This is a genomic window from Paenimyroides tangerinum, from assembly GCF_003865405.1.
Classification (GTDB): domain Bacteria; phylum Bacteroidota; class Bacteroidia; order Flavobacteriales; family Flavobacteriaceae; genus Flavobacterium; species Flavobacterium tangerinum.
Map to the genome: position 1 here is coordinate 1 of NZ_RQVQ01000012.1, position 94615 is coordinate 94615.

A 94615-nucleotide genomic window follows, 5' to 3' on the forward strand; every position below is an offset into this window, starting at 1 on the left:
ACAACTATTTCTTTTTTTTACCAACTATTTTTCTTGATTTATTAATCGAACTCAGGTTATGAAATCAAAATTACTAAGTTTTTTTTTATTAACTACTATTAGTGGTTTTTCTCAAAATTTTATATTAGATGAAGATTCTGGAATTTTACCAGTTCAACGAAATTGGGATGAAGTACATTTTCAGGATATAGACGGTGATGGTTTCATTGACTTGTTTACTGGTGGTGCAGCTTCTAATTATGCAACCTTTGGCCGTATGTACAAGAATGATGGAACAGGTAATTTTATACTTGACGATGATACTACATTTATTAAAAAGCGTGAAGGCGGTCTGGCTTTTGGTGATGTAAATGGAGATGGATTTCCTGATATGATAGTTTCAGGAGGATTTGGTAGCCCTGGTGAAAATCAAGTAGGATTATATTTAAATGATGGTGACGGAAATTTTACTGAAAATTTAAATAATACTTTTGTTACAGCAAGAGAAGGTGATATTCGAATGTTTGATTTTGATAATGATGGCGATTTGGATATAATTATTTCAGGACTTATTAGTAGTAATAATTACGCTTTGCATTTATATCAAAATGATGGAACAGGAAATTTTACTTTAAATAGTCAATCTGGTTTAGAAACTTTTGGATTATATTATGCTCATCTTGAAATTGCTGACTTTGATGATGATGGTTTACTTGATATAGCCACAGTTGGTAAAGTATCAACAGGAGCTCAATTGTCTAAAATTCGAATTTTTAAAAATAATGGAAATAGTACATTTACATTAATGACTCAATCTATTTTTAATCACACAGCAAAAGGGGCACTAAAGGTTGGTGATATTGATAATAATGGAACTATTGATATTGTATTTATTGGTAACGGACCTGCTTCTAGCGCTAATTTTAGTGGATATAATTCTGCTATATTTTTAAATGATGGAAATGCAAATTTCACAAAAGCTGAAAACACTCCTTTCATTCGCCATACTGATTATCCATCTATTGCTTTAGCAGATTTTGATAATGATGGATTTCTAGACGTAATTACATCGGGTAGAGTTGTGCAATCTCCAAATACACACGCAATTCATTTTTACTTAAATAATGGACAAGGAAATTTTATTGAGGTGGAAGACATTCCGTTTACAGCTCATAATTATGGAAAACTAACTGTTGGAGATGTTAATAATGATGGATATAATGATTTATTAATAACTGGTTTAGGAGATAATAATACTGCGGTTGCTAAATTATATATTAATAATATCGGAGTTTTAAATGTAGATAATAAAGAATCTTTTAAATTTAAAATTTATCCTAATCCTGTTCAAGACTTTTTAAATATCGAATCTTTCTCTAATGATAATTTAAAATCATTTGAAATTTATGCTATCAATGGAAGTTTGATTAAACAGAATATAATTCAATCAAATTCATCAATTGATGTTAGTTTTTTAAGTTCTGGAGTTTATATTCTATCAATTACAACAGAAGAAGGAAATGTGAATAGAATAAAGTTTATAAAAAAGTAAATAATATAGTCATATTAGATAAATCAGTTTTATTCGAATAAATAAATCAATTTTAAGTGTTTACTATTTAGAAGATTGTTCTTTTAAAATAGTTTATAAAGAATATCATTTTCAAAATTGTATTTTTGCAAAAATTAATTTCAGTTTTGGAAACACAAATCTTACTTATTACACCGCCTTTCACACAATTAAACACTCCTTATCCGGGAACGGTTTATTTGAAAGGTTTTTTGAATACAAAAAATATTTCATCCTTTCAATCCGATTTAGGTATCGAAGTGATTTTGAAATTGTTTTCTAAAAAAGGATTACAAGATTTGTTCGTTTTTATTGCTGCAAATAATTTTGAATTGGGCGAGAATTCCCAACGAATTGTTGCGCTTCAAGAAGATTATATCGAATCTGTAGATGCGGTTATTGCTTTCCTTCAAGGAAAAAATCCAACGTTGGCAAATGCCATTGTACATGACGATTTTCTTCCGCAAGCTTCACGTTTTTCGCATCTCGAAGATTTAGATTGGGCTTTTGGCTCGATGGGTTTTCAAGATAAAGCCAAACATTTTGCGACTTTATATTTAGAAGATTTATCGGATTTGATTATCGAAACGGTTGATGAAAATTTCGGATTCAGTCGTTATGCTGAACGTTTGGGTCGATCTGCCAATTCGTTTGATGAATTATATCAAAAATTAAATGAGCAACCTACCTATATTGATGAAATTACGTTACAAAGTTTAGCCCATTTAATCACGAAAACCAATCCGAAAATCATCGGTTTTTCAGTTCCATTTCCTGGGAATTTATACAGTGCTTTTAGATGCGCAAAATACATAAAAGCCAATCATCCAAACATAAAAGTGGTGATGGGCGGTGGTTTTCCGAATACTGAATTGCGTTCACTTGCTGATGTTCGCGTATTTGAGTTTTTCGATTTCATTAATTTAGATGATGGCGAAGCACCAACCGAACAATTGATTCGTTTTGTGAATAATGAAATTTCTCAATCCGAATTAAAGCGTACTTTTTTATTGGAAAATAACGAAGTGAAATACATTAACAATCCGTTAATTCAAGATTATAAACAGAGTGAAGTCGGTTGTCCTGATTATTCAGATATCGATTTAAATCAATACATTTCGGTAATCGAAGTGGTTAATCCCATGCATCGTTTGTGGAGTGATGGCCGTTGGAATAAATTAACTATGGCGCACGGTTGTTATTGGGGAAAATGTACGTTTTGCGATATTTCGTTAGATTATATTAAGGTTTATGAACCTATTGCGGCTAAAGAAATTGTAGATCGTATGGAACAATTAATTGCAACGACGCGAACCACAGGTTTTCATTTTGTTGATGAAGCTGCGCCGCCTGCTTTGATGCGTGAAGTTGCCATTGAAATCATTAAACGAAAATTAACCGTTTCGTGGTGGACGAATATTCGATTTGAAAAAAGCTTTACGTTAGATTTATGTCGATTATTAAAAGCTTCAGGATGTATTGCAGTTTCTGGCGGTTTAGAAGTTGCTTCTGATAGATTATTGAAACTAATCGACAAAGGAGTTACCGTTGAACAAGTAGCTCGCGTAAATCGAAATTTCACTGAAGCCGGAATTATGGTTCACGCCTATTTAATGTACGGTTTTCCAACGCAAACCGCTCAAGAAACGATAGATTCCTTAGAAATGGTTCGCCAAATGTTTGAAGTGGGTATTATGCAATCTGGTTTTTGGCACCAATTTGCGATGACAGCTCATAGTCCGGTTGGGATGAATCCAGAAAGTTTTGATGTGATTAACCATTCTACAACTTTAGGAACTTTTGCGAATAACGATATGATTCACGAAGATAAATCGGGTGCCGTTCATGATAAATTTTCTTTTGGATTAAAGAAATCATTATTCAATTATATGCACGGTTTGTGTTTTGATTTTCCGTTGCAAGAATGGTTTGAATTTAAAATTCCGAGAACAAAAATTGAACCTGATTATATCGTTTCCGTTTTAGAAAATGAAGCTTTCCAAACCTATAAAGCGACGCAAAAAGTGGTTTGGCTAGGAAGTTTACCCACTTTAGAAACGTTTACCAAAACCAAAAAAGGAAAAACATTTGAAAAAGCTCGATTAACGTTTCATTCCAAACACAATTTATTAGAAATTGAATTGGATTTGGGAGTTGGTCGATGGTTACAAAATTTCTTACAAGAATTAAAACAAAGTCCGAAAGGTGTTTTATCATTCGCACAAATGAAACAAAGTTTTGAAGCGCGAACTTCTGAAGATTTTGAACCTTTTATGTTTACCAAACAAGCCGAACAATTACGTGATTTCGGTTTACTAATTATATAAAACAAAAACGTCGTTCTCTTGAACGACGTTTTTGTTATGGTATTTGTTTTAATTTCTTTTCAACAATTACTAATAAAATAATAACACTAAGTAGTAAAATAGCAACTCCAAAAATGGCTGTCTGATCGTTATCAAAAGGAAGTAATGTTCGAGTAAATGATAATGCAAACATTCCCAAGCCAATAAATGACATTGTTTTAGCACTGTATTTTTGAGCAAAATCCCATTTAGCTTGACTTTGCATTGAACTTGCCGTTCGGTAACCGTACAAACCATTAATCTTTTTTGGTGGAAATTTATACATGATAATTCCCATCAGCATAAAAATAAAACCAACAGCTAAAAGCATTGGATTGGTGATTTCTAAAATTTTATCTATCATATATTTTCTTTTTTTGATTGTTTCACACTATAAATAATTATTGAAATTCCTACAATTCCTGTTAAAGGTAGAAACCAAACACCTAAACTACCCGATTTGTTTAATGCAATTTGTATGGTTTTATAATCGATAAATATAAAAATTAGCAGTACAAACAAGTTGAGTGATTGCATAAAACGCATGGCATTTTTATATTGTGTTTCTACATTTTCGGCTGTAATCGTTTCTGAATAATTGAACCAATACGGTTTATTTGCTGTTATAGTTAATGTAACGAATAAAATGGATGCTATTAACGGTAAAAAGAAAATGGTTATTTTATCTCCGTACGCATCAACTTCCCCTAAACCGTTATAATGTGTTGGAATTTCTTCAGGTAAATGTTTGTAAGCTAAACTAGTAATAATCCAAAAGACAATAATTAAAAAATAGTTTACAATCTCTAATGTCTTTGTAAATTGTGACGGTTTAACTTTTATTTTCGGATTTTTATTCATGTTTATTTATTCGATTATCAAACTTCCCTCATGATGATAAACTGAAAAGGCAATGACTAATCCCAAAACAATTAAAAACAACATCACAAAATAGTTTAAATAAATTTGCCATTTGCTATAAATATTGGTGTCATACTTTTTACCTACAAAAAACAAAGGTAGAAGTCCCCAAGTTACAGTTATCGATAGAAGGGCACCCCAAAGATTATCGTTTTCAAAGAAATAACTTAATATTCCAATAATTGTTAATGCAATCGCAATTCCGTAAAAAACTTTATGAAATATTTTTACAATGGCTTTAAAATCTACATTCTTCTTTTTTTCATCGCTCATGGTATTGTAACCGCTTAATAAGCTAGGAGCTGATTCTTCGGTTACAATTCCACCAATGAATACCATGATAAAAGCCATAACTAAACAAGTTACAAGCATTTAGAATTTATTTTTCTGTAAGAATTTTGTAATAATTGAAACTAATTCTTTGTTGATTGGTAGTTTTGGATCATTGTATGATTTAATATTTTCCTCATCTTTTTCAATAGTTTTGAAAATATGATTCATATTTTCGATAATTACAACTTCTGATTTCGGATTTGCTTGATGTAAGATTTCAGCTTCAGTTACGCTAACCTGAATATCTTTTGTACCATTAATGATTAAAATAGGCATTCTTAATTTAGCAATTTCTTCTGCAGGATTTAAACTGATCCATTCAATTAAAAAAGTTTGATTTTGCTCTCCAAATAAACCTTGTAACATTGGATTTACATCAGTAACTCGATTTCCAGCTTTTAATTGGTTAAGAATTCTAGAAACTTCGTCGTTTAACATCGGTGCTTGTTTGTTTAATTGTTCTGCTAGAATTATATCAATTGAATTACCAGCTCCAGCTAAAGAAATAAAAGCAGATGCATTTTTCTGTGCAGCAACCATTCCAACTAAAGAACCTTCGCTATGTCCTGCAATAATAACGTTTTTGAACTTTAATTTTTCCTTCAAGAATTTCACAATCGTCACGGCATCTTCAATACCATGTTGAAAATCTAGATCAGGAAGGTCAGATTTATTTTTTAATAAGCTTACCACGCGTTTATCGTAAGTAAATACATTAAATTCATGTTCTGATAATCCTTGAGCTAAGAATTTTAAAGAATTGTTTTCTGCCATTCCTAAAGAATTTCCGTTTCTATCTGTTGGTCCAGAACCAGCAATTAGTAGAATAACGGTTTCTTTATTTTTTGCTTGGTATAAATCACCCACTAAATTTTCTGTAATTTTGATTTCACGACTTGAATTGAATTGTGATTTTGATTCAGGTATTGAAGCGTTTTTGTCGTTTACATTTTTAATTGGGGCATTTTGTGCATTTGAAGTAAATGCTGAAACGAATGTTAATACGAATAAAATTTTTTTCATAATAGAATTTTTAAATTGAGTTAATAATAATTGAAGTTAATAAATCTATGATAATTAATGTTGCAAAAAATAAAACATAATGCCAAGCTTTTTTTGCATTGGTTGCTGTTTTAAATCCAATGAAAAGTAAATAGATGTAGTATATAAAAAATGCAAGACCTATCAATCCAACAATCAACAAAAGAATAGGAGGCGACATGTTGTAAATATCGCCGTTTGCAATTGCTTCAACGATTTGATTGATTTCATTGGTTAAAAAATTATTTATGTTTTGAAATAAACTCAAATAAACAGGAATAAAAGCTAATAAAACGGTATTTAATATATCTATAAATCTGGTTTTTTTATTAATGATTTTACCAATTCCGAAAAACGCTAATGATAAGAATGAAATACAAACGCACAGGTTAAGAAACGATTTTAAAAGGCTAACTTTTTCTGTTGGATCTATTCTTAATATTTGAATGTTTATATCCATAAAATGAGCAATTAAAATTCCTAGAATTAAACTAATAATTCCAATAATCGTTTGTTTTTTATCACTTAATACAGCAAAAGGATTTAATAATATGCTATTTTTCATTGTTATTTTGGTTTTGAAGTTGTTTTACATGTTCAATCATATCGTCTAATTGATTTCGGACAGTTGGATAACTTATTCCTAATTGAGAAGCCATTTCTTTTAAACTTCCGCTTGTTAGAAAAAACTGTAAAATAAACTCCTGTTCTTTTGGAGTTAATTGTAAAAAAATCGGTAGCGGATAATTTCCATTTATGCTAGTTTCGCAATGGTTACATTTCAATTGAGAAACTTGGAGGGTTTCTTCACAACTCGGGCAAATTGACGGAAATTTAAGGTTCATTTTAATTTTGTTTAAGTTGGTTTTAATTTTGTTAAGTCAAATATAATAAAAAATAACTTATATTTTAACATGTTGCAAAAAAAAATCTCTTTTTAGGAGATTTTATTTATTTAATAGTAATCGATAATTCATTAAAACAATAGCGAGTAATATGATTAGAATTCCTGTCCATTGTATCAAAAGTACTTGTTCGTTTAATAATATAAAAGCAAAAAGTACAGATACGGGTAATTCGATTGAAGAAATAATACTTCCTAATCCTACTCCTGTATTGGGAAAGCCTTTATTCAATAAAATTGGAGGAATGATTGTTCCGAATAAGGATAAAATAATTCCCCAAGTAAAAAAAATTTCAAATCTAAAATCTCTAATTTGAGTTGAATCTGAAATAAAACCTTTCATAAAATCAAAATTATTTGGACCAATCTGTGTAAAAAATCCAAACAAAGCAACAATAATTCCACCGCCAAAAAGCATGAACAAACTTCGTTTTGTTGCTTTTAAATGTGTTGCAACACTATTTGTAGTAAATAAAGTCATACTAAAAGAACAAGCTGCTAAAAATCCAAAAATCAAACCAGTTGTGTTTAATTCAATTTCCGAATTAAAAATGTTTGTTGCTAAAGCAGTTCCAAATAATACTAAAAGTACTGAAATAATTTTAGTTATTGAAGGTGCTTTTTTTGTTTGTAAAACCTCGATCAAAACGCCAATCCAAACTGATTGCATCAACATCACAACAGCTATGGATGCATTAATATATTTGACACATAAATAATACAAAACACTTGTTAATCCCATCGATGTTCCGGCTAGCATTAAATTTCTTATGTCTTTTGATGTAGCTTTTTTGTCTTTTGATTTTTTGCTAAATAAATGAATTAATAATAATATGATTATTCCAAAGGCAAATTGTGAGGCGGTAACTTCTGCGGTTGAAAAACCTTCTTTATATGCCAGTTTCACAATGGTTGCAAGCATTCCGTAACTAGTTGCTCCAAGTGCAACAAATAAAATTCCTTTTGTTAAATTCTTCTCCATGATTTCTTTTCAAAATAGCCTACAAATTTACGAATTATTTTATGTTTCCGAGTTTGTAATAAGAGTTGAAAAGTCAAAGTTTTTTAAAGCTTTTTTAATGTTAATTAAAATTTGTGTAATTGTGAAAATTAATCGAAATTATGTTAAAAAACAATAATGACCATAATTATTTCTAAAATGACAGCTCACCAAACTTTAATATGTCTAGTTTTGCAAGCAACAAAAATTATATCAATTTATGTATGTAGTTTCAAAAGAATTAGAAATTAAAGGTTTTAGTATTATTTCAATTGATGATCTTATAGCTAGAAATAATGGTTCTTCTAGCTTTAATACAATGGAGTATTTTGTAATAGTTATTGTATTTGAGAAAACAAAAATTATTGTAGAAGGGCGTACTTATTATATTGAAGCAAATAATTTAGTTTATATAGCACCATATAAAAATGTTATTTATGAATTTTGGGATCCTCAAAATACGATAGTTGCTTTTTCATCGTCATTTTATGAAAAATCTGCTAAAGATAGTTTTATACTGAATTCAGAATTGTTTTTCAATGATTTGCAAGATATTTTTATTTCTCAGCCAATCGGAAATAGCGAAGCTTTAAAAGGGTTAATTATCGATCGAATCAATTTGTATAAGGAAAAAGATTTCGGAATTTATACTAGTGTCGCTCATAATTGTGTTGAAATTTTACTGTTAGATGGGCTTTTACGATTAGAAGAAAGTTCCTTTGAAAAAGTTAATCATCATTCAACTTATTTAGAAAAGGTAAACAAATTTAGAGTGCTTCTACAGAAAAATTTTAAGAAAGAAAAAAGTGTATCATATTATTCAGAACAACTAAATATTTCTCCTCAAAGACTTTCGGTAATGACCAAGACTGTTTTAGGAAAAGGAGCAAAAAAAATTGTTGTTGATAAAGTTGCAAGTGAAGCTCAAAAAATGTTAGAAAATTCGACTTTAAATATTTCTGAAATTGCTTTTGAATTAGGATTTCATGATGAAGCTAACTTCAGCACATTTGTTAAGAAAAATTTAGGAAAATCACCAACTGAGATGCGAGAGTTTTTACTTAATAGTGCAAAAAATACAAATTAAAGAATCAAAATCAAAGATACCTGATTTTTTATAATAAGTAATTTTGCATTTAATTTTTTAGTTTTAAAGGTATTACAAATGAAATTATTATATAGCTTGTTACTGATAATTCTGATTGGAGTTGACCTAAAAGCTCAAACAAACGGAAGTTCAAATCAAGATTTAGATCAATTAGTAATTGAATATAATGCCCTTTTTTTCGCTAGTAAAAAATTAGTTGAAGGAGTTCAGAAAAATTCACCATCCTCAGACAAAGAAGTATTACTAAAGTTTATAGATCAAAATGAAAATTTAGTAAATAAAAAGGCTTCAAACTTAACCTTGAATGGTCAAAATTCAATTTCGAATATTGGATTAAAATGGGTTTCAGATTTCACACATAATTTTGGTTTGGGTGGATCTGATGACGAAGATATTTATTTTAGATCAAAAGTTTCGACAGGTTTAGATTGGGTTATTTTAGGAGAAGGTAGTTACTTCAAACATAAAAACGATCTAAAATTAAATCAGATTGAAAATAGAAAAGATTCGTTGGAATTGGTTTTGTTTAAAAAATCGGATGTTTCAGAAAAGAAAATCGAGACTTTAAAATACATTTTCGATATTCAACGGATTGAATTATTAAAAAAGTTTGCAGAATTCTTAAAAGCAAAAGTTGTTTACACAAACAATTTATTTGAAGCTAAGTTGATTAATCTGCCTGAGAAGTTAAAGATTCAAAACGATTATTCAAAGATTAATAATCATATCGAATTAAGCGAAAGTTACCTATCTAAAGATGATAATCAAACGCTTTTAAGTGAATATGGTAATATTCCAAATATTGATTTGGATGTATTAAATATCGAAAAACAAGAGTTGACAGATTTGTTGACTTTGGATTCAGAGATTATTGAGCTTCAAAAGGAATTAATTCGAAAAGACAGAAAAAATTCGGATCGACCTAGTTTGAGAACAAGAGTGAGATATAACGTTTTCAATTCTGAAGGTGCTTTTAATCGTTCATTTGCAAGTGTTGGCGCTTCATTATCAGTTCCAATCCGTTTTGGTAAAGACCAAGCTCTTGAATATAAAATTGAAAGTTTTGATGCAAAATTAGAATTGCAAAGAACAAAAGCCAAAGAGCGCTTAGAAAAGTTGCATTACGATTTTTATTTTCAAAAAAATGAATTGAAAAATTTACAAAACGATGTAAAATATATAGAAGCTCTTATTGAAAATGAAACTCAAGTTTATGAAAAGCATATTCTGAATTTTAGTCCAGAAAAATATATTGATTACTCAATGCAATTGCTAAGAAAAAAATTGGAAATTTTAGATGTGAATCAATCAATTTCTGAATATTTTGTTACTTATCAATTGTTATCGGCTCCAAAATCACAATTGAATGATAATGTTGCTATCGAAACTATTTTGGAAGAACCGATAGAAATTCCTTTAGAAGATAAAAAATTAGCAGTAGCTACTTCAACTTATTTATGGAGTGATACTTTTAAAGCAGAAACGAATCAATCGCTGATTGAGGCTTTAAACAAGAATAATATTAAAATGTTGTTTCTTTCACCTGGTGAAAGTAATCAAGAAAAACTAAAAGATTTTGTAGTACAAGCTAAACAAAACCAAGTTGAAGTTCACCGTTTAATTGGTGAGAACTCGTACGCCAAAAATCAATTAGGAATAAAAAAATTGATTCGCAAGATCAATCACTTAGATAAAGAAAACTTTACAGGAATTCATTTAGACATTGAACCTCATACGTTCTCTGATTATAGAGAAAATATTGATAGTTATGTAGAAAATATGAATACTATTTTTACGCTAGTTAACCAATGGTGCGAAGATAATGATGTGAAGCTTAGTGTAAGTGTTCCAATGAATTTAACCGAAAAAAATGCAAAAGTTTTGAAGAAATTAAACATCAAAACTTATATAATGGCTTATGAAAATGTGGATCAAAAAAAGTTGTTAAAACGCACTGAAAAATTGAGAAATATTTTAAAAGAAAATTTTGTTTGGGTATTACGATTAAGTGATTTTGAAAATGTTGAAATTTTAAATACAGCATTGAATGAATTACACAATCATGGAATAACCGAGATAAGTTATTACGATCTTTCAGTGTTATTAAATAAAAATGAATGAAGGTTAAATTCACCAAAGATATTGTAGTCGATAACTCGCAACCAGAAAAGGTAAAAAAAAGAAGATGGGATAGGTGGTTATACTTAGGTATTTTGTTTATTCTCTTTGCTTCTTTTATTCGTTGGCTGACTACTCCTTGGTTTTTTGATTTAGCACACGGTATATTATTACAAGAACAATACGATGTCAAGTTTACAGATGATATTAGAATCCTAGAATATAAAGTTCATGAAGATGAATATGTTTTAAAAGGTGATACTTTGTTTTCTTATCAGATTTATGATGAAAATGCAAATATTAACAGAAGTAATCAAGATTCGCTTCAGGTTATTAGAAATCACGCAGATAGAAAAAAATCTTTAATAGATATCGAAGCTCAAATTGAAAAAAGAAGGTTGTTTTTAATTGCATTAAAAAAGCGTTTAAATTATTGGCAATCGGAACGTGTAAAAAAAGAAAAACTAGTTTATTTAAATGTTATCACTCAGAATGAATTAGCAAATGTTGATCGTTCGGTAGATGATACAAAATATGAGATTGCAACAATTCAGGCAGAATACCAAACCTTGATTGATGAACGCTTGAAATTGCTTCAAGGAGTTTCAAATGCTAATCGTTTGGATAGAGTTGGTTTTCATCTCAACAATCGTAAAACGTATTTTACTTCACCTGTTGATGGTTCAATTGATCGTATAGCGATTCAAGAAAGCCAAGTTTGTTACAAACCAGAAAAAGTATTTTCGATTATAAAGCCAATTTATTTTGTTAGAGCTTACATTGAAATGTCTGATTTAGATGAATTTGAAGTTGGAGATGATGTAGTCGTTGTTTTACCGTATGGGCATAAAAATTTAGCAGGAAAGGTAAATAAGATGTATGCCGTTTCAGAAACAAAAGATGAGGTAATTATTGATAATTCTGTACTTGATTATAGACATGGTGTTGTTATAGAAATTTTGCCTGCTAATTGTGAAGGATGGGATAAGTTAAAGGTTAGTAATATCCCAGTTAGAGTAAGAAAAGGAATAATAAATTTATAAAGTTTAATTTATGTTAGATAATATAATTGAAATTCACGGAAAAAAGGTAGTGCTTTTGGAGCATGCAATAACCAATAATCTTTTACCAGACCCTAGCTTAGCTGATGTTTGGGTGATTAATCATAATGATCCAAAGCTTGTAAAACGTTTTTTATATAAAATTATTCGATCAGAAGATATAAGAATTAATCTGAAACCAATTTTTTTACAAAAAGAATTAAAAAAGGTTTACTCATTAAGTTCAGATTTGTTAAAGAGTTTAAGCGATGGATATATTAAATGGTTAAATTTTATTGATAAGATACCTTACATAGAAACTATAAATAATTTCATTGAAAAAAATCAGTATAAATACGATGATTTCGATAAAACTTCAGATGAATTTTATACTTTCAAAATCTTAAATTATTACTATACACGTAAAAAAAACATTGTACCAAATATTAATAGAAAATCTTTAACAGGATATTCATATACACGAATTGAGGCTTTTTTTGAAAACAAAAACGATGCTTATACTAAATCTCGCATGTTATTAAGAGAAGCTTTTCTTGGAGGTTCATTAGCAAGAAACTATGTAGATACTTCTCATTTGTGTAAAAACTGTCACAGTGGTTTCTTAAACTTTAGAGAGGTTTGTCCAAAATGTACAAATCACAACTTAAAAGTTCGAAACTTAATTCATCATTTTAGATGTGCTTACGTTGGAATTGATAAAGATTTTGTATTAAAAGATAAATTAGCTTGTCCGAAATGTTCATCTGAATTAAAAAATTTAGGTGTAGATTATGACAAACCAGGGAAAATATTTTTGTGTAAAAACAAAAAATGTAATCACGAATTTCAAGATGCTCCTGTGGGTGTTCATTGTGTTGATTGCAAAACAGAACAAAGTCCAGACGAACTAATTGTAAAGAAAATTTATGCTTATGAATTGACCAATTTAGGATACCAACAAGTTATTGAACAATGATGGAACTTTGGGAAAAGTACTTCTATCTATGGCATATACTTGATTGGAAAGACATCATTAAATGGGGTTGGTACATTTTTATTTTAGATATTCCAAGATTTTTTGTTATTGAAGGAATTACTTTGTATTGGAGTAGAAGCGAAAGAAAAAAAACCAAAGATTTATGGGATAAAGCAAGAGAAGATTTGTTTGATGAAATGCCTTTGGTCACAGTCTTAGTTCCTGGTCATAACGAAGGAAAACATCTCTTTAAGCTTGTTCAATCAATGAATAGGCAAACCTATACAAACTTAGAGTTGGTTGTTGTTGATGACGGGTCAACAGATGATACAGCGATTATTGCAAGTTCATTTGAAAAAAGTGGTCTGATAGATGTTTTTTTATCAGCTGCCGTAAGAGGAGGTAAAGCTTCAGCAGCAAATCTTGGTCTTCGATATTCAAAAGGTAAATATGTTGTACATCTAGATGCAGATTCATCTTTAGAATCAGATGCTATTGAGAAAATTTTAATTCCTTTTTATCGATATGAAAATGTTGGAGGTGTTGGAGGAAATTTGGTAGTGCGTAATGGAGAAGAATCGTTGACCACAATGATGCAATTTTTAGAATATCTGCAAACCATTAGTGTTTCTAGAATTGTACTTTCAAAATTAAAAATTTATAAAATTATTTCAGGTGCATTTGGAGCTTTCCCAAGGCATGTGTTGAATCGAGTAGGAGGTTGGGATATCGGTCCTGGATTAGACGGAGATATAACAGTAAAGATTAGAAAGATTGATTATAGAATTCTTTTTGAAGAAGAAGCAATTTGTAGAACACACGCTCCAGTAACTTGGAAAGCGTTAACGAAACAACGTTTGAGATGGTCGAGATCTTTAATTCGTTTTCGACTAAGAAAACACAATGATATTTGGCAACCAAACAAAAACTTCAAGATTATTAATTTTTTATCATTTTTCGAAAATGTATTTTTTAGTTTGGTTCTTGATTTACTATGGTTCTTTTATATGTTTAAAATTTTAATAACCGATCCTTCTTTTATGTTGATTTGGTTTCCTTTTAAATATACAATTTATCTTTTTATGACTTTAGGACAATATTCGTTTGTGTTCTTCGTGAATAAGGATAAAAAATATCTTTTTTCAAAAATAATATACATACCACTGTATCCATTATATATGGGATATTATATGAGAATTGTCCGAACTATTTCGTATATCGATGAATTCTTTTTTTACGATTCTTATAAAGATGTCTGGAATCCATTGAAAACTTCGAAAAAAGCAAAGGAACATGGCATGTAATTATGAAAAAATAACAATAAAAAGATAAAATAGCAAAATAATAGACTAAACTAGATTATATATTTTTGCTGAAAATTAGATTATATTTTATTAACAATAATTAATTATTATGAAAAACAAAAAATTTAAATTAACTTTCTTAGGAGCAGCACTTTGTTTTGCATTAGTTGGATGTTCTAACGACGATTCTGTTGACGGAACAAACAATAATAACTCTGAATCTGGTGTTGTAAGTAATGAAGATGTTACAATCACTTATGGAAGTGACTTGTTAAAACATTATTCAGAAAGTAATAACTCAAAAATTAATCTTATAAATGGATTTTCAGCTCGTTCTGGAAACTCATTACCAACTTACCAAAATCAACCTATAACTGGAGCTATTAATCTAGTTACAATTGCAAATCCTTCAAATGTTAATACACAGTCAGGATCAGTTTATTATATTCCTACAGGTGAAACTTTCAACGGAAATATTAATTTAGTTGCAGGTGTAAAATTAATCATTCAAGGAACATACACTGGAAATTTAAATTTCAATGGTGCAGCTGAGATTTATGTTGAGGGAGCTTTAAATACTTCTGGTACTATTAATGTTCCTTCAAACGGCAAAATAATTGTAGGTCCAAATGCAACATTTGGTTCAAATACTACAATTCATTTGAATTCAAACGGACAGATAAATAACTTCGGTGATTTTACTTATAAATCAAATACAATAGACGGTATTATAGAGAATTATAAAACATTAACTTTAAATGGGGGTAGTACTTTTAATGTTAATTCATTAAGTGAAATTAGAAACCATTGTCAAGTTACTTTTGAAAAAAATACACAATTCAATGGTAAATTAATCAATAATTCTAAAGCAACATTTAATAATGGTTTTTCAATCAATAGTAATGGACGTATTCATGTTGCTAGTGATTCTTATACTCATGTAACTAGTGGTTCAATCAGTATTGATGGAAGAGTTGAAAATTTATCTACAAACGTTTTAACTAACAAGGCTAGAATTGATTTAGCTTCAAGTGTAACTCTTGGGACTATGAATGCTAATCCTGCATTTAAAGGTGGAATTGATATTAATACTACTTTATCAGGAAATAATTTAAAAATCGCTAATGATGTTGCATTAAACGAGAACACATACATTGCTTCTTCAGATTGTATTAATGTTAATTTAGGTAGTTTTGATTGTACAGCAGCTTCTGTTAACATGAACTATTCTGGAATTTATCAAAGTCCAGTAGTTGGAAATATTACATTAAGTGCTACTGACGTTAGAGTTGTAGGAGATAAAGCTTATGTTTCTTACCATACAAATGATGAAGAATTTGATGATTCACCATTTGGAAGTATTCGTGTTTTTGATATTTCAAATCTTCAAAGTCCACAATTAATCGCACAAGCAGACTTTAATAAAGCAGAATTTAACTCTCTAGAAATAAATGGTAATACATTATATGCAGTTGGTAACAATAAAGCCGGAGCAATTATGTACACTGTACCTTTAACTGATGGAATGTTTACTAATAATCCGGATGCGATAAAATCTAATAATTTACCTTCTTTATCAGCAAAGAATTTAAACTTTAATGGTACTAATATTTGGTTAGCTTCAAGTGGAACTAATGGCGGTTTGATAAAATTAAATGATGATTTTTCACTTAATTCAAATGTTCAAGCAGTAACTGGCGCGAAATACGTAGTATCTAATCCAACTAAACAAGTTTTCTTATCTTTGGCTAATGGTACTCCTTCTTTGAGATTCGCAGATAATGCTGGTAATTTATTATATGGTGCTGCAAAAAGTTTTTCATCTATTAATTTAAATGTAACTGATGGTAAAAATACTTTGGCTTTAGAGTCAGATTATGTTTACGCTGCTTTAAGTGATGCAGGAGTTGCAAAATTTGATTTATCTAATGGTAATTTAGTAGATCGTTTTATTCCAAGTGAATTAAGAGGTTTAGACGGATACAAAGTATTAAAAAATAACGGTAGATCTAATGCTGTTGCTGTTGATGCTGATTTGTCTGGGTGTTTCTTATATGTAGCTAATGGTGGAGATGGTGTTGTTGTTTTAAATAAAAAGACTATGAAATATGTCGGTCATTTTACTTTAGCTCAACAAAGATCTGCTAACTATGTTTATTCAACAAACAATCATTTGTTTGTAGCTTCAGGAAGAAATGGTTTAGTTATTATTAACAAAAATTAATACTTAATAATTAAAAAATGGAGCGAAAGCTCCATTTTTTACACCTAATATTTATTTACTAAACTACACAACAAAAGAGGGAATTTTCAATTTGAAAATTCCCTCTTTTTATATGCTAATGTTTCTTATTTAATATTCTCAAAATTACGCTTAATAAAAGCTGTCAAAGCTTCACCTTTTAATAATCCTTGAGAAAGCTTTGCTAAATCTAACGCTTGGTTGATTAAAGCAGTTTGTTTTTCGCCTTCTGTTTGTAAAATTGAAGTTGCTAATTCACTATTTGTGTTTACAACTAAATTGTACATTTCTGGGAAGTTACCAAACATATTACCACCACCAGCTGCTTGCATTTCTTTCATTCTACGCATAAATTCAGGTTGCGTAATCATAAACGGCGCTGCATTACTATCTAATGCTTCAGTCTGTATCGTATAGGTTTGTTTTGGAACAATGTTCTCTAAAGTTTCTTTTAATTTTGTTTGTTCTTCTTCTGATAATTTAGAAATAGTGTTGTCATCTTTCTTAATTAAATTATCAATAAAATCAGCATCAACACGAGCAAAAGTTAAGTTTTCGTTATCCATTTCTAACTTCTGAATTAAGTGAGAAACAATCGGCGAATCTAAAAGAACCACTTCATAACCTTTTGCTTTTGCTTGTTCGATATAACTGTGTTGTGCTTCTTTATTAGAAGTGTAAAGAACAACTAATTTTCCGTCTTTATCGGTTTGTTTATCTTTCAACGCTTCTTTTAATTCTTCCAAAGTGTAGAATTTATCATCAGTTGTTGGATATAAAACAAAACTTCCTGCTTTTTCATAGAATTTAGGTTCAGAAAGCATTCCATATTCTAAGACCATTTTAATGTCATTCCATTTTTGTTCAAAATCTTCACGATTTTCGTTGAATAACGATTTCAATTTATCAGCAACTTTTCTTGTAATGTAATTCGAAATTTTCTTTACATTTCCATCAGCTTGTAAATAAGAACGCGAAACGTTTAATGGAATATCTGGCGAATCGATTACACCTTTTAACATCGTTAAGAATTCTGGTACAATACCTTCTACATTATCCGTTACAAAAACTTGGTTTTGGTATAATTGAATTTTATCTTTCTGAAGTTGTAAATCAGCAGATAATTTAGGGAAATATAAAATACCAGTTAAATTAAACGGATAATCTACATTCAAATGAATGTTGAATAAAGGCTCTTCAAATTGCATTGGATACAATTCGTGATAGAACTTTTTGTAATCTTCATCTGTTAATTCAGAAGGTTGTTTTGTCCAAGCCGGATTAGGGTTGTTAATGATGTTATCAACTTCAACTTTATCATCTCCTTCGCCTTCAGTTTTAGTTCCGAATTTGATTGGCACAGGCATGAATTTGTTGTATTTAGTTAACAATTCATTGATTTTATATTCTTCTAAGAACTCTAAAGAATCTTCAGCGATATTTAAAATAATCTCAGTTCCACGATCTGTTTTATCAGCTTTTTCTAAAGTAAATTCGGGAGAACCATCGCAAGTCCAATGAACAGCTGGTTCATCTTTGTAAGATTTAGTGATGATTTCAACTTTATCTGCAACCATAAAAGCAGAATAAAATCCTAAACCAAAATGTCCGATGATTCCTGAATCTTTGGCAGAATCTTTATATTTTTCTAAGAATTCTTCAGCACCAGAAAACGCAACTTGGTTGATGTATTTTTCAACCTCATCAGCAGTCATTCCTAAACCTTGATCAATGATATGAAGTTTTTTATTTTCCTTATCAATTCGAACTTCAATTTTAGGATTACCAAATTCAACATTTGTTTCTCCGATTGAACATAAATGCTTTAATTTCAAAGTTGCATCTGTTGCATTAGAAACTAATTCACGCAAGAAAATTTCGTGATCACTGTACAAAAACTTTTTAATTAACGGGAAAATATTCTCTACCGTTACATTTATTTTACCTGAAGTCATTTTTATTTGTATTTTAATATGATTATTTTAATTTTATTCTTCAAATGATTCAAAGAGAGTACCAATTGTTTGCGTTGTGACAAAGTGTCAGAAAAATGTTTTTTCTTTTTTTATAAAAATGTATCATCAAGGCACATTATTTGCTATTTTTGCAATAGTAAATTAAATATTATGAGAAAAATTTTAGGAATTGGTTTAATTGCGTTATCTTTTGTGGCGTGTAAACCAACAAACGATGTTAAATCACAAATTGGTTTAAAAGGTGAATGGACATTAACAAATGTTTCATATCCTAAAGGTTTTAAAGTAACTTCTTTTCATGTTGCTGATGCAAAGTGTTTTGAAGGAAGTCAGTGGAAATTTGTTCCAAACAATAGTACAGGAACAGTAACTTTGGATCATGCTGGAGATTGTCCTACTTTTTCTTCAAACATAGTTTGGACCATTGGAACAGATCAATCATTTAATATGAAATTTGTTGGAAATGAAAAAGCAAAACACATTACTAGTGGTTACAAATTGAGTATGGTTAATCAATCTGCGAATTCATTTGAGTTAGTGGATGATTCTACTGGAACAAAAGTGGTTTATAAATTTGAGAAAAATTAATAATAATAGAAATTAGATATCATGAGAAAATTTAATACTTACTTGTTATTAGGTGCTTTAATTAGCGGAACTTTTTTAACTAGTTGTAATACAGTTAAAAATTCTAACAATACACAAAGAGGTGCCGCTGCAGGTGCCGCTGCAGGTGCAATCTTAGGTGGTGTTTTGGGTAACAATGTTGGAAGTAAAAACAACAGTGCTTTAGGAGCTGTTTTAGGTGGAGTTGTTGGTGGAACCGTTGGTGGAGTTATTGGTAAGAAAATGGACCAACAAGCTCAGGAAATTCAAAATACTTTACCAGGTGTTGAAGTTGAAAGAGTAGGTGAAGGTATCAAAGTTACTTTAGGTGAAAGTACAGTTAATTTTGAATTTGACAAATCTGATTTAACTGATAAAGCAAAAGCAAATTTAGATAAATTGGCTAAAGTTTTTATCGCTAATCCAGATACAAGATTGATGATTTACGGATACACAGACAATGTAGGTAAAGAAGAATACAACGTTAAATTATCTCGTAGTAGAGCAAATGCTGTTAAAGCATATTTAGTAAGTAAAGGAATCGGAACGAAGCGTTTAACTACTGAAGGTATGGGAATGGCGGATCCGATTGCATCTAATGATACAGCAGCAGGAAGAGCTAAAAACCGTCGTGTTGAATTTAGTATTGTTGCTAATGAAGATATGATTAGAGATGCTCAAAACGAAGTTAATAGATACTAATTTAGTATTTGATAATATTAAAAAACGTTCAGTGAAAGCTGAACGTTTTTTTGTATAAAGAAAAAAGCTTAGTGAAAACTAAGCTTTTAAAATATTACATCATTTCTTCCATATCTTCTGAAGAATTTTGTCTTTTTTGATTTTTCATTCGATCACTTGCAGATTGATTAAAACGATACGTAAATGCTAAATTTATAGTTCTTTCTCTCCATTGCATTTCAGAATACGATCTTGCTTGTGGTAAATCGATATCCATCATATGTTTTCTAGAGTTGAATAAATCTTGTACATTTAATGTAACTGTTCCTTTATCTTTAAGTACATCTTTGCTAAATGCAAGATTGACACCAACATTTCCTAAACGTTTACCTTGAGCTGTTGCTTGTGGTCCGCTATACATCACGTTTGTTTGCCAATCAACTTTACCAGGCAAAGTTATTTTTGAACTTAATCTACCAGACCAAGTAAAGGTATCATTGTCAAAATTTTGATTAACAACTTGATTTAAATTTTCATCGAAGTATTGATAATTTCCTCTTGTAGCAACTTGGAATAGATTTGCATTTGCATTTAATCTCCACCATGCAAAAGGAACATAATTTAAATTTATTTCTAAACCGTATCTGTATTCTGTTGCTAAATTGATCGGACCACTTATCGTTATTGGAATTCCTTCATCATTAACTCCATTAACTCTTCTTACATATTGAGTAGCATCATTAGTTTTATTAAAATATGCAGAAGTATTTAAAGTTAATTGATGACTAAAACGTTTCATATACCCAAGATCAAATGCATCAGTGAAAGAAGGATTTAAATCTGGGTTACCTTGAAAAAAGTTTATTGAACTAGAATAATTAGAAATCGGATTTAACATTCGACCTCTCGGTCTCCTAACTCTTCTGCTATAACTAGCCGTAATGTTTTCTCCTTCAATAAATTCATAACTTAAAAATAAACTAGGGAAAAAGTTGCTGTATTTTTTCTTGTTAAAATCTTGAGTTACTAATTGATTTACGTCTATTTGAGTGTTTTCCCAACGTAAGCCAACCATATAACTGAATTTATCTACTTTATTTCCGTATTGAGCATAAAGTGCATTTAGACGTTCTTTATATTCAAGATTACTGTCAGAAGGAATTCCTTGAACAATATCTGTATCTAAATTAAAAGTTGTATTTAATTCGTTGAAATTACCTAGATATCCTGCTTCAAATTGGCTTCCTTCTCCTAGTGGTAAAATATAATCAGCACGAGCAATCAATCTTTGTTCATCTTCTGTCGCGCGAGTAACTTCTTTAGATAAGATATCTAAGGTTTGGTCTATAGTTGAAATATCAGAATTTTCTAAATCTGTATTTTTACTTATACTTCCCGATACAAATAATTGATGTCCTTTGTCGTTAAATTTATAAGTAAAATCAGTGTTGTATTCTGCTGTTTCTTTTTGGTCGTCTTCTTCGGTTAATCGGGTGTTTTTATAAAGTAAATTATAATTTTCATCAAACTTAGAATAGTTTAAAGTTCTAGGATTATCACCTTTGTTTTTACGAAATGTTACTCCGTTATTCCAAGTAAATTTATCCGTAATATTCCATTCAACACCAATGTTACCATTAAAACCATGTCTGTCTCTAGTGTTTTTTGATTGTTCATTAACGTATTGAGAAGTAGTTCCGTCTTCGTTAAAATATTCTGAATCATTAAGTGAATTACCAAATGTTTTATTTTTACTATATCCTAAATTAGCAAATAAATTCACACTTTTCATGCGGTGATTTACGTTTGCATTTAGTCCATAACTTAATGGATCACCAATATTTGCAGAAACACTTCCGTTTGTTCCGTTGTTACTTCCTTTTTTTAAGATGATGTTAATGATTCCAGCTCCACCTTCTGCTTCATATCGAGCAGATGGATTTGTGATCACTTCAACACGTTCAATTGATTCTGATGACAACATCTTCAATGCATCTCCAACATTTGAAGCTAATCCAGATGGTTTACCGTCAATTAAAACTTTAACAGATTCGTTTCCTCTCAAACTTACATTTCCGTCAGAATCAACTTCTACAGAAGGTATGTTGTCAAGAACATCGCTAGCATTACCACCTCTTACGATTGCATTGTCGCCAACGTTATAGATACGTTTGTCAAGTTTTATTTCAACTTCAGCTTTTTTAGCTTGAACAACAATTCCTTCTAAAAGCTCAGAATCACTTTCAATTTTAAAAACACCTAAATCTGCATTTTCTGTAATTTCTTTATTAGAAATTTCAATTGTTTTATATCCTAAATATTCAACACGAATGTTGTAAGTTCCTGCAATTGTTGGAATATTGAAATTACCTGTTGTATCGGTTACATCACCTGTAATGATTTCAGGATTTGTAGTGCTAATCAATGTGATATTAGCATATTCTAGAGGTTGGTTAGTAGAAGCTTCGACTACAGATCCTTTTATAAATATTTCATTAGAAGGCGTTTGTGCCCACATTAATGAACTAAAAGAAAGTGACGCAACTACTGTTAAAAACCGTGTTGATTTCATCAAATGAATTTTTTATAATTTGTAGCAAAAATACTAAAACAATTGAGTTTTATTGATAATGTTTTGTTAAAGAGCTGTTGCTTTTAGATTAAATAATGTCATTTATTCTAGAAAACGGACGAGCGATAACTCCTTGATTCTCATTTATAACGATTGGTCTTTCAATTAATTTTGGATTTTCAGACATTATCTTAATAATTTCTTCGTCAGAAAGTGTTTTGTCTTTATAATTCTCTTTCCAAATTTCTTCTTTAGTTCGAACTAATTCGATAGGAGAAATGTTCAATATTTTAATGATTTTAGATAGTTCTTCTGGAGTTAAGCCTGCATCTAAATATTTTACAACACTGTGTGGAATATTTTTTTCTTCTAAAAAGCAAAGACCTTCTCTAGATTTGCTACAACGTGGATTGTGATATATTGTTATCATCGTTTTAATATTTAAATTCAATTTTTTCTTAAATGATGTTTATAAAAAGGAAAACCAGCTTAATATGCGAAGGTACAATTATAAGGCATATTAAAACTCATTTTATGGATGTTCTTATTTTAGCAAGGATTCCGTCTAATTTGTTTATTTTAAGTTCACTCAGTGAATTTTTTTAAAACATCATCTAGATTCGATAATAAATTTTCATCTTCAAGTAATTTGCACAGGCACAAAAAAAATAGCTGATTTCAGTGAAATAAAATTCACTTTTTTAAAATAATTTTGTAGTGACTTAATAATAACTACAGAGTTATTCTTTGTAATTTAAAAAAAAGATAGTAATTGTTAATTTAATTGAGACTTAAATAAACTCTAATTTACTAAAAGGAAGTGCAAAAAAGCACTTCCTTTTATTTTAAAAATGGATAGTTTGGATATGCAAAATTAGCTGAAATCAGGGATTCTATACAATTCAAAATAGTAAGTTATTTGTATCAACAAAAGAAAATAAAAAAAATTCTGAGTTAAAAAAAAGAAAAGTTAGAAAAGAAAAAAAGTTGTTTTTAAATTGGAGCTTAACCTAACTCTTAAGCATAATAAGAAAGTGTAATACATCACTTTCTTTTTTATTTTATAAAAATTCAAGTTACTAATTATAGAATTCTAAAACGGACTAAAAAGAAACTGTTGAAAAACTAATATATAAAATACATATTTGAAAACTATCGTCCGATTGGTTAGTCCTGAAATAGCGATACATTATTTAAATGATTAAAAAAGCATAAATTATACAGTAGTAGATTCGATGTTGAAAACATGCTCCAAAGTGTCTAACTTTTTTGAGTCACTACAAAATGATAGGATTTAATACTAAATACAACTCGCTGAAATTTTTTTAGTCCTCAACTTTTTTAATTGATGATTTTGAACTTCATGTCTCGAAATGTTGAATAATACAAAAGTTAATTTTTTGATTGCTTTATTTATAATTTTATAACAAACTACATTGAAATTCCATTTTATAATAATAAAAATTTTTTCAATATAACTTAAATTTAAAAAAGCAAAAAAAACATCAATTATAAAATAGAATACACTAAATTTATTAACTAAAAACAATCATAAACAAAATCTATACACAAAGTTTAAATATTATATTTTCAATTGTTTAAAACTAATTATATAAACAAAAAGTTTAATTATATTTATGAAGAACAATTTAAAAATAAAACACCTAATAATTTTTAATAACTAAAAAAATACAAAAAAAAATAGAATTAGTTATGAGATTAATTTTAAAAATATAAATAAAAAATGACTTTTTAATTCTCAAAAAAATTAAAAATTCAACAAAATTTTTCAATAAATATTTAAAACAAATCCAATTTGATTTTCGTAGATTTATAAAAATACTTTTACGAATGAACATAAAAAAACAACAATTAAAAAAGCACAAATTAATTGCTACAGGTTTATTTGTTTTAATGGCGATTGTTTATGTTTTAATGTTGCTACTCTCCAAACACAATCATCAATCTTGGATGAATTATGTAAAAGCTTTTTCAGAAGCTGGAATGGTCGGAGCATTAGCAGATTGGTTTGCGGTCACTGCCCTATTTAAATATCCGTTAGGAATAAAAATTCCGCATACCAATTTAATTAATAATAATAAAGATGCTCTTGGTGAAAATTTAGGAAGCTTTGTAAGTGAAAATTTTTTAAACCAAGCAACTATTCGTCCGTATGTTACCAAAATTGATTTGAGCGGTTTTATTGTAAATTGGATTTCAAATGAAAAAAAATTTAATAAAACAACAGTTGAAATTAGAAAAGTTCTAAAGAGTATTCTTTTAAAAATTGATGATAAAGAAGTTATTCTAATAATTTCATCAAAAGGAAAAGACATTTTAAATGATTTAAACCTTCAAGAATTGGTTTCTAAAGGACTTTTTTACGCAGTTGAAAACAATGAACATCAACGTCTGATTTCATTACTTATTCCACAAGCGAAACTTTATGTAGAAAATAATAAAGAAGCTATTTATGACAAAGTTGTCGAAAAGAATCCAATATTAGGCTTGATTGGTGGAAAAGCAATTACAAATCAATTAATTTCTGGAATTATTTCTTTCCTTGATGATATTCAAAATAATGGCAATCATAATATCAGAAATGAAATAACAACTAAATTATACGAAATATGTGAATCTATTAAAACAGATGAAAACTGGAAATCGCGTTTCGATAATTTAAAAGAAGAATTTATAACTGATGAAAAACTTCAAGATTATGCTTCAAAACTTTGGGAGAATACAAAATCAAATTTAGTTTCTAATTTAGAAGATGAAAATTCAGCTTTGAATCAATATATTGAAAAATATTTAAAAGAAATACGTCAAAACCTTGTTGAAAACGAAAGTACAAAAGCTAAAATCAATAAAACAGTTCATAAATTCATTTATAAACTAGCTTTGAGAAATAGTAATGAAATCGGAAATATCATTTCAAAAACAGTAAAAGACTGGGACGGAAAAGAAATGAGCGATAAATTGGAATTGGAAGTCGGGAAAGATTTACAATTTATTCGAATTAACGGAACATTAGTAGGCGGTATTGTGGGATTATTAATTTACAGTTTAACCGTATTTTTTACATAAAAAAAGTTCAGATTTTTATCTGAACTTTTTTCTTATTTATAGAAATTTATTAATCCATCTAAAGGTTTCTGATAAAACTTACCAGCTATCAAACCATTTTGTTTTAAAATTTTCTCAAAATTATCTTGAAATAAAAATGCTACTGAACCTACAAAATGAACTGGAACTTCAGCAAAATTTTCAAACTGTTTGATATAATTATTTACAAAAAATAAAATTTGATTATCAATCAATTCACAAAAAAAAGGTTCATTCTTATTTTCGACTAAAAAAGGTAAAAACGAAGCCAAATAAGCATTCGGATTTTCTGTTTTATAGAAACGATTTTTTATCGTATCAGAATTTAAATCGTACGAAGCAGCAAATTTTAAACGTAAATCTTCAGGCATTGTTTTAAAAAAATAAGCACGAATCATTTCACGTCCAAATTGCACGCCACCACAATCATCCATAGCCAAATAACCTAATGAATCAATAGCCTGAATAACCTCTTTACCGTTGAAATAACTGCAATTAGAACCCGTTCCATTTATACAAACTATTGCCTGTTCGTTTTCCTTACAAGTAGCAAAAACAGCTGCATACGTATCTTCTTTTACTACAAAACTATTGGTAGCTATAAAAAACTTTCCCAAAGCAATTCGCATCATTTCTTTAGAACGAGGTGTTCCACAACCCGAACCATAAAAATGAACTTCCTCAACTTTAGTTTGCAAAACCATTAAATCTTCAGAAATATTTAATCGTTTCAAAATCTCATCTTCAGAAACTACTTCTGGATTTAATCCTAAAGTTGCAAAGGTTTTGACAAAAATACCATCAGAATCAAATAAAATCCAATCCGATTTAGTTGAACCGCTATCAACAATTAATTTCATATTTTAAACTTGATTATTTCACACAAAAATAGGTTTATTTTACCGATTTTAAGTGTACAATTAAATCTAAAAGTTTAGCAGAATATCCGTATTCATTATCATACCAAGCTACAATTTTAAAGAAAGTTTCGTTAAGTGCAATCCCTGCGTCCGCATCAATAATTGCTGTATGTGTATCTGAAACAAAATCTTGCGAAACAACAGGTTCATTTGTGTAACCAAGAATCCCTTTGTATTCATTTTCAGAAGCTTTTCTAAAAACATCCATTATATTTTGATAGGTTGTTGGTTTAGCTAATTTTACGGTTAAATCAACAACAGAAACATTAGCAACCGGAACTCTAAATGACATTCCCGTTAGTTTACCTTTTAACGAAGGAATCACTTTTGTTACTGCTTTTGCCGCTCCTGTACTTGAAGGAATGATATTATTTAAAGCAGAACGTCCACCACGATAATCCTTTTTAGACGCACCATCTACAACAGCTTGAGTTGCTGTAGCAGCGTGAACTGTGGTCATTAATCCTTCTTCGATTCCGAAATTGTCATTCAAAATTTTTGCAACTGGAGCCAAACAATTTGTAGTACAACTTGCGTTAGAAACCACAGTATTTTCAGAAGTAATTTCGTTGTGATTTACGCCCATTACAAACATTGGAACTTCATCTGAAGGGAAAGATAAAACTACCTTTTTTGCTCCTGCTTTAATATGAGCTGAAGCTGCATCCATCGTTTTAAAAATACCCGTACAATCAGCAACAATTTCAGCGTTGATTTCGTTCCATTTTAAATTCGCAGGATCTTTTTCGGCAGTAATTCTAATTTCATTACCATTTACAACTAAATTACCATTATTTGTTTCAATTGTTCCTTTAAATTGACCGTGAACCGAATCATATTTTAAAAGATAAGCCAATTGTTCAACATCCATTAAATCATTAATTGCAACAACTTTAATATCATTTCTTTCGAATGATTCACGTAATAATAATCGACCAATTCGACCAAAACCGTTAATTCCAATATTTACTTTTTCCATTTTCATTTTTTTTTATTTTTATATAGATAATATATCTGATATTCTAATTAATTCTTCATCAACTGATGTTTCACCTTTAATTGCTTTTTCTAATGGAGTTGTATCCACTTGGTCGTTAATTAATCCAACCATTAATTGAGATTTCCCTAACATTAATAATTCAACAGCTTTCACCCCTAATCGACTTGCCAAAACACGGTCAAAACAAGATGGCGCTCCTCCACGTTGCATATGTCCTAAAACAGAAACACGAACATCGTATTCAGGAAGGTTTTCTTCGACGTATTCACTTAATTCAAAAACATTTTTACCAATTTTTCCACCTTCAGAAACCACAACAATACAAGAAGATTTTCCAGATGCTTTACTACGTTTAAGTTTTTCTAATAGTTTTGGTAAACCAATATTTTCTTCAGGAATTAAAATTTCTTCGGCTCCTGCACCAATTCCAGTATTTAAGGCAATATGTCCTGCATCACGTCCCATAACTTCGACAAAAAACAAACGTTTATGAGAAGTTGCAGTATCTCTAATTTTATCAATTGCATCAATAGCAGTATTCAAAGCTGTATCAAATCCAATAGTATGACTCGTTCCTACAATATCATTATCGATAGTACCAGGAATTCCAATAACCGGAATATCAAATTCTTTACTAAAGATTAAACCGCCCGTAAAACTTCCGTCTCCGCCAATTATGATTAATCCATCGATTTCATGTTTCTTTAGATTTTCATAAGCTTTTGCTCTACCTTCGGGAGTAATAAATTCTTTTGAACGAGCAGATTTTAGAATTGTTCCGCCTTTACTTACAATGTATTTAACATCACGAGGTCCAAGAACTTTAAAATCACCTTCTATCAAACCTTGCAAACCACGAAAAACACCAATACAATTGATTTCATAAAATGCACATGAACGAACAACTGCACGAATGGCAGCATTCATACCTGGAGCATCTCCTCCAGAAGTTAAAACAGCTATATTTTTTATTTTGTTAGATTTCATATTCTTTAGTTGATATTAGTAAATTTACGGAAATAACTAGAATTTTCAATAATATATTATTGTTTAATTTATGAATTTTAGATTCATTTTTTACATAAACTCTTTTTTATGACAACAACTCCAGAACACGATGCCAAAATAGCTAAAATGATATTTGCGTCGGTCTATCCACATTATGTGAAAAATATTAGTCTTCTTTAAAAATAATATCAGACTATCTATTTTTTAGTTACTTTTAAATCGATTTTATAATATTTTACCAATTGAAAAAAGTATCAAAAAAATAATATATCTTCTAATTTTGTTTTACGAATTTCCTAAAAAAAACATAGATTAAATTCATAAATGCACTAGTATCTATGAGTTGAATCTGTGTATCTAAAGTCAAAAGAAATTGTTTTTATACTATTTTCTTGTAAAAAAAATATTTCCCCAATGTTTTTATTTGAGGATTTTATTAGTGATTATAATCAACAGTAAAAGGCATTCCTCCAAGTTTGCTTTTAAATTCATCTGACTTTGCAATTTCTGCTAATTCTTTGGAAACAATAGTAATTATTGTTTTAAACTCCTGTATTGAAAGAATATAATTTTCCAATTCCTTTTTTATAATTAATTCTTCTTTTGAATTGCTAATATCGGCTAGTATTTTACTTGAATTATTTATATCGTCAGAAAAATTTTTAATTATCATTTTTATAATTTTTTCATTATCTGACCAAGTGATTTCCATATTGTTTAAATTTTCTTTGTTAATTTCTGCATTACTTAGTTTCGAATCAATACTTTCAAATAGATAAATTATTTCTTGTTTCTTTAATTGCATTTGATAAAGAATTACTGCATCTGTCTTTTTATCTATTTCATTATAAATTAGTTTAATGTTGTTGAAATTTATTTTTCCGATTTTTGCCGCTACAAAATCTAATTTATCTGTTCTTTGTATATAGAATTCGGTATATTTTAAATTACCTTTTTTTTGAATATTGAAAGAATGACCCATGTAACCTGTTTGTATTCCATCATTATTAACAGAAATCATTTCTGCTAATTGAACTGGGTTTATTATATTTAAGTTGATATTATCATTGAAATATTTAGGTTTTGGAGTGGATAAATCTAATGTAGAGTAGTCAACTGTTTTTAACATTTCAAATAATTCATTTTTTTTTGATTTTAGATTTTCAACATTTTGAAAATAAATCTGTTTGTTGATGGGAGAAAAAGTTAAAATATAACAGTTTTCATCTTTTAAATTACCTAAGTGAAACTTAATTTTCAAACTATCGTTTTTTATATCTACGTCATAAATACTATCTATAAGTTCATTTTTTTCATCAACGTAACGAACATTAGAAAAGGATATTAGGTCCTTTGTTTTCATTTTTTTTTCATATGGATATAAAATAAATAATGAATCGTCTTTTTTAGAAAGATGAAGTTGCATTTCTTCAATCATTTCCATGTAAGCCGTTAGTATTCCTGCCTTAATGGGTGTTTTGTTAACTTTAGTTACACTTTCGGCTTTCCAATAAGTTTCTGTAACTTGTCCATATGATTGAAAACAAAAAAGAACAATTAAGGATGTAAGGATATATTTTTTCATTTTTTATCTACTTGGATTAATACCATTATTTAATAGAATAAGGTTACATATTAAAAATTAAAGCGTAAAGTTTTGATTCTCTAATTTTTCAAATTGATTTAAAAATAAATAAAAATATTTAACAAAAATATTTTTGTTAACAAAATAAGTGTTCTTTTTTAATTTATGTTATTTTGTTATATGAAAAATACAATTTTAATATTAAAATGATATTCTTAATTGTTTTGGAAACAGAAGTACAAATGCTTCTTCGAATTCTTAAATTCGATTATAAAGAACTTTAGTATACAACTTATAGCTGTAAAGGATAGAGCTTTATTCTTGTTCCAATTAACTAAAATTTCAACTAATTCTAGTTTTTTTTTGATCAAATTAAAAAAGTGTATAGAACAAATCTAACAGATTAATAATAACCGCAATTCATTTTTGTTTTCTTTTGGAGCTCGATGTACACAAGGCGGAACAAGTTGTTGCGGATTTTTAACAGCCAATCTCCAAAGATTTCCTAAACCCAAATTGATTGGTTCTGCGTTTGTATTTGCTTGATAGTGTAAATCGAAATAAAATTCTTCTAGAAACAATTCAAATTCATCATCGGAACCGTCGTGTAATTCTTTTAATTTGCTTCTTATTTCTGGTATTAAAATTTTTTGAGTAACAGAATCGTTTGGTAAAATATCACTTGAAGCTCCAAAATAAGTACATAAAAAAGTATCGGTTGAAATAGGTGAAGAATCAACGTGATATGAATATACATCTGTGGAAATAAAATCTAATGTATCATCTCGTTCGTAACATTTTAATAAATTAAGAGTAGGTGAAGCTCCTAATTCTGACAATAATTTTAAATCTTCAATTATAATTTCTCGTGCTTTATCGCCATTTTCTGAAAGATTCAAATTCATTAAATCATCAATCGTGATTATTGTAATATCTTCATGAAGTATTAATTTGTTTACTATTTCTTCAAAATCACCAATTAAATTTCTATTCCAACAATGTGCATTTATAATTCCTTCGAAAGGTGTTTCAATCAATTCATTAAAATTAGAAAAAAACTTTATTTGATTATTTTTTTGAATATTATGACTCATGTTTTTCATGTAGAATTTGACGATATTCTTACAAAAGTAAGTATTAAATTTTGAGTAAAATCTATTTTGAATTACGATTTTATAATTGATTAAAAACCAAATAATGAATAATCATTTAAAAGTTTCCTTTATTTTTGTTGTACTTTAAATTGAAAAATTGATGCATTGGATTGTTTGTGAATCATGTTTAGGAATCGGAAAAAAAAAGCAAAAAAGCAGTAAGAAAGCGAGTCAAATTGAATCTTCAAATACATTTTTTAAAAAGTGTACAAAATGCGATGGAAAAGGAATTGTTTCAAGCGCCGAATTTCCAAAACCCGATATTCAGAAATTTCCTCATATTGCTATAATTGGTCTTGGAATTGGTGGAATTACTTTAGCAGTTGCTTGTTTGCATCGAGGTATTCCATTTACAATTTTTGAACGTGATGATTCTTTTAATTCGCGTTCTCAAGGCTATGGACTTACGCTGCAACAGGCAAGTAAAATTACAAAAGCACTTGGAATTGAACATTTCGAAAATGGAATTGTTTCTTCTCGTCATATTGTTCACGATATTTCAGGAAACGTTTTAGGAACTTGGGGTAAACGCAAATGGATTCCTGAAGAAAATGTCAATTTTTCTAAAAAAACAAATTTACATATTGCGCGTCAAGAATTGCGTTTGATGTTGTTGAATCAATTGAAAAATGAAAAGTTTATTCATTGGAATCATCAATTGATTGATTTTGATTCAGATAAAAACATCGGAAATACGTTACATTTCTTAGTAGATGGAGTTGCGAAAAAATTTAATGCAGATTTAATTGTTGGAGCAGATGGAATTCGCAGTGTTGTTCGAAATCAATTATTAGGTTCAGATTATAAACCACTACGATATTTAGGATGTTTGGTTGTTTTGGGCATTTGTTCTTTGCAAAAATTACAACATTTAAAATCAGATTTGTTAGATTCTGCTACTGTTTTTCAGACTGCAAATGGAAACGAGCGAATTTATATAATGCCATATTCTCAAGATTCGGTGATGTGGCAATTGAGTTTTCCGATGGATGAATCAGATGCAATTGCTTTGAGTAAAAAAGGTGCAACTTTTCTTAAGCAAGAAGCAATCAATCGTACAGATTGGCACACTCCGATTCCTGAAATTATTTTTGCTACAGATGAGAGTTTAATTACGGGGTATCCTGTTTATGACCGAGAAGTACTTAAAACTGAACTTACTGAACTTGATAAACCCGCTACATTGATCGGAGATGCGGCTCATCCAATGAGTCCGTTTAAAGGACAAGGTGCAAATCAAGCGATGTTGGATGGTTTGGCTTTAGCAAGAAAAATTTATGCAAAATATAAATTTAAAGATTATGATAAATCATCAATTCGTAAAGTTGTTTTAAATGATTTTGAATTTGATATGATTTCAAGAAGCTCAATTAAAGTGAAAGAATCAGCCGCTGCTGCAGAATTTCTACATTCGACAGACGTTTTAATTGAAAGCGATCAACCACGTCGAAAAATTAATGATTAGTTGAAGTTTTGAAAAAATCTACAAATGTTAAATTATTTGACATCAGGGTAAACCCTTAGTGTTCTTTATTTTGATTCATTTAAATTTACATATCTTTTAAACACATTTTTTTTTTTTACAATAGGAAAGTTATCGAAATCAAATATTGATTTCGATAACGAATCCTAATTTTCTATTAGCCAAAACCAAAATTAAAATACTATTATGTCAAACACATTACCACAATTTTTCAATTACGAAGAAAATAAAGTTGACGCTGGATATGAAGCGTTACACGATTTTTTTTTGAGTTGGACTTTACGTTGCGCTGTCGATGATTATGCTACTTTTGAAAATAAAGTCCAACATTATTCAAAGCGTATATTATTGCATTTAGTTTTTGAAAACGAATTTACACTTTGCAAAATCATTAGTGTAAAAACGAAAAAACAACTTGGTTACATTGATTTATTGGTAGAAGTTACTCTTCAAACAGAAACAGATGAATTAAAAGAATATGTTTTGAATATCGAAAACAAATGGTATTCTAATGTTTTAGATTCTCAGTTAAAAAAATATTCACAAGTATTATCTGATATTTACAGTAATTCAAAGGCCGAAATTGTTTCGGTAGTTCTATTTCCTGATCATTTGAAGTTGGAAGAAAATAGAGAAGTTTGTGAAAAATATAATTATAGAATGGAAACCTTCGAAGTTCTAAAAACGCTGTTTGAAAACGAATCGTATACAGAAAACGATTTGTTTGATGAATTTTGGTTTAAGTTTTATTAAAAAAACAGATAGTATTTTTTAATCGAATGTCAAAAAACATAAAAAAAATCTTAATTGAAACGTTTAAATTCTATTTGAAACGTTTCAATTAAGATTTTCAATTTTTTTGTAAATTTTAGAAAACACTTCCACTTTTAACGAAGTATTTTGAATACCAAACGTCTTCTAAATTAGAAATAATCACACCTTTTTTACTAGAAACATGAACAAACCGATTGTTGTGTAAATAAATGCCAACATGATCAATCTTACCACCTCCAAAAGCAAAGAAAACCAAATCTCCTTCTTTGAGTTTATCTATTTTTTTATTTTTAATTTCTTCGGCCATATCTCGCGAGGTTCGAGGTAATTTTTCTTTATAAATTTCTGTATAAACATTGCTAACAAATCCAGAACAATCAATTCCAGATTTTGTTGTTCCGCCCATTTTATGTGGTGTTCCTAACCAACTATCTATATAAAAATACAGTTTCTCGTTTTTCAAATCTTTTTTTGAAACTTCCAAAAGATTTGCAAAATCTTCTAAACTGTTATTTTTTGATTTTAGAATATGTTTTGAACTGGATGTTTTTCCTTTAGAAGTCGATGCGTTTTTCTTCGAAGCACAACTACTTAAAAGTAAAACTAAGGCCAAGATTTTCAGAAAGCTTGATGTTCTCATACAGCAAAAAAACCGGTATAAAACCGGTTTGTAATTATAAAATTTCTTTTAATTGATTCAATTTATCTTTCCAGATATTTAATTCATCTCTATGCTTATCGATGTTTTTATTAATTTCCTTAATAAACGGATTATCAGATTTTGCATTTGAGAAAAATTGCATATTGTTTTCAAGTTGGAAAATTTCAGAAGTAACTTCTTCAATTTTGCGTTGAACAAACGTAATTTCATTTTGAATTTTACGTTTATCTCCTGTTTCAACCATTTGCTCCAAACGATTGTTATATTTAACCAATTCAGTTTCTTTTTTAGAAAGACTTAATTTGTCAAATAAAGCATCTAAAATTTTATTGAATTTACCTTCAATATGTCTTCTAACTTGCGGAACAGGTCCAATAGCTTTCCAATTTTCAATATGAAGTTTAATTGCATCCAAATCTTCTTTATGATTTCCAACTAACTGAAAATCCTTAAGCTCTTCTAAATATGCCTTTTTCTTATCGAAATTTTCCATTTCTTCAGAAATGTTTTTGTTTCTATCTTTATGTAAACGATCAAAATAATGATTGCAAGCTTCTTTGAATTCTTTCCAAAGCTTGTCAGAATATTTTTTCGGAACGTGACCAACTTTCTTCCATTCTTCCTGAATTTGTTTCATTATTGGCGTTACTTGATCAAAATCATTGCTTGTGTTTAATGATTTAGCTTTTTCAATTAATGCCATTTTCAAATTCAAATTATCTTGCTGATCGCGTTTGATATCTTTATAGAAAGCATTTTTTTGAACATTGAATAAACGAGTTGCTTCCTTAAAAGCATCCCAAGTTTGTTCGTTATGTTCTGCAGGAACTTTACCGGTTTTAAAGAATTTAGCTCTTAATTCTTCAACTTTTGAAATAGCATCCTGCCACTGATTATGTGATTTTGAATCGTTTTTAGCTAAATCGTTAAGTTGAGCAATAAATTCAAGTTTAATGTTTAAATTTTGGTCTTCTCTAGAACGTAATTCAACATAAATTGCTTCACGACGATCATGTAATTGCTTTGTAATATCACTGAATTCGTTCCAAATAGTATCTCTATGTTCTTTTGAAACTGGTCCAATTTGTTCTTTCCAAATTCTGTGATAAATCTGTAATTCTTTAAACGCTTTGTGAATGTCGTTTTGTTCTAATAATTTTTTAGCAGATTCAATTAAATTTTGTTTTTTCTCTAAATTTTGTTTGAAATCCCAATCACGAGCTTCGCGATCTAAATGCAATTGGTCGTAAAAACGTTCCATGTGAAAATGATAATTATTCCAAACATGGTTATAATTATCTCTTGGAATTGCACCAGCTTTTCCCCAACGTTCTCTGATGTTTTGGATATCTTTTAATGCTGTAGAAATATTTTCCGTATTATCAATCAAGTTTTTTAGTTCTTCAATTAAAGCTTTACGCGTAGCTAAATTGTTTTTTAAATTATCTTGAATTGATTGAAAATGTTTATTTCTTTTATTTCTATAAGTATTAAAAATAGAATCAAAATTATTTTTTACAACCGAATTATATTCGAAATCTAATATTGTATTTTCAGTATTTTCATCCAGAAAAGCTTGTTTTTTCTCTTCGATGAAAATATAATATTTGTTTGAAAATGCTTTTTTAATTTGCTCAACGTGATCGCGAACAGTCATAACATTATAATTAGAAACTAAATTATCCAATTCAGTAACTAATTCTTCCAGCGAAAGTGCTTCGTAATCTTTGGTAGGAATATCTACATTTTCTGAGCTTTCCTCATTTTCATGTTCTTCTGCGTTTGAAACATTGATTGATTCAATTGCATCAAGATTTTGAACAATATTTTGTTCATTTTCACTTCCGTCTGTGTTTAACAGGTTATCATTTCTTTCTTCTAACATTATTTAAATGCTTAAGTTTAACATTATTTTTTTGAAAGGTAATAAATCAATTTTTATTATCAAAGGAAACAAAGGATTTATGTTAAAATTTATTAAGATTAACTGTTCCAAATTTCCCAAGCTTTCTCTGCTTGCAGAATTAACATTTGCAATCCGTTTATTGTAATTGCTTTATTTTCTTTAGCTTTTTGTAAGAACTTTGTTTCTTGTGGGTTATAAATCAAATCGAATGCAATATGATTTTCTGTAAAAAAAGAGTAGGGCAGGTTTGGACAATTTTCAACATCCGGAAAAGTTCCAATTGGTGTAGTATTTATAATAATTTTTGCTACTTCAAATTCTTTTTTAGACAAATCTTCGTACGAAATTTCATTCGATTTCGGATTTCTTGATACAAATTGGTAGTCAATTTTTAATTTCTTTAAAGCAAAAGCAACCGCTTTACTAGCTCCGCCTGTTCCCAAAATCAAAGCTTTTGTATGATGCGATTTCAAATGTGGTATTAATGACTCATAAAAACCATAAAAATCGGTATTAAATCCTTCTAGGCTTCCGTCTTTATGAACTTTAATCGTATTTACTGCTCCAATTTCTTGTGCATCTTGATTTAAATTATCCAAAAAAGGAATAATTGTTTCTTTGTATGGAATCGTTACGTTATAACCTTGATTTTGATTTTCGAAAACGAACAAGATTTCTTTAATATCTTTAATATCGAAATTCACATATTCGCAATCAACAATCTTTTCAGACTCAAATTTCTGTTTGAAATAATTTCTCGAAAATGAATAATCGATATTTTTGCCAATTAATCCGTATGTTTTCATCTTTAATTAGAAATGGTTATACCTTTTTCGTATAACCATTTATTTAGTTTTTATGTTTTTGAATGTGTTCTTGTATCAAAGGATTTGCCCAAACGCTAGGGAAATTTTCTTCAAGAATTGTGTGATTTTTAAAGTTTAAATGTAAAGCATTCGTTAAATGATAAAATGCCTTTTCAGTTTGTTCTTCAATAAAATATAATCCACCTAAACGATATTCGATTTCAAACTCATCATTATGAATTTCAGAAGCTTCTAAAAGTTTTTGAATCGCACCTTCAAATTCGCCTAAAAATTGCAAAGTATCTGCCCAATATAACCAAGTATCTAAAAACAAATCTCCTAATTCAACAGCTTTTGAATAACCAAGAGCAGCTTCTTCAAAGAAATTTAATTCTTTATTGATTACAGCAAATCTTCTCCAATATAATTTGTTTTGATCATCAATTCCTAAAGCTTTGTTTACATAAAATAAGGCTTTCTGGAAATTCCCTAATTTGATGTAGAAATCAGTTATTGCAATCCAACCTTTATCTAAAAGTGGATCTTCATGAACCGTTTTTAAATAATATTTCAATGCTTTTTGATTTTGATTCAAAGCTTCATAACAGGTTCCAATTCTTAAGAAAACGTAAGATGAAGCATCATCAATTTCAAGTGTTGTATTGTAACTATCAATCGCTTTTTTATATTCTTTTAAACTTTCATAAGCTTTTCCTTTTTCAAGATGAGCTCCAATAAAATGTTCGTCAATAATCGTAGCAAAATCAAACGCTTGAACTGCCTTTTGATAATCCTTTACGTTCATATGTTGACGTCCTAATTGATGCCAAGCGACCTCACTATAAGGTTGTTGGTCTATGAATTCGTTTAAGAATTTAATAGCTTGAGTGGGTTGATCTAAAAAGTCATAGCAATAAACGATGTTGTATAAAGCACTTTGATCTTCATCATCATTTTCTAAGCACTTAATAAAATAATATTTAGCATTTTCCAATTCATCGATGTACAAATATTCCATTCCGATTAATGAATAAACATCGGCTAAATCATCTGTTAATCCTAAAGCAATATTCAGTGTATCGATTGCCTTTTTATGTTCTCCTTTTTTTGAATAAATACTCGCATGTTGAATGTATGCTTCTTCATTCTTTGGGTCTATTCTATAGATTTCTTGGATTAGTTTTTCTGCAGCATCTAGTTTGTCATTAAACACCAACATTTCTATTTGAACTAATTTTAATCCAATAGAATTTGGATGTTGTTCCAAAGCTAATTTCAATGCTTTCTTAGCTAAATTTAATTTGCCAGAATCCATATAATGCAAGATGATATTCTCAAATTCTTCCGAATCGAAAAATAACACTTTATTGGTTTTTAACATGGATTCAAATTTAGATAAGGATAAACCTAAATTTTCATCTTCGTCATTCATGAACATATTTCCTTTTTTAGCTTTTAATAAATTTATGAATTAACTAAGCAAATGTTTACTAAAAAAAACATAATTATAAACAAAATAATCAACAATTATTCGTTGTTTTCTTGTTGTATTTCGTTTAATGCTTCGATTATGATTTCACAACCGATTTTAATTTCATCTTCGCTTATTGTTAATGGAGGTGTGATGCGAATGGCTTTACCTTCGAACATCAACCAAAATAAAATCAAGCCTTTTTCTTTACATTTTAAAATCACTTGATTGGTTATTTCATCCGATGGTGTCATCGCTGCTAACATCAAACCTAAACCGTGAATACCAGTAATTAATGGGTGAACCAAATACTTACGGAATAATTGTTCTTTTATCAAAGTCTGTTCCATTAAATCGGTTTCTAGCAATTCTTTTAAAGTAGTTAAACTTGCGGCAGCAATTACAGGATGTCCACCAAAAGTTGTAATGTGTCCACATTTTGGGTCGTGAGCTAACAAATCCATATGTTTTTCATTTGCAGTAAAAGCGCCAACTGGCATTCCACTTGCCATTCCTTTTCCCATTACCAAAATATCCGGCACCATTTCATAGTTTTGAAATCCGAATAATTTTCCCGTTCTACCAAATCCTGGTTGAATTTCGTCTAAGATTAACATAGTACCTGTTTCGTCACATTTTGCACGAACTTTCTTTAAGAAATCGTTTTTAGGTGTTATAAAACCAGCACTTCCTTGAATGGTTTCTAAAATAATTCCAGCTGTTTTAGTTGTGATTTTATCTAAATCTGCTTCGTTATTAAACGTAATAAAATCTACATTCGGTAACAACGGACGAAATGCACCTTTGCGTTCTTCGTTTCCTAAAACGCTCATTGAACCTTGTGTGTTTCCGTGATATGCGTTTACGCAAGAAATAATTTGACTACGTCCAGTAACGCGTTTTGCTAATTTCATCGCGCCTTCAACTGCTTCAGTTCCTGAGTTTACTAAATACGTTTTGTTTAATGAACTTGGTAAATTTTCTGCCAATAGTTTACAAAACTCAACGGCTGGTTTTTGGATGTATTCTCCATAAACCATAACGTGCATATATTTATTCAATTGTTCCGTAATAGCAGCTAATACTTTGGGATTGCTGTGTCCTAAGGTACAAGCAGAAACTCCAGCTACAAAATCTAAATGTTTTTTGCCGTCTGTGCTGTAAATATAACTTCCGTTTGCGTGAGAAATTTCAACTTCTAACGGATATAATGTGGTTTGAGCTTGATATTTAAAAAAATCTTGCTTCATTTGATTACTTAATTTTTTGTATTTTATTTTTAACACCTTTCGATTTGAAATTCTTTGTTTCTTTCTGAATTTCAATCGGTTTTTCTGCTGTTTCTTGTTGAATTTCTGCCTTTTCTTGTATGGCAACTTCAGCTTCGAGTTCGTCTGGAGGGAAAATTTCTTCGGCAGAATTTATTTTTTCATTACCTCGCCAATTAAATCCTCGGAGTTTTCGAATACTTTCAGGAAACTCATCAGGTGGGTAAGTCATCGCTTCGGGATTAACAAAACGTGTTGCTGTTGTAATTTTGTTATCTTCTAATTCTAAATGAATTTTACTGCAAATTCCTTTATCAATTCCAGTTAAAACATCATCTTCATCATATAAATAATAAATCATTTCAGAGTTTTGAATCAAATCAATTTCTGAAATCTTATTATCTCTAAATTTTCCAAATAGATTGATTCCTTTTGCTTGATTGTATCCCGTTCCTAATGTATCTCGTTCAATGACAAACGCATCAGTTAAAACTTTCAACGAATCTAATTTTTCTGTAATTGGATTGTTTAATATTTGGATTAATTTTCCGGTGATTTGACTTTCTCCTTTAAAAATAACTGGATTTCCAAAAAGTTCAGTTAATCCAATTTTTTGTGTCATGTGTAAAGAATCTCCTTTTGCACTCATATCTGGAGTTCTAAACATTCTAGCGTTTTTAAATCCACTGATTTGACGTTCTTTATCTGGTCCTGTGATTATAATATTTTTGGCATAGAAATAAACCGAATCTGTTTCTACCAAACTTTTTACTAAAGGTTTTTTTGTTATGTAAATCGAGTCTTTTGCTTGATAAACTTCAGCAAAATGACTAGTCATAATCATTTTGTTTTTCGGATCAGTTACCTTAACATTATTGATTAATTTCGAATATGATTTTTTTTGATCGTAATAGATTTCGTCTCCTTCAATTCGTTTTTCATCATGAAGAATGTATGAATTTTTAATCAATTTTCCTACATCATTTTGTGTGTCATAAAATCCATTTTCGGTATAAATAAAATCTTCTTTACTTGTAATGGTTGAAGGTCCAAATAAATAAGCATGTCCAGAAACTTCATAAAAATCTAAATGATTTGTTTCGATTACATTTTCTGGATTTGTTAAAACGACTTTTTCTCGAAATTCATAGCGTTGATCTGCTGTAAAATATTTTCCAACTTTACTTTTCAACGTGTTGGTTTTATTTACAATTGTAGCATGATCATTGTAATACGCAACCCCGTTTATTTTATCATAATAAACAGTTTCAGAAGTCAAAGAAGATTCTGGAGAACGCATTACAACATTTCCTTGAGCATAAGCAATACCATCTTTTCCGTTATATTCTGCATATTTACTATCTAATGAAAGTGTATCATTCTGAATCAAATGTACATTTCCAAAAAGTTTAATATAATTTTCAGCCTGAAAAAGATAGGCTTTATTACAAAAAATATACATGCTATCGTGCTGTGCTTCTATATTTCCGGTCAAAATAATTGCTCCTGGAATTTCGTTTTGATCCGCATTTGTAAAATCAGCATGAATGATTTCAATTTTACTTCCTTTATTAGCAGGAGTTTGATTCTGAGCGAATAAAGAAGTAAATCCGCTAAATAAGAAAAATATATAAGCTAAAAATAGTTTTTTCAATGTTGTCAAAATTTCTTCAAAATTACAGAAAAAAAACGGGATTAAATTTTCATTGTGAAGAATTTATACACAAAAATAGAAGTTGGATTTCTAATTATTAAAATGTTTGATAAATGTCGTAAGCAAAACGTAAAATTGATAAGAAAATCACGAATATTAAAAATTTTCTAACAATAGTATTTCCTTTTTTAATTGCGAATTTTGAACCTAAATAACCACCAAGTCCGTTTGAAATTGCCATTGGAATTGCAATTGCCCAAATCACTTTTCCTTTTATTAAAAAAAGACAAATCGAACCGAAATTGGTAGCTAAATTCACCAATTTTGCATGTGTGTTTGCGCTTAAAAAATCCATTTTTAAGAAAGTTACAAAACAAATCATAAAAAAAGTTCCAGTTCCTGGACCTATAAAGCCATCATACAATCCAACAATAATACTGATAAGAACAGCATAAATGAGTAATTTCTTTTTGTTTATGGTTTTTGCAGTTGCCATTCCGAAATCTTTTTTTAGAAGTGTAAAAATTCCCATTCCTATTAATATAACAAGTAATAATGGTTTCATGAAATCATTATTTACAATCGTTAAAAAATAGGATCCGATATAAGCAGAAAAAAAAGCTAAACTCGCCATTAACGTAAATAATTTCCAATGAATTTTTACTTTTTTGATGTATTGAGTTAAAGCGACAGAAGTTCCAAAAAATGCGGGAATTTTTAAACTCCCAACAACCGTAGCAACTGGTATTTGTGGTAATATGGTTAGAGTTAATGGTGTTTGAATTAATCCGCCACCGCCAACTATCGAATCTACAAATCCTGCAATAAATGCAATCAAGCACAAAAGTGCTATTATTTCAAATGTCATGATATTAAAAATGCAAATTTACTGCAACATCTTGATTTTCTTTTGGGTTTATGGTTAAAGTTTATTCTTATTTTGTATTTTAGTTTTTTAAATCAAATTAAATATGAACTTATTAAAAGCTGTATATAGTTTTGTTGCTTTAGGATTATTATTTTCTTGTTCGGATGAGATTTCTGAACCTAATGTTGATAATCATCAATCTATTTTTTTAAAGAAAACAAATTCTCAATGGAACGAAAATGATTTGTATCAAGTGAAATCGTATCAAATTAGAAATTTAAAAAAAATAGAACATTCAAACTCTTTTAAATTAGAAGAAGGTTTGTTAATTGAAGCTATTTCAGAAAAGGAATATGAAAGCGCAAATCAGAATAAATACAGACATTATTTAAAAGATACTTTGGCTTTGGTTAAAATCAATAAATCGATTCATATCGAAAAGACAGTTTTAACAGATAAATTTTCTAAAAATGGAAGTTCTGAATTTTATAATTATTTGGGATATTTTCCAATTTTAAATCAGTATTTGGTTCGAGGTGAATATTTAGATAGTTTGGATTATAAAATGATTGATAAAAATTCTGGACAAATCAAGCAGTCTTTGGTTAGCTATCCAATTATTTCTCAAAATGCCAATTTTATTACGGTTTGTAAAACAAATGAATTTGAAAATCTAACCTATTTTGAAATTTACAATTATGAAAATGGTTTATATAAAAATGCTTTCAGGGCAATTTTTACAAATTGGCGTGTAGTTGATTTCGAACAACATGCTTTTTGGAGTAAAGATGGCATTTTTTATTTAAAAGTTGACCGAATGAATAACGAAGAATCAAGTGAAGAAACGTTTTTGAAAATCACATTGAATTAAAAATTTAGAAAAATGAAAAAAGTACAATTTTTTAGTTTGTTTATAAGTTTGATATTATTGAGTTGCAGTAATTCAAATGATGAAGCAGAAAATTGTTTGGACTACAAACATGCTTTTATTACAGCTGTAAATGTAGAACCAATGACAGTTAATATGAATGAAGATTTACCTATTGATTTATCTTATTTTATAGAAAATTCATGTGGTTCATTTTACACTTTCGATGTGAATCGAAATAATAAAACTTACGAAATAAAAGTAAAAGCTAAGTACGAAGGTTGTCAATGTAACGAAATTGCAGGAAACCTTGAAACGACTTATCATTTTAGATCGCCTGAGTCGGGAATTTATACTTTAAATTTTTATACATCAGCTTCTGAATTTGTGACCAAAGTAGTTTATGTGGAATAAAAATCTATTCAGATTTATTCAGGTTTAATAAATTTACTAAATTTGATAAAAATTATATAAAATGGAGTTTGTATTTTTAACCATGGCAATTATTGTAATTGGTATGTATGCTTATAGAGCGATGACACGTAAGAAAAAGGAAAGAGAATATTTTCCGGATGATTTTAACCCAGACGGTTCTGAAAAAACGTATAAAAAGAAATAACTATCTCAAATCTGAGATAGTTTTTTTATGAGTTTATTTTTCAAGTGCATTTTGCAATTCTTTGATTTGATCTCTCAATTTTGCAGCTTGCATAAAATCTAAATCTTTAGCAGCCTTTTCCATTGCTTTGCGTTTCTCACGAATGGCTTTTTCAATATCTTTATTATTGTTATATTCAATTTTAGGTTCGGCAGCTAAATTTACTTGTTCGTTTTGTTCATAACTTGATGGTTTCCCTGAAATTGCACGACTCATACTATCGTCAATTTTTTTGTTTAATGCTTTCGGAACCATATTATGTTTTTCGTTATAAGCCATTTGTTTTGATCTACGATAATTGGTTTCATCGATTGTTTTTTTCATGCTGGCAGTGATTTTATCTGCATACATAATCGCTTTTCCATTTACGTTTCTCGCCGCACGACCAACAGTTTGTGTTAATGAACGAGCACTACGTAAAAAACCTTCTTTATCTGCATCAAGTATCGCAACTAAAGAAACTTCTGGTAAATCTAATCCTTCACGAAGTAAGTTAACTCCAATTAAAACATCGAAAATTCCTTTTCGCAAATCTTGCATGATTTCAACGCGTTCCAATGTATCAACATCTGAATGAATGTATCGACATCGAATACCAACCTTTGTAAAATATTTAGCTAATTCTTCGGCCATTCGTTTGGTTAAAGTTGTAACCAAAACACGCTCGTCAATTTCAACACGTTGATGAATTTCTTCAATCAAATCATCAATTTGATTTTCACTAGGACGAACTTCAATAATCGGATCTAATAAACCCGTTGGACGAATGATTTGTTCAACGTAAACGCCTTCAGATTTTTGTAATTCATAATCGGCTGGAGTTGCAGAAACGTAAATAACTTGATTTTGCAAGGCTTCAAATTCTTCAAATTTAAGTGGGCGGTTATCCATTGCCGCAGGTAAACGAAATCCGTATTCAACCAGATTTTCTTTACGTGAACGATCGCCACCGTACATTGCGTGAACTTGTGAAACCGTAACGTGACTTTCATCAATTATCATCAAATAATCCTTGGGAAAGTAATCCAACAAACAGAAAGGACGTGTTCCTGGTAAGCGTTGATCTAAATAACGTGAATAGTTTTCGATTCCAGAACAATATCCCAATTCTCGAATCATTTCCAAATCAAAATTTGTTCGTTCTTCTAAACGTTTGGCTTCTAGATGTTTTCCGATTTCTTTAAAATAATCAACTTGTTTAACCATATCTTGTTGAATTTCCCAAATGGCATTTTGTAATACATCTGGTGAAGTCACAAACATATTTGCTGGATAAATATTCAACATTGGAAAACGTTCAATAACTTTTAACGTTTCTCTATCAAAACTTTCTATTTCTTCAATTTCATCACCAAAAAAATGAACTCGGTAAGGATCATCTGCATAACTTGGAAAAATCTCAACCGTATCTCCTTTGATTCGGAAATTTCCATGCGAAAATTCAGCTTCAGTTCTTGCATATAAACTTTGAACCAATTGATGTAATAATTGCGTTCGTGTTATTACTTGATCTCTTTCAAGTGTGATTACATTTTTTTGAAATTCTACGGGATTTCCTATACCATATAAACATGAAACGGAAGCGACAACCAAAACATCTCTTCTTCCAGAAAGTAGGGCAGAAGTAGTGCTTAATCGCAGTTTTTCTAATTCTTCATTAATGGATAAATCTTTTTCAATATAAGTTCCAGTAACTGGCAGATAAGCTTCAGGTTGATAATAATCGTAATAAGAAACAAAATATTCAACTGCATTATTTGGAAAAAATTGTTTGAATTCAGAATATAATTGTGCGGCTAATGTTTTATTATGAGCCAAAACCAAAGTTGGACGTTGTACTTCTTGAATCACATTTGCGACTGTAAAAGTTTTTCCAGAACCTGTTACCCCAAGTAATGTTTGAAATTGTTCTTTGTTATCAATTCCGTTTACTAATTTTTCAATTGCAGCAGGTTGATCACCAGTTGGTTTATATTCTGATTTTAGTTGAAATCCCATGAGTTTTTTCTAATATTCACAAAATTACAATTTGTTATACAATAAAAAAAGTATGTTGTGAAAATCGATTTTATTTTAATTTTTTATGATTATACGTAATTTGAATTAATTTTATATATTTAGTTAACATACAAATAATTTATAGTTTTGATTTACAAACAATTTTGATTAAGAAGTGAATTGTAGTAGGTATCTTAAAGTTCATTGAGCTAAAATTTGACTAAACTGTAAATTCTGACACAGTAAATATTTTTAATAAAAAGTATTCGGACTTATTTTTGTACAAAATGTTACTCAAGAATATTCTTTAGAATGAAAGAATTAATTTGATTTAGATTATTTTACAGTTGAAAAAACTGTGGATGAACAAGAAAAGCTAGCTAGTTATTTTAAAGCAGTTTTTTTGTAAAATAATTACACAAAAAACAAATTGAATAACACAAAATTAAATATCTAATTTAAGTTTTTTTCAGTTAATGGCTCATCAAAACTTGATATATCTGAATTTATAAGAAGTATTATATGGTTCGTAAAGAATATTCAATAAAGATTTATTTATATGACTAATTTTATTTATTATTTCGTTTTTTTGATTGTGTTGGTTTCTTTTTCTAAAAGTTTAACCAAAGAAAATAATATTCATTCAAATTCAATACAAACTGAGTTAAACAATAAACCAATTTTTGGATATCGTTTTCAAATTGTTGGAGATTTTGACGGAAACGGTATTAACGATACCTTGAATGAGCAATTTTATAGCTTGCGAGATAAAAAAGAAACAAATAAATATTATTCGGATATTGATGATGTTTGGGTTTTATATGATTCCGTTTCAAAACGTAAATGTATTTCTTATTTCATAAGTAATTCAAAATTAGATACGTTAAAATATGGTGGTGTTTTAGGTCCCATTTGGATAAAAAACGAAGGCGATTTGGATAATGATGGAGGTGATGAAATTTCAATTGTTGAGAGTTTAGCTCAGCAATCATCAACTAATCAATGTAAGATTTTATCTTATAAAAAAGGAAAATGGTGCGTTATGTATAGTTTCACTGTTCGTGAATGGCAATTTCCACCATTACCACAAGCGGGAAAAAACTATGGAAATTTTGGTGTAAATGACGTTTATGTTTCAACTGATGACTCGCTTAATAATGAAATCGAAAAACAAATGAAAAATTTTAAAGGTTTAATTCAAAAAACTTCAACCAGTAAAATCGCTATTCAAACATTTACTCCTGAAGTAACAGATACTATTATATTTATTGATTTAATAAATTTTGATAATTAAAATAAATATTTGTTAATTTGTTTAATATTATTTATTTTTATTAAAAATTTTAAATATGAAAAAGATTAAAAGATTAAGTTTTGTTTTGTTTACTGTTTCGGTTTTGTTTCTTACATCATGTGGAGGAAATGATAAACCATTAGAAAAAGGAACATCAATTGAATCTACAAAAGTTGCTGTAGATGCCATTTCTAATGATAAAAAAGGAAATGAAGGTAAACGATTTATGATTGAAGGTTATTTAAATTACACGCCTTTACACAGGGTTTATACAAATCGTTATCAAACAGTTTACGTGAACAATGAAGCAAATAGAAAAGGTGATGATATTGCAATAATATCAATGAAATGGGGAGAGAATAGCAAAAATAAAGTTTTTGTACCTGAAACCACTCAAGAAACTGTTTTTTATGATAATGAAGGAAATCCTTTAACATCTGCCGATAAAGTGAATATTTCTTTTTCTGTAATAGAAGGAGAAACGTATCCAGTTGATGTCAGAATAGATAAATTATAGTGTTGACTAGATATGTGTTTCAAAACTTATGTATTTTCTTTGATATTAGGTCTAATAATGAAAAATAGTTGGTAAATCTTCTGAAAATATAATTAATAAAAAGTTATAATAAAGTTTTATGAAACACGTTTCATAAAACTTTTTCTTTTTCTAAAAATGATTTAAAAAGCGATTCTTTGAGTTACATTAGTTTAGATATTTTTGGTTTGGAAAAGCTAAATAATAAGCAAATCTCCTTAAATCAAAATTATCCAAAGAAATAAGGTTTATTTAAGAATGATTCTACTTTTTTTTAGAAATTTTGTTTGGTTAGATTAAAATATTTTTAAAAGTTACATTCAATTAATTCGTTATACAGATGATGAACGTTACGAAGAAATGAGAGAAGATTTGAATAATTTAATTTTGTTGTGAGTTTAGTTCGAAAGTATTACGACAGTTGGATATAAAACAGTATTAATCTCAATATAAAAAACTTTTTCTAATGTTCTTTTACAATGATATTTAGCTCATATCCAAAGAATGTATTGATTATAAAAAAACAATTCCAATTATTTTTTAGTACAATACAAAAAAAGGTCGGAATTTCTTCCGACCATGACTAATCCTAAGCTCGCTTTATTTTTACAATGAGATTTCAAAAGTGTTCTCTAAAAGTTGCAATTCAAATTTAGATTTTAAATCTTCTTTACAGAAATCTGTAGTCGAGAATGTTTTGTGATACTCATAAACAACATCTAAAATTGAATCATCTTGTAAAGCCACTAAATGAATAAATTTTTGTTGTTCACATAAAGTACATTCTTCAATATTTCCTATAATATTTTCGATTTTGTAATTTCTATCATTACATAAATCTAAAATTAATTCGAAAACTTCTAATTCTAAATCTGATTTATTTTCTAATAAAGCAGCTTTCAATAGCAAATTTTTAATGTCTTTCTCTTTCATAGTACATTTTTTTAGTTTAAAAAACAGTTTTTGATATAGCAATTATCTAATACTAATGTACTAATATTCAATTTATTAAAAAAATAAAAATTAAACTTTAACATAAATAAGAATAATGTAATTTACGATGCTCTAATAAATATATAATTACGAAAAAAATAATTTTTGTTAAAAAAGATTTTAATTTTTATTAAATATATTTTACTTTTTAAAGTAGGAAACTTTACTCTTTTAAAAAGTTTATTGCATCTGCTTGATTTTTAGGTAAAATGGTAATATCTGCTAACTGAACGTATTCTGGTTGATTGATTACAAACTCAATAGTTTCAGCAATATTTTCTGCTTGTAGAGCTTCATATCCTTTATATACTGTTTCGGCTCTTTCTGAATCTCCTTTAAAGCGAACTAACGAGAATTCTGTTTCTACCGCGCCAGGAGCTATCGAAGTTACTTTGATTCCTAAGGGAAGAAAATCCAAACGCATTCCTCGTGTTAATGCTTCAACTGCGAATTTTGATGCGCAATAAGTTGTTCCGTTTGTGTAAACTTGTTTTCCTGCAATCGAAGATAAGTTAATGATGTGCTTATTTGAATTTTTACTCATAAACGGTAAAACGGCTTTGGTTACATAAATCAAACCTTTTACGTTGATATCAATCATTGCATCTAGGTCATCTAGTTCAGCATCCTGAAATGTCGCTAAACCGTGTGCATTTCCAGCATTATTAATTAAAACATCAATCGATTTAAAATTATCTGGTAAAGATTCAATAGACTCAAAAACCGCTTTTCTATTTGATACATCAAAGTTTAATGTGGTTACTTCATTTATTAAACCTAATTCTGATTTCAATTTTTCTAATCGTTCATTGCGTCTTCCGCAAAGAATTAATCTGTTTTTTTTTATCAAAAGTCGTGCTGAAGCTTCACCGATACCCGAAGTAGCACCTGTAATTAATATTGTTCTCATTTATAAAATTCTCCTTATTATATATACTAAAGTAAAGTTTGTTTTAATCCTTGTTTTAGATTTAGCCAAAAAAAGCTAAAAAAGCCTTTGTTTTTCACGCGTTCAACAGGTTTTGTATTATGTTCAACGTCTTTTCCGTGCGTATTTTTTTTGATTACTAGATTTGCTAAAGTTGATAAAAATTTACGTTTCTTTTCGCCATCATCTTTGTACAGACTCATTTTAAGATGGTCATAATTCATTGAGAAAGTACCAGATGCAACATCATTATTTCCATTAAAATCAAAATCAATTTCATCTATTGTACCTGTTGCTGAAACTTTCAAATACGGTTTAATAAACGGATTCATTCCTTCGGCAGGTAGATTTAAAACGGTTCCACGAATATTAAAAGCATCTGATTTATTTAAAATATCAAAAGACCAATTAACACCAACTTTTGCAGTTTTCATAAAGTTGGTATTGACTTCAATTATCGTTTTTGGTCCAGATTTTCGTCCATATCCGCTATATACATTCTGGATGTTTGCATTTAAATTATTAAAAGTTAGAACACCTGGAGCTGTGCTTTTTGCCGTTTCTTCTTCGTAAATCAAAGTTGAATTTAAAATTTTCACCTTCGGAATATCTAAGCCAAATTTTAAATCTCGTAGTTTTTGACTATATAATTTATTCAATCCCGGTTTATTTGGAATGGCTGCATTTCTAAAAATATCTGCATTTACTTTATTCAAAACAACTTCACTAAATTTTAAAAACAGTACATCTTTTGAATCAAATCCCCAATTTAAGTTTTTTAAAGAAATATTTGCGACCGAAACATTGAACAAATCAGTTCCATATTTAAGTCTTGAATTAAATGCAGCTCGACTCAATTTTGGTTTTAATTCAAGATTGGAAATGGTTACGGTGTTATTTTTTATATCAATTCCGTTTGTGTAAACATTATAAAAATCACCAGTGTCATAATGAATTTTACCTGTATTCATTAAAGGATTTTCATAAGTGAAAGGGATTTTATTACTCAAAGTTTGTTCATTTACCTTTATGTGATTTAAAGCTAAATTGAACTTTTGGATTGTAATTTGATTTTTTAAACCTGATTTATCTTTTAAAACATAGCTCGCGTCATTAATTTTCAGAACATCAATTTCTAGTTTGTCATTTAAATGAATTGCATTCGTTTTTTTCTTTGTTTTATCTGATTTTTTCGCAACTTGAATAATTTGTGGTTTATTCAATGAAAACTCTTTTATATGTAATTTTTCATTAATTCGATTTGAAATTCCTTTGATACTGATGTTTACATTCTTAACATCAAATGTGTTTAGAGAATTAAATGATGATTTTTTAATATTTAATTCATCAACATCCAATTTAAATGGAATTATGGATGATTTAGTATTTTTATTTGATGTTATTTTCTCATTTTGAGTAATATTTTTGTTCTTATCTAAAATTCCAAATTGTACTGAATCGATATTAATCTGAGAAATATTTAAATAAAAGGCTTCGTTTTCAATTCCCCAATCCGTTCCTTTTAAATTTAATTTAGGAACCAAAATTTCTAATTGTGATTTAGAATGAGAATCTCTAAATGTTTTTTTATTTTGTAATGGAAGTAATCTAAAATTTACCAAATCAAAACTTGATGGATTAATTTTGATTTGATCCGCTTTCAAATATTGCGATTCGTTTAATCTTGTAAAAACAGAATCAACAGAAAATTCATAATTAGAATAGGTAAAAGGAAGCGATTTACTTTCTATATATTCACCCATTTTTAAAACATCAATTTTTGCATTTAAATTAAAAACTTGATTATGTAAAGTATCTCCGGTAGAATTAACTACTTTTAAATTAACGTGTTCAAGCATTATTTTGTCGATGTCTATCGAGCCAGGAAGTTTAGATTTCGTTTTATCTTTGACTGTATCTTGAATTTTATTTTTATAAACAATAATATCAGGATTTTCAAGATGTATCGTAAATGCATTTAGATTTTTATTTTTCAGCAACTCATAAAAATCAACTCCTGTAATGCCGATAGTTTCAATTTTAGCATTGAAATGTATTTTTTTAGGATTTAAATCTAGATTTTTTGGTGTTAATTCAATTGAATGGATAGATAAGGTGTTTTTAAAAACTGAGAAATCAATTTTTTCATATTTCAAATTGTATTCCGTATCATTTTTTTCTTCAATTATTTTAGGAAGTTTCTGATTTATGAAATAATTCAAGGCAAAACTCAATACCACAGCTAATAAGCTTAAGGAAATAATTCCGATAGCAAAAAACTTCAATATTTTTTTTAGCTTCATTTGTAATGATTTGTTTAAAGTTAAGAATAAAAAATCATTTTTTGGATATAATACCTACAAATATACGTTGTAAACACTGATTGTAGTTTGTTTCTGTAATCGAAAGATATGATTTATTACAAAAAGAAACTATCTTTATAAAAAGAATTTGAATATGACTAATATTAAGTTTTTAAAAATAAATGAACTTAATCAAAATATTGAAAATAATGATTTTTATGCTAGCACCATTCCCAATCATTTAATCAGTAATCATTCTCGTATTGAAAAGCCGCATAAACACGATTTTTATGCAGTTTTTTTATTTACAAAAGGTTCGGGGTCACACGAAATTGATTTTCAGACTTACGAGGTGAAACCAGGAACGTTATTTTTTCTTTATCCGGGTCAAACCCATAGTTGGGATTTATCTGATGACATCGATGGGTTTCTTTTTTTTCATTCTAAAGAGTTTTACGATTTAGGATATGTTACCAATTCTATTAAGGATTATCCTTTTTTTGATTCAAATCATACGGATAAGTGTTATTATTTAGATGAAAAAACTTCATTTCAGCTAGAAAATGTTTTAAAAGATATTTTAGATGAATATCAATCTTCATTTTGGAAAAGAAAACAATTGATATTGAGTTATTTAACGCAATTATATATAAAAATTAACCGATTTATTGAAGAAGTAAGTTCTGTTGAATTTAACCAATTAAGACATTATCAGTTCATTTTCAATCAGTTCGAAAATTTATTGGAAAAACATTATGTTCAAGAAAAATTGGCTTCAGAATACGCAGAAAAATTGAATATAACTCAGAAGCATTTAAATCGTGTTGTAAAGTCGATTACAACAAAAACGACTACTGATATTATTTTGGAACGTGTAATTTTAGAAGCTAAACGAAATTTAATTTATACAGATGATAGTTTCAGTAAAATTGCTAATAAATTGGGTTATGAAGATTATGCTTACTTTTCGAAAATTTTCAAGAAAAGAGTAGGGGTTTCTCCTTCAGAATTTTTAAAACGTTATGAGCAAAAATAAAAAAAAGCTTCTAAATTTAGAAGCTTTTTTTATGTTGCACGGGTGGAGGGATTCGAACCCCCATCAACGGTTTTGGAGACCGCTATTCTACCCTTGAACTACACCCGTCTTTGTTTTAACTGAGGCAAATATACTACGTATTTACTGACTTTTCCAAATTATTCTTCATCTTTTTTATAAAAAATATTCAGCCACATCAATCGCGACATTTTATAGTTGAAAGTTGAAAGTAATAAAACAACAATTACAACTCCAATAAACATTTGTAAGAAGCTTAAACTCAATATTAAACCAATTACAAAAACCGCAACCATCTCTGCAACTGTTAGAGCATAACTCATATACATAGCTCCAAAATAAAATCCGGTTTCTCTGTGAAATGAGTAATTACAAACCTTACATTCTTGATTCATTTTAGGCATTCTGAATAAAAATGGGTTTCCGTTTGTTTCAAAAACTTTAGTTTTTTTACAATTTGGACAACAACCAGAAATAACATTCGATATATAAGACATAGTTTTATTTATTTTGATAATGCAAATATACTTCAAATTTTATGTTTTTGATTAGATATTAAAACACTATAATTTGTAATATTCGGACAATTTGATTTAAGTGAATCTCTTTTTTATTTGTTCTATTTATTTAATTAGAAGATTGTATTTTTGTATTCTATAAAATATAATTTCTTTTCAATTCATATCTAATGGATAAATTTAAACAATTCTCTTCAAATATTGACTCAATTTCATTACCTGAAAAATTTACATTTCCATTTTTCTATGAAACGCATCCATTATGTGAGGTTGCTGCTCTAGAAGTTCAGGATTATTTGCTAAATCAGTCTGATTTTGAACATAATTTCGGATTGAATGATATCGAAGATGCAATTGGTAAAATGTTCGGAGTTTTGGTTGTTGAAAATAGTTTTGGAGAAATTGGATATTTAGCTGCTTTTTCAGGTAAAATAGCAAATAGCAATACGCATAATTTCTTTGTTCCTCCAGTTTTTGATATGTTAGATGAAAATGGATTTTTTATCAAAGAACAATTGATTTTGAACGATATTAATGAAGAAGTAAAATCTTTAGAAAATAATCCAGAATATAAAGATTTAAAATCGGAATATGAAGCTTATTTAATCTCGTCTGAATTGGAAATTATCAATAAAAAAGTAGAAGTCAAACGTTTAAAAAATGAAAGAAAGCAATTAAGAAAAGAAAATATAATTTCGCTTTCACAAGATGAATATCAGATTTTTGAAGCTGACTTAATTCGACAAAGTTTACGAGATAAACACGAATTTAATGTTTTTTTAAAATCTATTGATGATAAAATTGCTAATTACAAATGTCAAATAGCTTCTTTTGAAATCAAAATAAATGAACTTAAAGAATTGCGCAAAAATAAATCAAATGCGCTTCAAAATCGTTTGTTTGAAAGTTATTCATTTTTAAATATTTTAGGTGAACAAAAAAATCTTTTAGATATTTTTTCTGAAAATGGTGAGCAACCTCCAGCTGCTGCTGGTGAATGTTGTGCACCAAAATTGTTGCAATATGCTTTTCTAAATGATTTAAAACCGCTTGCAATGGCTGAGTTTTGGTGGGGAACTTCTCCTAAATCGGAAATAAAAAAACATCAAAATTTTTATCCAGCTTGTTGGGGAAAATGCAAACCTATTTTAGGTCATATGTTAATTGGAATGCAGGTTGACGATAATCCATTTTTGGTTAATAGTGCTTTGGATAAAGATTTAGAAATTGTTTACGATGACGAATTTATGGTTGTAATTAATAAACCTGCTGATTTTTTATCTGTTCCGGGAATCAATGTAAAAGATTCGGTTTATGAACGTATAAAAATGAAATATATCGATGCAACTGGACCTTTAATTGTTCATCGTTTAGATATGCCAACTTCGGGTTTATTGGTTTTAGCAAAATCAAAAGAATCGCATAAGATTTTACAAAGTCAATTTATAAAACGAACTGTAACCAAAAAATATATAGCACTTTTGGATGGAGTTTTATCTGAAAATTTTGGAGAAATTAATCTGCCAATTCGGGTTGATTTGGACGACCGACCACGCCAATTAGTTTGTGAAAAATACGGTAAAAATGCACGTACTAAATACGAAGTGATTGAAATAAAAGATAATAAAACCAAAGTTTATTTCTATCCAATAACGGGTAGAACACATCAATTACGTGTTCATTCTTCGCATCATTTGGGTTTAAATACGCCAATTGTAGGTGATGATTTGTATGGAAAATCTGATAGAAGATTGCATTTGCACGCAGCTTATTTAGAGTTAAATCATCCGGTTACAAATCAACGAATGGTTTTTGAGGCTAGTTGCGATTTTTAGAAGGTTTTCATTAATGTTTTTTTACCGTGATAAAATAAAATAGTCCAATTTTCAGATTGGGCTTTTTTGTGCCATTCAATTCTGTCGTTCATAGCTTTTACACCGTCAAGGTCATTTTTAAAAGCTGCCTGAAATTTCAAATAGTTTAATTGAGGTAAATTATCTGCGCCAAAAAACACGATTTCACAATCTTCTTTTAGCCAAAAAACTTGCTGAAAAGGAACGTGCCCACCAACAACTTCATAAGAAATAACATCGTTTATTTGACCCGTATTTGAGTTTAAATAAACAATGTTTTTGTAGTTTTTAATATAATTTAGAAAATGAATATCGTAGTTAAATGTAATCTGATTTAAGGCAAAATGCATTTCACGTTCTTGTATAAAAATTTTCGCATTAGGAAAAAAGCATTCAAATTTATCATTTAAAATTTTTCCTAATCCATTTATATGATCTTTATGTAAATGTGAAATTAGAATTATCGAAATATCATTTTCTGAAAAACCATAAGAATTCAATTTCGAAATTAAATATGTTTTATCATTCTTAAAAGCTCCAAATCCGCAATCAATCAAAATTAAATCGTCATCAGTTTCAACTAAAAATGGACAAACATTCATATTTATTCCTTCTTTTGGAAGAATATCATCGATTAGGTAAGTGAATTCTTTTTGTTTTGTGACGTTAAATGTACCTTCAAGAAGTGGATAGATTTTCATTCTTTTAAACTTAAATGCTAATTTTTTTTTTTTCTATTTAATTGATAGTTGATTTCTAAAAAGGTTTGCATCTGTTTGATTAAATAGTTTAAAAGTTTCAAGATGTTCAGTAATATCAAATTCGTAATAATAGTTTTCTGCTTTGACTTTCATCTTAAAAATTAAGCCGTTTGAATTATCTGCTAAAATGCTATAATTAAAACCACTCGATTCACAAATTGTAAAACATTCTCCTTTGATTTCGTCTACTTTTCCAATTTTTAAAGCTTCGTTTAATTTAAAAATCGAATCATAAATCCCTTGCATTTCTCCAATCGAAATAAAGCGACTTCTAAAACGTCCATCATTAAATTTTAATGTGATATGACATTGTCCAATTTTATTTAAATTATCGATTACAATAAATCGAAAAAGAAGTTTTAATCCGTATTCGTTCACCATATTAAATGAGCCAACACTTTTATATATTACATTATTCATAGTATTTTGATTTGTTGTTCAAATGTAAAAAACTTCTCATTGATATTTGATTTTTTTTTGGATTTATTGAATTTACAATTTGATTTCAAGTTTGTAAATCTGTGTTTCTTCGTTTTGATTATCATTATCTTCTCCAAGTAAAAAAACAGCATTTTTTCCTTTTAGACTGAAAAGTGATAAACCTTCAAATTTATTTGTTGTTGAGATGATTTGTGTGTATTCCAATTTCATTTTCTTTAAATTGATACAACCGAATAATGTTCCTTCAATTTTACCATCATTATATGTTGATTTTGAATTTTCTGCTGTAGCTAAAAAGTAAAGTTTGTTTTTAATGACAACTCCATCAGAAAAGCCAGTATTTACATTGTTGATTTTAGGAAGTTCGAATTCGTTAAAAAACAAATTAAAATCGTCAACCAAATTATTTCCTTGAACTGTAAAAAGTATATTTTTATTTCCAGGACCATTTCCACGATTTAAAAAATACCATTCATTATTTGCATAAGCTACACCTTCTATATTTAAATCAGATTCAGAAATTTCTGCAAAACTTTTCATTGAATCAAAAAGGTAATTCAAATGTAATGTTTCAACTGTATTTTTTTCTTTATTGATGTAAATCGCTTTTTCACGATTAGGTTTTGAACCCGAACCAAAAATGTACATCGATTTTTCTGAGTCAACCATACTTTCAAAATCCAATTTATCCGTTTTAGATAAATTTTCTAATTCACCCTCAGACAATGAAATTTTAGTCAATTCGTCATATTTTGTATTGTATTCATACAAAACATTACTATCGTCAGCAATTAATGAAATTACATCATTCTGATATGTTAATGCCGAAACGGTGCTTAAACCTAGTATTTTAAGATATTTTATTAAGTTGTATTTTTTCATTTTAAGAAATTAAAGTTGTTTGAAATTGTTGTAATTTTAAATAAAAAGATTGGTTATGAATATCGAAGAATTTAAAGCGACAATTAATTTTGATTTGAATACATTTATAACGTCTTATAAAGATATAATTAGTATTGATAAAGCAGAAAAAAAATTAAAAAAAAATCGTAATAAATTAAGTGTAATCCAAGATAGGATGTATGCATACAATAAGTATAGTCTGTTAATTTGTATTCAAGGTATGGATGCTTCAGGTAAAGATAGTTTGATTCGTGAGGTTTTTAAAAATTTGAATGCACAAGGGGTTGAAGTTACGAGTTTTAAAGCACCAAATGATTTAGAATACCAGCACGATTATTTATGGCGTCATTATATTGCACTTCCTCCCAAAGGAAAAATTGGAGTTTTTAATCGTTCACATTACGAAAATGTGTTGATAAGTCGTGTTCATCCTGAAATTGTTTTGAAAGAAAATCTTCCAAATATCAATCAAATTGCAGATTTAGATGCTGATTTTTGGGAGATGCGTTATAGTCAAATAAACCAATTTGAAAAACATTTAGTTGATAACGGAACCATTATTCTTAAATTCTTTCTGAATATGGATAAAGAAGAACAAAAAGAACGTTTACTTCGTAGAATCGACAAGACAAAACATAATTGGAAATTTTCGGCTAGCGACGTTGAAGAAAGAGAACGTTGGGATGATTATATGTTTTTTTTATAACGAAACAATTTCTAGAACATCATCGGATTATGCACCTTGGTATATTATTCCTTCAAATGAGAAAGAAGTCAGTAGATATTTAGTTTCTGAGATAATTCTAAATGAGTTGAAAAAATATAAAGATATTCAATATCCAAAAGTTGAGCATCACGAAACGATTGAATTAAAAACTTATAAAACGGAGCTTTTGAATGAATAAATTTGTTTCTTTTCCATTGAAACGTTCTGATTATCAGTTGGTAAATGAAGTTTTCTCTTTACGTAATTTAAATTAGCTGTTATTATTAATCCGATTATCGTTTTAATAAAGAAAATTTATCAATTTCTAATTTTAATTTTTTTACAGATTGATTAGTTTTATAAAATAAATGCATTTTTGTAAAAAAGTAAAAAATTATTATGTAATTCTTATTTTTTTTGTATATTAGTGTTAATTGTAAATAATATGTTATGAAAAAAAATACTATTCTTTTAGTTATTGCTTTTTTTGGTTCAATAACTATTAATGCTCAGACAATAGCTTCTGAAAATTTTGAGACTACTGGACTTTATGATTTACCCGTAGGTTGGTTTGCAAATGGTGATTTCTTCTATGACTCTTTTGTAGATGATTACTATGGTGGATGTGAAGATGAACAATACATCTATACTAATTTATTTGAAAGTGATTCACAATTGTTTTTAACAAGCCAAAATTATTTAAATTTAAATGCAGGACCAAAGCAAGTTAGTTATCAATTACGTGTTATTGATTATGACGATGAAGTGCCTGTTAATTATGACTTTGGTTCAATTACTTTTTCTTATTCTTTAAACGATGGTGTAACTTGGATAGTTTTAGGTTCTGTTTCTGAGGATAATTTTACTCCATCACTCGCTTGTCAGGAAATTAGTTACACAATTGAAGGTTCATTAATAGCAGCGCAAAGTAATTTAAAGTTTAAATGGGAATCAGCTTATTCTGGTGAAGGTGATTATGAAATCTTAATTGATAATTTTATGTTAAGTGAATCGCAAACAGCTTCAACCAATGAATTAGATAAGTCTCAATTAAAAATATATCCAAATCCTGTTTCAGATGTTTTAAATATTGACTACAGTTCTACTATATCAAAATTTATAATTTTTGATTTAGTAGGAAGAAAGATTGGAGAATTTTCAAATTCAGGTAATTTAAACTCTATAGATGTTTCAAATTTATCGACAGGAACATATTTATTAAAAATTCAAACTGAAGATAATTCTCAATCTACAATTAAATTTATAAAAAAATAATAGTTTATAATAAATAATTACAAAACGAGTTTGTTTATTCAAGCTCGTTTTTTATTTAGATAAATATTCGGATTTCATTCAATAAATGAATACCTTGCAGTATAGATTCTAATAAAATTCAGAATGAATCAAGCGATAGTTCAAGTCAAAAACGTAAAAAAAACATATCAATCCGGTGATACTTTAGTTACGGCTTTAGATTCGACCACTGAAACCTTTAATAAAGGAGAACTAACTTTAATTATGGGACCTTCTGGTTCTGGTAAAACAACACTTTTATCTTTGGTTGGTTGTGTTATTTATCCAACATCAGGTGATGTTTATTTGAAAAATCTTCAAGTTAATAATTTGTCTGAAAATGAATTAGCTAATATTAGATTGAACACCATCGGATTTGTTTTTCAACAATTCAATTTAATTGAACCATTAACTGCATTAGAAAATGTTATGCAGCCTTTGATACTTCAGGGCGTATCTAATAAAGAAGCTAAAGAACGTGCTTTGATTGCTCTAGAGAAAGTAAATTTATTAGAACGAAAAAATAATCTGCCTAAAAAATTAAGTGGTGGTCAAAAACAACGAGTTGCCATTGCACGTGCTTTGGTTACCAATCCAGAAATTATTTTATGTGATGAACCAACAGCTTCGCTTGATGCAAAAAGTGGAGCTACAATTATGGAAGAATTAAAACAATTATCCCGTCAAGATAAGGCGGTTATTATTGTTACACACGATTTAAGATTAAGAAAATTTGCAGACAGAATTGTTTATGTCGAAGAAGGAAAAGTTTCAAATACCATTTCAAATGAAGAAGATTATAAGTAGTTTTTTAGTATTAAGTTTTGTTTTGTTTTCTTGTTCTGAAAAGGAAAATGAATCAAAAGAAAAACAAAATGTCACTGAAGTGGTTTCAACAGTTGTTGGAATAGGGAAGGTGTTGCCAAAAAATGGAATTATTCCGCTTTCTGTTTCACAAACCAATCAAGTAGTTGCGTTGTATAAAAAAATGGGCGATTTTGTTCAAAAGGACGAATTGATTTTTAAAATGAAATCCGTTTCCGAAGATATTGATGTTGAATTAGCAAAATCAAATTTACAATCTTCTTTAGATAAAAATAAAGCAAACGCAATGGATTTAGAAATTGCACAAACCAAACTCAATGAATTAAAACAGATATTTTTGACTTCTAAAAAGTTATATAATCAAAAAGCTGAAACCAAACAAAAAGTTTTTTTGGATAGTATCGCTTATGTGCAACAACTTCAAGTTGTTAATCAGTTTAAATTAAATAATATAGCCAATATTCAATCAGGAAAAGAAAAAGATATTCAATTAAAATCTTCTATAAATAAGCTGGAAGATCAAGAGTTTCGTGCATTGCAATCTGGAGTTTTGATTCGTTTCGATGTTACTTTAGGTCAAGTACTTTCGTCAAATTCTGTTTTTGGTGAATTGGCAGAAATTTCTGATTTAGTTGTTGAAGGTGAAGTAGATGAGCTTTATGCGTCTGATATAAAATTAGGTCAAGAAGTGGATATTTTTATTGTGGGACAAAGTAAATCAATAGCAAAAGGAACAATAACGTTCGTGGGATCAAGTCTTCAGAATAAATCTATTTTATATGAAACAATTGGAGAAGGTTCAGACCGTCGCGTGAGAAGATTTACCGTTACGATTCCAAATTCAAATCAATCACTTTTGATTAATCAGAAAGTGGAATGTAAAATCAAAATATAAATATGTTTGCTTTAGCTTGGAAATTTATTCGGTTTGATAAAGCCAAATCTGTAGGAATCATTACTGCCATTGTGATTAGTATTTTCTTGATTGGTCAGCAAGTTGGGTTACTACTTTTTTTGATGGGTTTGATGGGAAATTTGGTTGGAAACGCCAATGTAAAGGATAATCAAATTTGGGTTATCGAATCCCAAACTCAAAATGCCAATACATTAACCAAAATTGATTTACGTTATGTACAACAATTGCAATCTATAAATGGAGTTGAACAAGCTTTTCCGGTTGTTATTGGAAATGCAGAAGCTAAATTTTTAGATGGAAATACGGCAGCAGTTCAAATTATTGGAAGTGATGCACCCGATTTTGTTATCGGTCCAAATCCTACGAGAATTTTTCAAGGAAATCTTTCGGATTTATCATTGCCTGAAGCTGTTTCTGTCGAATTTTTTAATGCAAAATCGTGGAATACCGATTTGTATTTAAACAAGCAAATCGAATTAAATTCAAAAAGTGCACAAGTAAAATTAATTACAAAAAATGCGCAAGCTTTTGGCGGAAATTACGTCTATACTAATTTGTTTAATGCACGTTTTTACGGAAATGTTGATCCATCAAAAGTGAGTTTGATTGTTTTGAATTTAGATAAAAATTCTAACAAACAAAACGTAATAAATCTAATCAATTCACAATATCCAAATCTTCGTGCTTGGGATACAAAAGCGCTTCAAAATTCAACAGTAAAAGAAATTCTAATTTCATCGAATATGGGAATGAGTTTTGGAACATTGGTTGTTTTTGCAATGATATCTGGCTTTTTTATTATTGGATTAACCCTTTATTCATCGGCTTTGGACCGTGTAAAAGATTACGGAACCTTGAAAGCGATTGGAGCAAATAAAACTTATGTAAACAAGTTGCTTATCACACAAGCATTGCTTTATGCTTTAATTGGTTTTTCGGTTGCTTTTTTACTATTGATAGGATTTAGTCAAGGCGTGAAAAAAAGTGGATTGGAAATCAATTTTAGTTTAGGATTTGTATCATTCTTGTTAGGAATCACTTTGTTTATTTCAATTGGAGGTTCTTTATTTGCCGTTCGAAAAATTTCTAAATTAGAACCCGCTTCAGTTTTTTAAATTATGAGAAAATCAATATTTTACATAAGTTTATTAGTTTGTACTCAACTAAATGCACAAGGATTATCTTTGGAAAAAGCTTTAGAATTGGCAAATAATCCAGAATATAAACAAGCTGAATTAGAAGTTTTAAAGCAAGAAATAAATCTGAAAATTCAAAAAAATAAGCGTTTACCTCTTATTTATGGTGATGCAAACGTGCAACGAAATCTTATTGTTCCAGTAACTCCAGTTCCTGCAATTGCTTTTAATCCGAATGCAGAACCTGGAGAAATTACGCCTTTAAAATTTGCAACCGATTGGTCTGCAAAAGCTGGCTTACAATTATCTTTGGATTTGTTTAATTCACAAAATCAGTTAAATATTAAACAAGCCGAAAATCAAAATAGAAAAGCTGAAATTGATAAACAACAATCGGCAGAGGATTTTAAAAAACTAATTATCGATTTATATGCCCAAGCTTATTTAGCTCAACAACAATTTGAAGTTTCTGTTTTAAATGAAAATAATTTTAGAGAAACGCTTCAAATAATCATAAAAAGAAACGAAGCTGGACGCGTTTCTGATTTAGAAAAAAATGCAGCTTTGCAAAAAGCTTATGAATTACAATTAACGGTTGATGAATCTGAATTGATTTTACAAAATAAATATTTGCAGTTAGCTAATTATTTCGATATCACAGTATTTGATTCTATTTCTACGTCAATTGATGATATAATTCAACAAAATTTGACAATTGCAGATTATGAAATTGAACAATTAAAATTAGAAATTGACGCTAAAGAAATCGAAATTCAAAACAATAAATTAACTTCAATTCCAAAGCTTACTTTTAATGCTTTTTATGGCGGTCAGTTTTATGATAATCAATTAAAAATAACGAATTCGGATAATTGGTTTGGAAATAGTTATGTGAATTTAGCTTTACGAATTCCAATAACCGAAAACTTTGAAAAGCGTTTAAAAACTAAACAATTCGATTTTGATAAAGAAATTATTCAAAGTAAATTGGAAACATTAGAGCGTGAAAAACTTAATTCTGATAAACAACAACAAAACGATTTATTAATTTTAAGTCAGAAAATACAAGCTTACAAACAGATTGTTTCACTTTCCGAATCAAATGTAAAGATTGTTAAAGCTCAGGTTGATGCTGGAACTGTCTTAATATCAGAATATAATAAAGAATTGGAGAATTTGTTTTCTCAGAATCAAAAATTATGGCAAACAAGTTATGATTTGCTGAAAAAGAGATTAGAATAAATTAAACAAAAAAAAGGAAGTGATTTTTTCACTTCCTTTTTTTGCTTAAGAGGTAGGTTAAGCTCCATTTTGTTAATACAATAACATTTTTCTTTTTCATAGCATTTTTTTGTAACTCAGAAATTTGGTGGTTAACTTCTTTTGTTAAGACAAATTACGTAATTATTTTAATTATAAAATATCGCTGATTTCAGCTATATTTAAAATAAATTACTACTTTTTTTATAAAATAGTTGTTTTATTTTCTAAAAAAAGAAAAGGAAGTGATTTTTTACACTTCCTTTTTTTGCTTAAGAGGTAGGTTAAGCTCCATTTTGTTAAAACAATAACATTTTCTTTTTCATAGCATTTTTTGTAACTCAGAAGTTTGGTGGTTAACTTCTTTTGTTATGACAAATTACGTAATTATTTCAATTATAAAATATCGCTGATTCCAGCTATATTTAAAATATATTACTATTTTTTCTGTAAATAGTTGTTTTATTTTCTAAAAAGAAAAGGAAGTGATTTTTTACACTTCCTTTTTTTGCTTAAGAGGTAGGTTAAGCTCCATTTTTTAAAACAATAACATTTTCATTTTCATTGCATTTTTTGTAACTCAGAAGTTTAGTAGTTAACTTCTTTTGTTATAACAAATTACGTTAAATTAATTCAGAAAAAAAATCCCTGATTTCAGTGATTTTTAATTTTTTTTTCTACTAATATGATAAATATGTTAAAAATGTTAATATTTTGGTTTGTTTATTGTTTTTTGTAATCATTTTTGCTTGTTTTTGACAACTTGTTTTGTGTTTTTTGTTATAATTATAAGTTTTGATTTAATATAAAACAAAAAAAAAGTGATTTTTTACACTTGCTTTTTTTGCTTAAGAGGTAGGTTAAGCTCCATTTTTAAAACGAATTCGTTTTATTTCTCTAACAACTTTTTTACAATAAAAAATATTAATTATCTTAATTGTGTTGCAAATTTCGGTTAAAGTTAATAAATGAATATCCCTGATTTCAGCTAATTTACTAGCTAATTTATTTTATATATATAAAAAAAGGAAGTGATTTTTTTACACTTCCTTATTATACTTAAGAGGTAGGTTAAGCTCCATTTTAAAAACAACTTTTTTTCTTTTCTAATTTTTCTTTTTAACTCAGAAATCAATCTTTGATTACTTTTGTTAGGTCAAATCTATTGCTTTTTTATTATTGAAAATTTCAATTTTAGTAAATTTCAATGGTTAAAATTAAATTCAACCCGTACATTGTAATTTGGTTTGTGAAATTATTCGATTAGAAATTCGTTAAAATTCAATATTTCAACACATTGACTACTCCATAAAAACAATGAATACATCAAAAAAAATGAAAAATTATTTTAACTTTTTGAAATTAAATTCATTAGATCCCAAATATGTTTTTAAAAACTAAACGAAATTTGTTCAGGGAATTGAATTTTTGAATTAATTAAATTTACAATAACAGAAAATCTTGATATTATTATTTTGCGAAATTTGGAACAGTAAATTTTGATTAAGTTTCACTTAATTAGAATTTCTTATTAAAAAAGACAAATAGTTACAAACTGTGAAAATTTAATTGAAAGTCAAAAAAAAGAAAGTTTAGAAACTTTATTTTCTAAACTCATGTGATCATATATGTAAAACAAAAATGTAAATATTTTTGATATAAACAAAAAAACTAAACGAAAAACCTTCAAATCAAAAAGAAATGAAGGCTTTAAAACTATTATTTATTATGATTACGGATTTGTACTCCAAATTGAAGCAGATTTTATTAATGCACGTCTTGGGAATTTCAATGTAGCAACGATTAATTCTGCGAAATCTTCTGGTTGTAAAACACGTTCTGGATTTCCGTCTGTAATTCCTAATTCTAAAGACATATCACTTGCAATTGTACTTGGTGTTAATGTAGTTACACGAATGTTGTTTTTACGAACTTCTTTCATAATCGATTCAGACATTCCAATTACAGCAAACTTTGAAGTTGAATAAGCTGAAGTTCCAGAATTTCCAGTTAATCCAGCAGTTGAAGAAACATTAAAAATATCACCTTCATTCTGATTTACCATTAAAGGCAAAATTTCTTTGGTAACATAATACATTCCTAAAACATTTGTATTTATCATGCTTACCCATTTTTCAGGTTCCATTTCTAAGAACGAACCAAAAGCAGCAATTCCAGCATTGTTAACTAAAATATCTATAGTTCCAAATTTTGAAATGATATTAGCAATTCCTGTTTTAACCTCATCTGGATTGGCAATATCAAAAACTTCATAAATAGCATCAACTCCTAATGTAGTTAATTCATTTACTGTTTCTTGTAATTTTTGCTCGTTACGACCTGTAATCGCTACATGAATTCCTTCTTTTGCAAAAGCGATTGCTGTTGCTCTACCTAAACCACGGCCACCGCCAGTGATCAAAGCTTTTTTTCCTGATATATTTGACATTTTTATTTATGTTTTTACAAAGTTAAGAAAATATACTTCGGCGTATCTTTATTAAAACGTAAAAAAACGACTTCAGTTTTGAAGTCGTTTAGTTTATTTTTTTCCTAATTGATAATGAACCGTGATATTACTTGTAATTGTAATTTCTCCAGGAGCTGCTGTTTGTCCATTTGAGGCATCAGCCGACATCATTTTTGCCTCCATCGTATAAATTCTAGGATTTACAACCTGAGAAAATTCTGACAAATAAACAGCTTGTCCAACAGGTTGATTCAAAGCTTTTCCGTAATCTGTTGCTTTATTTTTTGCATTTTCAACGGCTTTTGTACGTGCTTCAGTTTCATAAGATGTTGTTTTTGAAGATTTAAATTCAACACCCTGAATGGTATTTGCACCAGCTTCGATTAACCCAAACATTATGGTTTCGTATTTTGATAAATCTTTCAATTGAACAGTTAAAATTTGAGTAGCTTGAAAATATTCTGTCTTAGTTTCATAATCATATTGACGATTTAAACTGATGTTTTGAGATTGAAAATCTTTATTTTCAATTTTGTTTTTCTTTAAAAAAGCTATCATTTTTGAAATGACTTTATCATTTTCAATTTTAACACTTGCAGCATCTTTACCTTTGATTTCTGAACCAATTGTTAAAACCGCTTCATCTGGTTTTATTTTTACATTTCCTTCGCCACTAACAACGATTACAGGTTCTTGAATTGTATTTTGAGCTTGAGTTGTAGCACTTACAATAATTGCTGTTGCTATAAAAAGTATTTTTTTCATTTATTTAGATTTTGTGATGTCATTCAAAACTAGTGCCAAAAAAAAGAAGATAAATAATCTAACTTCAGTTTAATATTATTTTTTAGAATATTCAGCTAAAAGTGTTTTACCATCAGATTCGTATAAATATAATTTATTGTTTTTAATTTCAAATTTTTCAACAGAATGAAAAGGAACATAATAACCGAATTTTCTCATATATTCTTCATCGCAATAACGCATTGTTGCTCTTGTAGGACCAAATTCAATCGTATTACCTTCCGTTTTATATTCTCCGCCTAAAGCATTACATCCATCACTTGAAGAGAAATTTGCATCGGCAAATGAAATTGAAATCCCGTCAGGTTTTTCTTCATTCACAACATAATTTCGGTCTTTTGTTTTAATCAATTGCCAACTTGTGTTTTCTAAATTTATCATTGTTTCAGAAGATTTTCCTTTAAAACACTTACAGCTTATTAAAGTAGAGGTTAAAATTAGAAATGTAAAAAGCAGTTTTAAATTTTTCATATCTTTTATTTTTAGTAAAATTAGAAAAAGTCATCTAATAAGACGACTTTTTAAATTATTTTTTTAAACTAAAACCGTATGCTAAACGAATACCAATTTGGTCTGTTTTGTAATCAGAATAATTCTCATAACGCACACTGATATCAAAATATTTATTTGCATAACCAAAACTAGGCGCTAAAATAAGAGAATTATCTAATTGACCATTCACTCCAAAAGCTGCACCAACTTCGCCTTGAGCATAAAACTGTGTTCCCCAAAAAGCTTTAAAACCTAATTTTGCAGGAACAAAACCTGAATCTTCGCCCGTCTGAAAAAAATGGGTATAACCAGTTGTCGCAGTAATAGATGTTTTTCGTGATAAATCATATTGTAATCGAACATCGGCTCCAAGAGCAGCTTCGTAATCACCATCGGTTGGTAAACCACCACTCAGACCAAATCCTACACGAAATCCTTTTGGATAATAAGGCACTGTTTCTCTTTGGTTATTTTGTGCTTTTATTTCATTTGAACTTAAAAAGGTTGAAACCAAAATGGTTATGCATGCTATTTTATATTTTTCCATAATCTTAAATTTTATCACATAAATTCAATTTTTGTACCATTGATAAACTTCATCATGCAAACTAAAATATTGTAGTTATCTTTGCAGCTAAATTTTTTTTAATGAATTTAAGTATTTACACCAAAGAATTTGGTTATAATTTCAAATTAGCTTATCCGATTATTCTTGCAATGTTGGGGCATACAATTGTTGGAGTAATTGATAATATTATGGTTGGTCAAATCGGCCCCACAGAACTCGCTGCAGCTTCACTTGCAAACAGTTTTGTGTTTATAGGTATTTCACTTGGTGTTGGTTTTTCGACTGCCATAACTCCACTAATTGCTTCATCTGATGCAATAAACGATATAAATTCTGGTCGAAAAGTTTTTATGAATGGGTTACTTTTATGTACCGTATTGGGCTTTGCTCTTTTTGGAATTCTATATTTTATGAAACCACTTTTAGATTATATGAAGCAACCTGAAGAAGTAACCCTAATGGCAAAACCTTTCTTAGATGTTGTTGCATTATCATTAATTCCGTTGGTTATTTTTCAAGCGTATAAACAATTTGCAGATGGGAAATCACAAACCAAATATTCAATGTACGCTACGATAATTGCTAATGTTGTAAATGTGGTTTTAAATTATTTATTGATTTATGGTGTGTGGATTTTCCCCGAATTGGGAATGATGGGGGCAGCTTATGGGACTTTATTTTCTCGTATTGCCATGTTGATTTATATGTATTTTGCTTTAAGCGGAAATACAAATTTTAAACCTTTTTTATCTAAAATTTCTTTCAAAGAAATTGACAAAACGATTTGTAATAAAATAACTAAAATTGGTGGTCCTTCATCAATGCAATCTTTGTTTGAAGTTGGATTATTCACTGGTGCAGTTTGGCTTTCTGGAATGATTGGAACATCCGCTCAAGCAGCAAATCAAATTGCATTAAGTATGGCTTCAATGACTTTTATGTTTGCTTCTGGTTTGGGAGTCGCCGCGATGATTCGCGTTGGAAATCAAAAAGGGTTTCAAGATTACGTAAAACTTCGTGTCGTTGCTCTATCTATTATATTAATAACCATTTTACTTTACACCTTTTTTGCTTTGTTTTTTGTAATTTTTCATAGCTATATTCCTTTATTCTTCTTAGATGCAGAGGATGCTAAAAACGCACTTCTGAATCGCGAAGTTATTGATATGGCAGGTAAATTATTGATGATTGCAGCTATTTTTCAAATTTCTGATGGTATTCAAGTTACCGTTTTGGGTGCTTTACGCGGATTACAAGATGTAAACATTCCAACCATAATAACCTTTATTTCATATTGGTTAATTGGTTTCCCAGTTGCTATTTATTTAGGTTTATATACCGAAATGGGTGCAGAAGGAATTTGGTACGGATTATTAGCCGGATTAACTGCAGCAGCTATTTTTTCGTATCTTCGCTTAAATTATATGACAAAAAAATTAATTCATTCACAACAAGCAAAAGCTTAATATTTTATTATATGGAATTACCAAAGTTCGTTTTAGCAGATAACACAGATTTCCCAGATGATATTTTTATCATCCATTTAGATTTTCCACGTTTTTTAGTTAATTTGGAAAACGACGAAGTTGAATTTTTAGAAGATATTGAAGCTAATGAAGAAGATGAAGTTTCTGAAGAAATGGAAATACTTATCAAATTAGCAGGTGAATTCTATGACAGAGAAATGGAACGCTACGCTGAAGAGTAATTTTCAAATTTGTTTTTTTTTAAATTAGAATTAGATGATTGAAGAAAAAGTTTCTAATAATTTATACTTTTTTTAAGAATTTCGATAAGTCATAAATTCAATTTAAATAGTATATTTGATTTAAATATAAAATTTATCACATGGCATTTTTGAAAACACTTATCATTATCGTTGCGATATGGTATTTCTTTAAATTCGCATTTCGATTTTTTGGACCTATTTTAATCAAAAAAGCAATTAATAAGGCCGGAGAAAGCTTTCAACAGAGAGCTCAAGATTATTACAATCAAAATACACAAGAAGAAGATACATATTCAAATAGAGAAAATCAAAGTAAAAAATTTGACAACGGTATTCCTCGAGAAAAAAAGAAAGTTGGTGAATATATTGAATTTGAAGAGATTAAATAAAACAATGATTACAATAAAATTTTAAAGTCTTACATTTTTTGTAAGGCTTTTTTTATGTCGCAATTTTATAAATCTTCCGCAATTATTGCTATTTTAGCATACATTTTTTAAAAACTAGTTAATGAAAAATTTAAAGAACTATATTCCGCATATTCTTGCGATATTCGGGTTTATATTTATTGCTTTAGCTTATTTTTCTCCTGTACTTTCAGGAAAAGAAATCTTTCAATCTGATATTGTTCAATATACTGGAATGTCTAAAGAACAAGTTGATTTTAGAGAAACCTATAAAGAAGAATCTTATTGGAATAACAGTGCGTTTGGTGGAATGCCAACCTATCAATTGGGAGCAAAATATCCACATAATTACATCAAGCAATTAGATAGTTTTATTCGTTTTCTACCGCGACCAGCAGATTATCTTTTCATTTATTTCATTGGTTTTTATATTTTATTATCATGCTTTAGAATCAAACCATTACAAGCTTTTATTGGAGCTTTAGCTTTTGGTTTTTCTACATATTTAATTGTTATTATCGGTGCTGGACATAATGCAAAAGCACATGCGATTGCTTATATGCCGATGGTTTTAGCCGGAGTTTTCTTAGTTTTTAGAAAGAAATATTTAGCAGGTTTTATACTTACTACAATTGCTGCAGCTCTCGAAATTAGCACCAATCACTTCCAGATGACGTATTATCTTTTGTTTTTATTAGCTATTGTAGCTATTTATTATACAGTCGTTTACATCAAACAGAAAGATTTTAAATCATTAGCTCAAATTTTAGGAATTTTTATTGTTTCTGGGATTTTAACAGTTGGAGCTAATGCAACAAATTTATTAGCAACTGCTGAATATGCAGAAGTAAGTACAAGAAGCAAAAGCGAATTGACTTTCAATCCTGACGGAACAGCGAAAGATAGAGATAATGCTATGTCTCACGAATATATCACTGAGTACAGTTACGGCGTTTTTGAAACATTTAATTTGTTTGTTCCAAGATTATTAGGTGGTGGAAATGCAGAAGATGTTGGAGTAAACTCAAATATTGGTGAATTTATTACTTCATTAGGTGCGCCACAATCTGATGTGGAAGGTTTCACTAAGCAAGCTCCGACTTATTGGGGAGACCAACCAATTGTTGCGGCACCTGCTTATATTGGAGCAGTTGTTATTTTCTTGTTTATTTTAGCTCTTTTTGCAGAAAAACGTAAGTTCAAATATATATTTGTAGCTGGTGCAGTCATTTCAATTTTATTATCGTGGGGAAAAAATTTCCCTTTAACTGATTTTATGATTGATTATTTTCCGATGTACAACAAATTCAGAGCAATCACTTCAATTCAAGTAATTGCCGAATTATGTATTCCAGCTTTAGCGATTATTGGATTAGCTAGTTTTTTCAAATCTTCAAAAGAAGAACAATTAGATAGTCTAAAAAAATCAGGAATTACTTCTGGAGCAATCATCATTTTCTTATTTGCTTGTAAATTATTCTTAGATTTCAAAGGAGGTAAAGACGGTTATTTTGTACAAGCTTACGGCGAAATCGGACCAAGTTTTGTTAAAGCCTTAATTGAAGACAGACAATCTTTGTACGTTTCTGATTTGATTCGTACCTTATTTTTAATCTTGATTGCTGTTGCTGTTTTATATTTCTTTATTAAAGAAAAATTATCTGAGCAATTGACTTTGATTATTATCGGTGCTGTTATGATTATTGATTTGGTCATGATTGATTGGAATTACGTTAACAAATCTAATTTCGTAGCGGCTTCTCAAGTTAAAAATCCATTTCCAAAGACAATTGTTGATGAAAATATCCAAAAGGATAAATCTAATTTTAGAGTTTTTGATATGCAAAGTCCGTTTAACAGCGGAAGAACATCTTTCTTTCATCAAGCTTTAGGCGGATATCATGCAGCTAAACCTAAGAAGATTCAGGAATTATATGATTATCAGATTACAAAACAGAATTATGAGATTTTGAATATGTTTAATGTGAAATACATTATTTCACAAGATGAAAATCAAAGTCCAATTTCATTACAGAATCCTGATGCTAACGGAAATGCTTGGTTTGTTTCTGAAGTTAAAACGCTTCCAACTGCAGATGAAATAATGATTGAATTATCTAAAGTAAATACCAAAAAAGTTGCTTTAGTTCAGCAAGGAAAAACGACAGAAACTTTTAAAACGAATTATGTAGTTGATAGTTTAGCTACTATTAAATTAGTTAATTCACGTTCAAATTACTTAAAATACGAAAGTAATAATACAAACGAAGGAGTAGCCGTTTTCTCAGAAATGTATTATCCTAAAGGTTGGAAAATTACAGTTGATGGTAATGAAACTCAAATGTTTGAAGTTGATTATGTGTTAAGAGCTTTGAAATTAGCGCCAGGAAAACATACCATAGAATTCAAATTTGAACCTGAAGTGGTTTCTAAAGGAAGTACAATTGCATTAATTTCGAGTATTATTATGTTTTTATTAATTATTGGAGGAATTATATTCAGTTTGAGAAAACGAAACGATATCAATGAAATTAAAGAATTAAAATAGTTTTTTAAAAAATTAGCCCGAAACATTTGTTTTGGGCTTTTTCTTTATAGAAACTCTAACTTTAAAATTTGCGCAATTTAAATAGGATATTTACCTTAGCCCAAAATCGTATTAAAATGAAAAAAATAACACTTTTTGCATTTATTATTGCAAGTCAATTTACTTTTGCACAACGTAATTTAACTATAGAAGAAGCAACTTCTGGAAGTTACACCACTTTTGCTCCTGAAAACATGGTTGCACCGCAATGGAAAGATGCAAAAAATCTTACATATTTAGATAAAACGTATCAAAATTTAATGAGTAGAAATGCTTCAAATAATTGGAGTGAATCGATTCTTATTTCGAAATCGGATTTGATTGACGCTCTGAACGGTTCAATTAAAGATGAGCAATTCAAACTTAGAATTTTTCCGTATGATTATCAATGGAAAGATTCAAATACCTTGGTTTTTAATGCTTCAGGAGCTGAATCTAATTATGTGATTACTTACGATATTCCTTCTAAAAAAGTAGTTTCTTATTTTAAAATGGATGGAAGTGGATTAAATCAAGTAGTTTCTGAAAAAGGTGATGTTATGGCTTGGTTGAAAGACAACAATATTTATATCACTGATGTAACCGGAAAAGTAACTCAGATAACAAATGATGCTGCTGGTTTTTTAAACGGAAGTGATTATACACACCGCCAAGAATTTGGAATTGACCGTGGAATGTGGTGGAATCCAACTGCAAATCAATTGGCTTTTTATAAGAAAAACGAAACCATGGTTACAGATTATCCATTGGTTCAATTTGATACACGAATTGCTGAAGTAAAAAACACGAAGTACCCAATGGCAGGTATGAAAAGTGAAGAGGTTACTTTGAATGTTTATGATGTAAATACAGGTAAAACAATTACTATTCAAACAGGTGAACCAAAAGAGCAATATTTAACTCAAATCACTTGGGATCCGTCTGGGAAATATATCTATATCGGGGTTTTAAATCGTGATCAAAATCATTTAAAACTGAATAAATATGATGCTTCTAACGGTAAATTTGTTTCAACTTTATTTGAAGAAAAATCTACAAAATGGGTTGAACCACAAAATCCGTTAACATTTCTTCCAAACGGAAAACAATTTTTATATCAATCTCAAAAAGACGGTTATAACCAATTGTATTTATATGATACGAATGGAAAATTAATCAAAAAATTAGGTTACAATAATGTAGTTGTAAAAGATTTGTTAGATTTTGATACCAAAGGAAATTCAGTTTCTTATATCGGAGTTACTAATAATGGTTTGGATCGTCAATTATTTACTGTTGATTTAAAATCGGGTAAAACAACTCAAGTAACAACGGGTTCTGGTTTTCATAATGCGAAATTTAACGATGATAAAACATTTTTTTATGATCAATTCTCAAATATAGAAACTCCAAATAAGATTGCTATTGTAGATTCAAAATCTAAAAAAGAAACGACTTTAGTTGACTCAAAAAATCCATATCAAGGAGTTGCAGAACTTCCAACAATGGAAATGGTTAAAATAAAAGCAGCAGATGGAAAAACAGATTTGAATGGTCGAATTATTTATCCAGCTAATTTCGATCCGAATAAAAAATACCCAGTAATGGTTTATGTTTACGGTGGTCCACACGCACAATTGGTTCAAAATAAATGGTTAGGTGGAGCTTCGTTATTTGATTATTATATGGCGCAACAAGGTTTTGTTGTGTTTACTTTAGATAACAGAGGTAGTGATGCAAGAGATCGTGATTTCGTACAAGTTATTCACCGTAATTTAGGTCAGAATGAAATGGCAGATCAGATGAAAGGAGTTGAGTTTTTAAAGTCTAAATCGTTTGTCGATGCTGATAAAATTGGTGTTTATGGTTGGTCTTACGGTGGATTTATGACAACTTCATTGATGTTGAATTATCCAGAAACATTTAAAGTTGGTGTTGCTGGTGGTCCAGTAATCGATTGGAAATGGTATGAAATAATGTATGGAGAACGCTATATGGATACGCCTCAAGACAATCCAGAAGGTTATGCGTTGACAAATACTTTGAACAAGGTTAATAATCTTGAAGGACGATTGTTAATGATTCATGGAGCGCAAGATCCTGTTGTGGTGCAACAACACAGTATGGAATTTATCGAAGCTTGTATTAAGGCTGGTAAACAAGTAGATTATTTCTTATATCCGACACATGAGCACAATGTTTCAGGTAAAGACAGAATTCATTTAAATGCTAAAATTGCAGATTATTTTAAATTGCATTTACAATAATATTTAAAACAAAAAAGGAAATTTCAATGGCGAAATTTCCTTTTTTGTTTGTTAAGTATTTTGAATACTAAATGTAATTAGATGTTTGTTTTGTTGATGTTAAAAGAAATTTTATTATTTTTAGAATAATTCTTTTTAAGAAATTTATGTATAAAATATTCTTACTGTTTTTAGCTTCATTTTTCTTTTTTTTTGTAAAAAAGAAAAGTTTAATCAAGATGTTGATGATTTTCAAAGTGAATTAAGACCCTCCTTAAAAAGTCTTTTAGGTGATAATTACTTACCTTCAAGAGATACTGTTGCAAGAAGTTTCCTTACAAAACACGCAACGATTCAAGATTTAGAAAAATTGATGGATTGTAAATATCCAATGTTACGTATTATTGCTTATCAAACAATAGTAGATAGACAGGAATATGAGTATTTTAATCTGCTTTTAAATCATTTATCCGATACTGCTCGTGTTAAATTTTGGTTTGATGAAGATATTTTAAATAATAGCCAAATTTCGAGTTTAATGATTATGAAAGCAAATGAAGATAATGGATTATCTCCAATTCAAAAGAAACAATTGATTAGAACAGTTTTGTTGCAACATCCATATTTAGATATTTCTAATTCTATGATTCGTGATATTGAACCTGATGAAGAGTTTTATGAGTTAATAAAAAATCGAGCAATATCTTATACTCAAGATTGTAATAAACAGCTTATAAATTCTTTTGCATTAAGTAAATTTAATAAAAAAGAAGATGTAAATTTTCTTAATCAAGTTTTTAGTAAGAAATATGAAGAGCGATATTGTTTAATTTGGGTTTTTAAAGGAATTGAACAATTTCCAGATGATAGATTTTATAAAATATTACAAGATTATTATAACGAAAACTATGAGAATTTAGTTAGTGAAGATTATGTAGATGAGGATATTATTTTGTATTTAACTAGAGCAATTGCTGCATACCAAAATACAGAAGCTTTAAAATTATTACAAAATATAGAAAAAATGAATTCACAATTTGGAGATTCTAAAGCAAGGATAAAAAATAATAAATTTATTTATAAAGCAATGTTGATTAATTATGATACCATTTATAAAGATTACTTGAATAAAATGGAATTGCAATTTGATGATTTTTACTCAAAATATACTAGATATTCTGGTAAAGATTTAAGAGAATATAATGATAAACCAAAGTGGTAATATTAGAACTTTAATAAAAAATTCTATTTACTGATATATATAAAAAAGGAAATTTCAATATCGAAATTTCCTTTTTACGTTTAATTAAAAATTATAGGTTTGTTCGTTTTTGGTATTTTTATAATATGAAACGGTTGGCTAATCACAGTCGTAGAATAGATCGTTAATTCTTTTGCTATTTGAATGTTGTTTGTATTTTCCATAACATTGATGATGCTGATTTGTGAACCAGATGTTTTAACTTCATCAACTACAGCAATCACTGTAAACGCTGTAAAATCGATTTCAGTTTCATTAAAAGTTCCACTTACATCATTAATCGCATTAACCTGAATTAAGAAATTATTCCAATCCGTTTCATTATTAAAAACAAAATTTGATTGCGGAATATTCTCGCCTCCATGAAGGGTGTTTTTTCCAACGGTAGTAAATTGCACATCGTTTGCAATTACATCATTATCATCGTTTGAACAAGCTGTTAGAACAAACAATGAAAGCACTAAGTAAATTAAGTTTTTCATTTGTTTCGCTTTTTAAATTCATCAAAAATTTTTTAAGATTGTTTTTTTATCAATTAAACCGATCCAATTTATATGTGTTGAATATTTTGTTTTTATAACATTTAGAACTACTATTTTTTAATTATTGATTGGGTTTGTTTTAAAAATGAAAATTAATTTTTTGTATTTGTAATATTTTTATGTTGTTATAAATCAAGTAAATGTAAATATTTTTTTAATTCAAAAAGCATTATGATGTTTTTTGTGCTAGTATTCTTATTTTATTTTTTACATCAGAATTTCAAAAAACTTTTAGTAATTCTTCTTTGAATCTGTTGTTTCAAACGTTTAGGGCCAAGGATTTCGATGTTTTCTCCAAATCCTAAAATTTCACGTTCTAATTCAAAATTCGGAATTACATCTATTCGAATAATCAAACCATTTTCACCATTTTCAATAATTTGTTGTGTGTGATGTAGCGGTTTTGTAATGACATAAGGCGCATTTCGAGAGTCAAACTTTAGAATGATTTTCTGTGGACGGTCTTTTTCACTTCTTGTTACGCCAATGCATTCGCTATAATATCGTTCAAAATCGATTTCTACGTTTTCTTTAAATAATTTACTATCAAGTTCATAAAAAGCTTCAATTCGGTCTAAAGCCAGAGTAATTAAAAGCTTCCCTTTGTTGCTTCTACAAATTAAAAACCAACGATTTCGGTATTCTTTTAAAAGAAACGGATGATAAATATCTTTTCTAGCTTCTTCGGATTTAAAAGATTTATATTCTATTAAAAGTGGTCTTTTGTGTAAAATCGCTTGATATAATCCATTTAAATGTTCAATTCCTTTTAGTTGTTTATTGTCTTCAAACTGAATGTGATTTGGTGTTTTTAGTGTTGATTTGTAAATGTTATTTTCCAATTTTGCTATCAATTCCGTCATTTCATCAAAAAACTGAAAACCGTTAAATTGTTTTAATAACGAAACAATTTCTTTCATTTTATCTACATCTTCGTCTTTTATAGGTGAATTTGTAATGGAATAGTTCTTATCGCTATAAACATAAAATTTTCTGTCTTCTACAACAATCGGTGCGTTATATCCCAATTTATCACTTCTCATAAATTGAATATCTCCTTGAATGGTTCGTTTGCTAACTCCTGTTGTAATTCCTTCGAATTCATAAAGTGCATCGGAAACCTTTTCTATTAAATCTTCCAAAGTCCATTTTCTGTATTTGTTTTTTAAACATTCATCAATGGTTTTGTATCGAATTAATGCGGATTTGTTGGTTGCCATACTTTTTCTGATTGATTTTCATACAAATATAAAACTTTATTGCGCAATATATCTGCGTACTTATACTAATAAATTTGCTGAATGAAATATTACAAATGTTTAATGCATTGATTTTTAGTTTTTTGGTTTAAATAATAAAAATATTTTTTATCTACGTATTTATACTACGCACTTGTGTATGCATCTTTGTAATGTTCAGAACGAGTAGATTATTTAAAAATCAAATAAAACAAATACTTATGAAAAAAATCATACAGAATAAATTAAAAGAAATAGAACAAGAATATGATATAAAAATACTTTTTGCTCTTGAATCTGGAAGTCGCGCTTGGGGATTTCCTTCAATGGATAGCGATTTTGATGTTCGATTTATTTACGTGCGTAAGCTTGAAGATTATCTGCGTATCAATTCCAAAAATGAATTTCTCGATTTTCCTATAAATGACGAACTGGATATCAATGGTTGGGATTTACGCAAGTTTTTAAAGCACCTTTATGCTTCAAATGCAACTCCGTTTGAATGGATGCAATCACCAATTTTTTATACAAGGCAAGAAGAGTATTATAATTCAATTTTACAGTTATTACCTGATTTTTTTTGTCAACAAACTGTTGTTCATCATTATTTAGGATTGGTAAAAAAACAAATTCTACAGCTAAATTCAGAACAAATAAAATTGAAAACTTTCTTTTATGTGATTCGTTCTTTATTATCAGCTAAATATTGTTTAAAAATGAATCATTATCCACCAATGCAAATTGATAAACTATTGTTTTTGGTTGAAGATGATTCTTTAAGAGCCGAAATTATTGATTTAATTGAAATAAAAGGGAAAGGTGTTGAAAGCGATTTTATACAATTAAGTACTGTGTTGTTTTTGTACTTACACGATTTGTATCGTGAAATTTCAACGGCATCAAAAACGAAACGAAAAGGAGCTTTCAATGAAGATTTATTAGAATCAAACTATTTAAAACTGGTCACAAATGCTAACGATAGATTTTTTAAAACAACATAATTTAATACTTTTTGAATGTGTGTCAGGAAGTAGAGCTTATGGTTTGGCGACAGAGAATTCAGATACCGATATACGTGGTGTTTTTTATTTACCTAAAGATTTATTTTACGGATTAGAATACATTCCGCAAGTAAGCAATGAAACCAATGATATCGTTTATTACGAATTAGGAAGATTTATAGAATTGCTTTCAAAAAACAATCCGAATATATTAGAGATGCTCGCAACTCCGGAAAAACATATTTTGGTTAAACACCAATTGATGAAAGAAATTAAGATGGAAAATTTTTTGTCAAAATTGATAAAAGATACGTTTGTAGGTTATGCTTTTTCGCAAATAAAAAAAGCTACAGGTTTGAATAAGAAAATGTTTGAGCCGATGGATAAGAAACGTAAATCGATTTTGGATTTTTGTTATATTTTAGTGGATAACGAATCGATTTTGTTTTCAGATTGGCTGAAAATGAATTCTAAAAATCAATCCGATTTTGGTTTAACTAAAATTCCACATTTTAAAGATATGTATCATTTGTTTGAATCGAACGCTAATGTTCAATATCGTGGAATTGTTAGTGATGATAACGTGAATGATGTGCAAATGAGTTCGATTTCAAAATCCGATAAATCCATTTCAATGTTAATGTTTCATCGAGATGCATATTCATCGTATTGTAAAAAATACCGTGAATATTGGGATTGGATGGAAAAGCGAAATGAAGAACGCTATCAAAATAATGCAAACCATAAGAAAGGGTATGATGCCAAAAATATGATGCACACGATTCGTTTACTCGAAATGGCTTTAGGAATTTTAAAAGAAAATAAATTAAATATAGAAGTTTCGAATAGAGAGGAACTTCTAAGAATTAAATCTGGATTTTATACTTATGATGAAGTTTTAGCTAAAGCCGAAAATTTGATGAACGAAATTTCTCAATATGCTGAGCAAACATCATTTCAAGAAAAGCCCAATATGGAATTAGTTGAAAAATTAGTCGTAAATCTAAGATTAAAAATATATAATTAAAATGAAAAAAATATCTGGAAAAGACTTATTGCGAATAGGTTTTGAAGAAAATATAATTTTAGGTACCGTTTTACAATTTTGTGAAAACTACCAAGGAAATTTAAATAAAGGTGAAGTTTTATCTCAATTAAAAAAGATGGTTGAAACACCTGAATTTACACCGAAAGAATCCGAATTTTATGATTTAGCTCAGCAAATCATACAATTGCAAAAATCCTTAGAAACAGATGTTATTCCGTTAAATGAATCGCCAACAGAATTTCAGATTTTCGGAGGCGAACATATCGAAGAAGGTGCTTTAAAACAAATGCAAACTGCAATCAAATTACCCGTTTCGGTAGCAGGTGCATTAATGCCCGATGCGCATCAAGGTTATGGATTGCCAATTGGCGGAGTTTTAGCAACTAAAAATGCGATAATTCCTTATGGCGTTGGCGTTGATATTGGTTGTCGAATGGCACTTTCGGTTTACAATATTGATGAATTGTTTTTCTTAGAAAATCAAGCTAAGTTTAAACGTGAATTAATTGCTCAATCAAATTTTGGTGCCGGAAATGGTTTTCGAGGTCAATACAAATCAGACCATGAAGTTTTGGAAAACAAGTTATTTCAGGAAAATGATTTGTTGCGAAACTTAAAAGATAAAGCTTGGGCACAATTGGGAAGTTCGGGTGGTGGAAATCATTTTGTTGAATTCGGAATTATTGAATTTGCAGAACGTGATGAGGTTTTAAATATTGATAAAGGAACTTATGTAGCTCTGTTAACGCATTCTGGTTCTCGCGGTTTTGGCGCAACCATTGCTGGTCATTATACACAATTAGCCAAGAAAATTTGTAAGCTTCCGCAAGAAGCAAAGAATTTAGCTTATTTCGATTTAAACTCAACTGAAGGTCAAGAATATTGGTTGGCAATGAATTTAGCTGGAGATTACGCATCGGCCTGTCATCAAATCATACATCAAAAAATGGCGAAAGCTTTGGGAGCTGAAGTTTTAGCAACTGTGGAGAACCACCATAATTTTGCTTGGAAAGAAACTTGGAATGGGGAAGAAGTGATTGTTCATCGAAAAGGTGCAACTCCGGCGAGTAAAGATGTAATGGGAATTATTCCTGGTTCCATGACCGCACCTGGATTTTTAGTTCGTGGAAAAGGAAATACTGAGGCTATTCAATCTGCTTCTCACGGAGCTGGACGACAAATGAGTCGAACACAAGCTAAAAAAGAAATTTCGACTTCGGATTTTAAATCGATTTTAAAAGATCATAATGTTACTTTAATTGGAGCAGGTTTAGACGAAGCGCCAATGGCATATAAAGATATTCATCAAGTTATGGAAGCGCAAAAAGATTTGGTTGATGTGGTTGCAAAATTCACTCCTAAAATGGTTCGAATGGCTGATGACGGAAGTAGAGAAGATTAATAATTTTAAGTTTAAACAGTTGTAGATTTTATTTTACAACTGTTTTTTTATTCCATATTCAATTCCAGCTTGCTCGAATAAATCTTTTAGTAAAGAAAGTTTTTCACCGCAATTGATATTTAGATCCACTTTAAAACTATCCTTTTTATAGCGATTACATTCAAAGCAAATTTCAATGAATTCAAACAATTGGTTGTTTTCATCGAAAAACAAAATAGCATTTCTTGGTCTATAACAATTTGCACCCCACCGCAATAATGCATCTTTATGATTGTTTCCGAAGTTGTAAATTAAATCCGTAAATTCATTTTTTTGAGTTTCTGAAAGTTCAACTTTTTCGTTAAACATTTCAGGGTTGTATTTTGATTTATTCTTTTTTAAAAAGGCAAAATAAATTTGCATTATTTCTCCAACTACATATCTTTCTTGTTCTTCATCTCTTTCGTATTCAAATAAATCTAGCTTTTTAAGATCATCATCAAAAGAAGTAAACAGAATTTTTGATGCTTTATCAAAAGGATATCTATAATTACGATCTTCAACTGATAAATCATCAACTCTAAAACAGTTTTCTAAATCTTCTTGGCAAGTTCCTATTTGTGAAATAAAAAATAGGAGAAATATCAAAATTATATTCTTCATAAATAGATTCTTAAAAATGTAAAAATAACAATTATTTTAGTGTTAGATGTGTTAGTGTGATTTATGAAGTTTTATCTATTAATAATAAATAATATATTTCTTTTTTTAATTAAATATTGTTAAAATTTAACTTTTTGTTTTATATATTTAGCAAAATGGTATATTTATAAAAAATACATTTTTATTAAAGCTTATGAAAAAACTTCTATTTTTACTATCTATATTTTCTTTAAGTCAAACAAAAGCGCAGCAAAATTTGGTTTTAAATCCAAGTTTTGAAGATACTTCTGGACCTCTTAGTTGTTCAGTTTATGCTTTAGGGCAAGCAAGCCCAATTCAAAACTGGAAAGCTGGTTCCTATGCTAGTCCTGATTTTTATAGCTCTACTTTAGCTTTAAACTGTCATCTACATCCTTTAAATCCTAATTTTGCTAATCAACCTCCATTAACTGGTAATAATTATGCTGGAATTGTTAATGAAGAATCATATTATGAACCTCAATATCGTGAATATATAAGAGGTAAATTATCAGAGCCTTTACAAATAGGTGTTACTTATAGAGTTCAATTTTATATTTGCTTGGGAAATCTTAGTACGGCCGGAAGTAATAATATTGGAGTAAAATTTATAAATGATGCAAGTACACTTAGTTTTAATCCTACAATAATTCCGTTGCAACCAGAGTTAAACTATTCAGGAGCTCCTTTTACTGATTATAATAATTGGACTTTACTTTCTTTTACTTATAGTCCAACTGTGTCAAATTTAGATGGATTCATTATTGGAAATTTTTTTCCCGATGACGAAACTAGTTTTGAAATGTTAACTTCTACTTCTTTGAGAAGATTTTATCTCTTAATTGATGATGTATCTATTTTTGATATACAAATCAATTTTAATATTCCAAATGAAATATGTCAAGGTGATGAATTGGTTTTGCCAAATGTTTCAGAAAATGGAGTTGAAGGAATTTGGACTCCAACAATAAATAATCAACAAACAACGACTTATACTTTTACTCCAATTGATTCTAATCTTGAGTCCTTTGAAAAAACAATTGTTGTTAACCCTACATTAGTACCTGATTTTGATGAGATTGGACCATTTTGTGATGAAATTCCAAATATAACTGAGTTACCTAGTATTTCAAATAATGGTATTGTGGGCGTTTGGTCACCTGTTTTTAATCCAAACCAAACAGGTATTTATACTTTTACACCAAATGAGGAGCTTTGTGTAGAAGTTGTAACAATGAAAGTTATAGTTGATAAAACACCTACTTTTGATCCTATTGAACCATTTTGCGAAATAGATGAAAATTTTAGTTTACCGTCCATTTCCACAAACGGAATTTCAGGAAGTTGGAGCCCAGCATTCGATCCATACAATTCACAAACTTATACTTTTACAAGAGATTCGGGAGATTGTATGCAAGAGACAACCTTGGATGTTGTACTTTATCCACAATTAAAATTTGAGTTTTTTTCTTATTGTAATGATGATACTTATTTTGTTGAATTAATTGCAAATAATTTTTCGTTATCAGAAATTACAAATATTCAATGGTTAATCAATAATTCTTCTATTTCAGAAACTGGAAATAAAATCAATCTTTCTGATTATTCACATTTATTACAAGAAGTAAATACCATTGAAATCATTTAACGGATTCTAACGATTGTTTACATACAAAGGAAATTCAAGTATTTGGAAAAGATTTCTGTAAAATTCAAAAAGGTATTTCACCAAATGGAGATGGTTTAAACGAATATTTTGATTTGGTTTCTTTTGGAGGCGTTGATTTAAAAATATTTAATCGTTATGGAAGCGTAGTTTACGAAAAATCAAACTACAAAAATGAATGGAATGGTCAATCTAAAACAGGAAAACAACTACCAAGCGGAACGTATTTTTATCAGATTCAAACCAATATCGGTGAGCAATTTACAGGTTATATTCAACTAACATATTAACTTATGAAAAAACTTCTATTTTTTCTATCTATATTTTCATTAACTCAATCTAATGCGCAGCAAAATTTAGTTTTAAATCCAAGTTTTGAAAATTCTATTTCACCAATTAATTGTGGACTAATTGTTGGAGAAGACAATGCAATAGTGGATTGGAGATCAGGTTCTTTAACTACACCAGATTTAATAAGTTCTCTTTTTGATACAAACTGTAACAATGGAATATCAAATGTTTTTGCTTTTAATCAAGGTCCTAAAACCGGAAATCATTGTGTAGGAACAATTAATATTTTTTCCACAAATGTTAACAATAAATATAGAGAATATATTAGAGGTAAGCTATCGCAAGATTTAATTCCTGGAATTATTTATCAGATTGAATTTTATGTCTGTTTATCTTCTTCAAATAAGGGAAGTGCTGGTATGAATAATATTGGTTTGAAGTTTATTAACGATAATGAACTTATTTATCAAACAGTTCAACAAGTTCAAGTGGTTCCTGACGTGAACTATTCGGATCTTCCAATTGTTGATAGAGAAAATTGGACTTTGTTATCATTTACTTATATTCCAACAACAATTGGTTTAAATGCATTTTTAATAGGTAACTTTTTAAGTGATGAAGACACTGGTATTCAGTTAGTTGACACCGTTGGGTATCAAGTTAATTATTTGTTGTACGATGATATTAACATCTATGTATTAGTTCCAATTTTTAATTTTATTGAAGAGATATGTGAAGGAGATGTAATTGAGTTATCTAATGTTTCAGATAATGGTGTTTCAGGTAGCTGGTCTCCTGCTCCAAATAATCTAGAAACAACAACTTATGTATTTACGCCAGATAATCCACTACTAGAACAGATTCAAAAAACAATAATTGTTAAACCTAATTTAATTCCAGAATTTGATGAATTTGGTCCGTATTGTGATGAAATTCCAAATTTCACGAACTTACCAACAATTTCAAATAATGGAGTAGAAGGAACTTGGTCTCCAGCTTTTAATCCAAATCAAACGTCAACTTATACGTTTGTTCCTATCGATATGCAATGTAATGAATCAATTACTAAAACAATAGTGATTGAAAAAACACCTACTTTCGATCCAATTGATCCATTTTGTGAAGTTGATTTAAATTTTAGTTTACCAACAATTTCTACGAACGGGATTTCAGGAACTTGGTCACCTGAGTTTGATCCGTACAATTCACAGACTTATACATTTACAAGAGATTCTGGAGATTGTTTACGAGAGGTTACTTTGGATGTGGTTGTTTATCCGCAATTAAATTTTGATTTTAATCTGTTTTGTGATAATTCAGAATATTATATTGAATTCATTCCAAATAATTTTTCGTTATCTGAAATTACAAATATTCAATGGTTAATCAATAATTCTTCTATTTCTGAAACAGGAAATAAAATCAATTTATCTGATTATTCAAATTTATTACAAGAAGTTAATACCATTGAAATCATTTTTACAGATTCGAATGATTGTTTACATACAAAGGAAATTCAAATATTAGGAAAAGATTTCTGTAAAATTCAAAAAGGAATTTCTCCAAACGGAGATGGTTTAAACGAATATTTAGATTTGGTTTCTTTTGGAGGCGTTGATTTAAAAATATTTAATAGATACGGAAGTGTAGTTTACGAAAAATCAAACTACAGAAATGAATGGAAAGGACAATCTAATTCAGGTAAAGATTTACCAAGCGGAACTTATTTTTATCAGATTCAAACCAAGATTGGAGAAGAGTTTACAGGTTATATTCAATTAACATACTAGAGCTTATGAAAAAACTATTACTATTAATTTCAATGTTTGTATTAAATCAAACAAATGCACAACAAAATTTAGTTTTAAATCCGAGTTTTGAAAATATGAGCGGAGTTTTGAATTGCTCTTTTTATGGAGGTCAAATACTTCCAGTGCTAAATTGGAGTTCAGGTAATACTGCAACTACTGATTTTTATAGTTCAACTTTAGCAATTAGTTGTCAAATGCATCCATTAAATCCAATCACAGCGTTTCAACAACCAAGAACTGGGAATAATTATATGGCATTTACTAATGGATTAGGTGAAAGTAATTATCGTGAATATGTTAGAGGTCGTTTATCGCAAGCTTTAGTTGTTGGTACAATTTATAATATTGAGTTTTATGTTTGTTTGACAAACTATGCTAATACAGGCATGAATAATATTGGATTAGCTTTTATCAATAATACAGAACCAATTTTCCCTATTATTACAACAATTCCTTTGGTTCCAGATGTTAACTATTCTGGTTCGCCAATTACCGATAGAGACAATTGGACGTTATTATCTTTTCAATATACTGCTACAACTCCAAATTTGAATGCTTTTATTATTGGTAATTTTTTTGAATCTGCAGATACAAATCATCAAGTCATTGACAACGAAGGTTATTTGGAAGCTTATTATATAATAGACGATGTTTCGATTTCTGAAGCTGTTCTTGTTTTTGATATTGAAGAATTAATTTGCCAAGGAGATGATTTAATTTTGCCAACTACTTCTCAAGATGGTTTTGTCGGAACTTGGTCTCCTGCTCCAAACAATCAAGAAACCACAACTTATACTTTTACTCCAAATCAAGTTGGATTACCAAATTATGAAATTACAATTGTAGTTAAACCAGTTGTGATTCCCGAATTTGATGATTTTGGTCCATATTGTGATGAGGTTCCAAATATTACAGCTTTGCCAACTATTTCGAACAATGATATTGAAGGTACTTGGAGTCCGATTTTTAATCCAAATCAGACAACTACTTACACGTTTACACCAAACGATACTAAATGTGTTGAAACAATCACTAAAAAAATTATTGTAGATAAAAATCCAACATTTGATGTCATTGAACCTTTTTGTGAAATAGATTTAAATTTTAGTTTACCATCCATTTCCACAAACGGAATTTCAGGAACTTGGTCTCCAGATTTTGATCCGTATAATTCGCTGACTTATACATTTACAAGAGATTCGGGAGATTGTATGCAAGAAACAACCTTGGATGTTGTAGTTCATCCACAATTAAAATTTGAGTTATTTTCTTATTGTAATGATGATGAATTTTTTGTAGAAATTATTACAAACAATTTTTCCTTTACAGAAATTACAAATATTCAATGGTTGATCAATAATTCTTCTATTTCTGAAACGGATAGTAAAATCAATTTATCTGATTATTCAAATTTATTACAAGAAATAAATACTATCGAAATCATATTTACAGATTCAAATGATTGTTTGCACACAAAAGAAATCCAAGTATTAGGAAAAAATTTCTGTAAAATACAAAAAGGAATTTCTCCAAACGGAGATGGTTTAAACGAATATTTAGATTTAGTTTCTTTCGGAGGAGTTGATTTAAAAATATTTAATAGATACGGAAGCGTAGTTTATGAAAAATCAAATTACAAAAACGAATGGCATGGTCAAACTAATTCTGGTAAAAATTTACCAACTGGAACGTATTTTTATCAGATTCAAACTAATATCGGAGAACAATTTACAGGTTACATTCATTTAACTTATTAAATTATGAAAAAACTATTACTTTTATTATCCATATTTTCTTTATTTCAAGCAAATGCGCAACAAAATTTGGTTTTGAATCCGAGTTTTGAACAAACAAATGGGATTTTGAATTGTGACTACTATCAGACTAATTATTTTCCATTAGTGGATTGGCAAACAGTTGCATTAACAAGTCCTGATTTGATTTCAAATACGCTTAATGCTGCCTGCGTTACTTCATCTCTTCATACATCTACTACTTTTGAACCACCTTTTGCAGGAAATAATTATATAGCTCTTTTAAATTTTCAACCTAATCTGAATTCTGAACGTTTTTATAGAGAATATATAAGAGGGAAAATATCTCAGCCATTGCAACCTGGTATTCCTTATAAAATTGTTTTTAATGTTTGTTTGGGCAATCGTTCTAATGTAGGAATGAATAAATTAGGCATAAAATTTATAAACAATTTATCTGTAATCAGTGTTACTCCAGGAGATCCAATAGTTTTTTTAGATGCAGATGCTATATCAAGTGCTTCTATTTCCAATTTGAATAATTGGTATCAAATTACTTTAGATTATACTCCAACTGTTACAAATTTAGACGCTTTTTTTATCGGTATTTTTTCCGATGATCCATACATTTCTAATATACCAGCAGTCCAGGTTTATGGTGTTAGTACAGCTTATATTTTAATAGATGACATAAAAGTTTATTCTAATTTTCTGCCTGAATTTAATTTACAAAATATTATATGCAAAGGTACACCATTGACACTTCCTACAGTTTCAACTAATGGTATTTCTGGAACTTGGTCTCCAGCTCCAAATAATCAACAAACAACAACATATGTTTTTACACCTAATAATCCAATTTATGGAACCTATACGAAGACAATTGTTGTTGCAAATCAAATGCTTCCAACTTTCACTCAAATTAGTTATTTTTGTGAAGTTGCAGAAATAGATGGATTACCTACAATTTCTAATAATGGGTTGGAAGGGGTTTGGACTCCAGAATTTAATTCTTACCAGACAACTACATATACTTTTATACCTAATTTACCTTGTGCACTTAACACGGAAATGATTGTAAGGGTTGGTATTACACCTGAGTTTTCCCCTATTGGACCATTTTGTGGACAAGCAACAATTACAAGTCTACCAACAGTTTCTAATAATGGTGTTACAGGAACTTGGAGTCCAGCTTTTGACCCAACTCAAACACGAACTTATTCATTTTTGCCTAGTACGAATATATGTCCAGTAGGATTACATATTGTTGTTGAACAAGTTCCTATATTTGATCAAATTGAACCATTTTGTGAAATAGATTTAAATTTTAATTTACCAACTGTTTCTGCAAATGGAGTTACTGGAACGTGGAGTCCTGCCTTTAATCCATATCAAACTACAACATATACTTTTGTGTCAGATTCTTCTTGTGGATTGTCTGCAGAAATGACAATAATTATTAGTGAAAAAGCAGAATTCATACAAATAGGACCTTTTTGTGATGTTGCAGATATAGAAAGCCTGCCTACTGTTTCTAACAATGGAATTTCTGGAACTTGGAGTCCAGTATTTAATCCAAATCAAACAACAATTTATACGTTTACACCTAATGAAGCTTTCTGTTCCGAAACTGTTACTATGGAAGTTGTGATTGAAAAAACACCTACTTTCGATCCAATTGATCCATTTTGTGAAGTTGATTTAAATTTTAGTTTACCAACCATTTCTACAAACGGAATTTCAGGAACTTGGTCTCCTGATTTTGACCCGTATAATTCACAGAATTATACATTTACAAGAGATTCTGGAGATTGTTCGAAGCAGATAACTTTAGATGTGGTTGTTTATCCGCAATTAAAATTAGATTTTAATTTTTATTGTGAGAATAATGAATATTATGTTGAATTCATTCCAAATAATTTTTCATTAACAGATATTATTGATATTAATTGGTTAATCAATAATTCTTCTATTTCTGAAACTGGAAATAAAATCAATCTTTCTGATTATTCAAATTTATTACTAGAACTAAATACCATTGAAATCATTTTTACAGATTCGAATGATTGTTTACATACAAAGGAAATTCAAATATTAGGAAAAGATTTCTGTAAAATTCAAAAAGGTATTTCGCCAAACGGAGATGGTCTAAACGAATATTTAGATTTGGTTTCTTTTGGAGGCGTTGATTTAAAAATATTTAATCGTTATGGAAGCGTAGTTTACGAAAAATCAAACTACAAAAACGAATGGAATGGTCAATCTAATTCTGGTAAAGATTTGCCTACTGGAACTTATTTTTATCTGATTCAAAATAGAAATGGAGAAAAATTTACAGGTTATATTCAATTAACTTTTTGAATTATTATTTACAAATTGATTTTAAAAGAAGAAATTTCTAAATATTGAGATATCTTCTTTTTTTTGTTTTTAAATTGTTAATTTTGTTATGATAAATCAAAAAAACTTATGTTGAAAAAGATATTTTTTTTTCTATGTTTGATTTCCTTTAATCAAGCTTTTTCTCAAAAAAATCTAGTTTTGAATCCTAGTTTTGAAGAAGATAATGGAAAATTACGATGCTATTTTTACCCAAAAGGAAATTTTCCTATGTATAATTGGACTTCGGGAAGCGAAGGTTCAATTGACGCCTTCAGTACAACTTTGTCAACAAAATGTATTATGAATCCATTAAACGATAGTTTTGCTGGACAGAAACCTAGAACGGGGAATAACTTTGTTGGTTTCTCAAATGTTTTTACAGAATCTGTAGATTATCGTGAATATGTTCGTGGAAAATTATCTGAACTTTTGGTTGTCGGTTCTCCTTACGTGATTCAATTTTATGTTTGTTTATCTGATTTTTCAAATACAGCTTCGAACAATATTGGCTTAGTTTTTATCAATGATAAGGATAAAACATTTGCAAACGTTGACCCAATTCCGTTGAAACCAGATGTAAATTATTCGGGTAAACCAATTACAGAAAAAGATAAATGGACCTTGATGAGTTTTGAATTCGTTGCTACCAAACCAAATTTAGACGCTTTTTTGATTGGTAATTTTTTCAGTACAAAGGATACAAATTACCAAATTTTGACCGAAGGAAAACCAGTAGAAACTTATTTGTTACTTGATGATGTAACTATTTATAGAGATGAATTAGTTTTTGATTTGCCAACTCAAGTTTGTAAAGGAGAAATAATTGAATTGCCTAGTATTTCAAAAACTGGATTTGCAGGTTCTTGGAATGCTGAGTTTGATGCTCTAAATTCTAAATCATATGTTTTTACTCAAGATAAAAGCAATCCTAAAAGACAATTTAAAATCGATATTGGAATTACTGAAGGTTTAGATTTTGATTTAATAACTTATTGTCAAAATTATGAGTTTTATATTGAAACGAAATTCAAAGTAACATCAATTTCGCCTATTGTAAGTTATGATTGGACTATTAATAATACCAAAATAGAGAATAAAAGTACGATTCTTAAACTAGCTGATTTTCAAAATTTAATTAAAATTGAAAATAATATCAATGTTACTTTAACAAATGAAGCAGGTTGTAAGATGAGTCGAAATATAATTTTCTCAAATAGAAATTTGTGTAAGATTCAAAAAGAAGTTTCTCCAAATGCAGATGGTTCAAATGATTTTTTAGATTTGAGTTCGTTTGGTGGTGTGGATTTAAAAATTTATAACCGATTTGGAAATGTAGTTTATGAAAATAAAAATTACACAACAGAATGGAGCGGAAAGTTAGATGACAACACTTTATTACCTGTCGGGAATTATATGTATCAAATTCAAAATAAGATAGGGGAAGAGCTTTCTGGTTGGATTCAATTGGCTCATTAGATTTAAATAATTTAATCCTTTATAAAGCTCAAACTAACGAACAAGGAGAGCCTGAAACATATTATTATCATTCAAAAGTGTCCTAAATAAATTTAATGCATAAAATATCCTCCGACTTTAGTAGGTTGCATGTTATATTTCGATAATTTTTAAAAAATAACCCCTTGTATTGATTTTGGAGGTGGTTTTTCTACTTGTTTTAGTGGATTATCAAGCCATTTTTTTAGTTCAATCTTCACAAAGAGGTTTAATCTTATAAAAGCCACTAAATTGGATAGATGCCAATTGAATTTTGATTGTGCACGTAACGCTTTTAGTATTAAAATAGTAATAAGTACCGTCCATATTTGTATCATTACAGCATTTTCCGAGGTACCAACAAAAGATTTTATATGTAAAAGTTGTTTTAAATCTCTAAAGAATATCTCCACCATCCATCTACTTTTATAAAGCTCACTAATGGTGTTTGTAGTCCAAGTAAATTGGTTAGTAATAAGCTCTATTACTTGCTCATTTTCTTGATCCCATACCGCTACACGTCTCAATTTATTAGGATCTAGTTGTTTTGATTTTTCATTAGTTAAAGTTATAATTTCATCTTTTAGAATATTTAAGTGTCTGTTCTCTGGCTGTAGATTCTGGTGAATGTGACCAGTGTATTCTGGTTTAAAGTGACCAGTGTAAATGAGGTTCAAAACACGGTCAAAAAGTTGTAACTAAAGTACAAAAAATAAGGTGTTATTATTTCGTTTTTTATTTTTTTTCAGTGGTTGCATTTTTCTTTCGAAGTGATTCTCCTTTAAGATCTATTCGCATGGAGTTGTGTACCATTCTATCGAGTATTGCATCAGCAATGGTTTGTTCTCCGATTACATCATGCCACGCACTTACTGGAAGTTGGGAAGCAATAATGGTTGAGCGTTTTCCGTGGCGGTCTTCAATAATTTCCATAAAAAAATCACGTTTATGACTGTCTAATGATTGTAAACCAAAATCATCTAAAATAATAAGATCTTGCTTTTCTATTCGATCTATTTCTTTGTGATACGATCCATCTGCTTTTGCCATTTTCAGTTTCGCAAACAATTTGCCTGCGCTAAAATACATCACTTTATACCCATTCATACAGGCTTTATAACCTATTGCCGAAGCAATAAAACTTTTCCCTACACCTGTTGAACCTGTTACAAGGATGTTTTGTTTCTGTTTGATAAAATCGCAGGAAGTAAGTCTTGCAATGGTGTTTTTATCAAGATTTCTGGTAACGCTTACCGTAATTTCTTCCATATAAGCTTTGTATCGAAATTTTGCTGTGTTTATCAATCGCTCAACTTTTCTGTTTTCTTTATCATCGAACTCCGAATCAATTAAAAAAGCGATTAGTTCATCGTTGGTATAAGAGGCACTTCCTAATTCTAAAGTGCTTGTAAAAGCCCTATGCATTCCATAAAGCTTAAGGTTTTTCATTTTGTCTAAGGTGTTCTGATTCATTTGTTTTCTTTTTAAATTATTTAATTATTCGTAATATTTTCCTCCTCTGATATTTCGGTGTTTTGGTAATTTATTTTCTTGGTAGAAATCATCTTCATGGAATTGATCCAATCCCTTATTTATTATATCTAGAATGCTTTTGTAATTGTATTTTCCATAATCTGCTGCCCGTTTACAAGCATTTTCTAGGCGTATTTCACCAACCTTTTTAGCCAATGATAAGATGCCTGTACACGATTTATAGGATTGTTCGGGATGTTGTTTTTTTTCTAACACTTTAGCTATATAATGCTCTGTATGCTCGCCAATAGTACGAGCCCAACTAATGAACTTGTTCGGATTCCACTCAGATAGATACTGATAAGAAGAAGGGATATGCTCTTTTTTTGTGGTATAACTATGTTTGGCATAAATCCTTTCATGAAAGGCAATTCTTCTTTCTTTGTGATATATTTCTACCACATTTTGACTATACATTAGCTGTACTTTTTTACCGATATAGGCAAAAGGAACACTGTAATAATGTTTATCCTTACCTAAGTATACATGGCTGTTTTTTTGAACTGTACCTCGACTGAAATCTTTAGGCTGATACCGTATTTCGGGTAAAGGCATTAGTTCAGACCGCTCTATTTCTTCAAAAAGTGCTCTACGAGAGATTTTTTCTTTTTTTAAAGGTTGATTATTATGGATTTCTAAAAGCTCGAAAATGGCTTCATTTAGACTTTTTAAGTCAAAAAATTGCTTGTTACGTAAAGGTGCAAATATGCGGCGGTAAACTATTTTTACTGCATTTTCTACTAAAGCCTTATCTTTGGGATGATACGCCCTGGCTGGAAGAATAGTGGTATTGTGATAAAGTGCAAAATCTTGTAAACTATCGGCAATTTCTGGTTCGTAACGATGACTTTTCTTTACCGCCGATTTTAAGTTATCGGGTACAATAGCTGCAGGAACACCTGCGTAAAAGACCAAAGTGTTCACTAAACTTGCTATAAAATCTCCTTTCTTTTGACTTAATGAAGCCTCTACATATGTTAACCTACTTGATCCAAGAATACTTACAAAAACTTCAACTTCTTGTATTTCGCCAGTGTTTCGGTCTATAATAGAAAGTTTTTTACCTGTATAATCCACAAACATCTTATCACCAACCTTGTGTTCCATGTGATAAGAAGGAGTGATTCGTAAACTCCAACTGCGATAATGATGACAAAATTGAGCGTAAGAGTAACCTTCGGGATATTTTTCTTTGTATTCCTGCCAAAGTAAATAGCGCGTTACACCTGTTTTCTTAAGTTCTTTGGATACATAAGGAAAGAAGTTTTTTGCCACACTTTCGCGGCTATCAGGTAAAAGTTCCCGTGTTTCGAACAAATCTTCTACTTCTTCAATACTCAAATCTGATAACTCATCAAAAGTCAATTGATACGCATGAAATAACCCAATGTACTTGCGTACTGTGTTGCGGGAAAGTCCTAAACGATTGCTTATACTTAGTTTGCTTTCTCCGTTGCTGTGAAGTCGTAATAATTGTTTGATTTGCAACATATCTATCTTGTGGTTTGCCATTTTGTTTTTAGCTAAACTAACTTTTTGATATGTTTTAAAAACCATTTTTTACACTGGTCACTTTAACCAGAATAACATGGTCAAGTTAAACCAGAATTAGGTGATCACTTTCACCA

The 94615-nt window shown here is 29.0% G+C and carries 82 protein-coding genes and 1 tRNA gene; 42 read left to right on the forward strand and 41 right to left on the reverse strand.

Going from position 1 to position 94615, the window contains the following annotated elements; all coding sequences use genetic code 11:
- Positions 1-58: 58 nt before the first annotated feature.
- On the forward strand, positions 59-1531 hold the full coding sequence (locus EG240_RS06550; protein WP_125018600.1) for a T9SS type A sorting domain-containing protein: 1473 nt from the start codon (positions 59-61) through the stop codon (positions 1529-1531).
- Between the two features lie 125 nt (positions 1532-1656).
- Positions 1657-3876, forward strand: a complete 2220-nt coding sequence (locus EG240_RS06555) for a B12-binding domain-containing radical SAM protein (RefSeq protein WP_125018601.1) — start codon at positions 1657-1659, stop codon at positions 3874-3876.
- 34 nt (positions 3877-3910) lie between these two features.
- On the opposite strand, the gene EG240_RS06560 is transcribed toward EG240_RS06555, so the two are convergent.
- The 7 genes from EG240_RS06560 to EG240_RS06590 form a co-directional block, all read right to left on the reverse strand.
- Positions 3911-4258 carry an SdpI family protein gene (locus EG240_RS06560; protein ID WP_235830339.1) on the reverse strand — a complete coding sequence of 116 codons (348 nt, stop codon included), beginning with the start codon at positions 4256-4258 and terminating at the stop codon, positions 3911-3913.
- Positions 4255-4755, reverse strand: coding sequence for a DUF1648 domain-containing protein (locus EG240_RS06565; protein ID WP_125018602.1), 501 nt, complete (start codon positions 4753-4755; stop codon positions 4255-4257). The genes EG240_RS06560 and EG240_RS06565 overlap by 4 nt, the downstream gene beginning before the upstream one ends.
- Positions 4756-4761: 6 nt before the next feature.
- Positions 4762-5187, reverse strand: a complete 426-nt coding sequence (locus tag EG240_RS06570; RefSeq protein ID WP_125018603.1) for a DUF3784 domain-containing protein — start codon at positions 5185-5187, stop codon at positions 4762-4764.
- The gene (locus tag EG240_RS06575; RefSeq protein WP_125018604.1) at positions 5188-6171 is read right to left on the reverse strand and encodes an alpha/beta hydrolase; all 984 of its coding nucleotides are present in this window, start codon (positions 6169-6171) and stop codon (positions 5188-5190) included. It lies immediately after the preceding gene.
- A gap of 10 nt (positions 6172-6181) precedes the next feature.
- The gene (locus EG240_RS06580; RefSeq protein WP_125018605.1) at positions 6182-6754 is read right to left on the reverse strand and encodes a YIP1 family protein; all 573 of its coding nucleotides are present in this window, start codon (positions 6752-6754) and stop codon (positions 6182-6184) included.
- The gene (locus tag EG240_RS06585) at positions 6744-7034 is read right to left on the reverse strand and encodes a DUF2089 family protein (protein ID WP_125018606.1); all 291 of its coding nucleotides are present in this window, start codon (positions 7032-7034) and stop codon (positions 6744-6746) included. Before EG240_RS06585 ends, EG240_RS06580 begins: the two co-directional genes overlap by 11 nt.
- Positions 7035-7136: 102 nt before the next feature.
- Positions 7137-8078, reverse strand: coding sequence for an EamA family transporter (locus EG240_RS06590; RefSeq protein WP_125018607.1), 942 nt, complete (start codon positions 8076-8078; stop codon positions 7137-7139).
- A gap of 235 nt (positions 8079-8313) precedes the next feature.
- Between EG240_RS06590 and EG240_RS06595 the strand changes: the two genes are divergently transcribed.
- The 6 genes from EG240_RS06595 to EG240_RS06620 all read left to right on the forward strand — a co-directional run bounded on the left by EG240_RS06595 (position 8314) and on the right by EG240_RS06620 (position 16863).
- Positions 8314-9180, forward strand: a complete 867-nt coding sequence (locus EG240_RS06595) for a helix-turn-helix domain-containing protein (RefSeq protein WP_125018608.1) — start codon at positions 8314-8316, stop codon at positions 9178-9180.
- Between the two features lie 78 nt (positions 9181-9258).
- Entirely contained in the window at positions 9259-11322 is a 2064-nt protein-coding gene (locus EG240_RS06600; protein ID WP_125018609.1) for a hypothetical protein, read from the forward strand.
- A complete protein-coding gene (locus EG240_RS06605; protein WP_125018610.1) occupies positions 11319-12362 on the forward strand; it encodes an HlyD family secretion protein in 1044 nt (347 codons plus the stop codon). The genes EG240_RS06600 and EG240_RS06605 overlap by 4 nt, the downstream gene beginning before the upstream one ends.
- A gap of 10 nt (positions 12363-12372) precedes the next feature.
- A complete protein-coding gene (locus EG240_RS06610) occupies positions 12373-13335 on the forward strand; it encodes a TackOD1 domain-containing metal-binding protein (protein ID WP_125018611.1) in 963 nt (320 codons plus the stop codon).
- The gene (locus EG240_RS06615) at positions 13332-14639 is read left to right on the forward strand and encodes a glycosyltransferase (RefSeq protein ID WP_125018612.1); all 1308 of its coding nucleotides are present in this window, start codon (positions 13332-13334) and stop codon (positions 14637-14639) included. The genes EG240_RS06610 and EG240_RS06615 overlap by 4 nt, the downstream gene beginning before the upstream one ends.
- Positions 14640-14748: 109 nt before the next feature.
- On the forward strand, positions 14749-16863 hold the full coding sequence (locus tag EG240_RS06620; RefSeq protein ID WP_125018613.1) for a hypothetical protein: 2115 nt from the start codon (positions 14749-14751) through the stop codon (positions 16861-16863).
- Positions 16864-16988: 125 nt separating this feature from the next.
- Here EG240_RS06620 and htpG read toward each other — a convergent pair whose 3' ends face one another.
- A complete protein-coding gene (gene htpG, locus EG240_RS06625; RefSeq protein WP_125018614.1) occupies positions 16989-18836 on the reverse strand; it encodes a molecular chaperone HtpG in 1848 nt (615 codons plus the stop codon).
- Between the two features lie 171 nt (positions 18837-19007).
- Here htpG and EG240_RS06630 point away from each other — a divergent pair, with 171 nt between their 5' ends.
- A complete protein-coding gene (locus EG240_RS06630; protein WP_125018615.1) occupies positions 19008-19445 on the forward strand; it encodes a lipocalin family protein in 438 nt (145 codons plus the stop codon).
- Positions 19446-19466: 21 nt separating this feature from the next.
- The gene (locus tag EG240_RS06635) at positions 19467-20165 is read left to right on the forward strand and encodes an OmpA family protein (RefSeq protein ID WP_125018616.1); all 699 of its coding nucleotides are present in this window, start codon (positions 19467-19469) and stop codon (positions 20163-20165) included.
- A gap of 94 nt (positions 20166-20259) precedes the next feature.
- Here EG240_RS06635 and EG240_RS06640 read toward each other — a convergent pair whose 3' ends face one another.
- A complete protein-coding gene (locus EG240_RS06640) occupies positions 20260-22716 on the reverse strand; it encodes a TonB-dependent receptor domain-containing protein (RefSeq protein WP_235830340.1) in 2457 nt (818 codons plus the stop codon).
- 88 nt (positions 22717-22804) lie between these two features.
- Positions 22805-23146, reverse strand: coding sequence for an arsenate reductase (glutaredoxin) (gene arsC / locus EG240_RS06645; RefSeq protein WP_125018618.1), 342 nt, complete (start codon positions 23144-23146; stop codon positions 22805-22807).
- Positions 23147-24567: 1421 nt separating this feature from the next.
- On the opposite strand from arsC, the gene EG240_RS06650 reads away from it, so the two are divergent.
- A complete protein-coding gene (locus EG240_RS06650) occupies positions 24568-25803 on the forward strand; it encodes a DUF445 domain-containing protein (protein WP_125018619.1) in 1236 nt (411 codons plus the stop codon).
- A gap of 32 nt (positions 25804-25835) precedes the next feature.
- On the opposite strand, the gene EG240_RS06655 is transcribed toward EG240_RS06650, so the two are convergent.
- The 5 genes from EG240_RS06655 to EG240_RS06680 all read right to left on the reverse strand — a co-directional run bounded on the left by EG240_RS06655 (position 25836) and on the right by EG240_RS06680 (position 31428).
- A complete protein-coding gene (locus EG240_RS06655; RefSeq protein ID WP_125018620.1) occupies positions 25836-26681 on the reverse strand; it encodes an N-acetylglucosamine kinase in 846 nt (281 codons plus the stop codon).
- 34 nt (positions 26682-26715) lie between these two features.
- Positions 26716-27720 (reverse strand): type I glyceraldehyde-3-phosphate dehydrogenase, encoded by a 1005-nt coding sequence (gene gap, locus EG240_RS06660; RefSeq protein ID WP_125018621.1) that lies wholly within the window; start codon positions 27718-27720, stop codon positions 26716-26718.
- Between the two features lie 18 nt (positions 27721-27738).
- A complete protein-coding gene (gene pfkA, locus EG240_RS06665; protein WP_125018622.1) occupies positions 27739-28728 on the reverse strand; it encodes a 6-phosphofructokinase in 990 nt (329 codons plus the stop codon).
- Between the two features lie 457 nt (positions 28729-29185).
- Positions 29186-30334: a hypothetical protein gene (locus EG240_RS06675; protein ID WP_125018623.1), complete on the reverse strand. Its 1149-nt coding sequence runs from the start codon at positions 30332-30334 to the stop codon at positions 29186-29188.
- A gap of 395 nt (positions 30335-30729) precedes the next feature.
- Positions 30730-31428, reverse strand: coding sequence for a DUF1826 domain-containing protein (locus tag EG240_RS06680; RefSeq protein ID WP_125018624.1), 699 nt, complete (start codon positions 31426-31428; stop codon positions 30730-30732).
- 160 nt (positions 31429-31588) lie between these two features.
- Between EG240_RS06680 and EG240_RS06685 the strand changes: the two genes are divergently transcribed.
- Positions 31589-32953, forward strand: a complete 1365-nt coding sequence (locus EG240_RS06685; RefSeq protein WP_125018625.1) for an FAD-dependent monooxygenase — start codon at positions 31589-31591, stop codon at positions 32951-32953.
- A 204-nt stretch (positions 32954-33157) separates the two neighbouring features.
- The gene (locus EG240_RS06690) at positions 33158-33724 is read left to right on the forward strand and encodes a PD-(D/E)XK nuclease family protein (RefSeq protein WP_125018626.1); all 567 of its coding nucleotides are present in this window, start codon (positions 33158-33160) and stop codon (positions 33722-33724) included.
- A 115-nt stretch (positions 33725-33839) separates the two neighbouring features.
- Here the strand turns inward: EG240_RS06690 and EG240_RS06695 are convergent, their stop codons facing one another.
- The 7 genes from EG240_RS06695 to EG240_RS06725 form a co-directional block, all read right to left on the reverse strand.
- Positions 33840-34358 (reverse strand): C40 family peptidase, encoded by a 519-nt coding sequence (locus EG240_RS06695; RefSeq protein WP_203229295.1) that lies wholly within the window; start codon positions 34356-34358, stop codon positions 33840-33842.
- 61 nt (positions 34359-34419) lie between these two features.
- A complete protein-coding gene (locus tag EG240_RS06700; protein WP_125018628.1) occupies positions 34420-36291 on the reverse strand; it encodes a DUF349 domain-containing protein in 1872 nt (623 codons plus the stop codon).
- 98 nt (positions 36292-36389) lie between these two features.
- Positions 36390-37118 carry a shikimate dehydrogenase family protein gene (locus EG240_RS06705; RefSeq protein WP_125018629.1) on the reverse strand — a complete coding sequence of 243 codons (729 nt, stop codon included), beginning with the start codon at positions 37116-37118 and terminating at the stop codon, positions 36390-36392.
- A gap of 43 nt (positions 37119-37161) precedes the next feature.
- Positions 37162-38556: a tetratricopeptide repeat protein gene (locus EG240_RS06710; RefSeq protein ID WP_125018630.1), complete on the reverse strand. Its 1395-nt coding sequence runs from the start codon at positions 38554-38556 to the stop codon at positions 37162-37164.
- A gap of 89 nt (positions 38557-38645) precedes the next feature.
- Positions 38646-39839 (reverse strand): aspartate aminotransferase family protein, encoded by a 1194-nt coding sequence (locus EG240_RS06715; protein WP_125018631.1) that lies wholly within the window; start codon positions 39837-39839, stop codon positions 38646-38648.
- A gap of 4 nt (positions 39840-39843) precedes the next feature.
- The gene (locus EG240_RS06720; RefSeq protein WP_125018632.1) at positions 39844-41511 is read right to left on the reverse strand and encodes an OstA-like protein; all 1668 of its coding nucleotides are present in this window, start codon (positions 41509-41511) and stop codon (positions 39844-39846) included.
- Between the two features lie 97 nt (positions 41512-41608).
- Complete coding sequence (locus EG240_RS06725) at positions 41609-42379, reverse strand: sulfite exporter TauE/SafE family protein (protein ID WP_125018633.1); 771 nt, start codon at positions 42377-42379, stop codon at positions 41609-41611.
- 103 nt (positions 42380-42482) lie between these two features.
- On the opposite strand from EG240_RS06725, the gene EG240_RS06730 reads away from it, so the two are divergent.
- The 3 genes from EG240_RS06730 (at position 42483) to EG240_RS16470 (ending at position 43866) form a co-directional block, all read left to right on the forward strand.
- Positions 42483-43250 (forward strand): hypothetical protein, encoded by a 768-nt coding sequence (locus EG240_RS06730; RefSeq protein WP_125018634.1) that lies wholly within the window; start codon positions 42483-42485, stop codon positions 43248-43250.
- A 12-nt stretch (positions 43251-43262) separates the two neighbouring features.
- A complete protein-coding gene (locus EG240_RS06735; RefSeq protein ID WP_125018635.1) occupies positions 43263-43661 on the forward strand; it encodes a hypothetical protein in 399 nt (132 codons plus the stop codon).
- A gap of 61 nt (positions 43662-43722) precedes the next feature.
- Positions 43723-43866, forward strand: coding sequence for a hypothetical protein (locus EG240_RS16470; protein ID WP_158611997.1), 144 nt, complete (start codon positions 43723-43725; stop codon positions 43864-43866).
- Between the two features lie 33 nt (positions 43867-43899).
- Here the strand turns inward: EG240_RS16470 and uvrB are convergent, their stop codons facing one another.
- Complete coding sequence (gene uvrB / locus EG240_RS06740) at positions 43900-45903, reverse strand: excinuclease ABC subunit UvrB (protein WP_125018636.1); 2004 nt, start codon at positions 45901-45903, stop codon at positions 43900-43902.
- A 559-nt stretch (positions 45904-46462) separates the two neighbouring features.
- Here uvrB and EG240_RS06745 point away from each other — a divergent pair.
- Together EG240_RS06745 and EG240_RS06750 are read left to right on the forward strand one after the other, a co-directional pair.
- A complete protein-coding gene (locus EG240_RS06745) occupies positions 46463-47197 on the forward strand; it encodes a hypothetical protein (protein WP_125018637.1) in 735 nt (244 codons plus the stop codon).
- Positions 47198-47252: 55 nt separating this feature from the next.
- Positions 47253-47714 (forward strand): hypothetical protein, encoded by a 462-nt coding sequence (locus EG240_RS06750; protein WP_125018638.1) that lies wholly within the window; start codon positions 47253-47255, stop codon positions 47712-47714.
- Between the two features lie 624 nt (positions 47715-48338).
- Here EG240_RS06750 and EG240_RS06755 read toward each other — a convergent pair.
- The 3 genes from EG240_RS06755 to EG240_RS06765 all read right to left on the reverse strand — a co-directional run bounded on the left by EG240_RS06755 (position 48339) and on the right by EG240_RS06765 (position 51956).
- Complete coding sequence (locus tag EG240_RS06755; protein WP_125018639.1) at positions 48339-48665, reverse strand: hypothetical protein; 327 nt, start codon at positions 48663-48665, stop codon at positions 48339-48341.
- Positions 48666-48888: 223 nt separating this feature from the next.
- Positions 48889-49635: an SDR family NAD(P)-dependent oxidoreductase gene (locus EG240_RS06760; protein WP_125018640.1), complete on the reverse strand. Its 747-nt coding sequence runs from the start codon at positions 49633-49635 to the stop codon at positions 48889-48891.
- A gap of 26 nt (positions 49636-49661) precedes the next feature.
- Positions 49662-51956: an AsmA family protein gene (locus EG240_RS06765; protein ID WP_125018641.1), complete on the reverse strand. Its 2295-nt coding sequence runs from the start codon at positions 51954-51956 to the stop codon at positions 49662-49664.
- 154 nt (positions 51957-52110) lie between these two features.
- On the opposite strand from EG240_RS06765, the gene EG240_RS06770 reads away from it, so the two are divergent.
- Positions 52111-52992: a helix-turn-helix domain-containing protein gene (locus tag EG240_RS06770; RefSeq protein ID WP_125018642.1), complete on the forward strand. Its 882-nt coding sequence runs from the start codon at positions 52111-52113 to the stop codon at positions 52990-52992.
- A 37-nt stretch (positions 52993-53029) separates the two neighbouring features.
- Here the strand turns inward: EG240_RS06770 and EG240_RS06775 are convergent.
- A tRNA-Trp gene (locus tag EG240_RS06775) sits at positions 53030-53100 on the reverse strand.
- A 50-nt stretch (positions 53101-53150) separates the two neighbouring features.
- A complete protein-coding gene (locus EG240_RS06780; RefSeq protein WP_125018643.1) occupies positions 53151-53507 on the reverse strand; it encodes a DUF983 domain-containing protein in 357 nt (118 codons plus the stop codon).
- Between the two features lie 191 nt (positions 53508-53698).
- Between EG240_RS06780 and EG240_RS06785 the strand changes: the two genes are divergently transcribed.
- A complete protein-coding gene (locus EG240_RS06785) occupies positions 53699-55363 on the forward strand; it encodes an RluA family pseudouridine synthase (protein ID WP_125018644.1) in 1665 nt (554 codons plus the stop codon).
- On the opposite strand, the gene EG240_RS06790 is transcribed toward EG240_RS06785, so the two are convergent.
- From EG240_RS06790 to EG240_RS06800, 3 genes are all read right to left on the reverse strand, one after another.
- Positions 55360-56082, reverse strand: a complete 723-nt coding sequence (locus EG240_RS06790; RefSeq protein WP_125018645.1) for an MBL fold metallo-hydrolase — start codon at positions 56080-56082, stop codon at positions 55360-55362. The genes EG240_RS06785 and EG240_RS06790 overlap by 4 nt on opposite strands.
- Before the next feature lie 33 nt (positions 56083-56115).
- The gene (locus tag EG240_RS06795; RefSeq protein ID WP_125018646.1) at positions 56116-56562 is read right to left on the reverse strand and encodes a hypothetical protein; all 447 of its coding nucleotides are present in this window, start codon (positions 56560-56562) and stop codon (positions 56116-56118) included.
- 72 nt (positions 56563-56634) lie between these two features.
- On the reverse strand, positions 56635-57465 hold the full coding sequence (locus EG240_RS06800; RefSeq protein ID WP_125018647.1) for a DUF6929 family protein: 831 nt from the start codon (positions 57463-57465) through the stop codon (positions 56635-56637).
- A 55-nt stretch (positions 57466-57520) separates the two neighbouring features.
- On the opposite strand from EG240_RS06800, the gene EG240_RS06805 reads away from it, so the two are divergent.
- From EG240_RS06805 to EG240_RS06830, 7 genes are all read left to right on the forward strand, one after another.
- Positions 57521-58192 (forward strand): PPK2 family polyphosphate kinase, encoded by a 672-nt coding sequence (locus EG240_RS06805; RefSeq protein ID WP_262674638.1) that lies wholly within the window; start codon positions 57521-57523, stop codon positions 58190-58192.
- Positions 58170-58391, forward strand: coding sequence for a polyphosphate kinase 2 family protein (locus tag EG240_RS16945; RefSeq protein WP_262674639.1), 222 nt, complete (start codon positions 58170-58172; stop codon positions 58389-58391). The genes EG240_RS06805 and EG240_RS16945 overlap by 23 nt, the downstream gene beginning before the upstream one ends.
- A gap of 251 nt (positions 58392-58642) precedes the next feature.
- Positions 58643-59467: a T9SS type A sorting domain-containing protein gene (locus tag EG240_RS06810; protein WP_125018648.1), complete on the forward strand. Its 825-nt coding sequence runs from the start codon at positions 58643-58645 to the stop codon at positions 59465-59467.
- 123 nt (positions 59468-59590) lie between these two features.
- Positions 59591-60292 (forward strand): ABC transporter ATP-binding protein, encoded by a 702-nt coding sequence (locus EG240_RS06815; RefSeq protein WP_125018649.1) that lies wholly within the window; start codon positions 59591-59593, stop codon positions 60290-60292.
- Positions 60273-61205 carry an efflux RND transporter periplasmic adaptor subunit gene (locus EG240_RS06820; protein ID WP_158611998.1) on the forward strand — a complete coding sequence of 311 codons (933 nt, stop codon included), beginning with the start codon at positions 60273-60275 and terminating at the stop codon, positions 61203-61205. The genes EG240_RS06815 and EG240_RS06820 overlap by 20 nt, the downstream gene beginning before the upstream one ends.
- A gap of 2 nt (positions 61206-61207) precedes the next feature.
- Positions 61208-62341, forward strand: a complete 1134-nt coding sequence (locus EG240_RS06825) for an ABC transporter permease (RefSeq protein WP_125018651.1) — start codon at positions 61208-61210, stop codon at positions 62339-62341.
- A 3-nt stretch (positions 62342-62344) separates the two neighbouring features.
- On the forward strand, positions 62345-63604 hold the full coding sequence (locus EG240_RS06830) for a TolC family protein (protein ID WP_125018652.1): 1260 nt from the start codon (positions 62345-62347) through the stop codon (positions 63602-63604).
- Between the two features lie 1750 nt (positions 63605-65354).
- Here the strand turns inward: EG240_RS06830 and EG240_RS06835 are convergent.
- The 4 genes from EG240_RS06835 to EG240_RS06850 all read right to left on the reverse strand — a co-directional run bounded on the left by EG240_RS06835 (position 65355) and on the right by EG240_RS06850 (position 67935).
- On the reverse strand, positions 65355-66071 hold the full coding sequence (locus EG240_RS06835) for a 3-ketoacyl-ACP reductase (RefSeq protein WP_125018653.1): 717 nt from the start codon (positions 66069-66071) through the stop codon (positions 65355-65357).
- Positions 66072-66164: 93 nt separating this feature from the next.
- Positions 66165-66857, reverse strand: coding sequence for an SIMPL domain-containing protein (locus EG240_RS06840; protein WP_125018654.1), 693 nt, complete (start codon positions 66855-66857; stop codon positions 66165-66167).
- 75 nt (positions 66858-66932) lie between these two features.
- Positions 66933-67277: an META domain-containing protein gene (locus tag EG240_RS06845; RefSeq protein ID WP_158611999.1), complete on the reverse strand. Its 345-nt coding sequence runs from the start codon at positions 67275-67277 to the stop codon at positions 66933-66935.
- Positions 67278-67422: 145 nt separating this feature from the next.
- Positions 67423-67935, reverse strand: a complete 513-nt coding sequence (locus EG240_RS06850) for a hypothetical protein (protein ID WP_125018656.1) — start codon at positions 67933-67935, stop codon at positions 67423-67425.
- 101 nt (positions 67936-68036) lie between these two features.
- Here EG240_RS06850 and EG240_RS06855 point away from each other — a divergent pair, with 101 nt between their 5' ends.
- The 6 genes from EG240_RS06855 to EG240_RS06880 all read left to right on the forward strand — a co-directional run bounded on the left by EG240_RS06855 (position 68037) and on the right by EG240_RS06880 (position 76126).
- Positions 68037-69422, forward strand: coding sequence for an MATE family efflux transporter (locus tag EG240_RS06855; protein ID WP_125018657.1), 1386 nt, complete (start codon positions 68037-68039; stop codon positions 69420-69422).
- Positions 69423-69433: 11 nt separating this feature from the next.
- Complete coding sequence (locus tag EG240_RS06860; protein ID WP_125018658.1) at positions 69434-69664, forward strand: hypothetical protein; 231 nt, start codon at positions 69434-69436, stop codon at positions 69662-69664.
- A gap of 140 nt (positions 69665-69804) precedes the next feature.
- Positions 69805-70074: a DUF4834 family protein gene (locus EG240_RS06865; protein ID WP_125018659.1), complete on the forward strand. Its 270-nt coding sequence runs from the start codon at positions 69805-69807 to the stop codon at positions 70072-70074.
- 121 nt (positions 70075-70195) lie between these two features.
- A complete protein-coding gene (locus EG240_RS06870; RefSeq protein ID WP_125018660.1) occupies positions 70196-72640 on the forward strand; it encodes a YfhO family protein in 2445 nt (814 codons plus the stop codon).
- A 116-nt stretch (positions 72641-72756) separates the two neighbouring features.
- Positions 72757-74925, forward strand: a complete 2169-nt coding sequence (locus tag EG240_RS06875; protein WP_125018661.1) for a S9 family peptidase — start codon at positions 72757-72759, stop codon at positions 74923-74925.
- Between the two features lie 352 nt (positions 74926-75277).
- Positions 75278-76126, forward strand: a complete 849-nt coding sequence (locus EG240_RS06880; RefSeq protein ID WP_125018662.1) for a hypothetical protein — start codon at positions 75278-75280, stop codon at positions 76124-76126.
- Positions 76127-76206: 80 nt separating this feature from the next.
- Here the strand turns inward: EG240_RS06880 and EG240_RS06885 are convergent, their stop codons facing one another.
- Together EG240_RS06885 and EG240_RS06890 are read right to left on the reverse strand one after the other, a co-directional pair.
- The gene (locus tag EG240_RS06885; RefSeq protein ID WP_125018663.1) at positions 76207-76647 is read right to left on the reverse strand and encodes a hypothetical protein; all 441 of its coding nucleotides are present in this window, start codon (positions 76645-76647) and stop codon (positions 76207-76209) included.
- Between the two features lie 272 nt (positions 76648-76919).
- Positions 76920-77927, reverse strand: coding sequence for a helix-turn-helix transcriptional regulator (locus EG240_RS06890; RefSeq protein WP_125018664.1), 1008 nt, complete (start codon positions 77925-77927; stop codon positions 76920-76922).
- A gap of 239 nt (positions 77928-78166) precedes the next feature.
- Here EG240_RS06890 and EG240_RS06895 point away from each other — a divergent pair, with 239 nt between their 5' ends.
- Genes EG240_RS06895 through EG240_RS06905 form a run of 3 tightly spaced genes read left to right on the forward strand, consistent with a single transcriptional unit; the run spans position 78167 to position 81396 of the window.
- On the forward strand, positions 78167-78946 hold the full coding sequence (locus tag EG240_RS06895) for a nucleotidyltransferase domain-containing protein (RefSeq protein WP_158612000.1): 780 nt from the start codon (positions 78167-78169) through the stop codon (positions 78944-78946).
- Positions 78915-79973 (forward strand): nucleotidyltransferase domain-containing protein, encoded by a 1059-nt coding sequence (locus EG240_RS06900; protein ID WP_125018666.1) that lies wholly within the window; start codon positions 78915-78917, stop codon positions 79971-79973. Before EG240_RS06895 ends, EG240_RS06900 begins: the two co-directional genes overlap by 32 nt.
- Before the next feature lies 1 nt (position 79974).
- A complete protein-coding gene (locus EG240_RS06905; protein ID WP_125018667.1) occupies positions 79975-81396 on the forward strand; it encodes an RtcB family protein in 1422 nt (473 codons plus the stop codon).
- A 33-nt stretch (positions 81397-81429) separates the two neighbouring features.
- On the opposite strand, the gene EG240_RS06910 is transcribed toward EG240_RS06905, so the two are convergent.
- Positions 81430-82038, reverse strand: a complete 609-nt coding sequence (locus EG240_RS06910; RefSeq protein WP_125018668.1) for a hypothetical protein — start codon at positions 82036-82038, stop codon at positions 81430-81432.
- A 193-nt stretch (positions 82039-82231) separates the two neighbouring features.
- On the opposite strand from EG240_RS06910, the gene EG240_RS06915 reads away from it, so the two are divergent.
- The 6 genes from EG240_RS06915 to EG240_RS06940 all read left to right on the forward strand — a co-directional run bounded on the left by EG240_RS06915 (position 82232) and on the right by EG240_RS06940 (position 91436).
- Positions 82232-83704, forward strand: a complete 1473-nt coding sequence (locus EG240_RS06915; protein WP_125018669.1) for a hypothetical protein — start codon at positions 82232-82234, stop codon at positions 83702-83704.
- A 62-nt stretch (positions 83705-83766) separates the two neighbouring features.
- Positions 83767-84012 carry a gliding motility-associated C-terminal domain-containing protein gene (locus tag EG240_RS06920; protein ID WP_262674644.1) on the forward strand — a complete coding sequence of 82 codons (246 nt, stop codon included), beginning with the start codon at positions 83767-83769 and terminating at the stop codon, positions 84010-84012.
- Between the two features lie 3 nt (positions 84013-84015).
- A complete protein-coding gene (locus tag EG240_RS06925; protein ID WP_125018671.1) occupies positions 84016-85803 on the forward strand; it encodes a gliding motility-associated C-terminal domain-containing protein in 1788 nt (595 codons plus the stop codon).
- A 5-nt stretch (positions 85804-85808) separates the two neighbouring features.
- A complete protein-coding gene (locus EG240_RS06930) occupies positions 85809-87581 on the forward strand; it encodes a T9SS type B sorting domain-containing protein (RefSeq protein ID WP_125018672.1) in 1773 nt (590 codons plus the stop codon).
- A 3-nt stretch (positions 87582-87584) separates the two neighbouring features.
- The gene (locus EG240_RS06935; RefSeq protein ID WP_125018673.1) at positions 87585-89939 is read left to right on the forward strand and encodes a gliding motility-associated C-terminal domain-containing protein; all 2355 of its coding nucleotides are present in this window, start codon (positions 87585-87587) and stop codon (positions 89937-89939) included.
- Between the two features lie 180 nt (positions 89940-90119).
- On the forward strand, positions 90120-91436 hold the full coding sequence (locus EG240_RS06940; RefSeq protein WP_158612001.1) for a T9SS type B sorting domain-containing protein: 1317 nt from the start codon (positions 90120-90122) through the stop codon (positions 91434-91436).
- Between the two features lie 149 nt (positions 91437-91585).
- Here the strand turns inward: EG240_RS06940 and EG240_RS06945 are convergent, their stop codons facing one another.
- The 3 genes from EG240_RS06945 to istA are packed head-to-tail and all read right to left on the reverse strand — an operon-like array spanning position 91586 to position 94544.
- On the reverse strand, positions 91586-92131 hold the full coding sequence (locus tag EG240_RS06945; protein WP_235830342.1) for a transposase: 546 nt from the start codon (positions 92129-92131) through the stop codon (positions 91586-91588).
- A 58-nt stretch (positions 92132-92189) separates the two neighbouring features.
- A complete protein-coding gene (gene istB / locus EG240_RS06950; RefSeq protein WP_125018675.1) occupies positions 92190-92927 on the reverse strand; it encodes an IS21-like element helper ATPase IstB in 738 nt (245 codons plus the stop codon).
- 24 nt (positions 92928-92951) lie between these two features.
- Positions 92952-94544, reverse strand: a complete 1593-nt coding sequence (gene istA / locus EG240_RS06955; protein ID WP_235830343.1) for an IS21 family transposase — start codon at positions 94542-94544, stop codon at positions 92952-92954.
- Positions 94545-94615 lie beyond the last annotated feature (71 nt).

Bases quoted from the DNA above. Each gene is read 5' to 3' on its own strand.
- istA (WP_235830343.1), bottom strand. From the start codon at position 94,544: ATGGTTTTTAAAACATATCAAAAAGTTAGTTTAGCTAAAAACAAAATG.
- EG240_RS06875 (WP_125018661.1), top strand. From the start codon at position 72,757: ATGAAAAAAATAACACTTTTTGCATTTATTATTGCAAGTCAATTTACT.
- EG240_RS06550 (WP_125018600.1), top strand. From the start codon at position 59: ATGAAATCAAAATTACTAAGTTTTTTTTTATTAACTACTATTAGTGGT.
- EG240_RS06900 (WP_125018666.1), top strand. From the start codon at position 78,915: ATGCTAACGATAGATTTTTTAAAACAACATAATTTAATACTTTTTGAA.
- EG240_RS06765 (WP_125018641.1), bottom strand. From the start codon at position 51,956: ATGAAGCTAAAAAAAATATTGAAGTTTTTTGCTATCGGAATTATTTCC.
- EG240_RS06865 (WP_125018659.1), top strand. From the start codon at position 69,805: ATGGCATTTTTGAAAACACTTATCATTATCGTTGCGATATGGTATTTC.
- EG240_RS06905 (WP_125018667.1), top strand. From the start codon at position 79,975: ATGAAAAAAATATCTGGAAAAGACTTATTGCGAATAGGTTTTGAAGAA.
- EG240_RS06560 (WP_235830339.1), bottom strand. From the start codon at position 4,258: ATGATAGATAAAATTTTAGAAATCACCAATCCAATGCTTTTAGCTGTT.
- arsC (WP_125018618.1), bottom strand. From the start codon at position 23,146: ATGATAACAATATATCACAATCCACGTTGTAGCAAATCTAGAGAAGGT.
- EG240_RS06935 (WP_125018673.1), top strand. From the start codon at position 87,585: ATGAAAAAACTATTACTTTTATTATCCATATTTTCTTTATTTCAAGCA.
- uvrB (WP_125018636.1), bottom strand. From the start codon at position 45,903: ATGGGATTTCAACTAAAATCAGAATATAAACCAACTGGTGATCAACCT.
- gap (WP_125018621.1), bottom strand. From the start codon at position 27,720: ATGGAAAAAGTAAATATTGGAATTAACGGTTTTGGTCGAATTGGTCGA.
- EG240_RS06850 (WP_125018656.1), bottom strand. From the start codon at position 67,935: ATGGAAAAATATAAAATAGCATGCATAACCATTTTGGTTTCAACCTTT.
- EG240_RS06890 (WP_125018664.1), bottom strand. From the start codon at position 77,927: ATGGCAACCAACAAATCCGCATTAATTCGATACAAAACCATTGATGAA.
- EG240_RS06735 (WP_125018635.1), top strand. From the start codon at position 43,263: ATGAAAAAAGTACAATTTTTTAGTTTGTTTATAAGTTTGATATTATTG.
- EG240_RS06690 (WP_125018626.1), top strand. From the start codon at position 33,158: ATGTCAAACACATTACCACAATTTTTCAATTACGAAGAAAATAAAGTT.
- EG240_RS16945 (WP_262674639.1), top strand. From the start codon at position 58,170: ATGATTATATGTTTTTTTTATAACGAAACAATTTCTAGAACATCATCG.
- EG240_RS16470 (WP_158611997.1), top strand. From the start codon at position 43,723: ATGGAGTTTGTATTTTTAACCATGGCAATTATTGTAATTGGTATGTAT.
- EG240_RS06655 (WP_125018620.1), bottom strand. From the start codon at position 26,681: ATGAAATTAATTGTTGATAGCGGTTCAACTAAATCGGATTGGATTTTA.
- EG240_RS06685 (WP_125018625.1), top strand. From the start codon at position 31,589: ATGCATTGGATTGTTTGTGAATCATGTTTAGGAATCGGAAAAAAAAAG.
- EG240_RS06845 (WP_158611999.1), bottom strand. From the start codon at position 67,277: ATGATAAATTTAGAAAACACAAGTTGGCAATTGATTAAAACAAAAGAC.
- EG240_RS06745 (WP_125018637.1), top strand. From the start codon at position 46,463: ATGACTAATTTTATTTATTATTTCGTTTTTTTGATTGTGTTGGTTTCT.
- EG240_RS06615 (WP_125018612.1), top strand. From the start codon at position 13,332: ATGATGGAACTTTGGGAAAAGTACTTCTATCTATGGCATATACTTGAT.
- EG240_RS06680 (WP_125018624.1), bottom strand. From the start codon at position 31,428: ATGAGTCATAATATTCAAAAAAATAATCAAATAAAGTTTTTTTCTAAT.
- EG240_RS06870 (WP_125018660.1), top strand. From the start codon at position 70,196: ATGAAAAATTTAAAGAACTATATTCCGCATATTCTTGCGATATTCGGG.
- EG240_RS06600 (WP_125018609.1), top strand. From the start codon at position 9,259: ATGAAATTATTATATAGCTTGTTACTGATAATTCTGATTGGAGTTGAC.
- EG240_RS06805 (WP_262674638.1), top strand. From the start codon at position 57,521: ATGAATATCGAAGAATTTAAAGCGACAATTAATTTTGATTTGAATACA.
- istB (WP_125018675.1), bottom strand. From the start codon at position 92,927: ATGAATCAGAACACCTTAGACAAAATGAAAAACCTTAAGCTTTATGGA.
- EG240_RS06605 (WP_125018610.1), top strand. From the start codon at position 11,319: ATGAAGGTTAAATTCACCAAAGATATTGTAGTCGATAACTCGCAACCA.
- EG240_RS06730 (WP_125018634.1), top strand. From the start codon at position 42,483: ATGAACTTATTAAAAGCTGTATATAGTTTTGTTGCTTTAGGATTATTA.
- EG240_RS06795 (WP_125018646.1), bottom strand. From the start codon at position 56,562: ATGAATAATGTAATATATAAAAGTGTTGGCTCATTTAATATGGTGAAC.
- EG240_RS06840 (WP_125018654.1), bottom strand. From the start codon at position 66,857: ATGAAAAAAATACTTTTTATAGCAACAGCAATTATTGTAAGTGCTACA.
- EG240_RS06810 (WP_125018648.1), top strand. From the start codon at position 58,643: ATGAAAAAAAATACTATTCTTTTAGTTATTGCTTTTTTTGGTTCAATA.
- EG240_RS06725 (WP_125018633.1), bottom strand. From the start codon at position 42,379: ATGACATTTGAAATAATAGCACTTTTGTGCTTGATTGCATTTATTGCA.
- EG240_RS06910 (WP_125018668.1), bottom strand. From the start codon at position 82,038: ATGAAGAATATAATTTTGATATTTCTCCTATTTTTTATTTCACAAATA.
- EG240_RS06820 (WP_158611998.1), top strand. From the start codon at position 60,273: ATGAAGAAGATTATAAGTAGTTTTTTAGTATTAAGTTTTGTTTTGTTT.
- EG240_RS06925 (WP_125018671.1), top strand. From the start codon at position 84,016: ATGAAAAAACTTCTATTTTTTCTATCTATATTTTCATTAACTCAATCT.
- EG240_RS06915 (WP_125018669.1), top strand. From the start codon at position 82,232: ATGAAAAAACTTCTATTTTTACTATCTATATTTTCTTTAAGTCAAACA.
- EG240_RS06790 (WP_125018645.1), bottom strand. From the start codon at position 56,082: ATGAAAATCTATCCACTTCTTGAAGGTACATTTAACGTCACAAAACAA.
- EG240_RS06640 (WP_235830340.1), bottom strand. From the start codon at position 22,716: ATGAAATCAACACGGTTTTTAACAGTAGTTGCGTCACTTTCTTTTAGT.
- EG240_RS06880 (WP_125018662.1), top strand. From the start codon at position 75,278: ATGGATTGTAAATATCCAATGTTACGTATTATTGCTTATCAAACAATA.
- EG240_RS06715 (WP_125018631.1), bottom strand. From the start codon at position 39,839: ATGAAGCAAGATTTTTTTAAATATCAAGCTCAAACCACATTATATCCG.
- EG240_RS06800 (WP_125018647.1), bottom strand. From the start codon at position 57,465: ATGAAAAAATACAACTTAATAAAATATCTTAAAATACTAGGTTTAAGC.
- EG240_RS06620 (WP_125018613.1), top strand. From the start codon at position 14,749: ATGAAAAACAAAAAATTTAAATTAACTTTCTTAGGAGCAGCACTTTGT.
- EG240_RS06700 (WP_125018628.1), bottom strand. From the start codon at position 36,291: ATGTTAGAAGAAAGAAATGATAACCTGTTAAACACAGACGGAAGTGAA.
- EG240_RS06895 (WP_158612000.1), top strand. From the start codon at position 78,167: ATGAAAAAAATCATACAGAATAAATTAAAAGAAATAGAACAAGAATAT.
- EG240_RS06630 (WP_125018615.1), top strand. From the start codon at position 19,008: ATGAGAAAAATTTTAGGAATTGGTTTAATTGCGTTATCTTTTGTGGCG.
- EG240_RS06710 (WP_125018630.1), bottom strand. From the start codon at position 38,556: ATGTTCATGAATGACGAAGATGAAAATTTAGGTTTATCCTTATCTAAA.
- EG240_RS06635 (WP_125018616.1), top strand. From the start codon at position 19,467: ATGAGAAAATTTAATACTTACTTGTTATTAGGTGCTTTAATTAGCGGA.
- EG240_RS06930 (WP_125018672.1), top strand. From the start codon at position 85,809: ATGAAAAAACTATTACTATTAATTTCAATGTTTGTATTAAATCAAACA.
- pfkA (WP_125018622.1), bottom strand. From the start codon at position 28,728: ATGAAATCTAACAAAATAAAAAATATAGCTGTTTTAACTTCTGGAGGA.
- EG240_RS06575 (WP_125018604.1), bottom strand. From the start codon at position 6,171: ATGAAAAAAATTTTATTCGTATTAACATTCGTTTCAGCATTTACTTCA.
- EG240_RS06825 (WP_125018651.1), top strand. From the start codon at position 61,208: ATGTTTGCTTTAGCTTGGAAATTTATTCGGTTTGATAAAGCCAAATCT.
- EG240_RS06610 (WP_125018611.1), top strand. From the start codon at position 12,373: ATGTTAGATAATATAATTGAAATTCACGGAAAAAAGGTAGTGCTTTTG.
- EG240_RS06885 (WP_125018663.1), bottom strand. From the start codon at position 76,647: ATGAAAAACTTAATTTACTTAGTGCTTTCATTGTTTGTTCTAACAGCT.
- EG240_RS06835 (WP_125018653.1), bottom strand. From the start codon at position 66,071: ATGTCAAATATATCAGGAAAAAAAGCTTTGATCACTGGCGGTGGCCGT.
- EG240_RS06780 (WP_125018643.1), bottom strand. From the start codon at position 53,507: ATGTCTTATATATCGAATGTTATTTCTGGTTGTTGTCCAAATTGTAAA.
- EG240_RS06595 (WP_125018608.1), top strand. From the start codon at position 8,314: ATGTATGTAGTTTCAAAAGAATTAGAAATTAAAGGTTTTAGTATTATT.
- EG240_RS06705 (WP_125018629.1), bottom strand. From the start codon at position 37,118: ATGAAAACATACGGATTAATTGGCAAAAATATCGATTATTCATTTTCG.
- EG240_RS06570 (WP_125018603.1), bottom strand. From the start codon at position 5,187: ATGCTTGTAACTTGTTTAGTTATGGCTTTTATCATGGTATTCATTGGT.
- EG240_RS06860 (WP_125018658.1), top strand. From the start codon at position 69,434: ATGGAATTACCAAAGTTCGTTTTAGCAGATAACACAGATTTCCCAGAT.
- EG240_RS06830 (WP_125018652.1), top strand. From the start codon at position 62,345: ATGAGAAAATCAATATTTTACATAAGTTTATTAGTTTGTACTCAACTA.
- EG240_RS06580 (WP_125018605.1), bottom strand. From the start codon at position 6,754: ATGAAAAATAGCATATTATTAAATCCTTTTGCTGTATTAAGTGATAAA.
- EG240_RS06585 (WP_125018606.1), bottom strand. From the start codon at position 7,034: ATGAACCTTAAATTTCCGTCAATTTGCCCGAGTTGTGAAGAAACCCTC.
- EG240_RS06650 (WP_125018619.1), top strand. From the start codon at position 24,568: ATGAACATAAAAAAACAACAATTAAAAAAGCACAAATTAATTGCTACA.
- EG240_RS06755 (WP_125018639.1), bottom strand. From the start codon at position 48,665: ATGAAAGAGAAAGACATTAAAAATTTGCTATTGAAAGCTGCTTTATTA.
- EG240_RS06675 (WP_125018623.1), bottom strand. From the start codon at position 30,334: ATGAAAAAATATATCCTTACATCCTTAATTGTTCTTTTTTGTTTTCAA.
- EG240_RS06565 (WP_125018602.1), bottom strand. From the start codon at position 4,755: ATGAATAAAAATCCGAAAATAAAAGTTAAACCGTCACAATTTACAAAG.
- htpG (WP_125018614.1), bottom strand. From the start codon at position 18,836: ATGACTTCAGGTAAAATAAATGTAACGGTAGAGAATATTTTCCCGTTA.
- EG240_RS06815 (WP_125018649.1), top strand. From the start codon at position 59,591: ATGAATCAAGCGATAGTTCAAGTCAAAAACGTAAAAAAAACATATCAA.
- EG240_RS06785 (WP_125018644.1), top strand. From the start codon at position 53,699: ATGGATAAATTTAAACAATTCTCTTCAAATATTGACTCAATTTCATTA.
- EG240_RS06770 (WP_125018642.1), top strand. From the start codon at position 52,111: ATGACTAATATTAAGTTTTTAAAAATAAATGAACTTAATCAAAATATT.
- EG240_RS06760 (WP_125018640.1), bottom strand. From the start codon at position 49,635: ATGAGAACAATATTAATTACAGGTGCTACTTCGGGTATCGGTGAAGCT.
- EG240_RS06855 (WP_125018657.1), top strand. From the start codon at position 68,037: ATGAATTTAAGTATTTACACCAAAGAATTTGGTTATAATTTCAAATTA.
- EG240_RS06750 (WP_125018638.1), top strand. From the start codon at position 47,253: ATGAAAAAGATTAAAAGATTAAGTTTTGTTTTGTTTACTGTTTCGGTT.